The following is a 113,710-nucleotide window of genomic DNA, read 5'->3' on the forward strand; positions in this document are numbered from 1 at the left end:
ATCCGTTTCCACCAGCCGGTGGTCTCGCTGGTCAAGATTCACAAAGATCATTCCGTACCTGATGGCACATCGGACCGGCTGCGGCGCCCCCCGAGGCCGCCGCAGACACCGGTACGCCCGTACGTCCTCGTCCTCGTCGCGGGTCACCACCACCGGCTCGCCGAACACTGTCACCATGAGCGAGTCACCGCTGTGGGGGATGGCGGTGGCCAGATCGATGAAGTGCCAGCCGGAGCGGTAGGCGGTAGCCATCTCACGTCGGAAGGACCGGTCGTCGGGTGGGGTGGTCATGCCGGAGCAACCCAGCTGCTGTCAGCCGGAGCAACCCAGGAGCTGTCGTCCGGTACGTCGGACGCCACGATCACCCAGCTGCTGTCACCGGGAACGGCTTCAGCGGTCGTGCGCCAGCTGCTGTCCCCCGCGACATCGCTCTTCGTCGCCCCGAGGCCGCTCAGCGCCCCGAAGGCCACAACGATGGAGAAGGCGGCGGCAAGCGCCGAGCGAAGCATTCTCTTATGCATAGTCGGCTTCGTCCTCATTTGAAGGTCACCTCTCCCCCGTCGACTACGACGATGGCGCATTCCGGCACGTCGTGGCCACACAATCGATGCATCATGTTCCTGCATGTTCAGGACCCTGGGGGGTGGAGATTTGCCAATGAATCAGACTAAGCGGACACATCCTCACGCACTGACCGAGTTGTGCGAGGAGGGACACCGCCTCTACGCGAACGCTCTGCGCACCGGACGCGTCGCCCGCGCGGATGTGGAGCCGGCTCCCTGCTTGATGGAGTTCGCCCTGCTTCACCCCGACCCGGACGACGCGAACTGGCTGCGCCCGGTTCCCCCCCAGATCGCGCTGGCCCAGCGGCTCAACCCGATCGAGCACGAGATCACCCAGCAGCGACGGCACTCCATAGACCTGGCCGATGCTTTCGAGCCGTTCATGGCCCTCAGCGCCCAGTCGACGGCGACCACGCACTCGATCACGGTGCTGGAGGGCATCGACCGGATCAACGCGGCACTGGATCTGGCCACCGCCCAGTGCCAGATCGAGATGCTCACCGTCCAGCCCGCCCGCCGCCGGCTGGAGCACACCCTCACCAAGGCGCTGGAGCGCGACCGGCCCCTGATCGAACGGGGCTGCCGGATCCGCACCCTGTACCAGCACCCGGCCCGGTACAACCCGGAGACGCTGGCCTACGTGGCCCAGTTCGCCGACGGGAAGGTGGAGTACCGGACCATCGACGAACTCGTCGAGCGGCTGATCATCTGCGACGAGGACGTGGCCTTCATCCCGACCCGCGACGACGGCCAGGTCGCCCTGGAACTCCGCCATCCGGGACTCGTCCGCTACCTGATCAAGGTCTTCGAGTTCATGTGGACCCGCGCGATCCCGCTGGCCACCGGCGCGCCGTACGAGACCGCCCCCGACGGCATCACGGACATCCAGCACTCCATCGCCAAACTCCTCGTCGAGGGCCACGTCGACGAGGCCATCGCACGCCGCCTGGGCATGAACGTGCGCACCTGCCGGGCCCACATCGCCAAGCTCGCCACGGCCCTGGGCAGCGGCAGCCGCGCCCAACTCGGCTTCCTCATCGCCCAGTCGGGGATGCTGAACCAGGACGACCCGGCGCAGGGAGGGGGCGGCACACCGTGACCGAGGCGCACACGCACGGCCTGGAGGACCTGTGCGCGGCCGGGACCGAGGTGTACGAACGTGCCCTGCGCGAAGGCCATGTGAGCCCCTCGGAAGCCGAACAGGCGCCCTGCCTGGTCGACTTCGGCCTGCTGACCCATGCCGTCACGGATCTGCGGAGGCTGGAGCCGATCGCCCCCGCCGTCGCCTTCCACCGGATGCTGCGGGCCATGGAGGACCGCGTCGCCGAGGAGCGACGGCGCGAGCAACGGCTGGCGGAGATGTTCGAACCGCTGATGCGGATCGACAGCAGCCGCACCGGCACGGAGCGCGTCCCGACGCTCGGCGTCCTGAGCGGACTCGACCGGATCGGCTCCGCCATCACCCAGGCGATGGCCGCCAGTTCGGGCGAGGTCCTCGCCATCCAGCCGCACATCACCCACACCGCCTACACGGCCCCCGCGTTCCACGCCGAGGCGCTGGCCCGCGACCAGGCCCTGCTGGACCGCGGCGGCCGGCTCCGCACGCTCTACCAGCACACCCTGCGCCACGCCCCGTCCGTCGTCGCGCGCTACGAGCAACTGCGCGGCGATGTCGCGGCCCGCACCCTGGACGAGATCCCGGACCGCCTCATCGTCGTCGACCGCACGGTCGCCTTCCTGCCCGCCAACGAGGACCGCACCCTCGCGCTGGAGGTCCGCCACCCCTCCCTGGTCGCCTTCTGCGCCACGGTCTTCGACCGGCTCTGGCACCTGGCCACCCCGATGCACCCGGAGACGGTCCAGCGCCCCTCGCTCAACGGCGTCAGCCCGCGCCAGCGCGCCATCGCGAGCCTGCTCGTGGAGGGCCACACCGACGCCGTGATGGCCGACCGCCTGGGCATGAACATCCGGACGGTCCGCGTCCACATAGCCAAACTCGCCGCCACCCTCGGCAGCGAGAGCCGCGCCCAGCTCGGTTACCTCATAGCGCGGTCGGGGATTCTTGATCCACCGGGGTGAGCTGAGCGGGCACGTCCGGCACGCGTGACGCGGCGCCGTCCAGGCCCACCTGGGCGATGCGGACGCCGAGTTGGGTACGGCTGGCCGCGCCGAGGGTCTCCGACAGCCGGGCGATGTGGGCGCGGCAGGTGCGGACGCTTATGCCGAGCCGTTCCGCGATCACCGCGTCCTGGTGGCCCTCCGCGAGCAGGGCGGCGATGGACTGTTCGCGGTGGGAGATGCCCTCGATGCCGGTGTCGGGCAGCGGGGCGGCGACGGGGATCGCGAGGCGCCACAGGCGGTCGAAGACCGTGACGAAGTAGTCGATGAGCGCCGGGTGGCGCAGTTCGAGCGCCATGGTGTGGTCGGCGTTGGCGGGGATGAAGGCGACCGTGCGGTCGAAGAGGATGAGGCGGTCCACGACCTCGTCGAGGGTGCGTGCCTCGACCGCGTCGCCCATCAACTCCAGGTAGTTCAGCAGGCCCTGGCCGTGCCGGGCGACATGGGTGTACAGGTCGCGCATCCGCACCCCGCGCGAGCGCAGGGCCAGGGCGCGGTGCAGGCCCTCGGTGAGTTCGGGTTCGCGGCGGATGCCGCCGGGCTGGACGGTGAGAACCTCGCCGGTACACGCCTCGGTCGCGTCGTCCATCGCCGCCTGGATCCGGGCGAGCCCGTCCAGGACGCGGATCGCGGCGCCCTCCAGGGCCCCCGACGCCGGCGCGGACGCCTCGATACGGCGGCTCAGACCGGCGTACCGCTCGAAGGCGTCGACCGCCGAACCCACCCGCCGGTGACTCTCGCTGACCTCGTCGTAGACCCCGCGCAGCAGCCGGGTCATGACCTCCTGCGGGGAGGTCGGCACCAGCCAGTCCATGTCGTCGGGGTCGGGGTGGAGGAGGGCGAGCTCCAGCAGACACGGCACCGGTTCGGCGTCCGTGCGCGGTACCCGGCCCCGCCGTACGGCCCGGGAGTACACGAGGTCCCCGGCGTCGCAGAGTCGGTCAGCACCGTGTGGATGCGCGTCCGTCCCGTGCCCGGTCATTGCCCATCCCACCCCCGGTTCCCGGCTCTTTGCAGCGCAACTATGCGCGGACCAGACCTGCTCCGCAACACGGCTCCCGCTCGAACGCGCCCCGAAAACCACCGATATCGCCCACTATCTCCCCGCCTCCGCGCGTCGCCTTGCAACAAGCTGGGGGGGTACCCGGCCCCGGCCGCCGGCCGCTTCGCCGTATCACTTTCCGCGTGAGCTGCCGGAAATCACTCAGAGATCGCTGTGTTACGTACCGCACTTAACGTCCCCTCATGGCGGACATATTTGACGCATACGCATTGGCCGATGCGTGGGACGAGATGTTTGTGCGGCCGGGTGAGGTCAGAACCGCCTACGAGCCGGTACTGGCGGCACTCCAGCCGATCGAGCCGAGTGAACTGCGCTTCCGCGCGGACCAGATGGCCCGCGCGTTCACCGACCGAGGGGTGACCTACGCCTTCGCGGGCGAGGAACGGCCCTGGCCACTGGACCTGGTGCCGAGGATCATCGACGCGCTGGAGTGGGATCTCATCCAGCGCGGGGTGGCGCAACGGGTGCGGGCCCTGGAGGCCTATCTCTCCGACGCCTACTCGCACTGCCGCGCCTTCGAGGACGGGGTGGTGCCCTGGCGGCTGCTCCTCAACTCGGCTCATTTCCATCGGGCCGCGCAAGGGGTCGAGCCACCGGGCGGGGTCCGCATCCATGTCGCCGGCATCGACCTCGTGCGCGACGAGGCCGGGGAGTTCCGGGTCCTGGAGGACAACGTGCGGGTCCCCAGCGGGGTTTCGTACGTCATCGAGAACCGCAGAGCGATGACCCGGATCTTCCCGTCGCTCTTCGCCGAGCAGCACGTGGTGCCCGTAGACGGCTACGCGGGACGGCTCCTCGCCGCACTGCGGGCCGCCGCGCCCGCCGGCACGACGGACCCCAGGGTCGTGGTCCTCACTCCGGGCCCCAGCAACGCCGCCTACTTCGAACACGCCCTGCTGGCACGGCTGATGGGCGTCCAGCTGGTCGAGGGCCACGACCTGGTCTGCCGCAACAACCGCGTGTGGATGCGGACCACCCGCGGCGAGGTGCCCGTCCATGTCGTATACCGGCGCCTCGACGACGACTTCCTCGACCCGCTGCACTTCCGCCCCGACTCGGTGATCGGCTGCCCGGGCATCATGAACGCCGCCCAGGCCGGGAACGTCACACTCGCGAACGCGGTCGGCAACGGCATCGCGGACGACAAGCTCCTCTACACCTACGTCCCCGACCTCATCCGCTACTACCTCTCCGAGGAACCGATTCTCCCCAACGTGGAGTCCTACCGGCCCGACGAGCCGGGCCAGTTGGAGGCGGTCCTCGACCAGATCGACCAGCTGGTCGTCAAACCGGTGGATGGCGCAGGCGGCATGGGCATCGTCATCGGCCCCAAGGCCGACGCGAAGACCCTCGAACGCACTCGCAAAGCCGTCGCCGCCGACCCGCGCGGCTGGATCGCCCAGCGCCCCGTCGCCCTCTCCACCTCCCCCACCCTCGCGGGTGAACGCATGGCACCCCGCCACATCGACCTACGGCCCTTCGCCGTCAACGACGGCACCGACGTCTGGGTCCTCCCCGGCGGCCTCACCCGCGTCGCCCTCCAGGAGGGCAACCTGATCGTCAACTCCAGCCAGGGCGGCGGCTCCAAGGACACCTGGGTACTCGCCGAGGGCCCCACCGAACAGCCCGCCACGCTGACCGCGGAGGGCGAACTGCCCGAGGTGGCACCCCGCCAGCTCGGCCCCGACGGCAACCCCACGGTCGTACAGGAAGGGGCGCAGCAGCAGTGAACGACGTGATCCTCTCCCGGATAGCCGAGGCCCTGACGTGGACGGGCCGTTACGTCGAGCGCGCGGACGCCACCGGGCGCATCCTCGACGCGTATCTGCACCGTCTGCTGGAGGACCCCTGGCGCGACGAGGACGTGGCCTGCCGGTCGCTGTACGCGATCCTCGGGGTCGACGCGGGCGGTGAACGCGTCGACATGCAGCAGGTGTTGGACCAGCTCGCCTTCGACGCCCGCTCGACGTGCTCCATCGAAGGCGCCCTGGGCGCGGCCCGGCTGAACGCCCGCAGCGCCCGCGAGGCGGTCTCGTCCGAGATGTGGGAGTGCCTCAACTCCACCTGGCACGCCCTGGCCGACCAGCGCCTCGCGGCCCGCCGTACCGGCCCCTACGCCTATCTCGAACTCGTGCGCAGACGCGCCGCGTTGTTCTTCGGCCTCGCCGACTCCACGATGAGCCGCGACGACAGCTGGCGTTTCGTCGTCCTGGGCCGGAGTCTTGAGCGGGTGGACATGACCGTACGACTGCTGTCGGTACGGGTGTTGGACGCGGCCCACGCGCCCGACTGGCCGACACTGCTGAGCGCCTCGGGCGCCGACGAGGCGTACGCGCGCGTCTACGGCGGCTTCGGCGACACCCCGCGCGTGGCCGAATTCCTGCTCCTGGACCGGGACTTCCCCCGCTCCGCACTCCACGCGCTCACGACGGCCGAGGAGTGCCTCACCGCACTCGGCCGCCAGCGCCAGGACCCCGCGCGCCGCCCCATCGGCCGGCTCCGCACCCGCCTCGAATACCTGGACTCGCACGCCCTGGAAGAACAACTCCCCGCACTCCTCAAGGACTTGCAGCACGCCTGCATGGCCTCGGCGGAGGCCGTCGCGGAACTGTTCTTCCCGTACCAGGGGCCCGTCGAGTGGGCCCAGGAAGGAGCCTGAGATGACCCGTAGGCTTCGCATCCGCCACACCACCCGCGTGTCGTACGCCCAGGCGGCCGTCTCCTCCCACAACGAGGTGCGGATGACCCCGCTGACGCTGCCCGGCCAGACCACGCTGGACGCGCGCGTCACCGTGAACCCCACGACACCCACCTGGTCGTACTGGGACTACTGGGGCACCCAGGTCACCGGCTTCGACCTGATGGACCCCCACGCCGACCTCACGATCACCGCTTCGAGCCTCGTCGAGACCTCACCGCCGGACGCGCTGGGCCCCGCGCCCACCTGGGAGGAGGTCACCGAACGGACCACGAACTCCCGCCTGTTGGAGTTCATCGGCCCCACCGTCCGTACGACCGTCCCGCCCAGGCTGCTGAAGAAGGCGCGCAAGGCGGCCGCAGGACTCGATCCGCACGGGACGGCCGTCGCGGTCTCCGCGCTGGTCGCCGACCGGGTGGCCTACCTCCCCGGCGTCACCGGAGTGAACACCTCCGCCGCCGAGGCCTGGGAGCAGGGCGCCGGTGTCTGCCAGGACATCGCGCACGTCACCATCGCGCTGCTGCGGGGGCTCGGGCTGCCCACGCGCTATGTCTCCGGCTATCTGCACCCCGAGCGGGAGGCCGAGTTGCACCGCCCGGTGGCCGGCCAGAGCCACGCGTGGATCGAGTACTGGGCCGGCGACTGGTGCGGCTACGACCCGACGAACCGGACCCGCCCGGACGAGTCCCATGTGGTCGTCGGACGCGGGCGCGACTACGACGACGTGACCCCGCACAAGGGGATCTACCGGGGGGTCGCGGGCGGACCGCCGGAGGTGACGGTGGAGTTCACGCGCGTGGCATGACGGACGTCAAGTGTGCGGTGCTTGTTCCGACTTCGTGGAATTTCCCCCGGCCGACGCCCCGAGTCACCACACTTGGGTACACGGGGGAGGTGTGCCATGGAGGTACTGCTGGGACTGGCTCCGGACGGCGCCGCGGACCAGGAGGAGGCGGAGCGGTTCGTGGGCCGGCTGCGGGCCGAGCTCCGCGGGCTCGACATCGACGTGCTGCGCGTGCACGCGTCGGCGTCCGGCGACGTGCCGCCCGAAGGGGCCAAGGCGGTCGACCCGGTGACCGTCGGGGCCGTGGTACTGGCTCTGAGCGCCTCGGGCGGGGTCCTGCCCATGCTCGTCGAGACCCTGCGGGACTGGCTCGGCCGGCAGTCCGCCCGGCACCGCGTCTCGGTCACCATCGACGGCGACACCATCGAACTGGAACGGGCCTCCGCCGACGAACGCCGGGAACTGGTCGAGGCGTTCGTCGGCCGGCACGGAACGGACGCCGAGTAGCCGTGGGACGGAAACTGGCCCTCCTGATCGCCAACTACACCTACGACGACGAGGGGTTGCGCCGGCTGACCGCGCCCGCGCACGACGCGGAGGCGCTCGCCGACGTCCTGCGCGACCCGAACATCGCCGGGTTCGACGTCACGGTCCTCGTCAACGAACCCCACCACCGCATCGGCGAGGCACTCGGCGCGTTCTTCCACGGCCGCCGCCACGACGACCTCACCCTGCTGTACTTCACCGGCCACGGCCTCAAGGACGACGAGGGCCGGCTCCACCTCGCCGCGGCCAACACCCGCCGCGACAACCTCCTGTTCACCTCACTGCCCGCCGAACAGATCGACCGGGCCATGAGCGGCTGCATGTCACGCCGCCAGGTACTGATCCTCGACTGCTGCTACAGCGGCGCCTTCCCCGCGACCGCCCGGCTCACCAAGGGCGACGCCGACGTGCACACCCTGGAGCGGTTCCAGGGCCGCGGCCGTACGGTGCTCACCGCCTCCGACGCCACCCAGTACTCCTTCGAGGGCGACCGGGTCAGCGGCAGCGCCCCGCAGTCCGTCTTCACCCGCCATCTGGTGCAGGGCCTGCGCGACGGCGGCGCCGACCTCGACGGGGACGGCGACATCACCCTCGACGAGCTGTACTCCTACGTCCACGACCGGGTCGTGGCCGAACTGCCGCACCAGCGGCCCAAGAAACAGGAGAACGTCGAGGGCCGTATCGTCATCGCCCGCAACGTCAACTGGGCGCTGCCCGCGCAGATCCGGGTCGCGCTGGACAGCCCGATCGCCCTGGTACGGCTCGGCGCGGTGGAGCCGCTCGCCCATCTGCGCCGATTCGGCAACGCGACGGTGCGCCGGCGCGCGGAGGAGGAACTCCGGCGCCTGACGGAGGACGACAGCCGCAGCGTGTCGGGCGCGGCGGCGTCGCAACTCGGGGACGGGCCGGCCGCTCTCGGGGACGGACCGGCCGCCGAGCATCCGGAACCGCCGGTCGCGGCGCCGACTCCCGCCCCCGCGAAGGCCGTTCCCCCGCCGGTCCCCGCGCCCGCGCCAACTCCGGCCCCCGTCAAGGACGTTCCCGCGCGGCCCGGCACCGAGTTGTGGAGCTTCCAGACCGACAACTGCGTGCGGTCCACGCCGACCGTGGTGGACGGGGTGGTGTACGTGGGCGGCGACGGCGGCTCCCTGCACGCCGTGGACGCGGCCACCGGGCGGCGGCGCTGGAGCCGCGCGCTCAACGGCGGCCCCGTACGGTCGGCCCCGGCGGTCCGCGGCGATCTCGTGTACACCACCGCGGGCCGGGCGCTCTACGCGACCGACAGGGGCACCGGACAGGGACGCTGGGAGTTCGCCGAGAGGAGGCTCGGCGCGTCCGCGACGGTGGGAGTCCTCGACGACCGGGTGTGCGTCGGCAACAGCGGCACGCTGTACGTGCTGGACGCCGACGGCGGAACCCCGCACTGGCGTTACTCCGTCGGCATGACGACGCTCAAGTGGGTCGCGATGGACGGTTCGCTGGCGATCGTCGGCAACGAGGGCAACCACGTGTACGCCCTCGACGCCCTCGTCCGGCGCAAGAAGTGGGGCACCCGCGTCGCCTACAGCCCTGTCTCCGGCCCCTCCGCCCTCTCCGACGGAACCCTCTACATCGGCAACGAGCGCGGCGAACTGCACGCCCTCGACACCTCGAACGGGCAGCGGAAGTGGCGCCACGACACCGGCAGCCCCATCCGTTCCGCCCCCGCGGTCGCCGACGGCACGGTCTACGTGGGAAACGACGACGGGCGCCTGTACGCCCTCGACGCGGCCACCGGCGAGGTCAGGTGGCGCTTCACGGCCATGGGCCCGGTCCGCACCACCCCGGCGGTCACCGGCACCACCGTCCACTTCGGCAGCGACGACGGCAGCGTCTACGCCGTGGATGTCACCACCGGCCGGGAGCGCTGGCGCTTCCCGACCGGAGGGCCCGTGGCCTCCTCGCCCGTCGTCGCCGACGGAGTGCTGTACGTGGGCAGCGACGACACCCGGCTCTACGCCGTCGCCGCCGGCTGAACCGGGGCTACTTCAGCCCGGCCGCCTCGCACGCCGTCTTGTACTTGGTGGTGCAGATGTCGGAGATCTTGTAGATGCCGTCCGCGACCACCGTCGAGTTGATGTTGTCCTTCGTCAGCGCGACCACGGACACCAACTGCGAGGGGATCTTCTTGTTGGTGGGGCTGTCCACCGAGTCACGGGTGAGGGCGTCGAACTCGATGTCCCTGCCCTGGACCTTGGCGACCGCGATCTTCGCGGCGGCCTCGGCCAGGTCGGGGTAGGGCTTGTAGACGCTCATGTACTGCTCGCCGGTCACGATCCGCTGCACGGCGGTGAGTTCGGCGTCCTGGCCGGTGATGGGCGGCATCTTCGTCACGCCCGCGTTCTGCAGGGCCTTGATGATGCCGCCGGCCATCGCGTCGTTGGCGGAGTACACCGCGGCGATGTTGTCCTTGCCGAGCTTGTCGATCGCCTTGGTCATCTCCGACTGGGCGATGGCCGGGTCCCACTTGTCGGTGTTGTAGCTCGCGGCGACCGTCACCTTGCCCTGCAGCTCGGACAGCGCCCCCGCCTTGAACACCCCGGCGTTGGGGTCGGTCGGCGAGCCGTTGATCATGACGACCTTGTCGGAGGTGTCCACGTTGCTGCCGAGCGCCTCGACCAGGGAGCGGCCCTGCACCTCGCCGACGAGTTCGCCGTCGAAGGAGACGTACGCGTCGATCGGCCCCTCGGCCAGGCGGTCGTAGGCGATGACCGGGATGCCGGCGGCCTTGGCCTTCTTCACCATGGGCAGGATGAGGTGCGAGTCGACGGCGTCGAGCACGATGATGTCGACCTTCTGGTTGATCATCGCCTGCATCTGCTTGTCCTGGACGCTCGCGTCGCCGCCGGCGTTCTGGTACTCGGCCTTGCCCTTCTTGTCGGTGAGTTCGCTGATCGTCGACTTCATGATCGGGAAGTCGAACTCCGCGTACCGCGTGTTCGTCTTCTCCGGCATCAGGACGCCCACCGTGATGTCGTTGCCCTTGGCCGGGGTGGCGTCCGAGCTGCTCCCCGACGAGGAGAGCACGCCACAGGCGGCCAGGGGCAGGGCCAGCGAGGACGCGGCCACGGATATGGCGATACGACGCATTGGTGAGCTCACTTCTGGTGCCGTCCGGACGTGGGCGCAGCATTGCAACCCAGGTGACTGAAAAGCCAACGCGGCTGCGGCCGTCGGCGTCAAGCGGAACTACTTAACGAGATGGCAACACCACGTTCCGTTTGGTATGTGGAGACGTTGCGGAATCCCATCCAAACGCTCTTTACCGACCCTCCACTCAACGGGAGTTCATGAGTGGGCAAAGATCGCACAACCGGGAAGGGGCCCGGAGGCGGGTGAGCCTCCGGGCCCCTTCACAGGTGAAGGTGCGTCAGTCCGAGGACTGCCGCTTCGGCCGCCACACCACCAGCGCGCTGGTCTGCTGGACCTCCTGGTACGGGACCAGGTCCCGGCGGTAGGAGGCGTGCACGGCGGCCTCGCGCTGCTGGATCGCCGCCGCCGCTCCGTCGACCGCCGCCTGGAGTTCGGCGACGCGCTGCTGGAGCGCCACGACCTGGTTCTCCAGCTCGATGATGCGCTTGATGCCGGCCAGGTTGATGCCCTCGGTCTGCGACAACTGCTGGACGGTGCGCAGCAGTTCGATGTCGCGGGCCGAGTAGCGCCGGCCGCGCCCGGCCGTGCGGTCCGGGGAGACCAGGCCGAGGCGGTCGTACTGGCGCAGCGTCTGCGGGTGCAGGCCGGAGAGCTGGGCCGCCACCGAGATGACGTAGACCGGGGTCTCCTCGGTCAGCTCGTACGGGTTGCGTCGACGGCCGTCCATCTCTCTCATGCTCCCTTCGCGGCCTGGAACAGCTCCGCCCGCGGGTCCTCACCCGCGGTGGCCTCTCTGTACGCCTCAAGCGCGTCACGAGCATTCCCCGTGACGTCCTTGGGGACACTCACCTCGACGGTCACGAGAAGGTCTCCCCGGGTGCCGTCCTTGCGGAAGGCGCCCTTGCCGCGGGCCCGCATGGTGCGGCCGTTGGGCGTGCCCGGCGGCAGCTTCAGCGTCACCGGGGGTCCGCCCAGGGTGGGCACCCTGACCTCGCCGCCCAGCGCCGCCTCGGCGAACGTCACCGGGACCGTCACCGTGAGGTTGTCTTCCTTGCGGCCGAACACCGGATGCGCGTCGACATGCACCATGACGTACAAGTCGCCCGCGGGACCGCCCCGTTCACCCGGAGCGCCCTTGCCGCGCAGCCGGATGCGCTGGCCGTCGGTGACCCCCGCGGGGATCCGGACCTGCATGGTCCGCGAGGACTTGGCGCGCCCGCTGCCCTTGCACTCGGCGCACGGATGCTCGGCGATCAGGCCCCGGCCCTTGCAGTCCGGGCACGGGTCCGTGAGCGAGAAACCGCCGCCGGAGCCGCGCGCCACCTGGCCGGTGCCGACGCAGGTCGGGCACACGCGCGGTGTGCCGTTCTTGTCGCCGGTGCCCGAACAGGCCTTGCAGGGCTGCTGCGAGGACATCCGCAGCGGGACCGTGGCCCCTTCGATGGCCTCCGTGAAGCTGAGCGTGACCTCGGACTCGATGTCCTGGCCGCGCCTGGGCTGGGTCCGGGTCGTGCCCGCGCCGCCCCGGTTGAACAAGCCGCCGAACACGTCCCCGATCCCGCCGCCGAATCCGCCGGCACCCCCGGCGCCGCCGCCCTGCGCACCGCCTCCGAAGAGGTCGCCCAGGTCGAAGTTGAAGTTGCCGGCGCCCGCGCCGCCCGGCCCCGGGCGGAAGCCGCCGTTGCCGAACAGCGCGCGGGCGTCGTCGTACTCCTTGCGCTTCTTGGGGTCACCGAGGATGTCGTTGGCCTCGGAGATCTCCTTGAAGCGCTCCTCGGCCTTGGCGTTGCCCTTGTTGGCGTCCGGGTGGAACTCGCGGGCGAGCTTGCGGTACGCCTTCTTGATCTCGGCCTCGGTGGCGTCCTTGGGCACGCCGAGGACCTTGTAGTAGTCCTTCTCGATGAAGTCCTTGGTGCTCATCCTCGACGTCCCTCCTTCCGCCCGGTGTCTGCCCGCCCGGTGTGTGCGTCAGCCCTCCTCAGGGCCGTTGTCCTTCTCGTCGCCGGCCTCGGACTCGTCCTCGGCCTTGACCGCCTGCGCACCGGGCTGCGGTTCGGCCACGGCCACCCGCGCGGGGCGGATGGTGCGCTCGCCGATGCGATACCCGGGCTGCAGGATCGCCACGCAGGTCGTCTCGGTGACGTCCGGCGCGTACGAGTGCATCAGGGCCTCGTGGATCGTCGGGTCGAAGGGCTCGCCCTCCTTGCCGAACTGCTGCAGTCCCATCTTCGCGGCGACGGTCTCCAGTGACTCCGCCACGGACTTGAAACCGCCGACGAGTTCACCGTGTTCCCGCGCGCGGCCGATGTCGTCGAGGGTGGGCATCAGCTCGGTCAGGAGGTTCGCGACGGCGATCTCCTTGACCGTGACCCGGTCCCGCTCGACCCGGCGGCGGTAGTTCTGGAACTCGGCCTGGAGCCGCTGGAGGTCCGCGGTGCGCTCTTCGAGCGCCTTGCGCACCTGGTCCAACTGGGCCGTCAGACCGGCGATCTGTGCACTTGATGCGTCCCCGGCCGGGGCCGCCCCCTCTCCCGTGGAGGAGGAGGCGGCGGCCTGCGGCTCGGCGTCGTCGGGGGTGGCGCCGGAGGGGACGTCGGGCTTCTCTTCGAAGCCCGGGGTCTCCTCCGTCACGCGGCACCGTCCTTGCGCTCGTCGTCCACGATCTCGGCGTCCACCACGTCGTCGTCCGCCTTGGGCGCCTCGGCACCCGGGGCGTCGCCGCCCGCGGCCTGGGAGGCCTGGGCGTCGGCGTACATGGCCTGGCCGACCTTCTGGGAGACCGCGGCGACCTTCTCGGTGGCGGTGCGGATCTCGGCGGTGTCCTCGCCCTTGAGCGCGGCCTTCAGCTCCTCGACGGCGGCCTCGACCTCGGTCTTGACCTCGCCGGGGACCTTGTCCTCGTTGTCCTTGAGGAACTTCTCCGTCTGGTAGACGAGCTGCTCGCCCTGGTTGCGGGACTCGGCGGCCTCGCGGCGGCGGTGGTCCTCGTCCGCGTACTGCTCGGCCTCCTGGCGCATGCGGTCGACCTCGTCCTTCGGCAGCGAGGAGCCGCCGGTGACGGTCATCTTCTGCTCCTTGCCCGTGCCCAGGTCCTTCGCGGTCACGTGCATGATGCCGTTGGCGTCGATGTCGAAGGAGACCTCGATCTGCGGGACACCGCGCGGGGCCGGCGGCAGACCGGTCAGCTCGAACATCCCGAGCTTCTTGTTGTACGCCGCGATCTCGCGCTCGCCCTGGTAGACCTGGATCTGGACGGAGGGCTGGTTGTCCTCGGCGGTGGTGAAGATCTCGGACCGCTTGGTCGGGATCGTCGTGTTCCGCTCGATCAGCTTGGTCATGATGCCGCCCTTGGTCTCGATGCCGAGGGACAGCGGGGTGACGTCGAGGAGCAGGACGTCCTTGACCTCGCCCTTGAGGACACCGGCCTGGAGGGACGCGCCGATGGCGACGACCTCGTCCGGGTTGACGCCCTTGTTGGCGTCCTTGCCACCGGTCAGCTCGCGCACCAGCTCGGCGACGGCGGGCATACGGGTGGAGCCACCGACGAGGACGACGTGGTCGATCTCGTTGATGGAGATGCCGGCGTCCTTGATGACGTTGTGGAACGGCGTCTTGCAGCGCTCCAGCAGGTCGGCCGTCAGCTGCTGGAACTGGGCGCGGGTGAGCTTCTCGTCCAGGTGCAGCGGGCCCTCGGCGGAGGCCGTGATGTAGGGCAGGTTGATCGAGGTCTCGGTGGAGCTGGACAGCTCGATCTTGGCCTTCTCGGCGGCCTCACGCAGACGCTGGAGGGCCATCTTGTCCTTGCCCAGGTCCACGCCGTGGCCCGCGGCGAACTGCTTCACCAGGTAGTCGACGACCCGCTGGTCCCAGTCGTCACCACCGAGGTGGTTGTCGCCGTTGGTGGCCTTCACCTCGACGACGCCGTCACCGATCTCCAGGAGGGACACGTCGAAGGTGCCGCCGCCGAGGTCGAAGACGAGGATCGTCTGGTCGTCCTTGTCGAGCCCGTACGCCAGCGCGGCGGCCGTCGGCTCGTTCACGATGCGCAGGACGTTCAGGCCCGCGATCTCGCCGGCCTCCTTCGTCGCCTGGCGCTCGGAGTCGTTGAAGTAGGCCGGGACGGTGATGACCGCGTCCGTGACCTTCTCGCCCAGGTAGGCCTCGGCGTCGCGCTTCAGCTTCTGCAGGATGAAGGCGCTCATCTGCTGCGGGTTGAAGTGCTTCCCGTCGAGCTCGATCTTCCAGTCCGTGCCCATGTGGCGCTTCACGGAGCGGATGGTCCGGTCCACGTTCGTGACCGCCTGGCGCTTGGCGACCTCGCCGACGAGCACTTCGCCGTTCTTGGCGAAGGCGACGACGGACGGCGTGGTCCTGGCGCCCTCTGCGTTGGTGATGACGGTGGGCTCGCCGCCTTCAAGAACGCTGACGACGGAGTTAGTCGTGCCCAGGTCGATGCCGACCGCACGTGCCATGGTTGATTCCTCCAGCAATGACTTGAGTGGAACGGACTCAAGTGTGCACCACACTCATCGCTGGGTCAACAGAGCTGAGTCGAGCAGGCTCAACTCTTATCCGTTCCTTACACGCAACTGGGCCCTGACCTGCGCTGACGCGGCATGCCGCCCCCCGTAGACAGAGACTTTAAGCAGTCCGAATACGACGACCAGGGCCCCGCCCGCCACCCACATCACGGCGGTTTCACCCGCCCACCCGTTGTGTACGAGCACTCCGACGAGCACTCCGGAGAACCCCCCGAGCCCGAGGAGCACCACCGCCCCCTGCGGAGTGAGCCCCAACCGCCGCAGCCGGTGGGCGAGATGGTCCGGGCCGCCCCGCAGCAGCGCCCGCCCGGCCAGCCGCCGCGACAGCAGCACCAGGACGGCGTCGGCGCTCGCGAGGGCGGTGAGCGCGAACAGCACACCCGCACTGGACGCGAGATCGTGTCCGGACCGCGTGACCACGGCCGCCGAGGCGAGCACGAAGCCCGTGAACAGCGACCCGCAGGCGCCGAGCGCGATCCGCGCGGGATGCCAGTTGTGCATCAGGAACCCGGTGAGCGCGGCGGCCAGCACACTCAGCAACACCGCGAGCCCGTCCATCACTTCCATCGCGGCACAGGCCCCCACCCCGAAGGCGGTGACCACCCCCACCGTCCCGGCCAGCCCGTCGGCGTGATCGAGCCCCTTGAAGGCGGCGGCGACGAACACGATCCAGGCCGCCGCCAGCAGCCCGCCGGCCACCCCGAGCTCCCCGTACGGCACGACACAGGCGGCCGCCACCGCCGTACCGAGCAGCAGGACCCGCGTCTTGAGCCGCCACACGTCGGCGACGAGCCCGAGCGCGGCCACGGCGGACCCGGCGACCAGCAGGCCGCCGACGTCATCACCCAGCGGCGCGACACCGGTCCAGTCGCACCCCCAGGTGACCGCGGCGACGGCGATCACGACGGCCAGTCCCCCGAGCAGCGGTACCGGCCGCGCGCGCCGCCGCCGGTCGACGATCCGGGCACGCAGGGCGGGCACCCGGAGCAGCGCGGCGAGGAGGGCGGAGAGGAGCAGGGCGGTCGTGGCGGCGAGAATCCCGTAGAGCACGGTTCCAAATTAGACGCAAATGTACCAATTCAGTACGAATAACACGATCGGACCGTCACAGGTTTTTAAGGCGACCCTCAGCGACATAGATCACCGCACGCCTGGCTACAGTGCGACAGAGAATGGGGGTAATCTCGGTCGGACCGATTAAGTTACCGCTTAGTAATGTTCTGGGTTCGGTAATGACCCCTCGCAGGCCCGAGGAGCCCTGAAATGCAACTCGCCGCGATCATCGTGTCGCTGGTTCTGATCGTGGTCGGTGTGGCGCTGTTCGCCCGTGCCGTCCTGCAGATCTACACCTTCATGCGACTCGGCCAGAACGTGCCCGCGGGCACCCGCACCGACGAGCCCGTCCAGCGGACCGTCACCGTGGCCAAGGAGTTCCTCGGCCACACCCGGATGAACCGCTGGGGCGTCGTCGGGGTCGCGCACTGGTTCGTGGCGGTGGGCTTCTTCTCGCTGCTGCTGACGATCGTCAACGCCATCGGCCAGCTGTTCAAGGCCGACTGGCTGCTGCCGGTCATCGGCGAGTGGGCGCCGTACAACGTCTTCGTCGAGTTCATCGGCACCATGACGGTCCTCGGCATCCTCGCCCTGATCGTGATCCGCCAGCTCAGCAAGCCGAACAAACCGGGCCGCAAGTCCCGCTTCGCCGGCTCCAACTTCGGCCAGGCGTACTTCGTCGAGGCCGTCATCCTCATCGTCGGCGTCTGCATCTTCATGCTGCACGCGCTCGAAGGCGCCCAGCACCACGTCGACGCGTACGAGGCCTCCTTCTTCATCTCGTACCCGGTGGTGTCGGGCCTTCGGCACCTGGACGTCTCCACGCTCCAGAACCTCACCTACCTCTTCGCCGGCGTGAAGATCGCGACCTCCTTCATCTGGATGATCACGGTCGCCCTGAAGACCGACATGGGCGTCGCCTGGCACCGCTTCCTGGCCTTCCCGAACATCTGGTTCAAGCGGAACGCGGACGGCGGTACGTCCCTGGGCGCCCTGCTCCCGATGACGTCCGGCGGCAAGCCGATCGACTTCACCGACCCGGGCGACGACGACGTCTTCGGTGTGTCCCAGGTCGAGCAGTTCTCCTGGAAGGGCCTGCTCGACTTCTCCACCTGCACCGAGTGCGGCCGCTGCCAGTCGCAGTGCCCCGCCTGGAACACCGGCAAGCCGCTCTCCCCCAAGCTCCTGATCATGTCCCTCCGGGACCACGCCCACGCCAAGGCGCCCTACCTGCTCGCGGGCGGCGGCAAGTCCATGGAGGGCGAGGAGAAGGCGACGGAGGAGCAGCTGGCCGGCGTCCCCGCCGCGGCTCTGGCGGAGGCCGAGCGCCCGCTGATCGGCACCTTCGAGGACAACGGCGTCATCGACCCCGACGTCCTGTGGTCCTGCACCACCTGCGGCGCCTGCGTCGAGCAGTGCCCCGTCGACATCGAGCACGTCGACCACATCGTCGACATGCGCCGCTACCAGGTGATGATCGAGAGCGCGTTCCCGTCCGAGGCCGGGACGATGCTCAAGAACCTGGAGAAGAAGGGCAACCCCTGGGGCCTGGCCAAGAAGCAGCGCCTGGAGTGGCTCAAGGAGGTCGAGTTCGAGGTCCCGGTCGTCGGCCAGGACATCGAGGACCTCACCGAGGTCGAGTACCTGTACTGGGTCGGCTGCGCCGGCGCCCTGGAGGACCGCGCCAAGAAGACCACGAAGGCCTTCGCGGAACTCCTCCACATCGCGGGCGTCAAGTTCGCGATCATGGGCGGCGACGAGAAGTGCACCGGCGACTCCGCGCGCCGCCTCGGCAACGAGCCCCTCTTCCAGGAGCTCGGCATGGAGAACGTCATGGCACTGAACATGGCGTTCGGCGAGGAACTGGACGACGACGGCAAGGTGGTGCCGGAGTCGGCGAAGCCCCGCGCCGCGAAGAAGATCGTCGCGACCTGCCCGCACTGCCTCAACACCATCGGCAACGAGTACCCGCAGCTCGGCGGCGACTACGAGGTCGTCCACCACACCCAGCTGCTCCAACACCTCGTCGACGAGGGCAAGTTGATCCCGGTGACGCCCGTCGAGGGCATCATCACCTACCACGACCCGTGCTACCTGGGCCGCCACAACAAGATCTACACGCCCCCGCGCGAGATCATCGCCAGCGTCCCCGGCCTCCGCAACGAGGAGATGCACCGCCACAAGGAACGCGGCTTCTGCTGCGGCGCGGGCGGCGCCCGCATGTGGATGGAAGAGCGCATCGGCAAGCGCATCAACAACGAGCGCGTGGACGAGGCCCTCTCCCTGAACCCCGACATCGTGTCGACGGCCTGCCCCTTCTGCCTCGTCATGTTGACCGACTCGGTCAACGGCAAGAAGAACGACGGCAAGGCGAAGGAGTCGATCCAGGTGGTCGACGTAGCGCAACTCCTCCTGGACTCGGTCAAGAAGCCGGCCGACGACGAGCCCCCCGCGGGCACGGCGGAACCGGAGAACGCCCCGGAGCCCCAGCCCGTGAAGTAACAAGCCTGTCCGCTACGACGACGCCCCGCACCCCCGCCGAAGGGTGCGGGGCGTCGTCGTCCCGTCAGTCGTCGTCCCCGATGGTCCCCACGGAGGTGAAGACGTACACGAGGAGGACGAGGATGAAACCGCCCCCGGCGAACAACTCCTCCGGCAGACTCGCCTCGTCCCCCAGAAGCAACGGGCGCCAGCCCAGGAAGACGGCCACGGTCAGGGCCCCGCGGACCGTCTGGACCCCAGGTGACCAGGCCAGCCGCTGCAGGGCCCCGGTTCCGGCCGTGAAGGTGAACACGGCGGCCAGTACGCACCCGATGACCATGACGAGCACAAAGGCGACGAGGGCGTCCCTGCCGTCGCCTCCGCCCGAGAAGGCACTCCAGCGGCCCCCGGCGAGCGCGCGCAGATCCTTGCGCTCATGCACGTACCCGCCCAGCTCAGGGGCCGACGGAGCCCAGAGCACCGCCACCTCGGCACCGGCGCGGGGCTTGTCGTACGTATAGGCACCCTTCACGACAAGCCGCTCGGGCCCGCCCGGCACGGCGACCACCAACCGCGCCGAATACCCCCGTACGACGTCCTCGCTCAGGTCCTCCCGCACCCCGCCCGGCCGCTCCACGACGGTGGCGGTACTCACCCTCGCCCCGGCGTCCCGCAGGGCGTCGACCCGGTCGTCACCGCTACCGGTGCCCAGCAGTCCGACGAACAGCGCGCCGGAGGCGAGGCCCACGAGAAGCCACACGGCGCAGGTACGGAGCCGGATCCAGGCCCGGGACTCCGAGGAGCGCCCGAGCACGTAGCCCAAGGGCGGACGCCGACGACTGAGGACTTCGGGCTCCAGCCGGTCGTACGGAGCCCAACTCCCGCTGCCATCCGACTTCTTGAGGGAAACACCACCTCCGGTCCCTCCGAACCGCCGCAACCCCCACAACGCCCCCACCCGGACCACGGCACACCCCGCGGCAACGGCTCCCCACGCCAACAACCCGTTCCACGGCCGCGGTACGGCCCCGACCCCGAGCAACCACGTACAGGCCACCGCGACGGCGACCCACCCCACCAGCCCGCACAGCCGCACGGCCCACACCAGCACAGCCCACACAAACCCCACCCCCCGCTCCCCCATGGTGTAGCGCGCTACACCATGCATTCGGGAGAACGGTCCCTCGTGACGGCGAGCGCGCGACGGAATCGTAGAGGACAGAGATCAGGCCCCGAAGCCCCCTTTCCTCCTCCCTCTTCCCCCGAAGGAAATCCCGTGAAATCGCTGCTCGCCACCGTGAAGTCGTTCATCGCCAACCTGCTGCTGTGGTCGTTCTTCATCGGCGGCCTCGCCGCGAGCACGGCCTCCGGCGCCGTACTCGACGGCACGGCGAAGACCGCGGCCACCTTCGCCGGTATCGCCGTCTCGCTGCTGACGGGTTCTCGCATCGCGAAGAAGCCGAAGATCAAGGCATTCCTCTCGAAGACGTCGACCCTGTGCTTCCTGTTCCTGTTCAACGGCGGTGTGGCCGTGGCCAGTTACTTCGCCATGGACGGCGCCAAGGGCATCGCGACGGCGGCCGGAATGGGCCTGGTCTCCCTGGGCGCGGCGGGCGGCCTCATCTCCAACCTCCGCAAGGGCCCGGCCTCGGCGTCCCCCCGGACCTCGACGGACGAGCCCTGGGCCTGAGCCTGACGGCCCGATCAGCAGTCACTCACCGAACCCGCCCCCGAACCTGCCCTCGAAAGGCCTCCCATGACCGTGCATCGCCCCCGCGTACGCCGTACGGCAACGCTGGTCACCCTCGTTGCCACCGCGACCCTCACCGCCGGCCTCCTCACGGCCTGCGACCCCACCGATACCTCGAACTCGCTGGACTGCCTGGGGAATTGGAACACCATCTCCGACAGCCTCAAGGCAATCCACGAGGCGGGTGTGGACGCGGCGAAGGACCCGACCCGCACCGACGAATCCATCACCACGATCGACAAGAACCTCGACAAGATCAACGCGAACTCGGACGACAACAAGGTCAACAAGGCCGCGGACGACCTCGAAAAGGCGATCTCCGACTACAACAAGGCGATCCTGAACGGCGATACGAACCCGGATTCCAGCAAGATCGACGCGGCAGCGGACGAACTCAAGAACGTCTGTACGTCATAACGACAGTGGACGTCGGGCCACTCGCTTCTTTGCCAGTGTCGGGCTTCCACGGACCGAGTAAAGGGCGCTGCGCTGCGCTCCGCGTCGGCTCCGCCGATGACCCTGCGGGTCACCCTTGACTAGGTCCGCTCCAGCCCGGTTGAGAAGCGAGTGGCCCAACGGCAACTTCACAACACACGCAAACACCACCCCGCCCCTCCCACCAACCTCAGAGATTTACCGAGCTCACGCACAACCCTTACGCCCCACCAAGGGTCTCCTGATCGCCAACCACCCGTGAAGCCAAGGACAACCCCCGGCAAACACGGACGGTACGCACCCCATCGACACCTCATCGACGCGGATGCCAGCCACGCATCCCCGCATGCCGCAGGAGACCCCGCATGCAGCAGTACCTGCGACTCGCCCTCGCGACGGCCGCCGCGGCCGCGCTGACGGGCGGTCTGCTCAGCCTCTCGGTGACGACAGCTACCGCCGCCGACTCCTTCAAGGTCGCGAAGGCCGACTTCAACGGCGACGGCATCGGTGATGTCGTCGTCTCCGCGCCGGGCGCGTACGTCACCGGCAAGGCCGACGCCGGTCAGGTCGTGGCCCTGTACGGCACGGCCACCGGAGTGTCGTCGACGAAGCGTTCGACGCTGAGCCAGAACTCCGGCAACGTGCCGGGTACCGCCGAGAAGGGCGACTACTTCGGCTACGCCACGGCCTACGCCGACTTCAACGGCGACGGATACGACGACCTCGCCGTGGGCTCGCCGTACGAGAAGGTCGGCACGGACACCGACGGCGGCGCGCTCGCGATCCTGTGGGGCTCGAGGAGCGGCCTCACCGGCAAGAGCAGCGACGTACCGGACCCGGCCGTGTCCGGGCACGACAACTGGGGCCAGACGCTGGCCGCCGGCGACTTCGACGGCGACGGCAAGGCGGATCTGGCGGTGGGCAGTTCGGCCGCGACCGTCTACGTCTACAAGGGCGGCTTCAGCAGCTCCACCGGCAAGCCCGGCGGCCGTTACACGATCAAGCCCCCGATCCAGCCCGGCACGACCGGTTTCCCGTACGGCCCGCAGCACCTCACGGCCGGTGACGTCAACGGCGACGGCCGCACCGACCTGGTGGTCGACGGCTACGAGACCCAGACCAGCAACGGCTGGAACACCAACTACCTCGTGCCCGGCACCGCGAGCGGTCTGAGTGTCGCCTCAGTGCAGACCCTCAAGCCCGGCATCGTCACCGGCATCGGCGACATCAACGGCGACGGTTACGGCGACATCGTCACCGGCGCCGGCTGGGACGCCACGACGAGCGACGGTACGACCGTCCCGGACTCGGCGAACGGCGGCAAGGTGAACATCACCTACGGTTCCGCGTCCGGCCCCGCCGCGACCACCGGCATCACCCAGAACTCCGGGAACATACCGGGCAGTTCGGAGAAGGGCGACGCCTTCGGCTGGGACCTGGACCTGGGTGACGTCAACGGCGACGGCTACCAGGACGTCGTGGTCTCCGCCCCGAACGAGGACCTCGGCGCCGCCACCAACGCCGGCATGGTCACGGTCATCTACGGCTCCGCCAGCGGCGTCAACACCACGACGGGCGTCCAGTCCTTCGCCCAGAGCACGGCCGGCGTCCCCGGCGCCGACGAGAAGAACGACCTCTTCGGCGCCGACGTCAAGCTCGACGACGTCAACGGCGACGGCAGGGCGGACCTGATCGTCGGCTCGTACGAGAACAGCGCCGACGGCGCGGTCACCTACCTGCCCTCCAACGGCACGAAGATCGTCACGACCGGCTCCCGTGCCATCTCCGCGGGCGCGGCGGGTGTCTCGACGGCGGGCACACCGCAGTTCGGCTCGCTGTTCGCCGACTAGGTCTCAGCTCCTTCTCTCCGCCGGGCCCGTGGCCGTACGCCACGGGCCCGGCGGCCGTCCGCTCCCTCTCCCCTACGTCCCTTAGGGGATGTCACAGCTCGGCAGCAAAGCCCCGCCCGAAACCCCCGGCCCGGCCCGTGACTCTGCGGAACCAGGTACGTTCGATGACGTGGCTGGATTCAGGATCGGACGCGGCGGCCGGGACGGCCGGGCCCCGCAAGCGCGCCCTCAACAACCTCCGTACGGGCAGCAGGCTCCCCCGGCACCGCAGGGAGCGCCGCAGAGACAGCCGTACGGCTACCCCTCTGCGCCGCAGCCGCAGCCGTACCCGCAGCAGCAACCGCAGTACGGAAGCCCCGCGGGCGGCGGCCGGCAGTGGTCCCAGGCGAACGGCGGCAACGGCGCCTACGGCGACGAGCCGGAGTACTTCGGCGACGGCGGCTACGGCCAGGGCGGTCACCCGACCACCCCCGACCCGTACGCGGCGAACAACCCGGGCAACACCCAGGCGTTCTCCGTAGGTGAGGACCCGTACACCCAGGGCGGTACGTACCGCGCGGGCTCGGCGCAGGCCCCCACGGGCCCGGTCGGCCCCCGTCTGCACTGGAAGGACCTGCTGCGGGGCATCGTCCTCGAACCCCGGCAGACGTTCCTCCAGATGCGCGACTACACGATGTGGGCCCCCGCCCTGATCGTGACGTTCCTCTACGGCCTGCTCGCGGTCTTCGGCTTCGACGGCGCCCGCACGGACGCCATAAACGCCACGCTGGCGAACGCGGTCCCGATCGTCCTGATCACCGCCGTGGCACTGGTGCTGTCGTCCTTCGTCCTGGGCGTGGTCACCCACACCCTGGCCCGCCAGCTGGGCGGCGACGGAGCGTGGCAGCCCACGGTCGGTCTGTCCATGCTGATCATGTCGATCACGGACGCCCCCCGCCTGATCTTCGCCATGTTCTTCGGCGGCGACGCCACCTTCGTCCAGGCCCTCGGCTGGGCCACCTGGGTGGCGGCCGGCGTGCTCCTGACGATGATGGTCAGCCGCTCCCACGACCTTCCCTGGCCCAAGGCCCTGGGCGCCTCCGCGATCCAGCTGATCGCCCTGCTGTCGATCGTGAAACTGGGCACGTTCTAGAGGTTCTTCGGTGACGACGACTGTGGGCTCCCGGTGCGTACCGGGAGCCCACCGTCGTCGTAGGAACTGCTAGCCACCCTCAGGCGTCGAGAACCTGACCCGTGCGCCGGACCACCGGCGGTTCGACGGACCACGGGAAGTTGATCCAGTCGTCGGTGCGCTTCCACACGTACTCGCACTTCACCAGCGACTGCGACTTCTCGTAGACGACCGCGCTGCGGACCTCGGCGACGGTGTCCAGGCAGAAGTCGCGGACCAGTTTGAGCGTCTTGCCGGTGTCGGCGACGTCGTCGGTGATCAGGACCTTCTTGGAGGAGAAGTCGATGGCGTTGGGGACGGGGGCGAGCATGACGGGCATGTCGAGGGTGGTGCCGACGCCGGTGTAGAACTCCACGTTGACGAGGTGGATGTTCTTGCAGTCGAGGGCGTAGGCGAGGCCGCCGGCGACGAAGACTCCACCGCGGGCGATGCTGAGGATGATGTCGGGCTCGTAGCCGTCGTCGGCGATGGTCTGCGCGAGTTCGCGGACGGCGACGCCGAACGTGTCGTAGGTGAGGTTCTCCCGTACGGCGTCCATGCTCACACCTGCGTCCGGTGGAAGTTGAGGAAGGAGCGGGAGGCGGTGGGGCCGCGCTGGCCCTGGTAGCGGGAGCCGTAGCGCTCGCTGCCGTAGGGGAACTCGGCGGGCGAGGTGAGCCGGAACAGGCAGAGCTGGCCGATCTTCATGCCGGGCCAGAGCTTGATGGGGAGGGTCGCGAGGTTCGACAGCTCCAGTGTCACGTGGCCGGAGAAGCCGGGGTCGATGAAGCCGGCGGTGGAGTGCGTGACGAGCCCGAGGCGGCCGAGGGAGGACTTGCCCTCCAGGCGCGAGGCGAGGTCGTCGGGGAGCGATACGACCTCGTAGGTCGAGGCGAGCACGAACTCGCCGGGGTGGAGGATGAACGGCTCGTCGCCCTCCGGTTCCACCAGCCGCGTCAGGTCCGCCTGCTCGATGGAGGGGTCGATGTGGGGGTAGCGGTGGTTCTCGAACACCCGGAAGTAGCGGTCGAGGCGCACGTCGACACTCGACGGCTGCACCATGGATTCGTCGTAGGGATCGATCCGGACCCGCCCGGCGTCGATCTCGGCCCGGATGTCCTTGTCTGAGAGAAGCACGCCCCGAGGATACGCAAGACGCGCGGACCGACCACAATCGGACGGACCCGCGCGCCAGCGACTGCCTACCGCGTTACGGCTACTGCTTCGCCGTCACCGCTACTGCTTCTCCAAGGTCACCGGCACCGCGCTGCGGAGCCGGGCACACCGTGGACACCGGACGAGCCGTCCGGGGCCGAGCCGCTCGGCCTGCTGCATCGGGAACGAAGCGGTGCTGAACACGTGCCCATCGGCACAACGGACGACGGTGCGCTCCATCAAGTCCATGAGTCCCTTCCCCAAGAGCCGCGTCCGGCTGCTGCTCGCCGGACGCCAAATGCCACATTACGGGATGAAAGGAACGACTCTCCAGGCGGCACTCCGTCCCACCCGGACCCTCTTCCACGCCTCCACCGTACGCCCCAACTCCGGTCCCCCGCAGCCGCGTCCACCCTCCGAAACACGACCGTCACCCCAGGGCTTCAGCGCCGCCGACCGGGCATGAGGTAGAGTGAGCGGGCATTCGACACCGGCTCAACCGGCGTCTTACGCGGGTGTAGTTTAGTGGTAGAACATCAGCTTCCCAAGCTGAGAGTGCGAGTTCGATTCTCGTCACCCGCTTTTCTTGAAGCCCCAGGTCAGCAGCCTGGGGCTCTTTCATGGCGGGCTCTCAGTCGCATTTTCCGGCGCACAAGACACCCGAAGATTGGGCACGCGGAGGGCACGAGCGCTTGCCGAGTGCCACCCACTCGCCACTCCGACTGCCGGAACACGCCGCTGACCTGCCGTTTCATGACACTCACCGCAGCGGTCACCGATGAGAGCCCTCAGCCTGCCGCCCCCTGCGGACCAACTGGCGCTTTCCTGCACTGTGAAGGGGACAGCAGTCTCAGGCTTGCCATGTAAGACAGATCGTCTTACATTGGTTTCATGGCTGACACCATCACGATCCGCAGCGACTCGGAGACCGAGCACGCTCTGGACGTTCTCACCCATGACGGCAGTTCACGCTCGGCAGCCATCCGCCAAGCCGTGCTCGAAGCCGCCCTACGCAAAGAGCGGGCCGCCGCGATGCGTCGCGCCGTCCTGCGTATGCCGCTTGGTGAACCGGACGGCATCGACATCGCCGCGGAAATCGCCCACAGTCGCGAGGACGAGCGCTGATGATCTATCTCGACTCGGCCGCCGTCGTGAAACTCGTCCACGCCGAGTCCGAGTCGCAGGCTTTGCGCGACTGGCTCGACGAACGAGCCGAGACCGGATGGACGAGTTCGGTTCTGGTGGAGATCGAGTCGTCGCGGGCCCTTGGGCGCTACGCCCCGGAGGCTGTCGCCCGGCTCCACCCGGTCCTCGACCTGATCGAGTTGGTGGAGCTGGATGCCGGCATTCGCATCTTGGCCCAGACCGTCAAACCTGTGACCGTACGGAGTCTGGACGCCATCCACCTGGCAACGGCTCTCCGTATCCGCTCCCAGCTGACCTCCTTCGTCACGTACGACAAACGACTGGCCGATGCTGCTCAAGCAGCCGGACTGACCGTCGACATGCCCAACTGAGACATCTCTTCACCGTCAGGGCCCGGCAGAGGCTCCCGGCCTATGGATACCTGAGGCGTCGCCCGAGCAAAGCGTCAGGCCACCGCTCAGCAAGCCTTCGGTGGAACACACGTCGACGTCCCGCTGAAGGCGCCCGCATCGACCTCGCTTCAACCGCGTGCCCCATCCGTGCCCTTCAGGGCGGACGACAACGGCCACCAAAGGTGCGATCCCGACCCGCCCACGGGGCCTGACCTCACGTTTCCACAGGTCAGTACAGTAGTCGGCGAGCAAGCTCCGTCGCTTCCCAAGCTAAGAGTGCGAGTTCGATTCTCGTCACCCGCTCCATGCGAAACCCCCGGGTCGATCACCCGGGGGTTCTTTGCTGTCCAGTCCAATGTGCGGTTTCCGCGCCCCCCGCGTGCCCCGAGTGCAGGTGGTCCCCCACGAGTCGACCCCGCTCGCGTCCCATCTGGCGTCCATCCTCCGCCCGGCGACGTCGTCCTCGTGAAGGCGTCCCGCGGCGGACAGCTTTGACAGATCGCCCAAGCACTCACCGGACAGCCCGTCACCGGCCTGTGAGCAGCCGTCGGACCATCACTTGTCGAGCAGCCATGGGCCCGATCAAACGGAGCAGCCGACCTCCGCGATGAGTTCCGGGCTGTCCCTCGTGAGAACCGAAGCGGCGCTTTCGCGGGTCAGCGCATCGCCCTACGCGAACACACCACCATTTCCTGCGCCGCCGACCGCTACACACTCCAAGTCGACTTCAGCGTAATCGCGAGGTCATGGCTACTGACTAAATAAACTCGCCGAATTGAAGCGGGCCGAATTCGGTCTGCGGGTATCGCCGCTTCCCTTATGGGACGAAGAGCTCCCGCAAGCCGGATGCTTGCGGGAGCCCTTCTGCCCTCGGAGTGCGCGCGGAGCGCGGCCTGCGGTAGCGAGTCCCTCCCAGTCCTGCGTGGTCGTGGGGGCATCGCGTGTGCCGGTACGACGGCGAAGCAAGCCCATGGCACAGCCGCAGAAGCCCCGCGCCGATCAAACAGGCGCCCTGCTACTGGGACGGATCAGTGCACGGAGTTGGCGGCGGCGACGATGGCGCGGTCGACCGCTCCCGGGCTGATCGAAGGAACGTCGTGTCCCGAGCGGGTGTAGGTGATGTGGGCGCCCACCCGGTTGGCCTGGAACTTCTGGGCGGCCGTCGGCACAGCGTGGTCCTCCGTCGAGATGACCGCCCACTTCGGCGTCTTCGCCGGCGGATTCACCGTGGCCTTGTCGGTGAAGGCCGAAAGGGCGACCGGCTCCTGAGTCACCGAGGCGACGCTGATGGCCGACTTCGACAGCCCGTTGCCGTACACGGTCCCGAACTTGTCCGCCTTGAGGTACACGTCGGTGTCACCGCCGGGCAGCGGAACGGTGCGGAAGTTCTCCGAAACGAGCTGCGACCCGGGGAACTGTCCGATCAGTGAGCCGGCGGCTTCTCCCGCCTTGGGGATGAGAGCCGCCACGTAGACGAGGGCCTTGACGTTCGACGTCGTCGCGGCGACCTGGCTGACGACCTCTCCCGCGTAGGAGTGGCCGACCAGCACCACGGGACCCTTGACGGTCTTGACCTGCGCCTCGACATAGGCGCTGTCGAAGGCCAGGCCGCGCAGCGGGGTGTCGATCGCGAGGACCGGGTAGCCCTGCTGCCGCAGGTAGCCGATCTCGCTGCTCCAGCTGGAGGAGTCGGCGAACGCCCCGTGGACCAGGACCACCGTCGGCTTCGCGCGGTGCGCCGTCTGCGAGGCGACGGCGTGATCGTTCGCCCTGGTCGTGACGGCGCTCGCGTTCGTCACGGCAAGCGAGGCTACGACCGCGCCACTCACCAGCCCGGCAGCCACCAGCGTTTTGATTCGAACGGTGGACTTCATTTGTTGTTATTCCTCTCGAAGTTGTCCAGCCGAATCGGCAGAGGAAGCGCCATGGTCCGCATGAACACGGAAACCTTTTCTCTTGCGGCCTGCTGCGCTTCGCCAAATCAACTATGGCGGTCGCTTCGGCGGAACGCTAATGCCAATCCCGCTCCCGTCCATGTCGATCCGGCATGAGCCGGCGAACGACATTTCCAGCACCGAATTCCTGACGTTTTAAGTGCGCGGAAATACAGAGAATGAGGCACTGCGACGGGTACGAACGGGCACGGTCGCCACAGGACTGCGGTCGTCCCGGTGACCGGCCGACGATCATGTGAAGCCGGTGACGTCAGCACGCCGACAGCTGATGTCACAGGGTTCGAACCCCTGCCGTTCATCCATGACTTGGAGCCTCAGTGCACTACGGACTCATCGCTCCGAGCGCGCTCGCCACCGCCCCACAGCAACGGTGGATACGACGTCTCCCATTACGACCTGCGGCTGAAGTACCAGTCGGCACGGACGAGTTGGCGGGGACTCCCAGGACGGGGTTGGACCAGGGCGCGGACATCACCGTCGTAGTGCGCTACAGCGAGACACCCGCGTCGAAGCATGCATACGGATTCACCGCCTGGCTGTACACGGCGGACGGCGCGGTCGCGGCCAACGAGCCGGAGTCGGCGTGGTGATGGTTCCCCATCCGTACGACGCGCTCGGCGGCCATGTGCCGGACGTGCCCACCGGTTTCGCGCTGGAGACCCGGACCCGGCCCTTCTACAGCCCCCCCGAGGGGGGCCGCAGAAGCACACCTACAGCAACGCGTCGGTCGTGGACTTCCAGCGGTACGCCGAGAAGGTGTCCCGCAGGGAGCTGGGCGCGCTGTTCGACACATGGCTCTTCAAGCCGGCCAAGCCGGCGGTGCCCGCCGCGGTCGGCAGGTCTTCCCTTCCGGTTCGGCCCAAGTCGTGGAAGCAGATCGAGGCGACGAACGAGGTGCACGAGCACTGAGCGGTGGGCAGCCCGCGTCTTCCCCCGTCACCATCGCGGCCCTGTTCGGCTGAGCGGCGGACCGCCGGGCCGGCCACAACGGTCACGGCACACCCCGTTCTCGGGCGCCGTCATGTGTACATCCAGATAGGACAAGTAGTGCGCATACACAAACTGGGCTCTGCCCTGGTCGGAGTCGTCGCCGTGCTGGCGCTGACCACCGGATCACCTGCTTCCGAAGCAGCCGCTCCCGCCCAGCCGGACTCCGGCTCACCCGCGCCCGGTGCCCTGCACAGCGAGCACGTGGTCCCCGGCAAGACGGGGTCGGCGGTTCGGAAGGAACTGCCTGCCGAGGTCTCCCGGCGGTTCTACGAGCTCAACTTCGCCGGGCACGTCGGCTCGGTCGGCGTCGCCGAGGACGCGCCGTCCGCCGCGGATGCCACCACGAGCGCCCTGTCCTCCTGGACGGGGAAGTTCCACGCCTCCTGGGGCGTCTCCCCGACCAGCGGAACCATGCACGGAGCGCAGGCCACGCACAGCGTGAACCTCTCGGCCCCGGTCACCGGCGACGACACGGTCTACGCGCCGACCCTGGACCCGAGTTACGCGAGCTGCATCGAGATGACCACGATCTACTTCCGCAGCTCGATCTGGGTCGGCGCGTGGGACTGGTGTGCGGCAGCGCCGGGCTGGGCGAAGACCACGGTCGTCGACTCCGCCTTCCTGGACACCTACACCAAGAAAGTGAACGGCCGGCCGTCGTACTCGGTCCAGGACATCCAGACCAATGCGACGACCAACGAGTGGACCTCGTACCTCTACAACTACGACACGCACGCCTGGGAGCCCTTCTTCCAGAGCGCGAACACCAGCAAGCTCGGCAGTTCCGGCGGCGGCTGGGACATGATGGAGGTCTACACGAACTACGACCCCACGACCGGTGAGGGCCAGTACTGCGCGGAGACCAAGGGCGCGGTGTACCAGACCACGGGACTCCAGTACCAGTCCTCCTACGGCGGCGGCTGGACGGCGGCCACGGCGGCCAACTCGACCGTGCCGGCCACCGTGAAGTCGTCCGACCTCGGTTGCTCGGATCTGTCCTACGCGGTGCTGACGGCGAACAGCGGGTTCTCCTTGACCAACGAGAAGAACCCGACGGGCCCCCTCAGCAACTCCGCCGGGATGTGTGTGGACAACCGCTCGGGGAACACCACGAACGGCAACCCGATCCAGCTGTATTGGTGCAACGACACGAACTCGCAGCAGTGGACGCTGAACCTCAACGGCACGCTGACGGTGGAGAACAAGTGCATGGCCGTCAAGGGCGGAGGCACGGCCGACGGCACCGCCGTGGAGCTGGACGACTGCGACGGCTCCGGCGGCGGGACCTGGCAGACGCGCGCCGACGGCACGATCTACAACCCGCAGTCCGGCAAGTGCCTTGATGCCACCGCGAATTACACCACCGCCGGCACGCAGCTCCAGATCGCGAGCTGCACCGGTGCCGTCAACCAGAGGTGGAACCTGCCCACCTGACACTGCGTCGAGGGCGGCCTGCCGAAGCGTGCTCACGCACCCGGTAGGCCGCCCTGTGGTGGGATCCCTCGAAGTCTCCGGTGGGGGCCGGACCTGCTCGGACAAGAGCGCGCGAGGGCCCATGGCACCGGACACGACGATGTTCCCGCCTCCCGTCCGTCTCTTCCGCCGCCCCCTGCCCTCCAGGCGTCCAGAAGCGCGGCCCGGACCGCCTCCTCCGACTCCTCCGGTTCCGTGTCTTCGCCGGAAGTCGCCGCTCGCTCGTCCATGTTTCGTCTCTCCGTCGGTCTGTTCGCCTCGGTCGGCAGTGGGCGGTCCGGGCTGTCGCATCGAGCTCCGGGTCCGTAGGAGCCGTTCAGTCGTCACTTCAGTGCCTGCCGCGCTTCGCCGGCCCAGGCGTTTCCCGGGTCTTTTCGACGACGCCCATGAACGTCGTACGCCCCCATTGGGTCGTGCAGTCGACCGACAGTCCACGCCGTGCGAGGCGCTCGTCGAGCCGTACGATCCTGCCGTGCAGCGCTCGGCGGCTCATCGGTTCCCCGGCGGTACCGAGCAGCAGGCACAGGTCGTGGCAGCACCAGGGCCGCGAGGCGGAACAGAGGACCTCGAACAGCACCTGCTGGGAGTGCTGTTGGAGGCCGACCTCACGGAACGCTGGCGAATCCTCGGCTTGCCGCTGCCGCGTGGGTCTCATGTCCAGCCATCGCCGCTCCGCGGTGATTCTGCTCGCGAGTTCCCTGGGCGGCGAGTCGCGGAGGAGGACGTTGGCGGCGCCCGCCAGGAGAAGCCCTACGGAATCCGTGTGATCGGGTACGAGCACGACCACGGATGAGATGTTGCTGAGCGCGCGCACGCGTTGCTCAAGACCGTCGCTCCACTGCGCCCCGGGTACGTCCAGGACGGCGAGGCGAGTGCCGGCCTCGTGCAGCAGCGCGCCGTAAGCCCGCTCGGAGCCCCAGTTATGAGTCCGGGCGGGCAGCACATGCTGACTGCGCAGGGCGCGGAGCAAGGACGCCGTCCGCTCGCGCTGAAGCGTGAGCACCGTGCTCACGGGATAGGTGACTTCCTCCTCTTCCATGAGGCCGATGGGACCGTGGCCGATGCTGAGGTCGGTCATGTTCGACGTTCGCCCTCCGGGGTTGCGGAGCCTGGACCTGGGCTGGAGGCGTTGGCGAAGGCCGGCCCTCTCGGACGTCAGCGGGTCGGCGGGCGACAGAGGCGGACCCGCCCCGCCCGCCGATTCTCGGTCAGGCTCCGCCGATATCGCCGATACCGACTCGGGCCGTTCTGATGCCGGATCGGCATGTGCCCAGCTCCCCGACACGCCATTCGCACAACTGCCGTGCCGCAGTGTCTGTTCGGCCCCTGTCGAGGTCCTGTTGGTACCCGATGCGCCACGGCAGCCGTGAACACGTCACCCGGACCCCTACGTTGGTCCACGTCGGCCTCCCCCGGTCCCCCTCGGTGGGAGGCCGCGCCGATGCCCGTCGAGTCGCCTTCGGCGTCGGAGTCATGGAGAGCGCGGCCTGTCGAAAGGCCAAGTGACGTGCGCCCTGTGGGTTGCCGCTCGCCCTTCCCGTTCCGCCCTTCCCGTACAGAGAGCCGAACAACGATGCTCGAAGAGCTTCATGTCCAGTCCGAGGCAAGGGACAGGCGGCCCGGCAGGCGGGCCGACCATGCGGTTTCTCGCCGAAGGTCGGCTGTCTTCTTATCCGCCGTGCTGACGACGTTCCTTGCCGCCTCCAGTGCGCCCACTCCGCTCTACCGCGTCTACCAGGCGAGTTGGCACCTCTCCTCCGGCACGGTCACCGTGGTCTACGGCGTGTACTGCCTGAGCGTCCTGGTCGCGCTCCTGACCGTCGGGGCGCTCTCCGATCATGTCGGCCGGCGGCCGGTCATCGGCGTCGCTCTCGCCCTCGAAGCACTGTCCATGCTGCTCTTCCTGCAGGCCGGCGGTGTGACCTCGCTGATCCTCGCCCGGACGCTCCAGGGGCTGGCCACGGGTGCCGCGACGAGTGCGCTGGGTGCCGCCCTGCTCGACGTGACCAAACGGTGGGGGCCCCTGTTCGTCAGCGTCGCTCCGCTCATCGGCATGGCGTCGGGGACGCTCGGTACGAGCCTGCTCATGGACCTGATTCCGGCTCACCTCGGCAGCGTGTACACGCTGCTGTTCAGCGCGCTGGCCGTCCAGATGCTGGGTTTGGCCTTCCTCCCGGAATCGAGGCTGCCGAGCCCGGGAGCCTGGCTTTCGGTGCGACCGCGGATCCGCGCTCCCCGGTCCAGCCGCCGAGCCCTCCTTGTCACCGCACCCGTGTTCGTGGCTGTCTGGGCCCTGGGCGGTTTCTATCTGTCCCTCGGACCCGATCTGGTCCAGGGCATCACCGGATCGGCGTCGTCGACCGCCGACGGCCTGATCGTGTCCCTGCTGACCGCCAGTGCGGTACCGGCAGTGCTGCTGACGCGGCATGGGGACGCCGGCCGGACGGCCTTGGGCGGCTCCCTGCTTCTGACGACGGGGGTGGCCGTCACGCTGCTGGCCGCGCACCGCGACTCCTCCACAGCTCTGTACGTGGGGACCGCGGTGGCCGGTGCGGGATTCGGCCCGGCGTTCCAGGGCGGCGTCCGTCTGGTGACGGCGAACGTCCTCGCGACGGAACGGGCGGGCCTGATGGCCGCCATCTACACGATCACTTATACGTCGATGTGCGTTCCGGTACTGGTCACGGGTTTACTCGTCGGCGAATACGGTCTCCTGCACTGCACCTTGTTCTTCGGTATTTTCGTCATGGCGCTCTCGCTGACGCCGTTCGCGGGTCTGGGGAAATTCTCCGCCCATATATCAAGTAGGGGTACGGCATAGTGAAAATCAAAAACGCGCGCAGACGCGCACCCATGCTGCTGGCATTTCTGGCGACCGTCCTCGGCACAGTTGCGAGCACCTCGGTCACCGCACAGGCTGCCGACACGGACAGTAAGGCGCCCGCCGATTTCGTGGCGCTCCACGACGTGGCCCCCGCGATTCTGCAGGAAATCCGCTACGCCACCCCCCACAATTTCATCGGCACGCCGATAAACGGCTATGTCGAACCGCTGTGCATCGTCACCGCCCCGACGGCGCAGGCCCTGGCGAAGGCCGAGCGCCACTTCCTGGCGCAGGGCTACACGCTGAAGGTCTACGACTGCTACCGGCCGCAGCGCGCGGTGGACCAGTTCGTCGACTGGGCGCAGGACCTGACCGACCTGACGATGAAGGACGAGTTCTATCCGCAGGTGGACAAGGCCAACCTATTCACCGACGGGTACATCGCGGCGAAATCGGGACACAGTCGCGGCAGCACGATCGACCTCACGCTCGTGAAGCTGCCGGCCCACCCGACGCGTCCTTACGTCCCCGGAGAAAAGCTTGAGCCGTGCTACGCGCCGGCCGCGCAGAGGTTCCCGGACAACTCGATCGACATGGGCACCGGATACGACTGCTTCGACACGCTCGCGCACACCCTCGACCCGCGCATCGTGGGAGTCCAGCACAGCAACAGACTGCTGCTCAAGGACGAGCTGGAGTCACTCGGATTCGTGAATCTCGCCGAGGAATGGTGGCACTTCACCTTCGCCGCCGAGCCCTACCCGTCCACCTATTTCGACTTCCCCGTCTCCCGTTCCTCACTGGCCGGCTGACCGGACAACCGAGGACTTCGGTCCACCGACGTGCGGCGCCGTCCTTCCGACCGGGAGGGCGGCGCCGCGCAGCGAAGGAAGCAGAAACCATGACCGATCGATCCGCCTCCCCTCCGTCCGGATCCCGCCGCAGGCCGCTGGTGGTACTTCTCTTCGGTGGCCGGAGCTCCGAGCACGGCGTCTCCGTCGTGACCGCAGGGGCCGTACTGCGTGCCATCGACCGGACGAAGTACGACGTCCTGCCTGTCGGCATCACCCGGGACGGCCGGTGGGTCCTGACGTCGGACGATCCTGGGCGCATGGTGATGGTCGACCGGCGGCAGCCCACGGTCGAGCAGCTCGCGGACACGGACCGGGGCAACATCGTGGTCTCCGTCGACCCGACCGATCGGACCGTCGTCCGCGGCGAACGCGGCGCGGCGCCGAAGGTCCTCGGCGAAGCGGACGTGGTCTTCCCCGTACTCCATGGACCGTACGGCGAGGACGGCACTGTGCAGGGCCTGCTGGAGCTGTCCGGCATCCCCTACGTCGGCGCGGGCGTTCTCGCCTCGGCGATCGGCCAGGACAAGGAGTACATGAAGAGGGTGTTCAGCGCGTTCGGTCTGGCGGTCGGGCCGTACTTGGTGATCAGGCCCCGCGAGTGGCACTCCGACGCGGCGGGCGCCCGCGCGCGGATCAGTGGCTTCGCCGACGCGTACGGCTGGCCGCTGTTCGTGAAACCCGCACGCGCCGGCTCTTCGATCGGTATCACCCGGGTCGACGGCAGGGAGGGGCTGGAGGACGCGATCGCGGAGGCGCACCGACACGACGCGAAGATCATCGTGGAGGCCCTGGTGCAGGGCCGCGAAATCGAGTGCGGCGTGCTCGAATTCCCCGATGGACCGCGGGCCAGCGTGCCGGCCGAGATCCCGGTGCCCGACGCACACGCGTACTACGACTTCGAGGCGAAGTACCTCGATTCCACCCCCGGAGTGGTGCCAGCGGCACTGACCGACAGCCAGACCCATGAGGTGCGCCGACTGGCACTCAAGGCGTTCGAGGCGGCTTCCTGCGAGGGCCTGGTCCGCGCGGACTTCTTCCTCACCGAGGACGGACAATTCGTGATCAACGAGATCAACACCATGCCCGGTTTCACCCCCGTCTCGATGTACCCGCAGATGTGGCAGGCCAGCGGCATCGGGTACGGAGACCTGGTGGACCGTCTGCTCCAGGCGGCGCTGCGGCGGTCCACCGGCCTCAGATGATCGGAGGCTCCCAGCCCGCAATGGGAGTACCGGCTGTACCGGGCCGACTATTCGCCTGGTCTTTCGTGCTGAAGGAGTCCGGTTTGAATGGACGTCACCGGAGACTTCGGTGGCCACTTTATGTCAGCCAATCATGGCCGTGGATGCCGAGTGGCGCCAATGCCGTTTCGCGAAGAAGTTATGCCGGTTGGGTATCACCAAAGCCCAAGGAGTTTTTCCGGCAGGCAGTTCGACAGGAAAAGCAGCGTGGCTAACATGGCCGTCATGGATATCGATCTCCGGCGTCTCCGCTATTTCGTGACGGTTGCCGAAGAGCTCAGCTTTGTGCGTGGCGCCGAACGCCTGAACATGACGCAGCCCGCGCTGAGCCGGCAGATCCGCGCCCTTGAGGACGATCTTGGAGCGTCGTTGCTCCAGCGCGGCCCGCTGGGTACGGCGCTCACACCGGCCGGTGGTCAGCTGCTGGAGGACGCACGGCCACTGCTCGCGGCATCGCTGGCTTTACAGCGGCGGGTCCGCCTCGCCAGCCGTGAGGGGCACCACTTCACCATCGGTTTCATGCCAGGGGTCATAGTCACGCCGATCGTCAGGCAGTTCCGGGCGCTGGCGCCGGAGGTCAATGTGCAGGTGCTGCACACGGCGCCCACCGACCAGGTCGACTATCTGCTCGACGGCCGTGTCGACGTCTGCTTCGTCCGGCTGCCGCTGCCGGTCGACACCTTCGAGATTGTTCCCCTGTTCCCCGAACCGCGCGTCGCGGCACTCTCCGACGAACATCCGCTGGCGCAGGCGCAGATCGTCGACATCGCGGAGCTGACGCCGTACCGCTTGCTGCAGGACTCCGATGACGTACCGGAGTGGCGTGGAACAGGCTTCCACGCGGCAGCGGTGCGCGACCGTCGGGAAGCCGACCGGCCCACCTCGATCGAGGAGAGCCTGGAAGCTGTCGCGTCCGGCACCGGGTTCATCGTCGTCCCGGCCGGCCTCGCCGATTTCTACCGTCGCCCCGACATCCGCTACGTCCAGCTCGCGGGGGTCGCCCCGCGCATGGTGGCGCTGGCGTACGCCAAGAACCGGAAGATGCCGTCCATCGACCAGTTCGCCAAGATCGTGATCGCGGCGCTCGGTTCGACGTAGAAGCGTCAACGGCCGACAGGCATGACTTGGGGCTTCCAGGCGTCATGCCCGATCGGCATGACGGTTCGGGCAATCGGCATTGGCGTGACATGTCGTGGGCCGCAAAGCTCGGTGGAAGGCGGAACAACCCTGCCCGGTCGGGCTCTCAGGCGCTGGTGAGCGGGGGAGAGATGGCTGCCTATGACTATGTGGTCGCCGCCGACCACAGGCCCGAACATCGAGAAGGTTTTCATATGCCGAGCACTGAATGGCGCGAAGTCTTTCTGCCCGACGAGAGCACCCGGCACGCCGACCAGGCGCGCGTTTTCACTGAACTGCAACGCAAACGTCTGAAGAAGCAGGGCCACGGGAGAGCTCTGCATCGCAACGGAGTGGCCGCCCTGAAGGCTGTCCTCGCGGTGGAAGGAGATCTTCCCGAATATGCGCGGCAAGGGATTTTTGCCACTCCTTCTGCCTTTGAAGCACATGTTCGGCTGTCCAATGGAAACTTCTCCCTCGACCGGGCTCCGGACATCCGCGGTTTCGCGATCAAGGTGCTCGGCGCCTCTACGCCGTCGTCCACCGGCGTCGAGCAGAACTTCACCCTGGTCAGTCAGGAGACCCTGAAGGTCAGCGGTAGTGCGGACGTCGTCGGGATCGTCGATCTCTCCACGAGTGCGCCCGGCGCCGCGCTTCGAAAGGTCGCTACGAAGCCGCAGCTCACACGCAGCGCTGTCGTGAACTTCCGGGACATGGCGAAACCGTTCAGCGGATTCGCCACGCATGACTTCTTCAGCATCATGCCCATCACGTTCGGCGACTACGCCGCGCGGTTGAAGCTGTGCGCCGCCTCGACAGCGGTCAACAAAGAAGCACGCAAGGATCTCGCCGCCGACATCTTCGGGCGACTCGCCGACGACGACCTGGAGTTCCTCTTCCAAGCCCAGTTCTTCGAGGACGAGCGGCGCACGCCGATCGAGGACTCCTCGGTCCGCTGGGACGCGCCGTGGCTCACCGTGGCGCGCCTGTGCCTTCCTCGGCAAGCACCTGACGAGGCGTTGGCCGAGGCCGTCGAGAAAAGCAGCTTCAACCCGTGGATCGCGGCCACCGAGCATCGGCCCCTCGGAGAGTTGATGCGTGCCCGCCAGGCCGCGTATGCGCTCAGCTGGCACAACCGGGGCGTAGCGCCCTGACCGTGATCCATCCCAAAATCGCGAACCTCGTCGGCAACTCCACGTGCCCGCAAGAGGGTTGATGCCGGACCGGCATGCCGAACCCCCGGATAGGCATTGGCGCCGCGTGATCGGCCCGGGCCAGGATGTTCGACGTGCCCCACTTCGACCTCGGGGTCCCGGCGCGGCTGCGGTAACGCACTGCGTGGCGAGGACCCTGCGCGCCTGAGCGCAGCGATCGTCGAGCCGGAGCCGCTCAGACGGAGCGCGCGTCAACGACGGCACACCAACTCCCAGTCGGCGAGGCATCGCCATGCCTTGCCCTGCCCATCCCTCACGAAAGGCCCCTCGATGTCCCACCACCAGGATTCAGCCGCCGCGAAACAGGACCCTCGTCTGGACATCAGCGACGTCTACCTGTTCAAAGGGCGCAACGGCACCGTCTTCGTCATGAACACCAACCCGGTGTCGGCCGACAAGGGCTTCCACCCCGAGGCGCTGTACGAGTTCCACATCGACACCGACAACGACGCCGTGCAGGATCTGACGTTCCGGTTCAGATTCCTCGCGCCCGAACCCGACGGTCGGCAGGCTTGGGTGCTCGACCGGCTGACTGGTGCCGAGGCCGCCGACCGCAACGCCCCGGGGACTCCCGTGGCGACCGGCAGTACGGAGGAGATCGTCACCACGCCCGATGGCCTCAAAGCCTTCGTCGGCCGGGCCGGAGACCCGTTCTACCTCGACGGCACCGTCATCACGGCGGTCGTGACCGCGCTCCGGAACGGCGAAGCGGTGGACCTCTCCGCGTTCGACCCGCAGCGGGCCTCGAACCTGTTCGCCGGCACCAACGTGACCGCCATCGTCCTCGAAGTACCTGACGACCTCGTCGGATCGGACACGATCGGTCTCTGGACCACCACCGCGCTGGACGACCACCACGGTGGCTGGCTGCAGATCAACCGGTGCGCGAAGCCGCTCGTCAGCACGCTGTTCGACGTCACCGAGGCCGGCTTCGACGACTACAACGCCACCGATCCGCGGGACGACCTCGACAACTACGGAGACCTCGTACGCCGGAAGGTCGCGGCTCTCGTGTCCGCCAACGACGCTCACTCCGATCCGCAGGGCTACGGCGCCGCGACGCGGGACATCATCTTCCCGGACGTCCTGCACTACCAGGTGGGCACCGAAGCCGGCTTCGGTGCGAAGGCCCGCAACGGCAGGGGACTCACCGAGTCCGTTCCCGAAGCGATGTTCGAGATCGTGCTGAACGCTCCCGTCTCCATGGGCTTGGACGCCGGCTACGCCACTGGGACGCTGCGCGCCGAGTTCCCGTACTTGAGCGCACCGGCCTGATGCAACCAGGGCATCGGCCGGACGCCGAGCCCCGAACCTCATGGCACCCGGCCCGGCGGCCCTTTCCAAGTCGATCGCCGGGCCGGCTGCCTCACCACGTCCTCAGGTCCGAGCGGCGAAACCCGCTCCGTACCCGTCCCTTCCGGAACGAGGAAATTCCACCATGTCCCGCCGAATCCTGATCGCCTGCGCGAGCTTCGGTTACCTGTTCATCGCACTGTTCTTCGCTGCCCTGCTGATCGCCCACTGGATACCGCCGATGGCGCCGAACTGGTCGGCGGAGCGGGTGGCGGCCTTCTATACGGACCACGCGAACTCGATCCGTACCGGCCTCGTGGTCATGCTCGTCGGCGCGGTGGCGACCGCCCCCTTCGTCGCGGCGCTGTCGAGTCTGATCCGGCGTATCGACTCGCGGCTGGCGCCGTTGGCTGCCATACAACTCGTCTGTGGTGCCGCGAATGTGGCCGCGATCTTCGTACCGGTCCTGATCTTCACCGCGACGGCTTACCGGCCGGACCGCTCGCCCGACATCACGATGGCGCTCAACGACCTGGGCTGGATCAGCTTGGTCATGAACGCCTTTCCGGCGATCGGACAGGCCACCGTGGTCGGAGTGGCGATCCTGGCCGACAAGCGCCCCACGCCGCTTCTGCCCCGCTGGGCCGCGTACCTGAACTTCTGGATGGCCTTCCTCTTCCTGCCGAGCATCCTGCTGACCTACTTCAAGACCGGTCCCTTCGCCTGGAACGGCATCCTCTCGTTCTGGGTCGCGGCCAGTGCCTTCGGCGCATGGTTCCTCGTCATGACGTACCTGATGGTGCGGGCCGCGAGCCGGGTGGACGACGACCGGGCCCCGGCCGTCCTCGAACCCGTGGCATGACCGCCACCGCGGCCGAGACCGAGCACTCGGCACCCCCGCACCACCGCCACATCCCTGGCGAGCCGGGTCTGTGGATCTTCCTCCTCGGCGACATGATCATGTTCTCGGTGTTCTTCGGCTTCATCGCGGTACTGCACGGCCGCCACCCGAGGATGTTCCGGGCCTCCCAACAGGCCCTCCATCCAGACCTGGGACTGCTGAACACTCTGCTCCTGCTGACCGCCTCGGCGCTGGTGGCCCGCGGGCTGCGACAGCTGCGATCCGGCAGACCCGCGCGAACACTGCCATGGGCGCTTCTGTGCGCGCTCGGCTTCGCCGCCGTCAAGGGTTGTGAATACGCGCTGGTGATTCGCGACGGGCATACACCGAGCAGCAACGACTTCTTCATGTACTACTTCGTCTTCACCGGAATCCACCTGGCCCACCTGACGATCGGGATAGGTGCCCTGACGGTCCTCGTCGTCCTGTCCCGTCGGCGGGCCCTGAGCCCGGGCCACCTGCTGGTCGCCGAGGGGGCGGCTGCGTACTGGCACATGGTGGACCTGCTCTGGCTCGTCCTCTTCCCGCTCTTCTACCTGGTGGCGTGACACATGTGGGTCTTTCCGGCACTCGTCCTGGCCACGCTGTCGAGCTGGCTGCTGGGCGTCGAAGGCAGCACGTCGACCGCGATCGGCTGCGCGGTCGTGGCGATCGCGCTGATCAAGGTACGCCTGGTCGGCCTGCACTTCATGGAGCTGCGCAATGCCCCGGCGGCCCTCCGCGTCGCCTTCGAGATCTATGTCGCGGTCACGGGCACCACCTTGCTCACTCTCTATCTGGTCCTCTGAAAGGTCAATGCCCATTCGGCATGAGCAGCGACATCATCGGCATTGGCGATATTCGACGAATTCCTCAATAGTTTTCTCAGCGACTCCCCAATAGAAGGGAGTTGACGAGAACCGGAGGTGAAAAAATGAGGAAGCAGCACTCCTGGTAAATCGACCGACCGCTCCGGTTCCCTTTCATCGGTTCCGGAGCGGTCGCGCATTCCGCGCAATATCCACCATCGCGAGAAACAGGATCCATCACCTTGCGGGCCCCACGTCCTACGATGCCGGCGCCGCTGCGCCATTCCGCATTCAGAAAACTCTGGTCCGCCACCACTCTGGCCGCCCTGGGCGATGCCATCTCCTCGGTGGCCCTGCCGCTGGCCGCGATCGAGGTCCTGGACGCCGACGCCGTCCAAAGCGCGGTTCTGTCGGCCGTGATCTGGCTCCCGAGCCTGTTCCTGGCCATACCGGCCGGCTCCTACGCCGACCGGACGGGATACCACCGCAGACTCCTGGCCGGTGCCAATCTCCTGCGGGTCGCCGCCCTGAGCAGCGTGCCGATCGCAACGGCCTTCGGCGTGCTCTCGCTCATCCAACTGGCCTTCGTCCTGGCCGTCATCGGCCTGTGCTCGGTGCTGTCGAATGTCAGCGAGAGCGGCCTGTTCGCCACCACCCTGCCGTCCGAGCTCTACGTGGCAGGGCAGGCGGCCTCCTACACGGGCCAGACCGCCGCGATCCTTGCCGGTCCTGCCATCGGTGGATTGCTGGTCCAGCTCGCGGGTGTACCGGCAGCGGTAGGAGTGGACGCAGCCACCGCCGTCACGGCCGCCCTGTTCATCCTCCGGCTGCGCACGGTCGAGCGCCACCACGAACCCGACTCCACGCAGAGCCGTGACCGGCGGCCGGGTCTGGCCTTCATCCGGCGAAATCCGCTGATCAGAACCGCCCTCTTGGTCACCGCCACCGGCAACTTCTTCAACATGCTCTTCCTGTCGGTGCTCGTCTGGTACTACGTCCACAAGCTGTCCCTGACCAGCGCCCAGATCGGGTTCGTCTTCAGCGTGCAGGCCATCGGGGGACTCGCCGGCGCGGCGCTGGCCTCCCGGCTCGCCCGCCACATCGGCCTGGGCCGGATGCTCCTGGTCGGTTGCGTGCTGTCACACGCTCCGCTCCTCGTGATCCCCGCCGTCGGCGCCACCGGCAGCCTCGTCTTCGCCCTGGTCCTGGCCTCGACACTGCTGGGGGGCGTCGGTGAGTCCGTTCAGGACATCTCCGTCGGCTCCGTGTTCGCGCTGGTGGTGCCCCCACACCTCCGGTCACAGACCCGGGGCGCGTACCAGACCGTGAGCTTCGGACTCCGGCCGCTGGGCTCGGTCGCCGGTGCCCTCATCGCCGCGACAGCGGGAATCCCCGTGGCGCTGTGGGTCGGCGCGATCGGCGGAACCCTTGCCTGCCTCTGGCTTCTTCCCTCACGCCTGCTGTCGTTCCGCGGACAGGGCGAGACGTCCGAGCAGCCGGAAGGCGCCACCGCTCTCTCGCAATGACGCGGGGAACCCCAGGGCGGGCGGCACGCCTGACCCGAGTGGGTAAAGTCCCGGCGAGCCGAACGGAGCCGGGGGCGGTATGAGTAGCTCAATCAGCCAGATCATGGTCGTGATTCTGGGGATCGGCGGCACCCTCGCGTCCGCCTTGCTCACCCAGCGCAGCGCCAACCGCGCCAGGGACCGCGAGCTGCAGCATGCGAGACAACTCCAGGCGGATGAGCGCGAATACGTCACTCGACAGACTCAGCTCGAAACGCGGCGCACCTGCTACGCCGCTCGCAACGCCGGCACTCGCGACTTCGTCAACGTGATGACGAAGCTCGTCCATGCTCTGGACAGGGACGAGGTGACCGAGGAACTGCGGGCAGAACTGGACCGATCACGCCGGGACCATCGCTTGCGTCACGCGGAGGCCCAGATGGTCCTGCCTGACGCCGTCATGGCGGCAGCCAGCACCGCCAACCGTCATTTTGGTGATCTCTACGGTCTGTTGATGCGGCTTGACAGAGGTATCGCCGAACCGGGAGAGAGCGTCGAAGCCGCCCGGGAGAGCATGAACCGGCTGTGGGACTCCCTATGGAAAATGCGCCACATCATGCGCGTCGACCTCGGGATCACACCACCCGATCCGGGCTCGTAGACCTGTTTCCACAGGCCATCACGGCCCACTGGGCAGGCTCATATGAGTTTGTTGCGGATGGCGTAGGAGACGGCGTGGACGCGGTTGCGCAGTCCGAGACGGTTGATGACTCCGTAGAGGATCTTCTTGATGTTGCGTTCGGAATAGCACATCGTGTCGGCCACCTCGGCGAGGTCCAGGCCCTGCGCCACCAGCCGAAGCACGTCGATCTCCCGGGTGCTCAGGCCGGACGACGTCAGGCCCCTGGGTACCAGCACATTGCGCTGGAGGCGGTCCGCCTGGTCGAGCAGTTCGCCCTGTACCGCGGACGGCAACAGCGCTTCGCCGGCGGCGACCGCCAGCACGGCACGGATCAGGACCTGCGGCTGTGCCTCAGCCCGCCAGAGCACGGCCCGTATTCCGCACTGGGCCGCCACCGTCAAGTCGGCGTACCAGCCGTCGCTGACGACGAGCACGATCCGTGTCGGAGGCGGCATGGGCAGGCTCCGCAGGGCTTCCAGCGTGGAGTTGTCGGCGGTCTGGACCGCGGCCACCACGACGTCCGCCTCCGCCACCGTGGTGAGCGCCATTTTCGGTCCGCGGCTCAGCCCGGCCGCCAACCCGGCGTGTGTCACCGGGTCCGCGGCGTCCACGGCCACCGAGACCGAGGTCGTGGGCAGCTGTCTGACGACGTCTGCACGCGGCCGGAGCATCGGTCTGCTCGCATTCTGCGGACGTCTGATCCTCGGCGAGTCGGTGGCTGCCGGGCCGATCGGGGGACGCCGGTCCGTTTCGGCCTGGCGCTGCGTCGGCACCAGCCGTGCCGGGGCTCCCGTCGAGTGGCTGCTCATCGCTGCTCGCTTTCTGAGGTGAACGTGCCTGTCGGGTCAGCGCCGTTGGGCGCGGCCGACAGCCAGTGGGTGGACACCGATCGCGATCCGACCGGTCGGGAGGAGACCTGCGCCCAGACGACCGCGAGCCACACCAGCGCGCGGTCGCTGTGTCTTTGCAGGTCGAGGCCGGTGAGCTTCTCGATCTGCCTGATCCGGTACAGCAGGGTGTTGCGGTGCAGATGAAGGGCGGCCGTGGTGGAGGCGTTGTCGAACTGGTTCTCGGCCAGGCAGGCGAGAGTCGCCGTCAGTGCGCCGTTGTCCCCGCCTGTCAGCGGGCCGAAGACCCGGCGGGTCACCGCGTCCGCGAGTTCGGGAGAGTGCGCCAGGAGCAGCTGGGGCAGGAAATCCTCGACCCGGACCCGTCCGCGCCGGTTGGACCGCGACGCGACAGCGACCAGGAGACGCAGATTGTCGACAGCGGTCCGAAGGCCGGTCCGGCCGGTCGGCAAGTCCTGTGCCAGGAGCAGCCGTTGGTCTGCCACGAACACGGACCAGTCGAACGTGAGACTGGTGAGTCCGGTGACGCGGGCGTCCTCGACGAAGGCCAGGGCTCCGGCGCCGCGCAGACGGGCCGCCAGTTCGGCGCGCTCGGCGGGGGCGGACTTGTCGAGCAGCACGACGAAAGGGACGTACGGAGGTGTCAGGTCGAAGCCGAGCCGAGCGGCACGTTCTTGGTCCTCCACCGTGATGGGCAGGTCGGCGCAGAGCCGGTCGAAGACCGTGTGCGCCCGGCGGTCGCCTCGCGCGGACGGCAGGTCGGCCTGGTCCTCGTATGCCTGCGTGTACATCCGCGTGACGATGTCGAGGTAGCTGTCGAGGTGACGCAGCCCCTGGTCTGTCCAGTCCGCCGGCTGCGCGCGTTCCTCCTCGACGGCGAGGCCGAGCACGGCGTCCCAGAAGGCGCGCACGCCCCGGCGTTGGAGCAACAGGCCGCCGTCCAGCGGCTGTCCGGCGGCGGCGCACTCCCGCGCCCGCTCGTACATCTCGGACAGGACGTACGAGTCCGGGGGCGTGCCCCTCACCATCCAGTGCAGGAGCAGGCCGACGTGCCGGCGCAGCGAGGCACGAAGAGCGGAAGCCTCACAATGGCGTGCCAAGCGCGCGTATTCGGGCGTATGGCGAAGAACGGGTTCCATGCGCTGGGCCACGGCATCGGCGTCGAGATGTTCCAGGACGTCACGCAAAGCCGCTGTCGCGACGGCGGCGTGCTCGGATCTGTCGGTCATGACGGACGGGCACGAACCGGGGAGAGGAGCGAGCGCCACGCGGTGACGTCGTGTGCCACAGCGCTCGGGGTGTGCCCGGTGGACGGCGTGGCCCTTCCCCGGTGCCGGCGCGATCCCATGGTGATTCCTTTCGTGGGGCACATCCGCCCCGCAAGCCCGACGTGGGGCCGATGCCCGAAGGCGTGAACGAGCTTCCGCGAGCAGACGGTCGTATGGCCGTGTCCGCGTTTGCCACGCGAAGGCCCGCTCGATCGACGGCGCTCGCCGGCTGTCCTCGCGTGCCGGGCGTCGTGCACAACTGCTGTGGCAGCAGCGGCTGTTGCTGCCCTTCGCACCGGTCTGACCATGGTGGACCGGTCGGGCGCGACCGCGCCAATGCCTATCTGTTCGATTCTGAAGCCGTTTCGGCATATGCCGTGATGGGCGTGGCTACGATGAGCCTCATGGACCTCGACATACGCCGGATGCGCTACTTCGTGGCCGTGGCCGAGGAGTGCAGCTTCGTGCGGGCGGCGAGCCGTCTCTACATGACCCAGCCTGCGCTCAGCCGTCAGATCCGCGCACTGGAGGAGGATCTGGACGTGGTCCTCTTCCTGCGTGACCGGCAGGGCACCGTACTCACGCGGGCGGGGCACCAGTTGCTGGAGGACGCCCGGCCGATGCTGGCGATGGCGCAGGCGGTGCAGCAGCGGGTGCGGACGGCGAACCGGGAGGTGAACCAGTTCACCATCGGCTTCATGCCAGGTGTCACAGTCACCCCCATCGTGCGGGAGTTCGCACGCATGGCGCCGCAACTCGACATCGATGTCGTGCACACGTCGATCACCGACCAGGTCGACTTCCTCCTCGACGGGCGGGTCGACGTCTGCTACGTCCGACTGCCCTTGCCAGAAGGCATGTTCGAGGTCGTCCCCCTCTTCCCGGAGCCCCGTGTGGTGGCGCTGTCGAGTGAACATCCCCTCGCGGAACTCAAGGCGGTGCACGTCGAGGAACTACGGGACATGACCTTGCTGCAGGACCCGGGGGACGTACCGGAGTGGCGGGGGCGTGTCCCGCGCGATCCGGTGACGCCGCAGGGGGACACCGGACGCTTCCCGGCGACGATCGAGGAATGCCTGCAGACCGTCGCCTTCGGGTCCGGTTGCTATGTCATGCCGGCCGGCACAGCCGGCTTCTACCACCGTGACGACGTCGTCTACCTGACGCTGGAGGGCGTCGCTCCGCGCATGGTCGCCCTGGCCTACTCCAAACACCGGACCATGCCCGAGCTGCTCCAGTTCGCGGAACTCTCGCGTCGCATGCTCGGCCCGGGCCCGGAGTAACGCCCGGCTCCAGTTCCTCACAACAGGGCGCGTGATCGGTGAACGCACGCCACCGGCAAGGTCGTTGTGCCGGTGCCCAAAGAATCGAGATCATGCTGGTCCTGTGCACGTTGCCCACGGCTGTGTCACGCGGCGAGACTGACACACAGGCATCTGCGGTCGTGGGACCCGGCATCTCGGACGGGCGCGCGGCAAGGTGCCCTCACCGTCTCCGCGTCGCGAGGGGGTGACCGGCACCGGACGTCACTCACGGGCGGCGCAGTGGGCAGGCGCCGAGTCCGCCGCCTCCTGGTCCGGTCGAATGTCGAACGGCAACTGCGCTGGAGTTCCGCCCTCATGTCAACACTTGTCACTGTCGGACGTCACCGCCTGCAGCGCCTTCTTGGCCGCGGAGGTTTCGGTCTGGTCTGGCTCGCCCATGACGACCTGCTCGACGCCCCGGTCGCGGTGAAGGTCATGGCGGAGAAGTGGGTTCACCGGGCCGATCTCCGGGAGCGTTTCCTGGACGAGGCCCGGCTGCTGCGCCAGGCCGCGTCGGATCGTGTGGTCCAGGTGTACGACATCGGTCAACTGCCGGACGGGCGGCCGTACTTCGTCATGACCTACGCCGACGGGGGAACCCTGGCCGACCGCGTGGCCCAGGGGCCCCTGGGCGTGGACCAGGCGCTGCGGTTCGCGGTGCAGGCCGCACGGGGCGTGGCCGACCTGCACGCGGTCGGCATCGTGCACCGTGACATCAAGCCGTCCAACATCCTGCTCCAGACGGTGTCGGGCGGCCGTGAGCGGCTGCTGGTGGCCGATCTCGGCCTGGCCAAGAGTCTGGCGCAGTCCGCGGGACTGACACAGGGCGTGGGATCGCCCGGCTACATGGCTCCGGAGCAGGTCCCGGAGGACATGTTGGTCGATGTCGACGAGCGGGCCGACGTCTACGGTCTGGGCGTACTCACCTACGAGTTGCTGACCGGGACCCTGCCGGGCTCGACGGAACAACTCGACTGGCCCGGACCGCCGCACCCCCAGGTGCCGACGCCAATCCGGCGCGTGACGCGACGCGCCCTCGACCCCGAGCGGGAGCGGCGCTGGGCAGATGCCGCCGAGTTCGCGGACGCACTCGAAGCCGCCGGTGCCACGACCACCCGCAGCCGCCTGTCCCGAACCGCCGCACCCGGCAAGCGCACCCGCGCACGGAGAGTGGGGGCCGCTCTCGCCGGGACCGCCGTCCTCGTGACCGCGGGGCTGGCCACACGCGCGGCCTTCGAAGCGGACTCCGCCGCCGGCACGAAACCCCGCGCGGGGGCCGGCGGCACAGCGATCGCCGAGCCGTACGCGAACTCCTCCACGGCCTCGACATCACCGTCCCCGCACCGGGCACCCGCCGTTTCGGCTTCGTCGGCATCACCCACACCGTCGGCCACACGGCCATCAAGCCCCTCGGCGGGACTGGGCACCCAAGCGACGAAGACGACGAGTCCTACGGGCAAGGCCGCAGCCCCGGACCCGAGCAAGCCGGCATCGACCCCGCCCGTATGGACGACGCTGACCGTGCGTCATGACCAGCAGTTGATGCCGGGCGAGTCCTGGCAGACCAACCGGACGACCATGACGATGGAGACCGACGGCAACCTCGTCATCTACGACGAGGACCACCACCGGCGCTGGTCCTCGGGCACCTCCGGCACCGGATATCGCGCCATCATGCAGGCCGACGGCAACCTCGTCGTCTACAACAAGGACACCTGGGGCGTCTGGAGCTCCGCCACTTCCGGGCACGACGGCGCCTATCTGTACTTCGGCACCGACGGCGACGTCAGCGTGGTCTACCAGGGCACCACCCTTTGGTCCGCCGACACCCGGCACTGACCCGGTGCCCGTCGTCATGCCTGGGGCGAGCCGAGGCAATCGCCTCGCACCGCAAGGGATGTGCCGTATGCGGCTGCAACGTCACTTCAACGCCTGGTCCAGGAACAGCGCAGCCCATGCGCGTTTGCACCGTAAGCAGCGTCGCCCTTTGCCCCTCCGAGGTTCCGTGCCCTTCGCGTGCCCATACGGACGGAAAACCACGGTCAACAGCGGTACAACCCACCACACACGGCCCCCCAAAGAAGCAGGCGTATGTGCTGGTCAAAGCCATATTGCCCACCCAAGCGCCGTCGCTTCCCAAGCTGAGAGTGCGAGTTCGATTCTCGTCACCCGCTCCAGAAATCGCCCCCAGGCCAGCGGCCTGGGGGTTGTTTGTTGTCTAGTTAGCGGCCGTGGCCGCAGTGGACCCTCCTGCATGTCAGAGCCCAAACCCTCGGTATGGGGAGCAGGGCCGAGGTGCTCCCCATACTGCGTCCGCGTGGCAGTCCAGGTCGAGCTGTGCCACCAGGCATGGGGGTCGCCGACAGGCTTCGGCGGCGGCAGCCGATCGGTGGATACGGCGCTCTGCCGAGCGGTTGCGTCTCAGCCGCGTGGTCCTGCGCCGTGCAGGAGTGTGTCGATGACGAGTGTGGCCTGTGCATCTGGGTCCTGGGCGGCTGGATCCCTATCTGCGCCGGGCCTGTTGAGGGCTTCGCTGAGGAGGGCGTAGTACACCTGCCGCGTCCACTCCAGGTCCGCGTCCGGGGCGAGAAGTCCCTCGTGCTGCGCCCGGTCCAGGAGTTGGACGGTGTGGGCGTCGATCTCCTCCCAGAGTGCGGCTGCGGCGGCGGTGTGGGCCGTGGCGTGGCTGAGGGTGTACCGCCAAGTGTTCTTGACCCGCATCACGTTTACGGTCACCCGGTACAGCGCCACGAGCGCGGGAGCAGAGTCGGGCCGGGCTTCTTCGATGGCGTCGATGAGCTGCTGCTTCGCGGAGACGGCGAGCGCCTCCAGCAGTGCCTGCCGGTTCGCGAACCGGCGGTGCACCGTGATCCTTGTCAGCCCCGCCGCCTCGGCGATCTGTTCCATGGAAGCACCGGCATCCTGGGCAAGGACTCGCTCAGCCGCCTCCAGAATCGCGCGCACACTGCGCTCGGCATCTGCCCGCAGTGCTCGGCCCATGTCTGTCTCCTGTCTGGTGGTTCGCTACCCGGCCCCCAGTAGAGGATACGTGAACGCTACGGGTATCTCGTTAATTGATACTTCAGTGTCGCAGTTCTGGATGGGCCTGACACCACAATGAAACTGATAGGCGCCCTTTAGAAACGCCGCTTCCAGCCGAGCCGCGGGAACGGAGTTCGTGCAGCGCCTCGGCCGGCACACCACCGACCCGTCGACGCCAAGCGCGTTTTCGCCCGATCAGCAGGCTTGCCCCGCCGGAGCCGAAGCCTCCCCAGTGACGACTGCGTACGCCAGACCGTCACCAAGGAGTCATCCACTGCTCGGGATCCAGGGGAAACGGCACGCCCGTCCCCCCGGCACGCCAAGCGGCCCGTACCCAGGTACCAGCCGGGATCGGGCGCCGCATGCATGACCGCCGCTCCGCCGGTCTTCCGAGCCCCCCTTCCGGAATCCAGCAGGGACCCCCCGCACCCTCGGCCGCGACCCGGGCCGCCGGCTCGCGCCGCATCCCGCCCGATCTCGCCAAGCCCCCGTTTCCGGCACCTCCTCCAAGCCGTCAACCGGCTGGCCGACTGCGACCACCGCGACCACCGCGACTGGACCCTGCCGAGCGTTCGGGGCTCAGGAGGCCGCGGAAGTGACTCGCTGCTCGGCGGCGCGCACAGGCCCCTGGCCGGTCCGGCGCGTCGCCCCGGCCGCCACGTCGACGGCCTGGATGTCCGCCCGGCCCCACAGTCGTCGCAGCTCAGCCGCGCTGTGGACCCCACCCTCCGGCGGTCTGCTTCTTCGAGTCGTCAACGCGTCGACGAGCCCCGGCCCCGCGACGTCGCTCCATCTCTTGACCCTCCATAGAAGATACTCTTGAGCTACACATAGAAGATTAGTTGATGCTCTCATGTTGCCACTAGAGAAGAAGCTGATACATTGATGAAACCGATTGGGGATCGCCGGAAGCGATCTCTCCACGGCATCGCGCACGCGATCCCATGAGTCAGGAGTCCGAAATGGCAACGACGACACGACCGGTAGCCCTCGTTACGGGTGCGTCCTCCGGCATCGGAAAGGCAGCCGCGCTCGCGCTGGTCGCAGCGGGCTACGACGTGGTCGGCACCAGCCGCAACACCGCGCACGTCACCCCGGCGAAGGGCGTGACGTTCCTCGACCTCGACGTGACCAGCGACACGTCGGTGACCGCCGCGGTCAGCGAGGTCATCGACCGGTTCGGACGGATCGACGTCCTGGTCAACAACGCCGGCATCGGCTCGGCGGGTGCCGCCGAGGAGAGTTCCGCCGGGCAGGCGCAGGGCCTGTTCGACATCAACGTCTTCGGCGTCATCCGTATGACGAACGCCGTCCTGCCGCACATGCGCGCCCGGCGCACCGGACGGATCATCAACATCTCGTCCATCGTCGGCTTCATGCCGCAGCCCTACATGGCGGTCTACGCCGCCTCCAAGCACGCCGTCGAGGGCTACTCGGAATCCGTCGACCACGAACTGCGTGAGTACGGCGTGCGGTCCCTGCTCGTCGAACCCGCCTGGACCAACACCGCGTTCGACGCGGCCAGCGTGCGGCCCGACCAGCCCCTGGACATCTACGCCAGGCAGCGGCACGTCTTCGAGGAGTACATGGCGGGAGCGGTCAAGGACGGCGACGACCCCGCCGTCGTCGCCAAGGAGATCGTCGCGGCGGCGACCGACGCCAAGCCCAAGGTGCGCTACACCGCCGGCGCCATGACCGGGCGCGTGCGCACCATGCGCCGCATCGTCCCCACCCGCATGTTCGATCAGCAGCTGCGCAAGCTCAACCGCCTGCCCGCCTGACCCGACCCCACCAGACCCCCACAAGACACTGCGACAGGAAAGCGAAGCCCGCCATGAGTACCTATCTGGCAGACGCGGCCGAGGACCTCACCGTGACCGGCCCTTCCGCGACGTTCACCTACCGGCGCCTCGGCCCGACCGGCGGCATCCCGCTGGTCCTGCTGAACCGGGTCCGCGGGACCCTCGACTGGTGGGACCCGGAGTTCCTGGACCACCTCGCCGCCGATCACGACGTGATCGTGTTCGACAACGTCGGCACCGGCTACACCACCGGCACCCCGCGCGACTCCGTCGAGGGACTGGCAGACGGCACCGTCGAGTTCATCGAGGCCCTCGGCCTCACGCAAGTCGACCTGCTCGGCTGGACGTTGGGCGGAACTGTCGCCCAGCACCTCACCCGCACCCGACCGGACCTGGTGCGCAGGCTGGTCGTGGCCGCCGCCAATCCCGGTGGCACGGTGCCCGGCGCTCCCGACCCGGACCCGAAGGTGCGGGCCACCATGACGAAGCCCGAGGTCACCGGGGACGACCTGGTGTTCCTGTTCTTCCCCGAGACGGACACCGGCCGCGCCGCCGGGTACGCACACCTCGCCAGGGTGGCCACCCGGCTGGCCACCGGACGCCCCGACGTGTCCGAGGCGGCGGCCATGGGTCAGATCACCGCGATCGCGAAAGACGCGTCGATCCCCTTCGAGCGGGTGCGAGCGGACCTGGCGAGCATCAAGCAGCCCGTCCTGTACGCGACCGGCATGCGGGACGCGATGATCCCCGCCCTGGCCTCGTACACCGCCGTCCAGCACGTCACCGACGCCACCCTCGTCGCCTACAGCGACGCCGGCCACGCCTTCCTCTTCCAGCACGCCAAGGACTTCGCCGCCCAGGTGACGGCCTTCCTCGCCGGCTGAGCAACGTCGTGAAACCGTCCGACTAGGAGATTCGTCGTGGAGTTGACCAGCGTTCCGGCACGCCGGGAGGTCACCCCGCTGGAGTTGTTCTTCGACCTGGTCTACGTCTTCGCCATCGGTCAGCTGTCGCATCAGCTGCTGGCCCACCCGACGTGGACCGGCGCCGCCCAGACGCTCGTGCTCTACCTCGCCGTCTACGCGGCGTGGGCGTACACCACCTGGGCGGTCACCCTCGTCCCGGCCGAGGACCCGCGGACCCGGCGGATGCTGCTGACGGTCATGCTCCTGGGACTGTTGATGAACGCCGCGATCCCGCGCGCCTTCGGCGACGCCGGGTGGGTCTTCGTCGCCACCTTCCTGCTGATTCACATCGGCCGGACGGTATGGCTGCTCACCGTCGGCCTCGACCCCGTCAACCAGGAGCATTTCCGCCGCGTCCTGGTCTGGTTCGTCGCCCCCGCCCCGTTGTGGGTGACCGGGGCTGCGGCCGACGGCGGCGGGCGGCTGGTGTGGTGGGCGGCGGCGATCCTGGTCGAACTGGCGGGCACCTGGGCGGCGCATCCCCTGCCCGGCCGCAGACTGGACTCCCGCGAGGTCACTTTCGCCGGGGGCCACCTGCTGGAGCGCGGACGCCTGTTCGTGATCATCGCGTTCGGTGAGACGGTCATGACCACCGGCACCGCACTCACCACCGCGCCGTACCAGCCGATGACCCTGCTGACCAGCGGCGTCGCGCTCACCGGCACGGTCGCGCTGTTCTGGCTGTTCTTCAGCCACTCCGAGCGCGTCGTACGGCACTACCAGACGACCGAGGACCCGATGCGGGCCGGACGCAGCGGCGTCATCAGCCTCATGGTCTCCGTCGCCGGGTTGATCGCCGTTGCCGTGGCCGATGAACGCGTCATCGCACATCCGACGGAACACGCCGGCATCACCACGAACCTGCTGTTGTTCGGCGGGCCGGCCCTCTACCTCGGTGCGCAGACCTGGCACGGGGCAACCCTGTTCGACGACCTGCTCTGGTCACGGCTGCTCGCGCTGTCCGCTCTGGTCATCGGCTGCGCCGTCACGACGTCGGCCCCGGCGTACCTGGCGGCCGTCATCGCCGCCGCGATCGTCGTTGCCCTGGCCATGTCCGAAGAGCGCCGTCCGGCGGGTGACGGGCGTGCGAGCCCGATCCCTTCAGGCCCTCAGGTCACTGACGGGATCACCTGACCTACCGCGCCCGCGGCGGGTCTGCATGTCGGCGGGGAACATCGGCGGGCCGTTCGGTGAGACCAGCGGGCCTTTCTCATTCACTCTGTTCACCCCATTCGCCGGGAGGATTTCATGGGCGTGCACGCCAGTACCGTCATCGTCACCGGGACCCGCCGGCGCGTTCGCCGGGCGCTCGCCGCTGAGCCGTCGAGCCGTGGCGTGCGGGAGTGGGTGGCCCGGGCCGGGGGCGGGACGCCATGACGGAATCCGGCGTATTGGTCTGTGACGCCCAGGAGTTGATGCGAGCCGGATTGCGCACGGTGGTGGACGGACAGCCAGATCTCACGGTCGTCGGCGAAGCCGGGGACGGCGAGACCGCTGTGGCGCAGGCACTCACGCTGCGCCCGGACCTCGTCCTCATGGACGTACGGCTGCCGCGCCTGGACGGCATCTCGGCCACCACGCAATTGCGCGCCGCCCTGCCCGACACGCGCGTGCTTGTCCTCACCGCCTGTGACCGGGACGAGTACGCCTACGCGGCGCTGCGTGCGGGGGCGAGCGGCTTCCTCGTCAAGGACACACCGACCGCCGAGCTGCTCGTCGCCGTCCGCGGCGTGCTGCGCGGCGACGCGGTGATCGCCCCCTCGGTGACACGGCGGCTGATCGACCGGTACGTCACGGGCGCCGTCGCTCCCCTCACCGACCAACGCCTCGACGTGCTCTCCGACCGGGAGCGTGAGGTGCTGGGCCTGGTCGCCCGCGGACTGAACAACGCGGAGATCGCCGGGAAGCTGTTCCTCGGCGAGACCACGGTCAAGACCCACGTGGCCCGCATCCTCGCCAAACTCCGCGTCCGCGACCGGATAGAGGCCGTCGTCACGGCCTACGAGAGTGGACTGGTTCGCCCTGGCGGATGACCCCGTCGGGCGCCCGGGATGGTTTCCGACGACACAACCGAAACCTAGGTTCTGGACATGTCGATCATGCGGGAGTTCCTTCGCCGCCCCCGGCTCACCGGCGTCGTCGCTCCCAGCTCCCCCGCACTCGCGCAGGCCATGCCCTGCGGTCCGGATCCGATCGGAAGGTCACCGGCCCCCTAGAGGCCTTCACATCCATACGGCGGCCGGTCCGGCCCGACGAAGTCGCCGGTCAGCAATAGCTCCACTCCCGCGCATCCCGCAGAACATCCGTACGCGGAGCGCGCGGCAGGTTCAACGCGCCGGGGAGTCCTCCGGCCCGACTCAAGGAATTGGCATGTCTTCAATCAATCGGCGTACCCGTATCTCCCGGCGGACCGCGATGGCGCTGGCCGGCGTGTCGGTCGTCGCGGCTGTCGCCGCCACCGCACCGAGCATGGCCAATGCCGTGAGCGGCAGCCCGAGCGGCACACGCCACTCGGTCACTCAGACGCAGAACGCGGAGAGCGCGAGCACCGCCCCCAACCTGCGGGTCAAGGCCGCCAACGGCATCACCTACCAGTACCGCCGCTTCGGCCACCCCGGCGCCGGCAGTGTGCCCCTGGTCTTCCTGCAGCACTTCCGCGGCACTCTCGACAGCTGGGACCCCAAGCTCGTCGACACCATCGCCGCCGAGCGCGAGGTCATCCTCGTGGACAACGTCGGCGTCGGCGGCTCCACCGGCACCACCGCCAGCACCGTCCAGCAGATGGCCCTGGACGCCATCGACTTCATCGACGCCCTCAAACTGCCCCGCTACGACGTGCTCGGCTTCTCCCTCGGCGGCGAGGTCGCCCAGGAGGTCGCGCTGCGCCGCCCCTGGCAGGTCCGCCGCGTCGTCCTGGCCGCCACCGGCCCCCAGGGCGGAGTGGACCAGCGCGCGTCCGACCCCAACATCCTGCAGCGGACCCTGAAGGACAACCCCGGCCCCGCCGACTACCTCTTCCTCTTCTTCAAGAACACCCCCACCAGCCAGGCCGCGGGTACCGAGTTCCTGCAGCGCCTCGGCCAGCGCACCACCGACCACGACGCCCCCTCCAGCCTCGCCACCCGCGACCGCCAGCTCACCGCGTGGTCCGAGTGGGGTATCCCCGACAAGTCCAAGTTCGTCCGCCTCCACGCCCTCTTCCAGCCCACCCTGGTCGCCGACGGCGAGAGCGACATCCTCATGCCCGCCAAGAACTCCCGCCTGCTGGCCAAGTACCTCCCCGACGCCCAGCTGCACATCTACCCGGACGCCGGCCACGGCTTCCTCTACCAGTACGCCGTCCAGTTCGGCACCGAGGTCAACACCTTCCTCGACCGCTGACAGCACCTCCGCGGCCAGACAGCCGCCTGCATCGAGAGCAGGGTGACCGCCGGCCGGCGACCGTACCCACGACGCCGTCGTCCCCGGACTACCGCGGACCACCGTTGAGCAGCCCGTTCTCTACACCGGCGGCATGCCCCACAGCGACGCTCTTGACGGCTCACCTTCCTCTTCCCGAACGCCAACGCTGCATCCATCCAGGGGGCCGGTCTCCTCACGGGCCCGACGAACGTCCACCGCAACCAGACCCCTCACGCATCCCCCTCAACACTGGAGCACAGCATGACCCAGCACAGCCAGTTCAAGATCGAGACCGTGGCGCCGAAGATCCGCAGGGTCACCTTCACGAATCCGCCGGTGAACGTCGTCGGCGCGGACACCTTCGTCCAACTCCTCGCCGTCGTCGACGAGTTGAGCCAAGACGAGAAGGTCCAGGTCGTCGTCTTCGACAGCGGCACACCCGGATACTTCTTCAACCACGCCGATCTCGGCCAGGTGCCCGAACTCCTGGCACTGAACGCCGCAGACGGAACCCCGACGTGGGTCGAACTCGTCACCCGCCTGACCAGCGCCCCCTTCATCAGCATCGCCTCCATCCGCGGGCGTACGCGGGGCGGCGGCGACGAGATCACCCTGGCCTTCGACCTGCGCTACGCCAGCCTCGAAGAGGCGGTCTTCTGCCAGCCGGAGGTCGCGATCGGCATCGTCCCGGGCGGCGGCGGCAGCGACCGTCTGGCCCGGCTGCTGGGACGGGACCGCGCCCTCGAAGCGGTCCTCACCAGCGAGGACTACGACGCCGAGCGCGCCGAGAAGTACGGATGGGTGACCCGGGCCGTCCCCGACGCCGAACTCGACGACCTCGTCAATGCTGTCGCGGCGCGCATCGCGTCCTTCGACAAGGCATCCGTCCTGGGCGCGAAGGCGCAGATCAACCGGTCGACCCTGCCGCCGGTGGCCGACCTGCGCGCGTCCTGGGCGGAGTTCGCGGAGTCCGTCGACTGGCCGGGATTCCAGGCGCGCGTGCCGCAGCTCGGCAAGGCCATCGCCGAGGTCGGTCTCGACGAGATCGAGCGGAACCTCGGCCACTATGCCGGCCTCATCAACCAGCAGGCATAACAGCCGTCATCACCTCACCCGCCGCCGAACCCGAAGCCCACGAGGACGTCGACATCATGGCTGACATACGGACGGCCCAGCCACGTGCCGTGGCGCAGGCCATGCGGCGCAGAGAACTTCTCACGCTGGTGGCGATGTGCCTGGGCGTGATGATGACGTTCCTGCTCATCACCGCCACCATCTCGGCGCTGTCTGCGCTCCAGGCCGATCTGCACGTCAGCCCGGGCGCGCTGATCTGGATTCCCAGCGCGTACACGCTGGTCGTCGCCAGTCTGGTGCTGTCGGCCGGCACGCTGGGCAACCTGTATGGCCGCAAGCGGATGTTCTGCGTCGGCGTGGTGGTCATGATCGCCGGAGGGCTGCTCGCCGCGAGCGCCGGCACCACCGCCACGGTGATCATCGCGCAGCTGGTCTCCGGCCTCGGCGGTGCGCTGATCCTGCCCAACAGCCTGGCCATCCTCGGTGCGACCTTCACCGACCCGCACCGGCGGACCGAGGTGATCACCGCCTGGGCGGCATCGTCCGGTGTCGGCCTGGCCATCGGCCCCCTGCTCGCCGGTGTCCTGCTCGACCACTCCGACTGGCACGCGGTGTTCGTGTCGACCGCCGTCCTCGGAGTGATCACGCTGCTGGTCGCGGTTCCGTTCGCCGCGGAGTCCCTGGCTCTCGGCGAACGCCTGGACGTGGCCGGTGCGCTGCTGGGCACAGTGACGATCGCGGGTCTGGTGTACGCGCTCATCCAGGGCGGCCAGGACGGCTACACCGCGGCCCCGGTCGTCGCCGCGTGGATCCTGGCGGCGACCGGCGCCGTGGCATTCGTCCTCGTCGAACTACGGGTCACGGAGCCGATGCTCGACGTACGGCTGTTCGCCTCGCGGTCGTTCAGCGCGGTGATGACGATCGCCGCGGTGTCGCTGTTCGGCTTCACCGGCGTGGCCGTCCTCACCGTCATGTTCTACAACAACGTCCAGCACCTGAACGCGCTGGACACCAGCTGGCGCATGCTGCCCCTGTTCGGCGTCTACGTCGTCACGGCGTTCCTCACAGGCCGAGTGATCCGCCGTGCCGGTTTCAAGGCGCCACTGACGGTGGGTCTGCTGCTCGGCGCACTCGCCGTCCTGGGCCTGACGCGGGTCGGCCAGGGCACTCCTTACAGCCAGGTCTGGCCGCTGTTCGTCCTGTTCGGTGCCGCCAGTGGCCTGGTCATCGCGCCCAGTACGGCCGCCGCGCTGGTCAGCGTCGCTCCCGAACGGGCGGGTATGGCCTCCGGCGCCGTCAACACCGCCCGGCAGGTCGGCTCGGTCATGGGCACCGCGCTCCTCGGCTCGCTGTTCACCGCCCGCGTCAGCGCGGACCTGCCCCACCAGCTCGCCGCGCACGGCGTGCCCGTAACCGCCCGAGCCCCCATCGAGGCGGCCGTCGCCTCCGGGAGCACCGGAACCCGACCGCCCGCCGCCCAGGTACGAGCGGCGGTCGAGGACGCCTTCACCTCCGGCGTGCAGACCGGCCTGGCCGTCGTCGTCGCGGTGTTCTTCGCCGGCGCGGTGCTGGCCCTGACCGCCGTACACAACCGCCCCCACCAGAACGGAACGCACAGGGCCGCCCCAGCACCACACCCAGGCCATCCTCTGCCTCGCCCGCCGCCGAGCCGACGTGCTCTTCGCGATGCTCCGCGACGGCACCTTCTACCAAACACCAGCCCCGATCACCCCTTGACCAAAGTCATGGGGGCACCCCCCCCGAGAGGCCAACGTCGGCTCCGTCCCGACGGACGTTCATCGCCACGACCACCGCCGTCGGCAGCGCCGTGATGGCGGGCGGCCTGGGCGAGGAAGCCCCTCCGTCCGGCGCCGAGGAGGCGTCCACCTCCCAAATTCGACCCAGCGGCCATGTCCTCGCTGACCGTCAACAGCTCGACTTTCGGTCACCGCCGTGCCGGGGAAGGACGCACGCTCCGGCAGCACCGCCCCGACGAGGGCCCAGGGCGCTCCCGAGGCGGCTTCACCAGCAAGCTCCACCTCTCGGGCGAAGGCGGCTGACGCCAAGAAAGGGGCCGGCTGTCCATGTGCACACGCAACCGGCTCCGCGCAGTCGGCCCTGGCACGGACGGCCCCATGCAAAAGGTGGGCCACTTCACGCGGCACCCACTCGTCGCCGAGCGTCGTGCCCATAGCGTGCCCATAAGACCGGTGAACCACGGTCAACTACGGCGCGATCGTGCGCCCCCGGGTGCCACACCGGAGCACGTATGCCCAGTTCAGAGGCTATCCGACTTCCCAAGCGCCATCGCTTCCCAAGCTGAGAGTGCGAGTTCGATTCTCGTCACCCGCTCTCCTTGAAGCCCCAGGTCAACGGCCTGGGGTTTGTTTGTTGTCCGATCCCGTTCGGGGGCTCGTTCGGGACCGCCGTCGAAGGCGGATGGGAACAGTCGATCAGTACCTCGCCGTCCGGAACCGTCCGGGTCACGGAGTACGCCGGCTTCGCGGCCCCGCACCACCGCTGGACGTGCTGCCGCAGTTCGGCCGGCGGCGTGGCCGTCCTGGCGTGGTGCCTACGCTTCTTGGCGGGCCGGAACCACCGGCAGGACGATGCGGGAGGGCCGGGCGGGGTCGTGGAAGACCTGCTGGCGGGCCACGCGGGCCGTGGTCGCGCTCTCCTCGGGTTCGCCTGTGTTGAGGTTGCGGTCCCAGCGGGGGAAGTTGCTGGAGGTGACCTGGACCCGTATGCGGTGCCCTGCCCGGAAGACGATGCTGGTCGACCACAGGTCCACGACGTGCTCGGCCGGCTCACCCGGGGTCGCCCGTACCCGCACGATGCCGTCGGTCACATTGCGGGAGACGCCGTGCTCGTCGACGTCACACAGCCGTGCCACCCAGTCGGTCGAGGGCCCGTCCGTGGCCGCGAAGAGCACGGCCTTGACGCGGCCGGTCACCTCGACGTCCTCGGTGAGGAGTTCGGTGGTGAAGACCAGGACGTCCTCGCGCGCCTCCACGTCCCTCTGGTCGAGAGGCCCGGGACGGAACTCGTCGGTCATCAGCGACGCGCCGCCGGTGGTGGGCACCGGATCCGTCGGATCGTAGGTGAACTCCCCGACCTGCTCGGCGACAGCGGGCGGCTCCCGCGTCAGGCGTCCGTCGGCGCGCAGGTGGAAGTCCGTGTCCACGGCCCGCGACAGGGGCCATTCCGTCTCCTCGCGCCACTGGTTGACGCCCATGACGAACAGCAGCACCCTGCCCGTGTCCGGCTCCAGCGCCTCACCGTCGCCGATCGTGCGCTGGAACCAGTCGAGTTGGAGGCCGTGCAGAGGTCCGCGCATGCCCATGAAGGCGGAGTTCGCGCCGAACCCGAAGTTGACGTCGCCGATGACGTGCTGCTGGTTGGAGTGACTCCACGGCCCCATGATCAGCGTGGCGGGCCGGCCGGCGCGGCGCATGGCGGTGAAGTTGTCGAGTGTGCCCTGGGTGAAGATGTCGTACCAGCCGCCGACCTGGAAGGTGGGCAGGTCGACCTCGTCGTGCCGGCCCGCGACACGGCAGGACCGCGCCCACTCGGGCTCCCGCCGGGACCTCTCGTAGCCCAGCTCGGGAAGGTCGTGCCGGACGAACGCGGGGAACCGCCCGGCGGGCAGTTCGCCGTAGCCGCCGTCGGCCAGGCCGTCGAGGTCCCGCACGAGCCCGCCGAGACTGCCGCCGAGCATGGCCGGGTCGGTGCTGTGCCGGCGCATCAGCGCGTCGGCGCCCATCATGAGGGACCAGGGCGCGGTGATGCCGAGTTCGATCGCGCCGCCGCGCGTCCACAGTCCGTCGTCCGGTTCGGACCACGTGACCATCGGCGCGATCGCCTTCAGCTCCGGCGGCTTGGACAGCGCCGCCATCCACTGGGTGTTGCCGAAGTAGCTGGCGCCGATCATGCCCACGGAGCCGTTCGCTCCGGGAAGGGCGGCGGCCCACCGTACGGTGTCGTACCCGTCGCTCTCCTCGTGCGTCCACGGCTCCCACTCCCCCTCGGAGGCGAACCGGCCGCGGGTGTCCTGGAGCACCACCATGAAGCCACGCCGAGCCGCCGCCAGGGGATCGAGGAGGGCGATCGCCAGAGCCATCTGCTTGCCGTACGGCAGTCGGCTCAGCAGCACCGGCCACGGCCCCGTACCCCCGGGCCGGTAGACATCGGCGCGCAGCACGGTGCCGTCACGCATCTGAGCCGGAACATCGAACTCGACCTGAATGTCTGCCACGCGCTGCTCCTTTGCATGCACGACGCTGCCAGACACATGCTCGAACCTGGTCCCCGTCCCCACTACACCCGAACGGGGGTGACTACCGCGCCCTCGGGGCGGTCACGCCACCGCGTTCAGCAGGTCGGCCAGCACGTCGGGCCGTTCCAGGGCGATGAAGTGGCCGGCCTTCGGCACCTGCGTGAACTCGGCGGCGGGCAGCAGCTTTCTGTTGGCCTCGCGGTCCGAGGGTCGGGACCAGTCCTTCTCCCCGTAGACCAGGTGGACGGGCGCCTTGACCTCGGGGTAGCGCGAGCGGGCGGCGATGAGGCTGGGCATGTTCCGGTACACGGCCCGGGCGACGCTCGGGTAGCCGGGGCGGCCGCCCACCCGGAGCAGCTCGTCGAGGTAGTCCTCCCGCAGCGCGGTCCTGTCGACCAGCCCGCCCTGCAGGATCCTGCGGACGACGGGCTTGGGCTCGACCCCGGCGACCACCGGGCCCACCCCCGGAGTGAGGACACCGCCGACCACCCCACGGGCGAGAAGACCGGACCGGGCAATACCGCCGCGGAAGTCGTACGCGTTCACCGCGACGACGCGCCGGACCCGCTCGGGCAGGTCGGCCGCGGCGGTCAGGGCGAGCACCGCGCCCATGGACTCCCCGACCAACGTCACGTCATTCAGGTCGAGTTCGGTCAGGAGCCGCTCGACGCCCGCACGCATCGCGGGCTCGTCGTACGACGCCCCGGGCACGATCTCGGAGTAGCCCATCCCCGGCAGGTCGAGGGCGTACACGGTGTACCGGTCCGCGATCAGCGGGATGAGGTCGCGGAAATGCTCGGCCTGCGTGCGCACGGTGTGCAGCAGGACCACGGGGGCGCCGGTACCCGCCTTGAGGTAACGCAGGGTCCCCTCGTCGCTGCGTCGCCCCGCGCGCGGGGCGATGGTGTGGCTGGTGGTTCCCGGAATGCGGATCGTGGGACGTGACTCGTGGCTGGGCATCTCGCCGACTCCTCGGGTGTAAAGGGGGGTTACTTCGCCAGCTGGGCGTACAGGCCGGCCAGGTCGCCGGCCAGACCGGCCTTGACCTGCCGCGAGATGTCGTCGGCGAGCACCTCGTACGCGCCCGTCTCGACGCCGTCGAGGGCGAGTGCGGCGACGTCACGCGGGTCGGACTTGGGCGCCTCGACGTCCGCCGCCAGGTCCGTGTCGACGTAGCCGACGTGCAGTCCGGTGACGGCGATGCCGCGCGGCTGCAGCTCCAGGCGCAGGGAGTTGGTCTGCGACCACAGGGCGGCCTTGGACGCGCTGTAGGAGCCGCCGAGAGCCAGCCAGGAGAGCACGGAGTGCACGTTGAGGAGGTGGCCGCCGCCGTTGCGCTCGATGAGGGGCACGAAGGCGCGGGTGAGAAGCAGCGGGCCGTAGAAGTTGGTCTCGAACTCCCGGCGTACGTCGTCGACCGGGGAGTCGAGGAAGGACGCGCCGACCGAGGCACCGGCGTTGTTGATCAGCACGGTCACGTCCTGCGCCTGCGCGGCGGCGGCCGCCACGGAGGCCGGGTCGGTGACCTCCAGCGCCACCGGGACCGCGTCGGGGTGCGTCACCGTGCGCGGGTCGCGGGCCGTGGCGTAGACCTTGCCGGCACCGCGCGCGTACAGCTCTTCCACCAGGGCCTTGCCGATGCCTCGGCTGCCGCCGGTGACGAAGACGTTGGCGCCCTTGAGTGCGGTCATGACTGCCTCCACAGAATGAGAAACCGATCGGTTTCCACCACGGTAAACCGATCGGTTTCCAGACGCAAGCCCAACCGGCCCCCCGGACTCACCAGGGCGTTCCGCACCCGTGGACCCCCGGGATGACGAGCCCGCCACCCGCCTGACCACCCGGCGCTCGATCGCCAACGTCCGCAAGGAACTTGATCGACGGCCCGAAGAGGGGGCTCGCCTCTTGGGCTTGCGTGCAGAAACCGACCGGTTTACGGTGTGAAACCGATCGGTTTTTCGCCGTGCCGGCGAGCCTGGAACCCGCACCCCTGGGAGCACGGATGACTGCCGCGCGCGACGCCGAGGCGCAACCCACTCCTCCCAGGCTTCCGGCGAAGCTGGCGGCCCACCCGTCGGTGCAGGCTGTACTCGCCCGGCGCAGGACGGGCGGCATCGCGCGTCCGCCGTCGGTGATCGACGCGGCCTGGCTGCGCGAGCTGTGTCTGGCATCCGGTGCGGACGACGCCGCCGCGGTCAGCCTGGACCACCCCGACCTGGCCGGCGAGCGCGAGTACGCGCAGTCCGCGCTGCCCGGTACCCGCACCCTGATCGCGATGGCGGTCCGGATGAACCGCGACAACTGCCGCTCCCCGGCCCGCAGCGTGGCCAACCAGGAGTTCCACCAGGCCGACGAACAGGCCAACCAGGTCGCCCGCAGCGTCACCCAGGCGCTCCAGGACGCCGGCTACCGCGCCCTCAACCCGTCCGTCGGCTTCCCCCAGGAGATGGACCGCTTCCCCCGTGAGCGGATCTGGGTGGTCGCGCACAAGACCGTCGCGGTGGCCGCCGGGCTCGGCGTGATGGGCCTGCACCGCAACGTCATCCACCCGAAGTTCGGCAGCTTCGTCCTGCTCGTGACCGTCCTGGTGGACGCGGAGGTCAGCGCGTACGGGCAGGCGCTGGACTACAACCCCTGCATCGACTGCAAGCTGTGCGTCGCCGTCTGTCCGGTCGGCGCCATCGCCAAGGACGGCGCCTTCGACGCGCCGGCCTGCACCACGCACAACTACCGCGAGTTCATGAGCGGGTTCACCGACTGGGCGCAGACGGTGGCCGACAGCGAGGACGCGGCCGACTACCGCTCCCGCGTCACCGATTCCGAGAGCGCCTCCATGTGGCAGAGCCTCAGCTCGCCGCCCGGCTACAAGTCCGGCTACTGCCTTGCCGTCTGCCCCGCCGGCGAGGACGTCCTGGGCCCGTACCTGGACGACCGCAAGACGTTCATGGACACCGTGCTGCGCCCCCTCCAGGACAAGAAGGAAACCCTGTACGTCCTGCCGGGCTCGCACGCGCAGGAGTACGCCCGGCGTCGCTTCCCCCACAAGCCCGTCAGGGAAGTCACCGGTGGCTGGCGTCCTCCGGCGAAACGTTCCGCGTCCCCCGACCGAGAGACACGTACGTCATGAGTGGCATTCCTCCCTTCCGCGTCCTGCGCGCCAGGCCGCTGTGGATCGCGAACGGCGTCATCACGGGCGTCCTCGCGCTGCTGTTCGCCGTGTTCTACGTCGGCGCGAACATCGATCCGGCCGATCACCTGACCAAGCTGCCCGTCGGCCTGGTCAACACCGACAAGGGAGCCGCTGTCGGCGGCAAGCAGATCGGCCTCGGGGCCCGGATCACCGAGTCGATCAAGAAGTCGACCGCGAGCGGGGACAGGATCGACTGGAAGGTGATGAACGAGGAGGAGATGAGGGAGGAGCTCGGCAAGGGCAAGCTGTTCGGCGCGCTCGTCGTGCCCGCCGACTTCACCTCGGCCACCACCGCACTGACCGGCACCGCGCCCGCCGGGCCCACGGCCCGCCCGATGCTGACAGTGCTGACCAACCAGTCCGCCGGCAGCATCGGCTCCGGCCTGGCCCGGACGGCGACGACCCGGGCGGCCCAGAACGCCTCGCTCCAGGTGGGCAAGGAGCTGACCGCCAGGATCGGGACCGCGCAGGCGAAGCTGCCCGCAGCAGCACGCGTCCTGCTGGCCGACCCGGCCGCCGTCACGGTCGAGGACGGCCACCCCCTCGACTCGCACAGCGGCCTGGGCCTGACGGCCTTCTACTACGCACTCACCCTCGTGGTCGTCGGCATGCTCTCCGCCAACGTCATCAGCGGCCAGGTCGACCACGCCCTCGGCTACACCCACAACGACATGGGCCCGCTGCGCCTGCACCGCCCGCTGATCCGAGCCACCCGGGTGCAGACCCTCACCATCAGCAGCACCCTCATGGCCGGACTGTCCCTGCTGCTGGGCACCCTGGTCATGGTCGGCGCGGTCGGCATCATGGGCATGGACGCCGCCCACCCGCCGCTCCTCTGGCTGTACTCGGTGTGCGCCATCGCCGTCACCGGGATCGGCGCACTCACGCTCCTCGCGGTCTTCGGCACGCCCGGCATGCTGCTGGTCACGCTGGTCTTCATCGGGATGGCGGTGCCGACGGCCGGTGCCACCACCCCCATCGAGGCGCTGCCCGGCTTCTACCGCTTCCTCGCGGAGTTCGAGCCGCTGCGGCAGATCACCGGCGGCATCCGCTCGATCCTCTACTACGACGCCCAGGGCGACGCGGGTCTGACCCGGGGCTGGGTCATGATGGCGGCCGCACTCGTGGCGGCCGCACTGTTCGGCTTCGGCGTACTGGGGTGGTACGACCGCAAGGGACTGCACCGCATCCCGGCGGAGACGAAGCCCGACAAGACCGCCGTCCCGGCGTGACGGCAGGTCACCCGAGACGGGCCATCACTCGGAGTGGCCCCGGTGTGTGTCGCCGTGCCGTGGACGACAGGCGCGCACACCGTCATGGCTCGGCGACGGCCCTTCCCCCAGGCCGTCGCCGAACCTCTCCCCCGGGGACCCCTGGAAACCGATCGGTTTTCATTTCGTCCGCTTCGGGTTAACCTCGCGGCATGACCACCGAAGTGAAACTGAGCCCCAGGGAGCGGCTGCTGGAGGCGGCGGCCACGCTCACCTACCGAGACGGTGTCGGCATCGGCGTCGAGGCGCTGTGCAAGGCGGCGGGGGTGTCGAAGCGCTCCATGTACCAGCTGTTCGAGAGCAAGGACGAACTCCTGGCCGCAAGCCTGAAGGAGCGCTCCTCCGCCTACGCGGCGAGCCTCCTGCCTGCGGCGGACGACAACCGTTCACCCCGCGAGCGGATCCTGCACGTCTTCGAGCAGGTGGAATCACAGTCCGGCACCCCCGAGTTCCACGGCTGCCGGTACCTGGCCGTACAGGTAGAACTCAAGGACCAGAGCCACCCCGCGAGCCGGGTCGCCCATCAGGTCAAGACGAACCTGACCGCCTTCTTCCGTGCCGAGGCCGAACAGGACGGGGCAAGCGACCCGGACCTGCTGGCCCGGCAGCTCAGCCTGGTCTTCGACGGCGCCAGCGCCCGCGCGGGAATCCAGGCCGACAACCTGACCGGGCTCGTCGCCCCCACGGTGACCACCTTGCTCGACGCGGCAGGCGTACGCTGACGCATCGCCCGTCCGGAAAACTCCCTCACCTCCCGGTGCTCGCGGAAAGCCCGATGGCCGTAAGCGTGTTGCCGAGCATGCCGCAGGCGAAGAAGCTCGCGGTCGCGTCGGCATCGGCGCCCAGCGACAGGTGCACGGTTTCCCAGATCCCCATCCAGCCGGCCCGGACGACCTCACCGATCAGGTCATCGCCCCGCGCCTCGGCGCCCGCCACGGCGGCATATCCCTGCATCTGCATCAGGAGCGTCTCGGGGCGCGTCGACATCAGGTGCGCGTAAGCGTCCGCCAGCGCCTGAAGCGCCTGCCCGCCACCCTCCACCCCGTCGGCCGCCCTCTCGAAAGCCAGGCGGGTGTCCTCCATGCTCCGCACCAAAGCGGCGACGAAGATCGCCTTCTTGTCCGGGAAGAGCCGGAAGAGATACGGCTGCGTGACACCCACCCGCTTGGCGATCACCGCGGTGGAGGTGCCGTGGTAGCCCGTGCGCGCGAACTCGGCGATCGCCGCGCGAATGACACCCTCCCGCCTCTCCGGCGCACTGCTCCTGCCCATGACGTCACTCTCCCTGCTTCAACCCGCACGCTGAAACCGATCGGTTTACTGTAATGGAAACCGATCGGTTTTACGTCGGTGAGGGAGTCCACGATGACGACAGATCGGCCGGTGGCACCCGTGACGTGACACCTCACGCGTCACCCCGCTCGACGGCGTGACGTTCCTCGGGCTCGACGTCACCAGTGACTCCTCGGCCGCCGCCACGGTCCAGGAGGTGAGCGAGCGGTTCGGACGGATCGACGTCCTGGTCAGCAACGCCGGCGTCGGCTCGACGGGCGCGGCCGAGGAGACCTCCGTCGAGCACGCCCGGTCCGTCTTCGACACCAACGTCTTCGGGGTCATGCGCATGGTGAACGAGGTCCTGCCGCACCTGCGCGCCCAGCGACGCGGGCGCATCATCGACATCTCGTCCGTGCCCGGGTTCCTGCCCCAGCCCTACATGGCCGCCTACGCCGCCTCCAAGCACGCGATCGAGGGCTGCACCGAGTCCCTGGACCACGAGATCCGCGACCACGGCGTCCGGGCGCTCATTCCGCTCAGGGAACAGCAGCGCTTCGAACCGGGCTTGGCCGGCGGTGTCCGCACGGGACAGCGCGGTGTCGAGGATGGCCTGCGTATCCGGTCGGGGCTGGGTCTCGACGCCGAGGGCACCAACGCCACCCTGGACGCTGATCAACGCCTACCGCACCACGAGGTGAACCGAAGAAGTTCCCGGCTCGCGGCAACCCTGTGCGGAGTCTGTGACCACCAGGAGTCGGATCCGGTCATCCCCCGTGCCTGGATTCACTCCTCTTCTGGTGAACGGCATGCAAGGAGAACACCTCCCCATGAACAACCCCACGACCGGCGGACGCCGCGGGCGCCACCGCCGTCGCTGGACCGCCACCGCTCTGCTGCTCGGCGTGCCCGCCATCGTCGTGCCGTATCTCCTGTTCGCGCAGGAGGACTCGCAGGCCGCGACGATCGACGGCAATGCCTACTACCGGCTGGTTTCCGTACGCAGTGGCAAGGTGATGGACGTCAACGCCTTCTCCACCGCCGACGGCACCCGCATCCAGCAGTGGACCGACCAGAACACCGCCAACCAGCAGTGGAAGCTGCGACCCACCGGGGACGGCTACTACGAGCTCGTGAACCGCAACAGCGGCAAGGTGCTGGGCATAGCGGGCGGTTCGACCGCCCAGGCGGCCGCCGCCGAGCAGCAGACCGACAGCTCCTCCACTTCCCAGGAGTGGCGGATCGACGAGGTGAGCGGTTCCGACGCCGTCACTTTCACCTCCCGCAGGAGCGGCCAGGTCCTGGACGTCTCCGGAGGCTCCACGGCCGAGGGCGCGCCGATCATCCAGTATCCCGGCAGGGGCAGCGCCAACCAGCAGTGGAAGCTGGAGCAAACGGCCGAGACCCAGGCGTCCGGGAGCGGCAGCACCCGGACCACGGCCGCGGCCGGACCGTATGTGTGGAAGAACGCCCAGGTGGTGGGCGGCGGTTACGTCACCGGGGTGGTGTTCAACCAGAAGGAGAAGGGTCTGCTGTACGCCCGCACCGACATGGGTGGCGCCTACCGCTGGGACACCGCGGCCGAGCAGTGGATCCCGCTGACCGACTGGCTCGGTGAGAAGGACTGGAACCTGCTGGGCATCGACTCGCTGGCCACCGACCCCGTCGACCCGGGCCGGCTCTACCTCGCGACGGGCACCTACACCAACGAGTGGGCGGGCAACGGCGCGATCCTGCGTTCCACCGACCGGGGCCGTACCTTCCAGCGGACCGATCTGCCGTTCAAGGTGGGCGGCAACGAACCCGGCCGGGGGGCGGGCGAGCGGCTCGTGATCGACCCCGCGGACCACGGCACCCTGCTGCTGGGCACCCGCAAGAACGGCTTGTGGCGCAGCACCGACTACGGCGCGACATGGAGTCAGGTCTCCTCGTTCCCCGTCAAGGACGGGGCGGGCAGCGGCGCGGGCATCTCCTTCGTGACGTACGGCCCGGCCGGCAGCAACACGGTCTACGTCGGCGTCAACGACAAGGACACCTCCCTGTACCGCTCCACCGATGGCGGCAACAGCTGGCAGGCCGTCTCCGGGCGGCCCACCGGCCAGATGCCGCAGCACGGTGTCGTCTCCGGTGACGGTTCGCTGTACCTGACGTACAGCGACAGCATCGGCCCCATGGACGCGACGGCGGGCTCGGTGTGGAAGTACACCCCGGCCGGCGGCGCGTGGAAGGACATCTCTCCCTCGCAGGGCGGTTACGGGTTCTCCGGTCTGGCCGTCGACCCGCAGAAGCCGTCCACGGTGATGGTCACCACCCTGGACCGGTGGTGGCCCGAGGACGAGATCTACCGGACCACCGACGGCGGCACGACCTGGAAGGCCCTGGCCGACAGGTCGCAGCGGGACGCCTCCGGCGCTCCGTACGTCGGCACCCACACCGGGCACTGGATGACCGCGCTGGCCATCGACCCCTTCGACTCCGGACACGTGCTGTACGGCACCGGCAACGGCATCTGGAGCAGCAAGGACGCCAACGTTTCCGACAGCGGTGGCACCAGCCACTGGGCCTCCGGGGCCCGCGGGCTGGAGGAGACCTCGCTGGCGGACGCGATCGCACCTCCCGGCGGCGCCACCGTCATCACCTCCATGGGCGACCAGGGCGGCTTCCGTTACGGCGGCTCCCTGACCGAGGTACCCGCCGGACGGCTGAAGGACCCGCTGATGAGCAGCAGCACCGACATCGACTTCGCCCAGTCCGCTCCCGCGGTGATGGTCCGTGTCGGCACCGGCGGCGCGCAGGACGGCGCCTACTCCACCGACGGCGGCAGCACCTGGAACGGCTTCACCGCCGAACCGGTCCCCGGCGCGAACAGCGGCCATGTCGCCCTCGCCGCGGACGGTTCCACCGTCGTCTGGGCCGAAGCAGGCCAGGCCCCCTACCGCTCGACCGACAAGGGAGCGATCTGGTCGAAGGTCAGCGGCCTGGGCACCGACGCCGTCGTCGTCGCCGACCGCTCCTCGGCCAGCACCTTCTACGCACTGACCAACGGCACACTCAACGCCAGCACCGACAGCGGCGCGACCTTCACCCCCCGCGCCACCAACCTCCCCTCCGGCCGGCTCACCGCCGTCCCCGGCATCAACGGCGACCTGTGGATCGCCGCCGGCGACAGGGGGCTGCTGCACTCCACCGACGGCGGCCGCACCTTCACCACACTGAAGACGGTGCAGTCCGCCTCCGCCCTCGGCTTCGGCAAGGCCGCACCCGGCACCAACTACCAGGCCCTGTACCTGATCGGCACCGTCAACGACGTCACCGGAGTCTTCCGTTCCACCGACAAGGGCGCCACCTGGCTCCGCGTCAACGACAGCGCCCACCAGTGGGGCGCCATCGGCAGCCTCGGCATCATCACCGGCGACCCCGACACCTTCGGCCGCGTCTACATCGGCACCAACGGACGGGGCCTCCAGTACGGCGACCCGTCCTGACCCGGGCGCCCGAGCGGGGCCGCAGCCACAACGGCCTGCGGCCCCGCCGTGCGGCTGGGCACTCGCGACGGCGCCCTTCAGCCGTTGATCCGACTGATTGACCTCCTGGACACAACCCCGGCGGCCGCCTTGCACAGGTTCGTTCCCGTGCTCGGGCAGCCGCGATTGATCAGGGGGAAGGGTGGTCTGCGCACGCCAACGGCGGCCCACATAGTGGGCCGCCGTTGCGACAGGACGGAAGCAGCCACCAGAAGCGGCGCGCGGCGGACGAGCCCGAGCTGCCTGCCCGCCGGTCCCGCCTCACCGCTCCGTGGACCTCGCCCCCGTGGCCCTGGCGACTGCCTCGTGCACGCGGGCATCGACAGGGCCGGGGCGGCCGGAGACCACGACGAGCACCTTCTGAGTCGTGACCATGACGGATGTACTGCCGGCGAGGACCTGGCAGACGGGCCAGGGCCCGTGCTGTCCCGCGCGCACGCTGACTGGCACGCACTTGTCGCAGCCCACGCTGATGGCATCCGCCTCGGCGGCGAGATCGGTCAGGACCGCGACGTCAGCCTGCGGCGGGGACGGGGGCGTGGGTTGGTACTGGTGTCTCCGCCGGATCGGGCTCGGCTGTCACCGCGGAGGGTGCGGGGGCGGGGGCGTAGGGGATCTCTCCGCGCAGGACGGCCTTGGCGCGGTCCTCGTCCAGCTCGCCCTCCCAGCGGGCGACGGCCAGGGTGGCGACGCCGTTGCCGACCAGGCTGGTCAGGGCGCGGGCTTCGGACATGAACCGGTCGACGCCGAAGATCAGTGCCAGGGCGGCGGGCGGGACGTGCGGGACGGCGCTGAGGGTGGCGGCCAGGGCGATGAAGCCGGAGCCGGTGACGCCTGCGGCGCCCTTGGAGGTGAGCAGCATGACGGCGAGCATGGCCAGCTGCTGGGTGAGGCTGAGGTGGATGCCGAGGGCCTGGGCGAGGAAGACCGAGCCCATGGTCAGGTAGATGGCGGTGCCGTCGAGGTTGAAGGAGTACCCGGCGGGCAGCGTGATGCCGACGACGGGTTTCGAGGCGCCGGCGTGCTGGAGCTTGGCCATCATGCGCGGCAGGACGGGCTCGGTGGAGGAGGTGCCCAGGACGATCAGCAGTTCTTCCTTGATGTAGCGCAGGAAGGGCAGCAGCCGCAGTCCGTTCAGGCGCATCACGGTCCCGAGGACGACCAGGACGAAGAAGAGGGCGGTCAGCCAGAACGAGCCGACGAGCAGCGCCAGATGGCGCAGGGTGCCCAGGCCGTAGTGGCCGATGGTGAAGGCCATCGAGCCGAACGCGCCGATGGGGGCCAGTCGCATGATCCAGCGGATGAGCGTGAACAGGACCGTGGAGAACTTCTCGACGCCCCGGGCTATGCCCAGGCCGGCCTCTCCGCTGGCGTGCAGGCCGAAGCCGAACAGCACCGACACCAGCAGCACGGGCAGGATCTCGTTGCCGGTCAGGGCGCTGACCAGGGTGGCCGGGACGACGGCGAGAAGGAAGGCGGCGAAGCCCTCGTGGGCCGTGGTCGCCTCCGGCGGCAGGCCCTTGGTGGACAGGGTCGAGAGGTCGATGTGCAGACCGCTGCCCGGTTTGACGACGTTGACGACGACCAGGCCGATCACCATGGCCACGGTGGTCAGCACCTCGAAGTAGACCAGAGCCTTCAGGCTCACGCGGCCGACCGCGCGGGCGTTGCCCATGGAGGCGATGCCGTGGACGACCGTGCAGAAGATGATCGGTGCGATGAACATCTTCACCAGCGCGATGAAGCCGTCGCCGAGCGGTTTGAGGTCAGCACCGGCGGACGGCCACAACCCGCCCACGGCGGCGCCGAGGAGGACGGCGATCAGGCACTGGACGTAGAGGTGGGACAGCATCCGGCGGATGCGGCCCGGTGGTGCGGTGACGGTACCCGGGGCGGCGTCGTTGCGGCTCATGCGGGGCGTCCTTCCAGGACGGGAACGAGGAGTTCGGCTCGGGCGATGCGGCGGGCGGCGCGGTGCAGCAGCACCGTGGGGGACGCGCCGTCCGGTGCGGGGACGGCTTGGGTGGTGACCACGCCGGCGGGGGTGCCCAGGCGCAGCGTGCCGTCGGCGGTCTGCCGGGCTACGCGGTGGGCGAGGGTGCCAGGGGTGGTGGCGGCCGTGGCCAGGGCCACGGCGGAGGTCAGGCCGATCGCCGGGTGCGGGGCGTGCATGGAGACCATGCGCACGGCCAGGTCGTACTCGTCCTGGTTGACGAGGATGCCCTGCGTGGTGCGATAGAGCGCGGGTCGGGCGACGATGCCCGCCTTCGGTACCGCGTGGCTGACCGGATCGCCCTCGCGGGCCAGGCCCATGGCCAGCGCCGCCTGACGGCGCAGCAGGGTCAGTGCGGGTACCGCGGTGGCGAACGCGGTGAGGGATTCCGTGCCGTCGAGGCCGAACGCCTTGGCCTCGAACAGCGCGGCCGGGGCGCCGGCGTCCACCATTGATGCCTCGACAAGGCCGTCCGGGCCGGTCAGCTCGTCCAGTGCCCGGCCGGTCGGCAGTGCGCGGCCGGTCGTCGAGCCCGCCGGGTCCTGAAACCCGAGCAGGACCGGCACGCCCGGCGCCGAGGTACCCGGGACCACGGCCGTGCCCTCCTCCGGGGCCACGCCCGCGGGGGTGGGGATCGTGCCGGTGAGGCGGGCCCCGGTGTTGACGTTGAGCATGCGAACGGTGGTGGTGTCCGACGTGATCGGCACGAGATGGTGGTGGACGGCGTACAGGGCCACGGCGGTGGCGCAGTTGCCGCAGTTGCTGGCCCACTCCACGCGCTCGTCGCCGATCCCCACCTGCGCGAAGGCGTACTCGACATCCACGCCGGCCTGGGCCGACGCCTGTACGACGGCGGCCTTGGAGGTGGTGGAGGAGGCGCCGCCCACGCCGTCGATCTGACGGGGGTCGGCGGCGTTGAAGGCGGCGAGCAGGAGGGCATCGACGTCCACGCCCGTGGCGGCCACGTCGCGGTGGTCGAAGATCCAGCACTTGCTGGTTCCTCCGCGGATCATCTCGCCCTGCAGACGCAGCACAACCGACTCCTCACAGCCAGGGAAGGGGAAGCCCGCCGACGGTCTCGCCGTGCGTGGTGTCCTCCACGGTGGGTTACGGCAGCGTGAAGTACAATCTCGGAAATCTGCATGGCTATTAAGCTGAAGTGAACGCTGGAGGTGGCGGCATGCTCGATGTCCGGCGCATCCTGCTGTTCACGGAGGTCGCCCGGCGCGGATCGGTGACCGCGACAGCCCGTGCCCTCAACTACACCCCGTCGGCGGTATCGCAGCAGATCAGCCGCCTGGAGACGGAGGCAGGCCAGCCCCTGCTGGAACGCCACGCCCGGGGCGTCACCCTCACCGATGCCGGACGGGCGCTGGCCGGACGAGGGCAGCGGATCGAACGCGAACTGCAGGCCGCGGAGAACGAACTCGCCGACTACGCCGGCCTGCGCGCGGGCACCCTGCGCATCGGCACCTTCCCCACCGTCGGCGCCTCGCTCCTCCCGCAGGCCGTGATCGCCTTCCGGGACGCCCACCCCGACGTACGGCTGACCGTCCGCAGCGCCCGCATCGCCGGACTCTGGACGATGCTGGAGAACCGGGAGATCGAGATGTCCCTCATGTGGGACTACGACTGGAGCCGAATCGACAGGGAGGACATCGTCGTCACCCCACTCCTCGATGACCCGCCGGCCCTTCTCGTCAGCGACCACCACCCACTCGCCGGCCGCGACACCGCCTCACTCGCCGACTTCGCACACGACCCCTGGATCACCCGCGCCGACCATCACCCGGTGGCCGAAGCCCTCGTGCGCGGCTGCCGCGCCGTCGGCTTCGAGCCCCACATCGCCTACGAGGCCCACGACTACCAGGAGGCCCAGGCCATGGTCGCCGCCGGCATCGGCGTCGCCCTTGCTCCCACCCTGGCCCTCGAGGGCATCCGACCCAGCGTGAACGTCCTGCCCCTCCAGCCGCCGGCCCCCGTCCGCCGCATCCTCCTGGTCCGCATGGCCGACCACTCGCTCACCCCCGCCGCCCTCACCTTCGCCGGGCTCCTCCGCGACGCCGCTGCGGCCCGAACCCTCTGACACCGAACCACGCCCACCGGTCATGGAACCGTCGCACTCACCGCTGAGAACCCAGGCCCCCGCACTTCGGTGTTGGACGTGGGCCGCAGTCGGCGGCAAGCAACCTGGCCATACGTCGGGGCCCTCGGCCTGTATCTGACGCACCGCGTCGGAATCCACTCCGTCATGGCAGTGCCGCTGCGGGCACGCGGGGTGACCCTGGGAAATTCTGTGGCTCTTCGCGGCAACCTTTTCGCCCTCTCGGACCACTCAGCGTTGTCCGGCCAAGTGGTCCGGTCAGAGCAGCAGCTGAAAGAGAGCACAGGCGTGTCCCTGGAACGAGAGCACAGACATGTCCCCGGCCCACCCACGTCATCGGTGGCGTCCCCCGTCGGCGGCCACCGTGCCGACGGGGGCGCGCGCGGTGGCCGCCCGAAGCATCGTGGCCGTCGGTTGCTCGCGCGTCGGGGTCTCTGGGCGGGTCTCACCATGGTGGTCGTGGCCGGCTCGGCTGTCGTGGTCAGCCAGGCTTCGGCGCAGCAGAAGACCCTGGATCCGAAGAAGTGGTACGTGCTGGTCAACCGCAACAGCGGCAAGGTGCTGGACGACCGCGCCTCCGCCAAGAACGACGGCGCGGCGGTGGTGCAGTGGAGCCGTCACGGCGGCGCCAACCAGCAGTGGCGGTTCATCGACGCGGGTGACGGGTACTACCGGCTGCAGAACCGGAACTCCAGCAAGGTGCTGGACGACCTCGGCTGGTCGAAGACCGCCGGCTCCGCCGTCGTGCAGTGGAAAGACCTGAACGGCGCCAACCAGCAGTTCAAACTGGCCAAGTCGACGAACGGCTACGTGCGCTTGGTCAATCGCTTCAGTGGCATGGCAGTCGATGTCCACAACGCCGCCAAAGCCGACGGGAGCGGTGTCGTCCAGAACCGCGACCAGGGCGGCGCCGATCAGCAGTGGAAACTCGTCCCGGTCGGGAGCGTCGGCGGCACCGGGAACCCGGGGAACTCCGGCAGCACGCCCACGCCCAGCGCCAGCGCTCCGGCGAGCCAGGCTCCGAGCAGCACCCCGACCTCGCCGTCGACGTCTCCGGCCGCCACCAACGGCACGTCGGCGAAGAGTTTCATGGGCAGTGACAAGGTGCTCATCGGCGGCTCGATGAGCGACGCCTCGTTCAACGCCGCGCCGTTCGACGTGCGCTACGCCTACATACACAGCCAGCCCGCGCCCTCGTCGGAGGCCTATACGGCGTCGCGTTGCAAGGCTGAGTGGTCGAGCTGGTGGGGCTGCTGGGGCGGCACCAGCACAGCGCCCGGAAACCAGGTGACCTGGCAGGACAGCGTGGCGGCCAAGGCGACCTACCAGGGCAAGTCGCGACCGCAGAAGTATCTGTGGACCTGGTACTCCCTGCGGGACCTCGGGGACGCGGCGGGCGAGGGCGACGGTCCGGGCGAGGTCAAGGCCATCAACCGGACCGACCTGCTCACCAAGTACCTGAACGACTACCGGTTCTTCCTCCAGAAGATCGGCACGTCGCACGACGCGATCGACATCGAGCCCGACTTCTGGGGCTTCGCCCGGACGCTCGGCAATCTGCACCAGGTTCCCGCACAGGTCAAGGCCTCGAATCCGACGGACTGCGGATCGCAGGAGAACAGCGCCTCCGGACTCGCCCAGTGCCTGATCTCGATGGCGCACAAGTACGCGCCGAACACCGCCGTGGGGCTGCACCTCTCCTGCTTCGACTGGGAGAGCAACCTCCAGAAGTGCATCACGGACTACGCGGACCTCGGGGCGAAGAACGCCGACTTCCTGGCCACCGATGTGTCGGACCGCGACGCGGGCTGGTACGCACAGCCGGCTCACGGCGGCAGTGACCACTTCTGGAACGACCAGAAGGCCGCCGCCTCGCTGAAGTTCTGGAAGACGATGGCCGAGTCCGTGGGCAAGCCGGTCGTCCTGTGGCAGATCCCCGTGGGCAACATGGCGCAGAACAACACGCCCGACCACTACAAGGACGACAAGGTGGACTGGTTCTTCTCGCACATGGACCAGGTGGCGGACGCCCACATCGCCGGCCTGCTGTTCGGTGCGGGGTGGACGGAGCAGACGACGCCTGAGACCGACGGCGGAAACCTGTTCAACAAGACGATCGCCTATCACAACTCGGGTGGTACACCACTCAAGTAGGTGAAGCCGACGAATGCGCCCCCATCTCTTCGATGGGGGCGCTTTGCGTCGTCTTCGTCGGGCTGAGGACTCCCCGGTCGGCGTCGGCCATGCCGCCGTCGGTGCGGGCGCCGATCGAGGCGGCCCTGGCGAAAGGAGTGATCGTGTTGACAGGTGACGTCGGGGAAGCCGAGTTCGACCGCGAGGCCGGGACAGTGAGGGCCGTTCCGGTCGATGAATGCGCCGATGCGGCGGAAGGTGAATGCGGCCCGGGACGCCGGCGCCCACACCGCGCAGGATCAGGAGCACATCCATCAGCCCGACAAGCCTCGCCGGGCCTCCGTCTGGTCCCCGAACGACGGGAACCCCAGCCGGCACACGGCTGGGGTTCCTCGACGAGGCGGTGAGCAGCGGTCAGCGCTGCAGGGTGAGGACACCCGGCCGCCACGGCAGTCGGTCGTAAGGGCCGCTCGCGGTGGGGGACTTGCCCTGGTAGAGGAACTGCAGGTTGCAGGGGTCGATGGTCATGGTCTGGTCGGGGTTGTTGCGGACCAGGTCACCGTGGCTGATGTCGTCGGTCCAGGTGGCACCGCTGTTGGCCTTGCCCGCGAAGGGGCTGCTCTCGTCGGCGGCCTGCGGGGTCCAGGAACCGTTCAGGCTGGTGGCGGTGAACGAGCGGAAGTAGCGCTGCTCGTTCGCGCCCCGCGCCTCGACGATCATCAGGTACTGGTTCTGGCCCTGCACCTTGTAGACCTGCGGCGCCTCGAACAGGTTCTTCACCGTGTCGCTCATGACCGTCGTGTAGGACGAGCCGAAGTTGCCCGGGAAGTTCCCGATCGGCATGCTCGCCCGGTAGATCCTGCCGTTGTCACCGGCGAAGAACAGGTACATGTTCTGGCCGTCGGCGATCAGGGTCTGGTCGATCGGCCCGGTGCCGGAGTCGGGGATGCTGCCGGTGAACAGCGGCTGCGGCGCGGACCAGCCGTCGAGATTGGCGGGGTCGCTCGACGTGCGGTAGACGAAGGGCGACGCGCCCCACTGGGACGCCAGCACCCAGATCTTCCTGGGCGCGAAGTAGAACAGCGTGGGCGCCACCGCGGACTGGTGCATCCCGGTCTGACCCGCCGACGCCATGTCCGACCAGTTCATGAAGGGCCTGAACATCATCGAGCCGTACGACGATCCCGACACGCTCGACGCGTAGACCAGGTGCTTGCCGTTGTACACCACGTCGGTGAAGTCCTTCACCGCGTCCCACCCGTTCGCCGGCTGCGCCAACGCACCCGTCGACGTCCACCGGTACGTCGCCGGAAGAGCACACGTGCTGCCCGCCGGCGCGGGCGCCGAAGCCTTGAGGTTCCAGTGCTGGTTCGCGCCGCCGTTGGAGTCCCAGATCTGGACGGGAGTGCCGTTGGCGGTCCGACCGCCGGGGATCTCCAGCGCCCGACCGCTGGCGACATTGGTCAGCGTGTAGGAGCCGTCACTGTTGCGGTCGGCCCGCCAGTGCTGGTTGGCGCCGCCGCCCGAATCCCAGACCTGCATCCTCGTCCCGTTGCCCGTCCGGTTGCCCGGCTCGTCCAGTACCCGGCCGCTGGCGACATTGGTCAGCGTGTAGGAGCCATCGCTGTTCCGGCCGGCCCGCCACTGCTGGTTGGAGGCACCGCCGGCGTCCCACACCTGGAGCGGGGTTCCATTGCCCTTGTATCCCGCGGGCTCGTCGAGAACGCGCCCGGCGGCCACGTCGGAGAGCGTGTAGACGGTGCCGGAGGTGATGCCCCCGCCCTGCGTGCCGCCACTGCCACCGCCCAGGGCGGTGAGTACCGCGTCGTAGGCGGGCTTCTTGTTGCCGCCCGCGTCGAACAGCAGCGGGTTCTCACCGGTGCGCCAGGAGTCGCTGTCACGGATGCCCCACACCGTGATTCCCGTGCAGCGGGCGACGTTCATGCACGCCTGGACGGCGTTGACGTACGCCTTCGGCGAGGCCTGGGCGATGTCGAGCTCGGTGAGCTGGACGTCCACGCCGAGCGCGGCGAACTTGGACAGAGTGGTCTGGAAACCGGCCGGAGGGCCGCCGGCGCCGAAGTGGCTCTGGAAGCCGACGCAGTCGATCGGTACACCGCGCGACTTGAAGTCCTTGACCATCGCGTAGACGCCCTGCGTCTTGGCGTCGGTCCAGTTCTCGATGTTGTAGTCGTTGTAGCAGAGCTTGGCCGAGGGATCGGCGGCCCGGGCCGTGCGGAACGCCTCCTCGATGAAGCCGTTGCCCAGCACGTCCTGGAAGACCGAGCTGCGGTGCTGACCGCTGCCGCCGTCGGCGAACGCTTCGTTGACCACGTCCCAGGCGTAGATCTTGCCCTTGTAATGGGTCATCTCGGTGGTGATGTGGTTGTCCATCACACTGCGCAGGGTGTTGGCGTCGGTGATGGACTTGACCCAGCCGGGCAGTTGGGAGTGCCAGACCAGGGTGTGCCCGCGCATGCGCCGGCCGTGCGCGGTGGCGTGGTCCACGATCGAGTCGGCGGGGGCGAAGTCGAAGTTCCCGCGGGAGGGTTCGGTGGTGTCCCACTTCATCTCGTTCTCCGGGGTGATCATGTTGAATTCCCGGTCGAGAATGGCGGAGTACGTCGAGTCGCCGAGCCTGCCCGAGGCCACTGCCGTGCCGAAGTATCGGCCGCTGTCGGCCGCCGCGCCGGCCGGCGTGGGGGCCTTCTGCGTGCGTGCGGCTTGGGCGACCAGGGGTACAGCAGCACCCGCGGCGGCGAGGACCACGGCAGCGGCGAGTACGCGGCGGGCAGCCGGGCGGCGGCGATGAGAGCGGTTCTGATCCGACAAGGGCATGTCCTTCTGGCGGTGAGCCTTGATCCGGCCCCGGTTGTCCGCCAGTTGCCGCCACGCACACAAAGGTTGCCGCGATGGAGGGAAGAACTTTCACGGCCGCCGTCACCGTCCCCACCCAGTTCCACGGCGACCTGCCGGCCACCATGGAGGCCACCTACGCCGACGGGACCAACGCCGGGCCGGCCGACTGGACCCCGTACCAGCAGCTCGGGTACTTGTTCTCCCATCGAGCTTGTGCGGCAGGGGGACCTTGTCCCCCTGCCGCACACCGGCCTTCACCGGGCCGGGACGAACCCTCCCCGGACCGACGCGGAGCCGCCCGAACCCTGCCCGTCGACGCGGTAGCCGTCGCCCGCGGCACTGCGCGCGCCGGCGCCGTTGTTGAACTGCGCGGCGAACTCATGGCTCCCGGCCGGCACGGTCAGGCCCGGCTTGAGGACCCAGCGGTAGACCAGCGTGCCGCCGGCCTCCTGGGTGGTGACGGTGAAGTCATCACTCGGCAGGGTCTGCCAGGTGCCGGTGTTCTTCACCCCGCCGGTCTGCACGATCCGGATCTCGACCGTGAGCGAGGTGAGCGGCTGGTTCGTCTTGAGGACGAGGTTGCTCTGCGTCCAGTAGACGGTGCTCTGCGGATCCACCGAGCCGGCCGACCACAACGGTCCGTTCTGGCTCTCGCCGGCGGACGGCGATGGACTGGCGGTCGGCGGAGTCGGGCGTGAGCTGCCCGGGGTGGTGACCGGGGGCGGCGCGACAGGGGTGGGGCGGGCCGATGTCGGGTGCGGGGAACTGACGGTCGGAGACGGGGTGGCAGGCGTGGTCACGGTGGGCGACGGCGACGAGGTGGCGACGATGGCGGCGACGGCGAGGCCGCCGGTCGCCAGGATGCCGGTGGCGGCGAGCCCGGCGAGCGCGACCCTGATCCAAGACCTCGCGAACGGCCGCGCGCGATGACGGACGGCGGGGCCGGACATGCCGCGTTGCACCCGGGCCAGCATCCTCGCGCGGTCGGGCCGGTGGGCCTCGGGGGCCTCGCGCAGCTGACGGGCGATCTCCTCGTTCACCGGTTCCTCCTCCCTGCCACCAGGTCCCCGGCCGCTCGTGCGCCCAGTATCCTTTCCAGCTCGGCCATTCCCTTCGAGGTCTGGCTCTTCACCGTGCCGACCGATATGCCCAGCGCCTCCGCCGTGTCCTTCTCCGAGAGGTCGAAGGCGTGCCGCAGCACCACGCAGGTCCGCTTGCGGAACGGCAGCCGGGCGAGCGCCGCGCGGACGTCCAGTACGGCCGCCATGTCCGGCCCGTCCGCCTTCTCGGGGCTGCGGGACCAGAACAGCGCGAGCCGACGTCGCTCCCGCACCGCGCTGCGGATCCGTCCCCGCGCCAGGTTGGCCACCACACCGCGGGCGTAGGCGAGCGGGTGGTCGGCCTGCCGCAACCGGTCCCAGCGCTGCCACAGGGCGACCAGGGCATCCGCCGCGAGGTCGTCCGCCGCGTCGGTCTCGCCGGTCAGCAGATAAGCCAGACGGGCGAGTTCGGCATAGTGGCGTTCGAAGAACTCGTGGAACTCCGCGGACGCGTCGTCGAGGACCATCCCCCGGCCGCCCTCTCGTGGCAATGATGTGCGCGTTGGTTGCACGTTTAACAACATCGGGGGGCGCAGCCTAACAGTGTCCAGCCCGGGATTCGAAGAGCGGTCGTGCTCGGTTGCGGGGCGGTGAAGGCTGACCGGCGGGCTGGTCAATGCCGGGCGAACCGGACGCCGGTCGGCTGCGCGACGTCCGGCTGCACGGCGGTGCCATCGACGGTCAGCCGCTCCCCGTGGATGTCGGTGATCCTGACACCGGTTCCGCTCCCCGGGGGACGGGACGCCGGCACACCGACGTCCAGCAGCGCCAAGGGAATGCCCATGACCAGTCCGCGCCCGCGCCACGGTTGCGGCGCGGCGTGCTTCGTTGCCCTCATGCCCGTCCATCCGGTAGTTCGACTCGGCCTTCCGGCTCCCAGTTGCCGCAGCGGACGAAAAGGTTGCCGCCCCACGGTCAACAGCGGTGCGATTTTGCGCCCTCGGACGTCACGTCACAGCACATACACCCAGGTCAGAAGCTATTCACCTCCGCAAGCCCCATCACTTCCCAAGCTGAGAGCGCGAGTTCGATTCTCGTCACCCGCTCCAGAATCTGCCCCCGGGTCAGCGGCCTGGGGGTTGTTTGTTGCCTCGTGCAACACGGGGTTGCATACGAGTCCCGCAGCACTGGCGGGTCGCACATGGCGGGACCCGGTTGCGCGTGGCGTGGTGCTGTTCAGGTTCCCGAGCGCCACTGGCGACGGGAGGCCGAGCATGGCCTGGTTCGACATCGGCAGGTGGGCCACCGGGCTGAGGCGGCGCGGGATCGCCGAGGAGTTGGAGGGCACCACCCCGTAGGCGCTCCTGTCGTGTCCCTCGCCTGGCCTTGTTCGTCGAGGCCGCAGCGCGCCCGGGGACATGCGCAACATCAGCAGTTCGTCCGCAGTTCGTCAGCATTCGCGGAGCGAGCTCGGGAAGACCTCGGTAGCGCGCAATCCATCGAGCGGAAACGGCTCCCCAAAACGGTCGGATCCGACGGAGAGAGCCCACTCGCTCGAGTGACGCCGTTCATTCGCTCGCCGTACTCGGGGACGCCGCAAATGATCGATCCATCTCGACGAGCCAAATGCGAGTTCCCTGTCAAGTGAATTTACACATCCAATATAAGAGCTGGGTTAATTCCCCGAATCCCTTCCACTGCCCAAGTAGGGTGGGCTCATGGCGGCCCGGCAGGCTCGTGCTGACTCAACCGGGTGGGGTCCGGTTCGCCGGATATCTCAGCCAGATCAATGACTCAGAGCACTGGGGGACTTCTGTGATACGTGTGCTGCTGGCCGACGACGAGCATCTCGTCCGGGGGGCGCTCGTCGAACTGCTCCGAGCCGAGCGGGACTTGAAGGTTGTCGCGGACACCGGCGTGGGCAGCCAAGTGCTGCACCTCGCCCTCACCCACCGTCCCGATGTGGCGGTACTGGATGTCAATCTCTCCGACACCAGCGGGATTCAGGTGGCCGGCCAACTGCACGAGCACCTCCCCTCGTGCCGGACACTGCTGCTGACCAGCCTGGGCACCGCTGCGACCGTGCGGGAAGCAATGGAATTGGGCGTCAACGGATACCTGATGAAGGACGCGCCCCCTGCCGATCTGGCCACGGCAATCAGGAGGGTCGCCGCCGGTCACCGCGCGCTCGCGCCCGAATTGGTGCTCGCGGCCTGGGAAAGTCGTGTCAATCCGCTCACTCCGCGGGAAACGGAAATGCTCCGGCGGGCTGCGGAAGGGCAGACGGTGTCGGACATCGCGGATGCGGTACGACTGTCTGCGGGCACTGTCCGAAACTATCTCGGCAACTGCATCACAAAACTCGGTGCTCGAAGTCGTCTCGACGCTGTACGCATCGCCCGGGAAGCGGGATGGCTGCCCCCAGCCGAAGGGACGGCGGCTTCACAGGACAGGACGCAATGAGCTCGAAGTGGCCGACCGAGGGGGCCCACGCCCTGCACCGGCCGCCGAGTTCGGCGGCGCGTAGCGCGAGATTGGAAAGTCCGCGCCCGGATTCCGGCGCTACGACGTCGTGGGCATCGCGTACACCGTTGTTGAGCACGGACAATACGAACACATCGCCCTTGCGTCGCACGGAAACTGTACACAACGTGGCCTCACTGTGCCGGAGAATATTCGCCACGGATTCACGCACCACGGTGGCGAAGAAATTCTGTATCTCGACCGGCAATACAGTCGCCTCTTCGTTGACCGCGACATCGACGTCCACGCTCCGCAGTAAGGACTGGGCGTTTTCCAGTTCGTTGCGGAAGGACAGCACTCCGAATTCATGGGCCATCGAACGCATATCGACGAGGACTTCACGGGTCAATCCCACAAGACTGTTCAATTCGGATCGGGCCCGCTCGTTCTGATTCCCCAGATAGCGATTTGCCAATTCGCCGCGGATGGTCGCGTACGCCAGTCGACTGGCCAGCAGGTCGTGCATGTCCCGGCCTATCCGCAGGCGCTCGTCCTGCAGGGCGCTGCGCACGGCCTGGTCCTCCGACCGATGCATCCAGGCAAGGCGGCACGCGAGCCGGACCAGGGCGGTGACAGCCAGGCCAACGGTCAGCGTCACGGCACCGGCCACCGCCGATTCCGTATACGACAGGCCGTTCCGCCTGCTCACCGCCAGGTCGACGAGCAGAACCCCGAGAAATGCACCCGTCCCCCGCCAGCCGCGCAGCACACCCGCCGCCGCGCCCGCGATGAAACCCCCCATTCCCGGCCACATGACCCCGATGGCCACGGACGGCACATAGGTCAGCAGCGCTTGCAGGTGAAGGGACCACAGGGAGAAACGGCGAATTTTCTTCACGCCGGGCGGACTGTGCAGTACCTGAAGAACGACCAGAATCGGTAGAGCAACAACCCAGACACCGATGGCAACACCGCTGGATCCAGCCGACAGCATTTCAATCAAGCCATTGAACGCCACCCCGACCTGAAGTGCACAGATGGTGCACACGGCTAACCAGGGCGCAGATATCCATCCGTAGATTTTGCCCACCACTCCCCCGCAGTTTGCCAGTTTGTGACCGGTAACCGTGATCAATTGTACGCCTCATGGCCTTCACATTGTTACGGTGAAGTGAAGAGTGCCCCCTATCTCATAACCGGGCTTGCTCGGGCACCCCCCACACCATTCGCTCCCGAGCCAGGCTCGAGCGGCTGCCTCGATGCTGGACCCCGTCAGCACCTCCGGGTCCACATGGAAAGGGGCTATCGGACCATGCCGAGCAGAACAGGAGCCGGGCGGTGACCCGGCGGGTGGTGATCACCGGAATCGGTGTGCGAGCACCCGGCAGCTCCGGAACGAAGGAGTTCTGGGACGTGCTCACGACGGGGCGCACCGCAACCCGGCGGATCACCTTCTTCGACGCCTCGCCGTTCCGGTCGCGGATCGCTGGAGAGATCGACTTCGACGCCGCGGCCGAAGGGTTCACTCCGCGCGAGACACGGCGCATGGACCGGGCGACCCAGTTCGCCGTCGCGTGCACCAGGGACGCCCTCGCCGACAGCGGTCTCGACTTCGGGACACTCGATCCCCACCGGGTGGGTGTGGCTCTGGGCAGCGCGGTGGCCGCGGCGACCAGCCTGGAGAACGAATACCTGGTCATGTCGGACGCCGGCCGCGAATGGCTGGTCGACCCGGCGCATCTGTCGCCGTACATGTTCGACTACCTCAGTCCCGGCGTGATGCCCGCGGAGATCGCCCGCGAGGTGGGTGCCGAGGGGCCGGTCACCCTGGTTTCCGACGGTTGCACATCGGGCCTCGACGCGGTCGGATACGGCGTCCAGCTCATCCGCGAGGGCAGTGCCGACACCGTGCTGGCCGGTGCGGCGGACACTCCCGTGTCGCCCATCGTCGTCGCCTGCTTCGACGCCATCAAGGCGACGACGCCGCGCAACGACGAACCCGAAACGGCCTCCCGGCCGTTCGACGGCACCCGCAACGGCTTCGTCCTCGCGGAGGGCGCAGCGATGTTCGTCCTTGAGGAACTCGAGGCGGCCCGGGCCCGCGGTGCGTACATCTACGCGGAGATCGGCGGTTACGCGACGCGCAGCAACGCGTATCACATGACCGGTCTGAAGAAGGACGGCCGAGAGATGGCCGAGGCGATCCGGGCGGCGCTCGACGAGGCCCGCCTCGACCGGACCACCATCGACTACGTGAACGCCCACGGCTCCGGCACCAAGCAGAACGACCGGCACGAGACCGCGGCCTTCAAACGGAGTCTGGGTGAGCACGCGCGCGCCGTGCCGGTGAGTTCCATCAAGTCGATGGTGGGCCACTCGCTCGGCGCGATCGGTTCCATCGAGATCGCCGCCTCTGCGCTGGCCATACGGCACAACGTCGTTCCGCCCACGGCGAATCTGCGTGTCCCGGATCCGGAGTGCGACCTGGACTACGTCCCGCTCACCGCCCGCGAGCAGCGCGTGGACACCGTACTGACCGTGGGCAGCGGCTTCGGCGGCTTCCAGAGCGCCATGGTGCTGCACGACCCGGAGGTGACGTCCGTATGAGTTCCCCACGCGCGGTCATCACCGGACTCGGTGTCCTCGCCCCCAACGGGCTGGGGGCCGAGGAGTACTGGAAGGCCCTGCTCGCCGGGGAAAGCGGCATAGCCGAGCTGAGCCGCTTCGACACGTCCGGGTACCCGGCCCGGCTCGCCGGCGAGATCAGGGACTTCGACGGGGCGGAGCACCTGCCTAGCCGGCTGATGCCCCAGACCGACATCTCCACCCGCTACGCCCTCGTTGCGGCCGACTGGGCCCTTGCGGACGCGGGCATCGACGCGGGGGCCGGGATCGACGACTACGACATGGGGGTGATCACCTCCACCTCGCAGGGCGGATTCGACTTCACGCACCGGGAATTCCACAAGCTGTGGAGCCAGGGCCCGGAATACGTCAGCGTGTACGAGTCCTTCGCCTGGTTCTACGCGGTCAACACCGGCCAGATCTCCATCCGCAACGGAATGCGCGGCCCGAGCGCGGCCCTCGTCGGAGAACAGGCGGGCGGTCTTGACGCGATCGGGCACGCCCGCCGCACCGTAAGGCGTGGAACCCGGGTGGTGCTGAGCGGTGGAGTCGACTCGGCGTTCGACCCCTGGGGCTGGTCGGCTCAGCTGGCCGGCGGGAGGGTCAGCACGGCGGACGACCCCGAGCGGGCCTACCTGCCCTTCGACGGCGCGGCCTGCGGCCACGTACCGGGAGAGGGCGGCGCCATGCTGGTCGTCGAGGACGCGGAGTCGGCCCGCGAACGAGGCGCGCCCCGGATGTACGGCGAGATAGCCGGGTACGCGGCCACCTTCGATCCGGCTCCGGGCACCGGTCGGCCGCCCGGCCTGCGTCGGGCCGCCGAACTCGCGCTTGCCGACGCACAGTTGACACCCTCGTCGATCGGAGCCGTATTCGCGGACGCGGCCGGCCTCCCCGCGTTCGACGCGGCCGAGGCACAGGCGCTGCGGGAGATCTTCGGGCCCTATGGCGTGCCCGTGACCGCACCCAAGGCGCTGACCGGCCGCATGTACGCGGGCGGCGGCCCCGCCGACATCGCGGCGGCGCTGTTCGCCCTGCGCGACCGCGTGGTCCCGGCCACCGCCCACACCACGTCCGTCCCGGACTCCTACGGACTGGACCTCGTTCTCGGTGAGCCGCGCCCCGTGCGCGCCGACGCCGTCCTCGTGCTCGCCCGGGGACGGCACGGCTTCAACGCGGCCGTCGTCCTCACCACTGTCTGATCCGGGCTGTACTGCGCAGCCCCACCCACACCTGAGGAGAGCACCAGCCATGACCCTTGATGACCTGCGGGGCACACTCATCGCCTGCGCCGGCGAGGAGGACTCGGTCGAACTGAGCGGAGACATCCTCGACATGACCTTCGAAGAGCTCGGATACGACTCGCTGGCGCTGATGGAGAGCGCGGCGAAGATCGAGCGCGATCACGGCGTCTCGCTGCCGGACGAGGCGGTTGCCGAGGCCGACACTCCACGCGCCCTGCTGGCGTTGGTGAACGGACTGACAGCAACCGCGGCCTGACCGCTCGGAACGTCCCACCGGGGCCGCACCACCCACCGGGTGCGGCCCCGTCCTTTCGCCCCTTCCGTCGCCGGAGACGTCCAGGAGAACCCATGCCCGTCCTGCACCGAACCCAGCACACCCTGACGGTCGCCGCGGCGGCCGATGCCCTCTACTCCCTCGTCGCGGACGTCAGCCGCTGGCCGGCCGTGTTCGAACCCACCGTTCACGTGCGTCACCTCGAGCATTCGACACGTTCCGAGCGGTTCGAGATATGGGCGGAGGTGAACGGCACGGTCGCTCACTGGACCTCTCGCCGCGTGCTCGACCGAGAACGTCGCTATGTCTCGTTCCGCCAGGAGCACAGCACGCCGCCGGTCACCTCGATGTCGGGCGGCTGGCTCTTCCGTCCACTGTCCTCGGGCGGAACCGAGATCGTGCTGCGACACCGGTTCACCGTGGCCGACGACGATCCGGCATCCGTGGCCGCCGTGACAGCGGCGCTCGACCGCAACAGCGAGCGGGAGCTGGCGGCCCTGGGCCGGCTCGCCTCCTGCGGGCACCTCGTGGACGAGGTGGTGTTCGCCTTCTCCGACATCGTCGAGCTGCCCGTCTCCGCGGCCGAGGCGTACGCGTTCGTGGCCCACGCCGAGCGCTGGCCGGACCTGCTGTCGCATGTCACGCGGGTGGAACTCGCCGAGTCGCGGGCCGGGATCCAGCACATGGAGATGGACACCCTGACCCCGGACGGCTCACAGCACACCACACGCTCGGTACGTGTCTGCCGGGACGGCGAGTGGATCGCGTACAAGCAGCAGATCACTCCGCGCCTGCTGGCCGGACACAGCGGCAACTGGTCGTTCGCCGACAGCCCTTCGGGGGCCGTCGCCACCGCGCGGCACACTGTCGTGATCGATCCGGCCGCGGTGGCCGAGATCCTGGGTCCGGACGCGACCCTGGCCGACGCCCGCGCCCAGGTGCGCAGTGCGCTGGGCCACAACAGCCGGGCCACGCTGGAGCGGATGGCCGCGGCGCACGCGTGACACCGTCCCGGCGCACTGTGCGGCCGGGCGGGCACCGAGACCATCGGTGCCCGCCCGGCCGCCGCCCTTTCAGGCCGTCAGCTGCCGCGCGTACTCGACGGCCGCGGGCTGGAACTGCAGTACCACGTGACTGGCCGCGCTGTGCGCGTCGCGCCATGCCCTCTGCAACGGAGATCCCTGCTGCTGGCCGCGGGTTCCCGCGCCGCGCAGGAGCCGCTCCACGGCGGTGACCGACAGGTCGGCGGCCAGTGCGCAGTCCCGGGCCGCCCTGGCGACCTCCATGGTGTCCACCGTTCCACGGTCCGCCGTCGTGGCGGCCCGCAGCAGCAGCAGTTCCGCGGCGTCGGTCTCACCGGTCGCCCGGGCCAGATCGGCGGCAGCGGCGTCGGTGAGCGAGCCGCGCCCGGAAGCCAGGGCCCGCCAGGCGTCGGCCGCGGCACGGGCGGCACCGAGGACCGGCGCGGCGAAGCACAGGCCGTTGACGGCCTTCAGTGGCACCCGGTGACACGGGCTCGCGCCGTCCCGCGCCGCTCCGGTGACCACGGTGTCCCGCAGGAACGAGCGGTGAGCGGGTACCAGCACATCGTCCATGACCAGGGTGTGACTGCCGGTGCCGCGCATCCCCACGCTGTCCCAGGAGTCCTCGAAGGCGTAGGCGTCCCGCGGCACGGCGAAGAAGCGGGTCTCGGCGGTGGTGCCGGACGGGGTGACGGCGCAGACCAGGGCCCACTCCGAGAACTCGACGAGGCTCACGTAGGGCCAGCGTCCGCTCACCCGCCAGCCGCCCGGCGCCGGCTCGGCCCGGCCGAGCGGCATGAGAGCCCCGACGACCAGGGTGTCGGGACCGTCCTGCCAGATGTCGGCCTGGCCCTGCTCGGGGAGATACGCCGCCATACGGGGCAGGTGGGCCGTCAGGGACGCACCCCACGCGGCGGAGGTGCAGCCGGCACCCACCGTGGCGACCGCGGTGACGACGTCGGTGAACCGACCGGCCCGGCCACCGTGCGCGACGGGTGCGAAGTGGCGGGCGAAACCCGCGGAGATCAACGCCTCCACGACTGCCTCGGGAAGCGACCGACGGTGTTCGGCCTCGGCTGCGTGCTCTGCGGCGAGCTTGGCGACGTCCACCGCCGCGGTGGTCAGCACGGTGAATTCGCTCGGGCGGTCCGGCATGGGGTCCTCTCCTTCTTCTCTCGCGCTTCTTCTCTCGCGACGTTGCCCGGCCCACCCTTGCTGGCGAGGCTCGAGTGAGACTGGAGACCGTGCGGCCAGGCTGGCCTTGTCCGTTGAGGCGAGCGAAGGAATCAGCCATGTCGGCAAAGTGGATACTCGTGTTCGGAGCCACGGGGAACCAAGGCGGTTCGACTGCCCGGGAGTTGCTGGCCCGCGGGTGGGCGGTACACGCCTTCGTCCGTGACACGGCGTCGGTGGCGGCGCAGAAGCTGGCGGCGAGCGGTGCGCTCGTGGTGCGGGGTGATCTGGAGGACGCCGGGTCCGTGCGGGCCGCGATGCGCGGGGCCCACGCGGTCTTCAGCGTGCAGACACCGCTCGGACCGGGCGGGGTGCCGGCCGAGGAGCGCCACGGGAATCTGATCGCGGCTGTCGCCGCCGAGGTGGGCGTGCAGCACTTCGTGCACAGCTCGGTGGGTGGTGCCGAGAACCCCGACGGCGTGTTCTGGCGCGAGGCGAAGCTGCGCATCGAGGAACGGGTGCGCGAGCTGGGGCTGCCCGCGACCTTCATCCGGCCGACGTACTTCATGGACAACTTCGGCCAGTACCCGCCGCTGTTGCAGGACGGGGAACTGGTCTACCGGCGCGGACTGGCCCCCGGCACGCCCCTGCAGATGATCGCCTCCGAGGACATCGGCTTCTTCGCCGCGGAGGCGTTCGACGCTCCGGAGGAGTTCATGGGAAAGGCGTGGGAGATCGCCGGCGACGAACTGACCGGTGAGATGATCGCCGAGGTCTTCCAGCGGCACACCGGGATCGCCACGCGCTACGAGGCGGTGCCCATGGACGTGCTGCGGCAGGAGAGCGAATGGCAGGCCACCGCCTACGACTGGCTCAACCGGGTCGGCTACACGGCCGACCTGACGGCCCTGCGGCGGCGCAAGCCCGGCCTGCTCACCCTGGAGGCGTGGCTGGCTCGCACCGCCTGGGCGCCGGCGGAGCACCACCGCGCGCCCCGCACTGCGGGCGTGGAGCGCTCCTCGCACTGAACGGACCCCGTGGCCGGGGATCAGGGAGTCGGCAGGCCCTCGGTCACCTCGGCCAGGACCTCGGCGAGGTCTTCGGCGGCGGCGGTGCCCGACACGGCGTAGCGGCCGTCGATCACGATCGACGGCACGCCGCCGATTCCCAGCGCCAGCCCTTCCGCACGGTCGGCGTGCACGGCCGCCTCGAACCGGTCGCCCGACAGCACCTCGCGTGCCTCGTCGGCGGGAACGCCGACCTCGGCGACGAGCGAGACCAGGGTGTCGTGGTGCGCGAGGTCACGGCCCTCGGCCCAGTAGGCCCCGTACAGACGGGCCACCGCCTGTCCGGCCAGGCCGTGCTCGGCCGCCAGGTGCACCATGCGGTGGGCGTTCATGGTCCGGCAGGGGCGTACCAGGTCGGGCCGGAAGTCCAGGCCGGCCGAGGCCGCCCGGGGCGCGATGCGCGCCATGGCGGCCTCGGCGGCCTCGCGACTGCCGTTGAAGCGGGCGAGCGCGTCGAACAGGCTGGGCACAGCCTCCCCCGGGTCGCGATCCGGCGCGGGAGGACCGGGCATGAGCTGGAAACTGCGCCAGAACACCTGGACGTCCGGCCGGTCACCGCGCAGGGCCAGGGCCGTGAGCAGGTTCCGGGAGCCGTAGTAGCAGTGCGGACAGGCGAGATCGGTCCAGATGTCGACGCGCATCGGCGCTCCTCGGGTGGTGGGGTCAGTAGCGGGCGAGCCGCTCCAGCAGCGGGCCGGCCTGTAGCAGTACGGCCCGTTCGGCAGCGGTGAGACCCAGGGCCTCGATGGCCTTCGTCAGGTAGTCGGTGCGTGCTCGGCGGCCGGCGTCCAGGACTTCCTGGCCGCTCGGCGTGATCGCGTAGGCGTCGCCGTCCACGGCCTCGACCAGACCGCGTGACGCGAGTCCGGCGAGGGTGTCGCGCGCTGCCTCGGCCGTGACCTCGTCGTGGGCGGCCAGTTCCCGCACCGTCTTGGGCGCCCGGTTGTTCGTCAGCTGCACCAGGAGGGTGAGCTCGGGCACCGCGGGCGGGTTCTCGGGGAGTTCCTTGCGCAGCCGGCTGCCCAACTGCATGGCACCGCGGCGAACCCAGTCGGCGATGGGCCGGACGTCCTCACCGGGGCCGGCGTCCTGCGGCGCGGTGATGCTGCGTTCGAGCCGGTAGCCGGTCATGGAGGGGCCGTCGAGGACTCCCGGCAGTTCGCGGATGGCCCGGCGCATGGCCTCCTTGTCCGGGTTGCGCTCGAAGGACTTCCGGTACGCCTCCTCGGTGGTCCACTGCGCGTAGTTGACGAGCGAGGTGCCGTCCGTGCCGAGGTGGTAGTTGGCCGAGATGAAGCCGGGGCAGTGGCGCACCCAGGCTTCGACGTCCCGCGAGAGCATCTCCACCAGCGCCTGCTGGGTGGCGGCGTCCTCGGTCTTGATGGTGACGAGGGCGATGAAGCCCGCGTCGGACACGGATGACGACACGGATGACACGGTCATGGGTCCTCCCTGGATCGGCTGCTACGGGCCAGGCTGATCAGGACTCCTCGACGCCGCCTCGATGCCCGGTGGAGCCCGGCTCGGGCGACGGTTCGTCGGGGAGCGGAAGGGACAGCCGGCGGATCATCCGCCGCAGCTGGTCCGCGTACTGCTCCTGGAAGACCGGATCCGACGCGTCCACGCCGAAGACCCGGCGAACGAGCTGGGGCATGGTGACGGGCGCGGCCACCGCACCGATGAGCAGCAGTACGGCGGAGGCGGGATCGATGTCCTCGGCCAGCTCCCCGCGGTCGCGGCGTGCGTAGGTGTGCGAGAGGTCCTCGCGCTCCTCGGGCTCGTCGGCCGACAGTTCCGACGGGTTGGTCAGGCCGCGCCACAGGCCGAGCCGCATGGGCCGGGGGTCGCGCAGCGCCTCCTGAAGGTGCCGGACGACAGCCTCGTCCAGCGGCAGGTCGGGCCCGCCGAGGCTGCTCTCGCGCTCCTGCCATGCCTTCTGCAACTCGCGGTACAGGCCGAGCTTTCCGCCGAAGTAGTAGCTGATCAGCTGTTTGTTGACGCCCGCACGGTCGGCGATCTCCTGCACCCGCGCGCCGTCGAAGCCCTTGAGGGAGAACACGTCGAGTGCCGCCTCCAGCAGGTGCCGGCGGCTGCGCTCGGCGTCGAGCACACGGTCCTCGGGGCGCGGGGACCGGCGAGGGCGGCGCGGGGCCGGCCCCTCTTTCCCATCCGTCTTCTTCTGATCCACCAGGCCATGCTAGCGCCTCTCAACCACCCGGCCAACGTCTTCATCTATTTGGTTGACACTGTTGTCCAGGTGGGCAACCATGCCCTCATGTCCACAGACAGTGCCCGAACCGACACAGGCGGGGCGGCCCCCGCCGCGCCACCGCGCGCCCTGAGCCCCGAGGTCCGGCGCATCGCCGTGGTGGTGGTGGCCGGGGCGATCGCCTCGCTGCTCGACTCGACGATCGTCAACATCGCGCTCGACCACCTCACCCGCGAACTGCACACGGGCCTCAACACGGTCCAGTGGGTCGTGACCGCCTATCTGCTGGCTCTCGCCTCGGTCATCCCGGTGACCGGCTGGGCCGCCCGGCGAGTGGGCGCCACCCGCCTCTATCTCAGCTCGATCGTCCTGTTCACGCTGGCCTCCGTCGCCTGTGGACTGGCCCAGAACGTCGAGCAGTTGATCGCCCTGCGGGCCCTCCAGGGCATCGGCGGCGGCCTGACCCTCCCGGTCGGCCAGATGATCCTGGCGAAGAAGGCCGGACCGCAGAACATGGCCCGGGTCATGAGCATCATCGGCATCCCGATGGTGCTGACGCCCGTGATCGGACCGACCATCGGCGGGCTGCTCCTCGACGGACCCGGCTGGCGCTGGATCTTCTTCGTCAACCTGCCGATCGGGGTGCTCGCGCTCCTGCTGGGGCTGCGGCTGCTGCCCCGCGAGCAGCCCGAGGAGGCCGGCCCACTGGACGTGACCGGCCTGGCGATGATCTCGCTCGGCATGATCGGCCTCACCTACGGCCTGGCCGAACTGGGCAACACCGGCAGGTTCTCCGTCACCGTCGCGGTCTCGCTCGCCGCCGGACTCCTGCTCACGGCGGGCTTCGTCCTGCACGCCCTGCGGGTCAGGCAGCCCCGCCGCCCGCTGCTGGATCTGCGGCTCTACAGCAACAGGGCGTTCGGCGCCGCCTGCCTCGCCACGTTCTGCCTGGGCGGAGCGATGTACGGCGGGATGATCCTGATGCCGCTCTACTACCAGGCCGTACGCCATGAGGACGCCGTGACCACGGGGCTGTTGCTGGGCCCCTCCGGTTTCGGTGCCGCAGCCGCGATGTGGCTGGCGGGCCGGACCACCGAGCGCATCGGCGGTGGACTCACCGCCGTCATCGGCGGGTTGGTGAACATCGCCTCGACCCTGCCGTTCGTGCTGATCGGCGCGCACACCTCGTACCTGGCGCTGAGCCTGGCGATGGTCGTCCGCGGCTTCGGCATCGGGATGTCCATGATGCCGGCGATGACCGCCGCCTACCGGGTCCTCGGCCGGAGCAAGATCAACGACGCCACCCCGCAGCTCAGCATCCTGCAGAGGATGGGCGGTTCCATCGGCACCGCGGTCATCGTGGTGGTCCTGCAGAACAGACTGGCCGGGACGCACGGCTCCACGGCCGCCATGGCGGACTCCTTCGGAGTCGCCTTCGGATGGGTACTGGGTGTCACGCTGGTCGCCCTGGCCGCCACCGCCGTGCTGGCGGCGGTCGAGCGGCCGGTGTTCGCCGCGCAGCGCGCCCAGAAGCGACAGGCAGCGCTGGAAGCGAGCGGAAAGGCATGAGCATGAGCTTCACCGAGGCCGAACTCGACTACCTCAAGGGCCAGACCCTGGGCCGACTGGCCACCGTGGCGCCGGACGGCGTCCCGCAGAACAACCCTGTCGCCTTCCGCCACAACCCGGCGACCGGAACCATCGACATCCAGGGCCGCGCACTCGGCAACACCCGCAAGTTCCGCAACGTGCAGGTCAACGAGAACGTCTCCCTGGTGGTCGACGACATCGCCTCCTTCAGTCCCTGGCGGGTACGCGCCGTCGAAATCCGGGGCCGGGCCGAGACGATCACGGGCGTCGAGAAGCACATGGAGCACTTCAGCGGGGAGATGATCCGGATCCGTCCGACCCGGATCCTGTCCTGGGGCCTCGACCCCGGGCGACCTGGCATCTACGCCCGCGACGTGTGAGGGACGGCCGAGGGGGGACGACCACCCGGTCGTCCCCCCTCCCGCGTCAGCCCGCGGTCCGTCGGCCCAGAGCGCCGGGACCGCTTCAGCCGAGGATGTCCACCCGGGCCCGGCGAGCCACGAGCCGCGCCCCCTGGCCCCACACGGGATCGGCGAACAGCCCGAGCCCCAGCGACAGTTGACGGACAGTCACCTCCTCCTCCGGTCCCGGCTCGGCACGCGCCAGATACTCGTCCGACTCGAGCCGAAGTCCGACGCCCGACACGGCGAACACCTCGTCACCGTCGACCAGCCACCGTGCTCGCCCCGCCCGGGCGTCGACCGTGATGGCCAGGTCGTGCCAGGACGCCGCCGAACGAGGGGCGACCGGTATGGCGTACGAGAAGGTGCCGTGCTCCGCACCGGGGCGCGGCAGACGCTCGTACAGCGCCCAGACGCGACCGTTGGTGAGGGCGAAGTCGAAGACCATGCCGGACTCCATGTCCACGCAGATCATCGCCGCCATGCCGCACTTCAGGGTGGCGTCCGGGTCCGCGACGGCCGCGCCGTAGGGGTGCCCGTCGGTGCCGTAGAGCTCGGCGGACAGCACCGCCTCCGCACGGAATTCACCCTCCTCCGGCAGGGGGAAGCCCTTGCGGCTGTCCCCGGAGGAGGGAAGCGCGAAGGCGGCCCACCGCAGGTGCCCCGATCCGTCGTGCCCTTCGGGCGCCGGGGCGAACGCCGGACGCCCCGTCCCGGGGTTGCGCCCGCTGGGCACCACGGACAGCCCCTCGGGCGACAGGGTCGCCACACCGTCACCCTTCGGCAGCCACGAAAGCGGCCGGAGCTCCCACCGCACCCGTCCGCCCGGTGTGTTCCACCCGGCGAAGTCGTCCTCGAACAGGATCGTCTGGACCGAACTCACTTCTTCTCCTTGAGGGTTGGGCGGGGAGGACAGGGCGTGCGCCGGCGACGGGCCGTCGTCATGACGCGACCCCCGACAGCTGCCACGCCTCGGCGCAGTCACGGAGGATCGCCAGCCGCTGAGCCTGGGTGGCGGCCGCAGCCGAGACCATGACGCCCAGCGTGGTCACCCCCGCCTCGGCGTACTCGGCCATCCGTTCGGCTATCCGCGGCACCGGCCCGATGAGGGCGGTACGGTCGATGAAGTCGACGGGCAGCGCCCGGGCGGCCCCGGCCCGGTCGCCGGCGGCCAGCCGCTCCCGCAGCGCGTCCGCGACATGGCCGTAGCCGAGCCGGCGGGACAGCGCGCAGTACACGTTGCGCTCGGCATCGCCGATGCCCATGAGATAGACGTACTGGTCGCGCAGCAGGTCCGCCGCGGTGGCCGGATCGGGTCCGACCGCCGTGGGCAGACTCGGCAGCACTTCGAAGCCCGCCATGTCGCCGCCCGCCCGTTTCCGGCCGCCCTCGATCTCCTTGACCGCCTCGGCCACCGCTTCGGGCGCGGTGAACACCCCGATCCAGCCGTCGGCGATCTCACCGGCGAGCCTGAGGTTGGCCGGCCCCACCGCCGCGAGGTAGACGGGCAGGTCCGCGCGCACGGGATCCGTGAGCACATGGAGCGGGGCGGCGCCGCCGACGGAGTAGTGACGCCCCTCGTACCGGACCGCACCGCCGGCCAGCGCCCGGCGTACCACCTCCACGTACTCCCGGGTACGGGCCAGCGGCCGGTCCGCGGCGGCGCCGTACCAGCCCTGCGCGACATCGGGGTTGGAGACACCGAGGCCGAGCCTGAACCGCCCGCCGCTCAGCGCGTCGAGCGTCGCGGCGGTGAGCGCCGTCAGCCCGGGCGGACGAGCGGGGATCTGCATCACCCCCGAGATCAGGGCCACCCGCTCGGTCTGTCCGGCGACCATCCCCAGCAGGCTCGCCGCGTCGGAACGGTATCCCTCGGGGGCGAGGACGGCCGCGTAGCCGAGTTGTTCTGCGGCGCGGGCCAGTTCGGCCGCGCCCTGGTAGGTGAGATTCACAGCGAGGCGCATGGCACCGGACTCCTGGTGTGCTCGGAATGACGGATCACAGCAGGTGGCAGCCGCCGTCCACGTACACCACCTGGCCGGTGGTGTACGTGGCGTCGACGAGGTGCCGTACGGCCGTCGCGACGTCCTCGGGTACTCCCACCCGGCGCAACGGCGCGTTCTGCCGTACGTACTCCGCGATCGGCGCGAAGAAGGCGTCGTCCGCCGTCCACGGGGTCTCGATGAGGCTGGGAGCCACGGCGTTGACCCGGACCTCGGGACCCACCGCCTTCGCCAGCAGTCGCGTCATGTGCTCGACGGCGGCTTTGCTCACCGCGTACGGGACGGAACTGCCCGCGGTCCGGCTGCCGGCGATGGACGAGACGTTGACCACGGCACCGGCACGGGTCCGCGCCAGGTGCGGCATCGCCGCCACCGTGGTCTGCCAGGTGCCGATCACGTTGAGGTCCAGGATGTCGCGCCACACCGCGGGGGTGGCCGCTTCCAGGTCCCGGTGCGCGATGGCCCGGGTACGGCCCGCGCTGTTCACCAGCACGTCCAGCCTGCCGAAGTGCCCCACCACGGTGGAGACCAGGTCCCGGGACTCGCCCTCGTCCGATACGTCGGCCCGTACGTAGATCGCGTCGGGCAGTGTCGCGGCCACCTTCTCGCCCGCCTCCACGGAACTCGACGAGTTCACCGCCACCCGGTAGCCGTCCTCGGCCAGTCGCCGGACGATCGCCTCTCCGATCCCCGAGGAGGATCCGGTCACGAGGGCGACGGGACCACCCGCGGCCATCAGTAGTTGCCCAGTCCGCCGCAGACGTTGAGTGCCTGCGCGGTCACGGCCGCGGCGTCGTCCCCGACCAGGTACTCGACCATCGCCGCCACCTCGCGCGGCTCCACGTAGCGGCCCATCGGGACGCGCGCCGTGATCCGGTCGAAGGTCTCCTGCTCACTCACGCCCCAGATGCCCGCGTAGTGCTCGCGCACCCGTTCCGCCATCGGTGTCTCGACGAATCCCGGGCAGACGGCGTTGACCGTGATCCCGGTACGGGCCAGTTCGAGTCCCAGGGCCTTGGTGAAGCCGACCACGCCGTGCTTCGAGGCGGAGTACGGGGCGGCATGGACCACACCCTGTTTTCCCCCGGTGGAGGCGATGTTGATGATCCGGCCGCGCCCCCGCTCCCGCATCCCACCGGTGGTCAGCACCTCCTTCGTCATCAGGAAGACGCCGGTGAGATTGATGGTGATCACGTCGTTCCACAGCTCGTCCGGGATCTCCGCGGTGGCACCACCTCCGCTCCGGCCCGCGTTGTTGACCAGGATGTCGACCGGTCCGTAGCGATCCACCGCCGCGCGCACGTATCCGCGTATCTGCTCGGGGTCGGCGACGTCGCAGACCGTGGCGTCGACGTCGTGCCCCCGGTCGCGCAGCTCCTTGACGGTGGCCGTGAGCCGGGCCTCGTCCCGGGCGCAGAGGAAGACCCGGGCGCCCAGCCCGGCCAGCCGTTCGGCGATCTCCAGACCTATGCCACTGGTCGCTCCGGTCACCAGCGCCACCGGCGATGCGGTCGCGGTCATGTGCCCTCCGTATGTCGTGGCCGTTGGGTTCCGTCGAGCCTCCTGGAATCCGGTCGAGCCACGCTGGAGGGAGCTTGGAGTGGCCCCGGCCGCCCTCCACCCGTACTCCAGTGGGCCGGCCGAGCATGTCCCGAGCCCATCCGGTCCCAGGAAACAGGAGGCACCCAGGTGAGCGAGACCAACGTCGTACCCGAGACCGACGTCGTACCCGCCGTACCCGGCGAACTTCTCGTACGCGTGCAGCACTTCTACGCGCACCAGATGCAGGCACTGGACGGCGGCCGGTTCGAGGACTACGCGGCGACCTTCACCAAGGACGGGGAGTTCCAGCACTCCCCGCAGGCGGAACCGGCCGTCGGACGGGACGGGATCACCGCCGAGCTGGTCGCCTTCCACAAGCGCTTCGACAACGACCCGGTGCGGCGCAGGCACTGGTTCAACCACATCGCACTCACGGAGCAGGCCGACGGGTCCTACCGGTCCAGGGTGTACGCGCTGGTGGTGACGGTCCGCCCGGGCGGCAAACCGGAGATCGCCCCGAGCTGCGTCGTCAACGACGTGCTGGTGATCGAGGGCGACACCGTACTGACCAGGTCCCGGTGCGTCGAGCACGACCAGATGTTCTGACGCGGTGGGCCGTGGACGTGGTGAACGCTGACGGCCGTCGAACGTGCTCGGCAGCACACCCTTCCCCGCCCTGCCGCGCGCAGGCGGTTCCACGCCTCCCGGCTGCTCGTCCGGCGCCTGCTCGGTGAGCTGCTCGACATCCGCTGTCCTGACGTACGGCTCGACCGCACCGCACTCGCCGCTCCGGTGCTGCCGAACCTGCCGGCAGTGCGGACCACTGGGGGTGGAGCCGGCGGGGCGCCGCGTCCTGCCCGAGCCGGCTCAACGGATCTGCACCCCACGGGACCTGGCCGTCGTCGCCGCGCTCGACGCGACCGGACACGAGGACGGCTTCCTCCGGCTCCGGCCCCTGAAGGAGGCATACGTCAAGGCACTGGGTACAGGGCTGCGCGTACCGTTGCGCGGGCGCGGCTTCGACTTCGCCGGCTTCGACGGGCCGGGCCCGGGCGGCCCGGGCGGCTGGTCGTTCGCCGCCCGGGCCGTCCGGCTCGGTCCCGCGTCCCGTCTCGTCGGCGCGGCGGCCGTGGTGTCAGCCCGCGAGCCGCAGGGCCGACGCCCGGTCGGTGTCCAGGAGGGGATCCCCGTCGAGCACCGCCCGGTGCAACCGCTGAAGGCGGGGGCTGGGCTCCACGCCCAGCTCCGCGTTCAGCTGGTCACGCAGTTGCCGGAACTCCTCCAGCGCCCGCCAGGGGCTGCCCGCGCGGTAGAGGGCGATCATGAGCTGGGCGCGCAGACTCTCGTTCAGTGGATGACGAGCGGTCAGCACACGGAGCTCGGGAATCAGCGAGGTGTGCCGGCCGAGGCGGAGATCCGCCTCGATCCGCTGCTCGAGCGCCGTCGTCCGGGCCTCTGCCATGCCGATGGCTTCGAGCTCGAGCACCAGCCCCTTGGGCACATCGGCCAGGACCGGACCGCGCCAGAGCGCCAGAGCCTTCCCCAGCAGCAGGGCGGCGGAGCGCGCGTCCCCGGCCTCCAGAGCCCTCGAACCGCACGCCAGCGAGTCCTGGAACTGGGTGAGATCGTGGCCCTGATCGGACGGGATCAGACGGTAGCCGCCGTAGGAGGTGGACAGGACGTCCCTGGGTGACACATCACCGTCACCGTCCAGGGCCTCGCCTATCTTTCGGCGCAACTGGAGGATGTACGTCTGCAGAGTCGTCGAAGCGCTGCGTGGCACCGAGTCCCCCCAGACCTCCTCGATCAGCGTGTCGACCGGAACGGCACGGCCGGGCCGGAGTGCCAGCAACGCGAGGATCTGCCGGGGCTTGCCCGCCGTGGGGACGATGGACCTGCCGTTGTACTCGACGGCGAGTGGACCCAAGACACATATCCGCATGGTCTCTCTCCATTCGTGCGATCTCGTGGGGCAAGGCACAGCCGCAGAGTGACACTGAGTGCCAGATCAGTTCCAGGGCGTGTCGCACGAGTTCGCCAATGCAGTCCACACGGCTCACATATGCGTTTCGCATATGTGCTGCTGGGGCGTTGCAACGACCGGTGCCGGCCTCAAGCGGGCCTCCAGTTGCGCAACCGACGATGTGCGACGTCCAGGATGCGCACGAGGGAGCCCACATGACCGAAGTCGTCGAAGGAGTCGTCGAGAAACTCGCGCCCCGGCTCGAGGAGGTCGCCGACGGGATCTTCGCCCATCTGCAACCGGACGGCGGCTGGTGTCTCAACAACGCCGGCCTGATCGTCTCCCGCGGCCGGTCGGCCCTGGTGGACACGGCCGCCACCGAGGCACGCGCACGCGCTCTGCGCGAAGCCGTGCTCGGCGTGACGCCCACTCCGCCGCGGACCGTGATCAACACCCATTCCCACGGAGATCACACCTTCGGCAACTTCCTCTTCCCCGAAGCTGTCGTGGTCGGCCACGAGCGGACCCGTACCGAGATGGACACGGTCGGTCTGCATCTCACCGGGCTGTGGCCCGACGTGTGCTGGGGCGGCGTCGAAGTCGTCCTCCCCGAGGTGACGTTCCGGGAGAGGCTGACCCTGCACATCGGCGGGACGACGGCGGAACTGCTCTGCCTGGGGCCCGCGCACACCGCGGCGGACACCGTGGTGTGGCTGCCCGCACAGCGCGTGCTGTTCACCGGTGACCTGGTGATGTCCGGCGTGACCCCCTTCTGCCCGATGGGCTCGGTGGCCGGCTCCGTGGAGGCCATCGCCGTACTGCGGTCGCTCGGTGCCCGCACCGTGGTGACGGGGCACGGACCGGTGGGCGGCACCGAGGTGCTCGACTCGGCCGAAGGCTATCTCCGTCTCGTCCAGCGACTGGCACGCGAGGGGACCGCGGCAGGACTCACACCACTGGAGACCGCCCGGGAGGCGGACCTGGGCCCGTACGGCGAGTGGATCGACGCCGAACGGCTGGTGCCCAACCTGCACCGTGCGTACGCCGAGGAACGGGGCCAGGCCGTCGGGGACGCCGCGGAGATGCCTGCTCTGTTCGCCGAGATGGTGGAGTTCCACGGCGGGCTCCCGGCCTGTCACGCCTGAACCGTCTTCTCGGCCGTCCCGTCCCACGACCGGAACGTCCCCTGCTGGTACAGCACCGGTCGACGGGGGTGCAGGTGTACGGCCTCCATGTGCCCGATGAGCACATGGTGGTCGCCCGCCTCCACCACGCGGTCCAGGGTGCACTCCGCGTACGCCAGGACACCGCGGTCCAGGACCGGTACCTCGCGCACCACCTCGCTCGGAAACCACGGCAGTCCCACGAACTTGTCGACGGCCCGGCTCGCGAAGACCCGGGCCGTCTCCTCACCGTCGTCCGCGAGCAGGTGCAGCACGAAGGCCCGCCACGACAGAAGCGACGGCAGGCTGCGGGAGCGCCCGTCCACGCACACGAGAAGCAGCGGCGGTTGCGGCGAGACCGCGGCGAAGGCGTTGCAGGTGAACCCCTGAGGCCGCCCGTTGGAATCGACCGTGGTCACCACCGCCACCGCCGTGGGGATCGATCCGAAGAACTCCCGGAAATCCGCAGGCTCCACCCGAGTCATGCCGCCTCCGCACCAGTTCTGTGGCCGACCGAGCCGCTCCCGACCGCCCCTCAGAGCCTCACGTCCGTCGATGGAGGTGCGGTGGAGGGCCACTCGCGCCTCGGGGTGGAGGCCGGCGACGGTGAGGGCCGGTGAAGGATCAGTGGGGGCGGTGAAGGTGACGGATGCCCCGCGCGTTACGGTGTCGTGTTCATGTCGCGCACCTATGGGGGGTTTGATGCGGCGAACCACGGCGGCCGCGAGTGTCGTCACCATGCTCGTGCCGCTTCTCCTGGCCGGCGCTTCCACAGTGTCGGCCGCAGCCAATGGCTCACTCACCGTCAGGACGCTGGACCGGAGCGGCAAGCCGGTCTACGCCCAGGTGGCGGTCTACAACACGAGGACGAACGACTTCCGCTTCGTCGAGGGCAACAAGAAGACGTCGCTGCCCAACGGCAGTTACGAGCTCGCCACCTCCTTCACCGGCGGCAACGGCGAGGACGGCATCGTCGGCGGCCACAGTGTGAAGGTCTCCGGGGCGACGACGACCACGTTCGACGCCCGGAAGGGCCACGCGGTCAAGGTCTCGATCAGTCCCAGCCCGGGCAGCGGATACGACCGCACGGTCAGCGCGGCGGTCTGCGCCACCGACAACAGCCCGGCGACCATGAGCACGTCGGCCGCGCCGGGCGACCTGTACGTCATCCCGAACAGCAGCAAGGCGTACGAGCTGGCCTACGGCACCACGTACACACCGCGGTCGACGACCGGCGGCGACTTCTGGCTGGCCTCCGCCACGCACAGCCGCGGCGTGCCGTCCGGGGTGTCCGCGACACTCAGGAAGTCGGGGCTGACCACCCTCAAGGTGTACGCGCGTTCCGGTCCCGACAGCGGACAGGCGCGGTTCTCGTTCAACGGCGCGCCGGCGAGCGGCTCCGACTGCTCGTCGTCCATGGACATCCTCGACATCCAGCGCGACCTGCCCAACTCCTTCGGCGTCCACGTCCCGGCCGGCCAGTGGACAGTGGGTCAGGAGGGCAACGACTTCATCTACGGCGGGTCCCACACGTACGCGGCCGGCAAGACCGCCACGCTGGCCCTCGGCCACGCGGTGTGGGGGCCCGGCGGGCAGTTGCCGTACACCTGGTACCACCAGCTGTACTTCGGGGCCGACAACCCGTTCGCCGACCCGGTGCTGACGGCGGGCGGGATCCTGGCCTCCGGCACGGTGAAGCTGACGCACGCGGGCAGGACGCTCTACTCGCACAAGTACAGCCCCTCGCAGCAGGACGGCGCGCAGCCGCGGATCCCGGGGTCGGGCTGGTACACGATCACCGAAACCGGTCACCGCGACCATCTGCCGGCCGGCTCGCTGTCGACCTCCTCCAGCCTCTCCCTGCACTTCTACGCCGACGCCGGCAAGAACCAGCAGATCCGCGCCTACATCACCCGGTTCTCGCCCGGGGCACTGAACTCCAGGAACCAGGCGGCCGCCGGGTCGACCACGACCGTCGGCCTGGGCATGCAGCGCGACGGCACGGGCGACAGCACGATCGGCCGGCTGTCGGACAGCGTGAAGTCCGTACGCGCCTGGTACACCACCGACAACGGCTCCACCTGGCACGCCGTCACCGCGAAGCTGTCCGGCGGCAAGTGGACCACCGCCGTCCACAACCCGGCCGCCGGCCGCGTCGGCCTGCGCTCGACCGTCACCGACACCCACGGCGACAGTTCGACGACCACGGTGTACAACGCGTACGCCGTGGGCTGAGGACCGAGGACCGGCTGTGCCGCCACCGCGGCGGCACAGCCGGGTCCGGACCAGTCGGGTCAACCAGCCCGCCGCTCAAGGAAGTTGGCCACCGGAACGGGCGGCCCGCGAGGGTACTTCCGGTGTCGGGCGGGGAATGGCACCCACGGAGGTGGGGCCGATGTGGCCGTGGTGGGCGGGAGACCGGTCGTTTCCCCACCGGAGCCGGAGCGATGCCGTGGTGCCGCCCCTGCCACCGGCCCTCGGGAGAGCCGCGGCCCGGGCGCGGCACCGGGACCTCGGGCGGCACCCGGGGCCGGACGAGGAGATTCGGCGCGGCATCGTCCTGGCGCCGGCCGACCCCTCCCAGTGGAGCCACAGCCACTGGTTCGTCGGCTCCCTCGAACCCGGGGACCGGCGACGGCTGGGACTGGCGCTGCTGCGCAACCCGCACGACACCGGGCGCGACATCTGCGTGGAGGCCGCGCTGACGCTGCACCCCTGCGGCTGGTCACCCGAGGAGGCAGAGGAACTGCTGGCCCTCGCCCTGCCGGAGCTCGATCGCGTGCCCGAAGGGTTCCACCAGGTGTGCCGGTGCCTGGGGCTGCCGCTCGCCGCCGTACGGGAGCAGGAGCCGTCCGAGCGGGCCCGCTACCGGCCTCGGTTGCGGACCATCGTGCTCGGCGCCCGTGACCACCATCGCTCCGGTCGCTTCGACCAGTGCCGCTGGCATCTCACCGTCGCGGAGGCCGCCGACCTGCTGGACCTGCCGTACGACCGCGAGGTGCTCGGGCGTCTGCCGCGGGTCCTCCCCGACGGGGGCACCTACGGCAACCGGGCGTCGACCGCGCTGGGCACGCTGGTCTTCGAACCCGGTGTGCTGGATCTGCTCGCGGTGTTTCTCACGATCGACAGTTACCGTCCGGCCCAGTCCTGGCTCGGGCAGGTCCGTGAGCGGCTGGAGATGCTCACGGTCGCCCCCGAGGTCGTGAGCACCCTGCTGCGCATGGACACGAGTTACCCCGGCCACCTGACCGAATCGGTACTCGCCAGGCTGGCGTCCGTCCTCGACCAGGCGAAACTCATGGCCGGAGCCGCCTGGGCGGCCTGTCTCAGCGGAGATCCGGCCCTCATCGGGCTGGTGGCCGCGCAGGTGCTGGACCGCGGTCCCGACCGGCGGCGGCCGGGCCTTCCGGAGCGGGAGATCCTGCCGGCGCGGGCGGGTGTCACCGCGCTGAGTGCCGCGGCCGGCATGCCCGGACTGGGACGGCACCGCCGCGCGCTGTCCGGGCTGCCGCCCGAGGCGGCCGCCGCGGCGCGCGCCGCGCTGGACGCGATCGCCGACGCGTTCCTGTCGGAAGGCGCCCGCGAGCTGGCCCTCGACCACCACACGGCCCACCTGGCCGTACGCCCGGACGGCTCCGTCGGCGTGGAGGTCCGCACCGACCGGGGACAGGCGGTGACGCAGTACGGGATGCGCCACTTCAACGGGAGATACGTCCGCGAACTGACCGCTCTGCGGCTACGGCTCCCCGGCCTCGCCGCGCAAGCCGATCGCCAGCGGGGCGCCCTCGCCGAACTCCTCGCCACCGGCACCGCGTCGACCGGTGATGAGTTCGGCATCCGCTGGCTCGACCACGATGTCGCCGGGCCCCTCGCCCAGGCCCTGGTCTGGGAGGCGGACACCGCCGACGGCACCTTCACCGGGCTGCCCGTGCGCGGCCTCGGCGGCCGGTGGTTGTTGCAGGACATCCGGGGCCGTACGCACGAGGTCACGGCCGCCGACACGGTCCGTCTCTGGAACCCCGCCCACGCGGACCACGCACAGACCCGCGCCTGGCAGAACCATCTGGAACTCGGCGACCTGAGACAGCCGATCCACCAGGTGCCCGTACGACGGGGTGCGTCCCGCCGCGCGGTGGGGGACGCCAGGCCACCGCGATCGTCCTGACGTGACGCCCGTCCGCACCGCCGTCACGCGCGACCAGGTCACCGGCGTGCAGGCCCGTCACGTGCGCGCCGGCCGCGCGATCTTGGGGTCGGGGCGGTTCTCGGCGCGGACGTCTCCGGCTCCGTACATCACTGCCGCACGCATGGTTGCTCCAACTGGTGGGCGGACGATCAGCGTTCGAGCATCCGCGCCTGGGCCTCGGTGTGGGTGTCGCCCGCGGCAGGCGGCAGGCTGCTGAGCTTTTCGAGCTGTTCGGCGGTGAGGGTCACGGCGTCGGCGGCCGTGTTCTCCTCGACGCGGCTCACCCGCTTGGTGCCGGGGATGGGGGCGATGTCGTCGCCCTGGGCGAGCAGCCAGGCCAGCGCGATCTGGGCGGGGGTGACGCCTACCTCGGTGGCCAGGGCCTTGACCTCGTCGGCGAGGGCGAGGTTGCGGTCGAAGTTCTCGCCGGTGAAACGCGGGTTGTCACGCCGGAAGTCGGAGGCGTCGAACTGGTCGGTGGAGCGGATGGCGCCCGTCAGGAAGCCCCGGCCCAGCGGGGAGAAGGGGACCAGGCCGATGTTCAGCTCCCGCAGGACAGGCAGGACGCGGTCCTCGATCCCCCGGGTCCACAGGGAGTACTCCGACTGCACCGCGGTGACCGGCTGGACGGCGTGCGCGCGCCGGATCGTGTCGGGGCCCGCCTCCGAGAGGCCGAAGGCACGCACCTTGCCCTCGGCGATCAGCTCGCCCACCGCGCCCGCGGTCTCCTCGATCGGCGTGTTCGGGTCGACGCGGTGCTGGTAGTACAGGTCGATGTGGTCGGTGCCCAGCCGCTTGAGGGAGCCCTCGACGGCGGTACGGATGTTGGCGCGGCTCGAGTCCTGGTTCCAGGCGCCCGCACCGGCGTGCGAGACCAGGCCGAACTTCGTGGCCAGCACCACCCCGTCCCTACGGCCCTTCAGCGCCCGGCCGATCAGCTCCTCGTTGGTGTAGGGGCCGTAGATCTCGGCGGTGTCGATGAGCGTGACGCCCAGTTCCAGGGCGCGGTGCACGGTCCTGATCGACTCGGCGTCGTCGGTGCCGGAGCCGGTGTAGCCGTGGGACATGCCCATGGCGCCGAGGCCGACCCGGGAGACCTCCAGGTCACGCAGTTTGATGTAGTGCATCTCGCCCTCTCCGGTTCGTCGCGGCGTGTTTCCCCTTCACCTTCGCCCGGATCGCGAGGGAGTGGCAGGGCGGGCTCTTCAGGGGTAACGACAGGGCCCCCCTCCCGCCTGCGCGACGCGTGGGGAGCGGGCGAGACTGGAGGCATGGCAACCGAGAGCGCGCACAGCGAGGGCGCCGAGCTGGGCCGCTTCCTGCGCGCCCGCCGCACCCAGACCCGCCCCGACCACGTGGGCCTCACCGTCGGCGCGGGCATCCGCCGCACCCCCGGGCTGCGCCGCGAGGAGCTGGCCACGCTCGCCGGCATCAGCATCGACTACTACGTGCGGCTGGAACGCGGCAAGGAGACCCGCCCCAGCCCCGCCGTCCTCGACTCGCTCGCCCGCGCCCTGCACATGGACGACCAGCAGCACCAGCATCTGCGCGAACTCGCCGCCCGGGCCGCCCGCTACGCCCCCGAACCACCGCCCGCGCCCAGCCGCACGGTCCGCCCCCACCTCAAGCTGCTGCTGGAGTCCCTCCGCCCGAACCCGGCCTACGTCATCAGCCGCAGCCTGGACCTGCTGGCCTGGAACCCCGGCGGCCTGGCCCTCTACGCGGGCCTGGACGACTGGCCGGTCAAGCAGCGCAACCTGGCCCGCTACTTCTTCCTGCACCCGGCGGCCCGCGAGCTCTTCCACGACTGGGAATGGCAGATCACCACCTGCGTCGCCCGCCTGCGCGCCATCGCCGGCACCGCCCCCGACGCACCCGACCTCACCAATCTCGTCGGCGAACTCCTCCTCAAGAGCCCCGACTTCGCCGGACTCTGGGAGCGCTACGAGGTCACCGGCCGCAAGGCGGCCCAGAAGACCTTCCGCCACCCCCAGGTCGGCACGCTCACCCTCACCTCCCAGTCCCTGCACATCGAGGGCACCCCCGGCCAGCGCATCGGCGTCTACACCGCCGAACCCGGCAGCCCGGACTTCGACGCGATGCTGCTGCTCGACAGGGTCGACATGGGTGACATGAGTGACATCACCGCACCGCGGCCGGCCCGACGGCCGTAGGCCGGGCGGCGGGGCGTACCGCGGTACCAGTCCGCCGGGCCAACTGTCTCCCGTGGTCCCACGCCCGCGGCAACCGGCCTTCCTAGCCTGCTCACATGGTGCTGATCAGAAAGTCCTCAACTGCCTTGAGCGCGGCGGCATTTGCCGCTCTGTTCCTGACGTACGGAACACCCGCCGCGGTCGCCTCGTCAAACGGCGCAGCCATCCACGAAGTCGACGTCACCGACCTGCCGGCCACCAAGGAGGGCCAGCCCACGGTCGCCGTCAACCCGAGAAACCCGAAGAACCTCGTCTTCGTCTCGACGATCTTCCCGCCGTCACCGGGCCTTGAGCCGGTCGACGGCGGTTGCTTCCTCGCCTACTCGAACGACAGGGGCGACACCTGGACCCGGGTGCCGTGGCCGCTGGGCACGGCGGCGCCCAAGTGCGGTGAGCCGAGCGTGCAGTTCGACGCGAAGGGCACCGTGTACGTGGACAACAACCAGGTCAGCTCGGGCCTGGCCGCGAACCTCGTCAACCACAACCAGGTCGCCAAGTCCACGGACGGCGGCCGGACGTGGACCGACCCGGTGTCCACCCCGCTGCTCCTCGGCGGTGCCCCGAAGATGCGCGTGGACGCGGCGACCGGCAAGGTCTACGCGGTCGCCGGCGCGGCCTGGGAGTACCCGAGCGCGGTCTCCGTCAGCGCGGACGGCGGCAGGACCTTCAGCACCGACTCACGGGTGATCCCGGGCCCGATGCCCTGCATCGAGGTGGCCCCGGGCATCCCCCTCGTGTGCGGCTATCCGGGGCGGGAGATCGCCGTGTACGGCGGGATCCTCGTGTCGGCCTCCCAGGAGGCGGGCCAGCCGGTGAACTTCCACGTCAGCCGCGACGACGGCAGGACATGGACGAACACCACCCTCAAGGACGGCCGGGGAAACCCGGTCGCGGCGGGCACCGGTTCCCTGGTCCCGACCCCGGGCCTGGGCGCGGCGGCCGACCCCGTCCCGTGGGTCGCCGCCGACACCTCCCACCGCGGCCGGTTCGCCGTCATGGTCCCCCGGGACTCCAACACCCTCGACGTCTACGTCACTTCGGACGCGGGCAGGTCCTGGACCGGACCGGCGACCATCTCGGCGACGGGCGCCCTGCGGCCTGCGATCGACTTCGGCCCCGACGGTGACCTGGGTGTCATGTGGCGGACCACGACCGGCGACGCGTTCTCGGCGGTCTCCTTCGACCACGGACGCTCGTTCAGCGCCCCGGTGCGGGTCAACCACGTCACCGAGCCGGTCGGCGAGACGGGCCCGCCCGGTGACCGCTGGTCGGGCATCACGCTGACCGACAGGTACGCCTACGTCACCTGGGCCGACGGGCGGAACGACTCCTCCCTCGACTCGATCATCAGCCGGGTGCCGCTGAAGCTGTACAAGCCGGCGCTCACTGCCGGGGAGTGACCAGCCCCGCGTCGTAGGCGACGATCACCGCCTGGATACGGTCCCGGGCGCCGAGCTTGGCCAGGACCCGGCCGACGTGCTTCTTCACCGTGGACTCGGTCAGCACGAAGTGTTCGGCGATCTCGGCGTTCGTCCAGCCCGTGCCGATGGCCACGAGCACCTCGTGCTCGCGTTCGGTGAGCGTCGCCAGGCGCGGGTCCGTGCGCGGCCCGGCGTCGGGCGCGAGGACGTCGTGGGCGTGGGCGTCGAGCAGGCGGCGGGTCAACCGGGGGGACACGACGGCGTCGCCGGTCGCGACCGCCTCGATACCGGCGAGGAGTTCCGCCGGCCGGACGTCCTTCAGCAGGAAGCCGCTGGCCCCGGCGCGCAGGCCGGCGTAGGCGTACTCGTCGAGGTCGAAGGTGGTCAGGATGAGCACGCGGGTGCGGCCGCCCGCCGCCACGATGCGGCGGGTGGCCTCGATGCCGTCGAGACCGGGCATCCGTACGTCCATCAGGACCACGTCGGGGCTCAGTTCGGCCGCCATGCGCACGGCCTGCGCGCCGTTGTCGGCCTCGCCGACGACGCTCACGCCGGGGGACCCGTCGAGCAGCATCCGGAAGCCCATGCGGGGCAGCGGCTGGTCGTCGGCGATCAGGATCGTGGTCATGGCGTGGGCTCTCCGGAGGTGGCTGAGGCAGACGGATCCAGCAGGACGTCGACGATCCAGCCCCGGCCGTCGTCGCGTGGTCCGACGGTCGCGGTGCCGTCGTAGAGCGCGGCCCGCTGGCGGATGCCGACCAGGCCGTGGCCGCTGTCCCGGCGGGGGGCCGGTTTCCGTGCCGACGAACCGGTGTCGGTGACCCGCACGCGGAGCCGGTCGCCCTCGACCGCGATCGTGACGTCGGCCGTGGCGCCGGGGCCGACGTGTTTGAGGGTGTTGGTCAGGGCCTCCTGCACCACGCGGAAGACGGTGAGCTGCACGCCCCGGCCCAGGGCGTCGACCGGGCCGACGGTGCGGTACGCCACCGGCAGTCCGGCCGCGCGGACCCGGTCGAGCAGGGTCTCCAGGTCTCGGACGCCCGGCTGCGGGGACCGTGAGGTGTCCTGCTCCTCCGGGGATTCGCGCAACACCCCCAGCACGCGCCGGAGTTCGTCCATCGCCTGCCGGCCGGTGTCGCCGATGAGATGCAGCGCCTGCTCGGTGCGGCCGGGGTCGCGGGTGGTGAGCACGGCGGCGCCGTCGGCGAGGTTGACCATGACCGACAGGTTGTGGCCGACGATGTCGTGCATCTCGCGGGCGATCCGCGAACGCTCCGCCGCAGCGGTCAGCCGGACCCGCTGGTCCCGTTCGACCTCCAGCCGCGCGGCCCGGTCCCGCAGCGCCGACAGGTACAGCCGGCTGATGCGGACGGTCAGGCCCAGGGCCACGGCTCCGACGCCGGTACCGACGGACAGGACGAGGAAGGTCACCGGACTGTCCATCGGGATCACGGTGACCACGAGCAGCACCCACCCCGTCACGGTCACGGGCAGCGCCCAGCAGATCGCCCGCGGCGAAGCGTGCAGGGCGAGGTCGAACAGGGCGATCAGCAGCACGAGGGCGGCGGCGGGCCCCAGACCGAGCGACCACATGACCGGGCACACGAGGAGGCAGCCGCCGTAGACCACGGCGGGACTACGGCGACGCCACCACAGCGGGACGGCCAGCACGGCCGCGATGCCCAGCACCACCCCGACGGGCAGCCCGGCCCCCACCGGGCGCGACACGGGGTGACCAGGGCTGTGCACCAGCAGATCCGGCGGCGCGGCGGCGGCGACCAGGACCACCACGGCGGTGTCGAGGAGCCAGGGGCGCCGCCGGTCGACCGCCCGCAGACGGCTCAGCACCCGCAGCAGCAGCCGCGTCACGGGGTGCGCCCAGACGGCGTCCGGCCCGGGCGGGAGCACGGTCGGCTCCGCCCGGGCCGAGCGCGCCCTCGTCCTGTAGTCCATCGGCTCCATCCTCGCGGACGGCTCCTCAGACGTCACTGCGACGCAGCCGGTAGGCGGCACCGGCCAGCAGCAGTACGGCCCACACCAGCAGCGCCGCGAAACCCGCTCCGGGACCGACCAGGGAGTCGCCCGACGCGTGCAGGGTCATCACCGACTGGCCCGCGTTGCTGGGCAGATAGCGGCTGACGGTGTCGCCGAGCGAGCTGGGCAGCAGCCCGGTCAGGCCGGGCAGGACCAGCACGACACCGGCCAGGATCGCGATGCCTCCCGCGGTGCTCCGCACGAGCAGGCCGACCGTCACGCCGTACACACCGACCAGGCCCAGATAGAGTCCCGCGCCCAGCAGGCACCGGAAGACCCCGGCGTCCCCGAGGGACAGCGCGATCGGCTCGCCGTGCAGGGCCGCGCTCCCGATCAGGAACGAGACCAGCGCGCCGAGGGCGGCCGCGGCGAACGCGATCGGGCCGTAGACCGCGCACTTCGCCCACAGCACGGGCAGCCGACTGGGCACGGCGGCGAAGGTCGAGCGGACCATGCCCGTGCCGTACTCGCCGGCCGACATCAGGACCCCCAGCGCGCCGACGGCCAGGGCCGCGAGGTTGGTGCCGGCCAGGGCCAGGGTCAGTGCCGCGCCGGAGTCGGCGTCCTTGCCGCCGAGCGGGCCGTCCGGAGTGTAGAGGGCGGCGGCGACCGATCCGATGGCCACCAGGAACAGCACGGCCACGCCCAGCGTGATCCAACTGGAGCGCAGCGACCAGAACTTGGACCACTCGGAGCGGACGACGCGTCGGCCGGTGACTCGGTACACGGGTGGAGTGGCGGTGCTTGTGCTCGCGCTCATCAGGCGGCCCTCCCGGCGTCGACGCTCTGGTACTCCACGGCGTCCTGGGTCAGTTGCATGAACGCCTCCTCCAACGACACCGATTCGGCGGCCAGTTCGTAGAGCGGCACGCGGTGCTCGGCGGCCACCTCCCCGATCCGCCGGGTGTCCAGGCCGGAGACGACCAGCCGCTCGGCGCCCGCCGAGGTCACGGTGACGCCCGGGCCGGCCAGCAGCGAACGCAGTCGCGCGGGCTCGCCGGTGGCCACCCGCACGCCCTTGTCCGCCGACCGCTCCACCAGCGCGTCGACGGTCGTCTCGGCCAGCAGCCGGCCCCGCCCCACGACCACGAGTCGGTCGGCGGTCTGCGCCATCTCGCTCATCAGATGCGAGGACAGCATCACCGTGCGGCCCTCGGCGGCCAGCCCGCGCAGCAACTCCCGTACCCAGCGCACCCCTTCGGGATCGAGCCCGTTCACCGGCTCGTCGAGCATGACGACCGCCGGGTCACCCAGCAGCGCGGCGGCGATGCCCAGCCGCTGCCCCATCCCCAGCGAGAACGCCCCGACCCGCTTGTGCGCCACGGCATGCAGACCCGCCAGGTCGATGACCTCCTCCACCCGCCGACGCGGCACGCCATGGGTATACGCCAACGCCATCAGGTGGTTGAACGCCGAGCGACCCGGATGCACGGCCTTCGCCTCCAGCAGCACCCCCAACTCCTGCAAGGGGGCGCGGTGTTGGGCGTAGGGCTTGCCGTTGACCAGGGCCGTGCCGCCGGTCGGCGCGTCCAGGCCGACGATCATCCGCATGGTGGTGGACTTGCCGGCCCCGTTCGGCCCCAGGAACCCGGTCACCCGCCCCGGCGGCGCGGTGAAACTCAGCCCGTCCACCGCCGTCCTGTCCCCGTACCGCTTGGTCAGCCCACGAACTTCGATCACAGCGCCGCTCCTCGCTCGCCTCCGGCCCGGCATCCGGCCGGGTCACTGGTTTCGAGGCTAGGAGCGGACACGGAGCGACCCGTGGGCCCGAAGGTCACAATGACCGCTGGTCACTGGTACCGGGGTACACCGGATCGGCCCCGCTACTCGTACCGGTACTTCAGCGAGTCCGCCTCGGTCTGCTGGATGTCGGCGATCGTCAGGTCCGGCATCCGCAGTTGGGCCAGCGTCACCTCGGCCGACGTCGGCTGGGCGTCCGCGGGCAGCCACTGCTCCGGCTTCCAGGCGCCGCTGCGCAGCAGGGACTTGGGGCAGTGCGGGTAGACCTCCTCGATGCCCACGACCAGCGCGCTGGCCGGCGGCTTGCCCACCGCGGT

At 69.5% G+C, this 113,710-nt stretch carries 98 protein-coding genes, 1 tRNA gene and 5 pseudogenes (2 of these 104 running past the window's edge); 60 read left to right on the plus strand and 44 right to left on the minus strand.

Going from position 1 to position 113,710, the window contains the following annotated elements:
• Positions 1-291 carry the 5' portion of a Rieske (2Fe-2S) protein gene (locus SSP08S_RS25110; protein ID WP_026178811.1) on the minus strand. 45 nt of this gene lie to the left of the window's left edge, so only the first 291 of its 336 coding nucleotides appear in the window; it begins with the start codon at positions 289-291; the stop codon falls past the left edge of the window.
• Complete coding sequence (locus SSP08S_RS25115) at positions 288-509, minus strand: hypothetical protein (protein WP_019070396.1); 222 nt, start codon at positions 507-509, stop codon at positions 288-290. Before SSP08S_RS25115 ends, SSP08S_RS25110 begins: the two co-directional genes overlap by 4 nt.
• Positions 510-657: 148 nt before the next feature.
• On the opposite strand from SSP08S_RS25115, the gene SSP08S_RS25120 reads away from it, so the two are divergent.
• Together SSP08S_RS25120 and SSP08S_RS25125 are read left to right on the plus strand one after the other, a co-directional pair.
• On the plus strand, positions 658-1,662 hold the full coding sequence (locus SSP08S_RS25120; protein WP_078532509.1) for a helix-turn-helix transcriptional regulator: 1,005 nt from the start codon (positions 658-660) through the stop codon (positions 1,660-1,662).
• Positions 1,659-2,642 (plus strand): helix-turn-helix transcriptional regulator, encoded by a 984-nt coding sequence (locus tag SSP08S_RS25125; RefSeq protein WP_019070398.1) that lies wholly within the window; start codon positions 1,659-1,661, stop codon positions 2,640-2,642. The genes SSP08S_RS25120 and SSP08S_RS25125 overlap by 4 nt, the downstream gene beginning before the upstream one ends.
• Here the strand turns inward: SSP08S_RS25125 and SSP08S_RS25130 are convergent.
• Positions 2,605-3,663 carry a helix-turn-helix transcriptional regulator gene (locus SSP08S_RS25130; protein WP_019070399.1) on the minus strand — a complete coding sequence of 353 codons (1,059 nt, stop codon included), beginning with the start codon at positions 3,661-3,663 and terminating at the stop codon, positions 2,605-2,607. The two genes, SSP08S_RS25125 and SSP08S_RS25130, sit on opposite strands and share 38 nt — an antisense overlap.
• A 263-nt stretch (positions 3,664-3,926) precedes the next feature.
• Between SSP08S_RS25130 and SSP08S_RS25135 the strand changes: the two genes are divergently transcribed.
• From SSP08S_RS25135 to SSP08S_RS58250, 5 genes are all read left to right on the plus strand, one after another.
• Entirely contained in the window at positions 3,927-5,474 is a 1,548-nt protein-coding gene (locus SSP08S_RS25135) for a circularly permuted type 2 ATP-grasp protein (protein ID WP_026178812.1), read from the plus strand.
• The gene (locus SSP08S_RS25140; protein ID WP_019070401.1) at positions 5,471-6,403 is read left to right on the plus strand and encodes an alpha-E domain-containing protein; all 933 of its coding nucleotides are present in this window, start codon (positions 5,471-5,473) and stop codon (positions 6,401-6,403) included. Before SSP08S_RS25135 ends, SSP08S_RS25140 begins: the two co-directional genes overlap by 4 nt.
• A 1-nt stretch (position 6,404) precedes the next feature.
• The gene (locus SSP08S_RS25145) at positions 6,405-7,247 is read left to right on the plus strand and encodes a transglutaminase family protein (protein ID WP_019070402.1); all 843 of its coding nucleotides are present in this window, start codon (positions 6,405-6,407) and stop codon (positions 7,245-7,247) included.
• A gap of 96 nt (positions 7,248-7,343) precedes the next feature.
• On the plus strand, positions 7,344-7,733 hold the full coding sequence (locus SSP08S_RS25150) for an effector-associated constant component EACC1 (protein ID WP_019070403.1): 390 nt from the start codon (positions 7,344-7,346) through the stop codon (positions 7,731-7,733).
• Between the two features lie 2 nt (positions 7,734-7,735).
• Positions 7,736-9,787: a caspase, EACC1-associated type gene (locus tag SSP08S_RS58250; RefSeq protein WP_051105976.1), complete on the plus strand. Its 2,052-nt coding sequence runs from the start codon at positions 7,736-7,738 to the stop codon at positions 9,785-9,787.
• A gap of 7 nt (positions 9,788-9,794) precedes the next feature.
• Here the strand turns inward: SSP08S_RS58250 and SSP08S_RS25160 are convergent, their stop codons facing one another.
• The 6 genes from SSP08S_RS25160 to SSP08S_RS25185 form a co-directional block, all read right to left on the minus strand.
• Positions 9,795-10,901: a sugar ABC transporter substrate-binding protein gene (locus SSP08S_RS25160; RefSeq protein WP_078532510.1), complete on the minus strand. Its 1,107-nt coding sequence runs from the start codon at positions 10,899-10,901 to the stop codon at positions 9,795-9,797.
• A 280-nt stretch (positions 10,902-11,181) separates the two neighbouring features.
• Positions 11,182-11,631 (minus strand): heat shock protein transcriptional repressor HspR, encoded by a 450-nt coding sequence (locus tag SSP08S_RS25165; protein ID WP_019070405.1) that lies wholly within the window; start codon positions 11,629-11,631, stop codon positions 11,182-11,184.
• Between the two features lie 5 nt (positions 11,632-11,636).
• Complete coding sequence (gene dnaJ, locus SSP08S_RS25170; RefSeq protein ID WP_019070406.1) at positions 11,637-12,824, minus strand: molecular chaperone DnaJ; 1,188 nt, start codon at positions 12,822-12,824, stop codon at positions 11,637-11,639.
• Positions 12,825-12,872: 48 nt separating this feature from the next.
• Positions 12,873-13,535: a nucleotide exchange factor GrpE gene (gene grpE / locus SSP08S_RS25175; protein ID WP_019070407.1), complete on the minus strand. Its 663-nt coding sequence runs from the start codon at positions 13,533-13,535 to the stop codon at positions 12,873-12,875.
• A complete protein-coding gene (dnaK, locus tag SSP08S_RS25180) occupies positions 13,532-15,376 on the minus strand; it encodes a molecular chaperone DnaK (protein ID WP_019070408.1) in 1,845 nt (614 codons plus the stop codon). The genes grpE and dnaK overlap by 4 nt, the downstream gene beginning before the upstream one ends.
• A 96-nt stretch (positions 15,377-15,472) precedes the next feature.
• Positions 15,473-16,495, minus strand: coding sequence for an MraY family glycosyltransferase (locus SSP08S_RS25185; protein WP_019070409.1), 1,023 nt, complete (start codon positions 16,493-16,495; stop codon positions 15,473-15,475).
• A gap of 213 nt (positions 16,496-16,708) precedes the next feature.
• On the opposite strand from SSP08S_RS25185, the gene SSP08S_RS25190 reads away from it, so the two are divergent.
• On the plus strand, positions 16,709-19,000 hold the full coding sequence (locus SSP08S_RS25190; RefSeq protein ID WP_019070410.1) for a (Fe-S)-binding protein: 2,292 nt from the start codon (positions 16,709-16,711) through the stop codon (positions 18,998-19,000).
• A 64-nt stretch (positions 19,001-19,064) separates the two neighbouring features.
• Here SSP08S_RS25190 and SSP08S_RS25195 read toward each other — a convergent pair whose 3' ends face one another.
• On the minus strand, positions 19,065-20,108 hold the full coding sequence (locus tag SSP08S_RS25195; RefSeq protein ID WP_158697195.1) for a hypothetical protein: 1,044 nt from the start codon (positions 20,106-20,108) through the stop codon (positions 19,065-19,067).
• A gap of 147 nt (positions 20,109-20,255) precedes the next feature.
• Between SSP08S_RS25195 and SSP08S_RS25200 the strand changes: the two genes are divergently transcribed.
• From SSP08S_RS25200 to SSP08S_RS25215, 4 genes are all read left to right on the plus strand, one after another.
• The gene (locus SSP08S_RS25200) at positions 20,256-20,669 is read left to right on the plus strand and encodes a hypothetical protein (RefSeq protein WP_019070412.1); all 414 of its coding nucleotides are present in this window, start codon (positions 20,256-20,258) and stop codon (positions 20,667-20,669) included.
• Positions 20,670-20,735: 66 nt separating this feature from the next.
• Positions 20,736-21,146, plus strand: a complete 411-nt coding sequence (locus SSP08S_RS25205; protein WP_019070413.1) for a hypothetical protein — start codon at positions 20,736-20,738, stop codon at positions 21,144-21,146.
• A gap of 383 nt (positions 21,147-21,529) precedes the next feature.
• Positions 21,530-23,014: an FG-GAP-like repeat-containing protein gene (locus SSP08S_RS25210; protein WP_019070414.1), complete on the plus strand. Its 1,485-nt coding sequence runs from the start codon at positions 21,530-21,532 to the stop codon at positions 23,012-23,014.
• 88 nt (positions 23,015-23,102) lie between these two features.
• Complete coding sequence (locus SSP08S_RS25215) at positions 23,103-24,146, plus strand: Yip1 family protein (protein ID WP_078532511.1); 1,044 nt, start codon at positions 23,103-23,105, stop codon at positions 24,144-24,146.
• Positions 24,147-24,225: 79 nt separating this feature from the next.
• On the opposite strand, the gene SSP08S_RS25220 is transcribed toward SSP08S_RS25215, so the two are convergent.
• Together SSP08S_RS25220 and dcd are read right to left on the minus strand one after the other, a co-directional pair.
• Positions 24,226-24,723, minus strand: coding sequence for a phosphoribosyltransferase (locus SSP08S_RS25220; RefSeq protein ID WP_019070416.1), 498 nt, complete (start codon positions 24,721-24,723; stop codon positions 24,226-24,228).
• 2 nt (positions 24,724-24,725) lie between these two features.
• A complete protein-coding gene (gene dcd / locus SSP08S_RS25225) occupies positions 24,726-25,301 on the minus strand; it encodes a dCTP deaminase (RefSeq protein WP_019055444.1) in 576 nt (191 codons plus the stop codon).
• A gap of 529 nt (positions 25,302-25,830) precedes the next feature.
• Between dcd and SSP08S_RS25235 the strand changes: the two genes are divergently transcribed.
• The 3 genes from SSP08S_RS25235 (at position 25,831) to SSP08S_RS25245 (ending at position 26,836) form a co-directional block, all read left to right on the plus strand.
• Positions 25,831-25,901: transfer RNA gene (locus SSP08S_RS25235), tRNA-Gly, on the plus strand.
• Between the two features lie 309 nt (positions 25,902-26,210).
• Positions 26,211-26,444 (plus strand): hypothetical protein, encoded by a 234-nt coding sequence (locus tag SSP08S_RS25240; protein WP_019070418.1) that lies wholly within the window; start codon positions 26,211-26,213, stop codon positions 26,442-26,444.
• Positions 26,444-26,836 carry a type II toxin-antitoxin system VapC family toxin gene (locus SSP08S_RS25245; protein WP_019070419.1) on the plus strand — a complete coding sequence of 131 codons (393 nt, stop codon included), beginning with the start codon at positions 26,444-26,446 and terminating at the stop codon, positions 26,834-26,836. The genes SSP08S_RS25240 and SSP08S_RS25245 overlap by 1 nt, the downstream gene beginning before the upstream one ends.
• A 1,049-nt stretch (positions 26,837-27,885) precedes the next feature.
• On the opposite strand, the gene SSP08S_RS25250 is transcribed toward SSP08S_RS25245, so the two are convergent.
• Positions 27,886-28,656: an alpha/beta hydrolase gene (locus SSP08S_RS25250; protein ID WP_158697196.1), complete on the minus strand. Its 771-nt coding sequence runs from the start codon at positions 28,654-28,656 to the stop codon at positions 27,886-27,888.
• 510 nt (positions 28,657-29,166) lie between these two features.
• On the opposite strand from SSP08S_RS25250, the pseudogene SSP08S_RS63540 reads away from it, so the two are divergent.
• Both SSP08S_RS63540 and SSP08S_RS58255 read left to right on the plus strand, forming a co-directional pair.
• Positions 29,167-29,721: pseudogene (locus SSP08S_RS63540) on the plus strand (hypothetical protein); the annotation flags it as partial.
• A 138-nt stretch (positions 29,722-29,859) separates the two neighbouring features.
• The gene (locus SSP08S_RS58255) at positions 29,860-31,236 is read left to right on the plus strand and encodes a ricin-type beta-trefoil lectin domain protein (RefSeq protein ID WP_019070421.1); all 1,377 of its coding nucleotides are present in this window, start codon (positions 29,860-29,862) and stop codon (positions 31,234-31,236) included.
• Positions 31,237-31,603: 367 nt separating this feature from the next.
• Here SSP08S_RS58255 and SSP08S_RS25275 read toward each other — a convergent pair whose 3' ends face one another.
• Entirely contained in the window at positions 31,604-32,353 is a 750-nt protein-coding gene (locus SSP08S_RS25275; RefSeq protein ID WP_019070422.1) for a hypothetical protein, read from the minus strand.
• Positions 32,354-32,953: 600 nt separating this feature from the next.
• Here SSP08S_RS25275 and SSP08S_RS55810 point away from each other — a divergent pair.
• From SSP08S_RS55810 to SSP08S_RS25330, 11 genes are all read left to right on the plus strand, one after another.
• A complete protein-coding gene (locus SSP08S_RS55810) occupies positions 32,954-34,096 on the plus strand; it encodes an MFS transporter (RefSeq protein WP_019070423.1) in 1,143 nt (380 codons plus the stop codon).
• Between the two features lie 32 nt (positions 34,097-34,128).
• Positions 34,129-34,911 carry a M15 family metallopeptidase gene (locus tag SSP08S_RS25285; protein WP_019070424.1) on the plus strand — a complete coding sequence of 261 codons (783 nt, stop codon included), beginning with the start codon at positions 34,129-34,131 and terminating at the stop codon, positions 34,909-34,911.
• Positions 34,912-35,000: 89 nt separating this feature from the next.
• The gene (locus tag SSP08S_RS25290) at positions 35,001-36,155 is read left to right on the plus strand and encodes a D-alanine--D-alanine ligase family protein (protein ID WP_019070425.1); all 1,155 of its coding nucleotides are present in this window, start codon (positions 35,001-35,003) and stop codon (positions 36,153-36,155) included.
• Positions 36,156-36,410: 255 nt separating this feature from the next.
• Positions 36,411-37,292 (plus strand): LysR family transcriptional regulator, encoded by an 882-nt coding sequence (locus SSP08S_RS25295; RefSeq protein WP_019070426.1) that lies wholly within the window; start codon positions 36,411-36,413, stop codon positions 37,290-37,292.
• A gap of 170 nt (positions 37,293-37,462) precedes the next feature.
• Positions 37,463-38,464: a catalase family protein gene (locus SSP08S_RS55815; protein ID WP_218006665.1), complete on the plus strand. Its 1,002-nt coding sequence runs from the start codon at positions 37,463-37,465 to the stop codon at positions 38,462-38,464.
• A 330-nt stretch (positions 38,465-38,794) separates the two neighbouring features.
• Positions 38,795-39,799, plus strand: a complete 1,005-nt coding sequence (locus SSP08S_RS25305; RefSeq protein WP_019070429.1) for a DUF4331 family protein — start codon at positions 38,795-38,797, stop codon at positions 39,797-39,799.
• A 163-nt stretch (positions 39,800-39,962) separates the two neighbouring features.
• Entirely contained in the window at positions 39,963-40,679 is a 717-nt protein-coding gene (locus tag SSP08S_RS55820; RefSeq protein ID WP_019070430.1) for a hypothetical protein, read from the plus strand.
• Complete coding sequence (locus SSP08S_RS25315) at positions 40,676-41,266, plus strand: cytochrome c oxidase subunit 3 (RefSeq protein ID WP_019070431.1); 591 nt, start codon at positions 40,676-40,678, stop codon at positions 41,264-41,266. The genes SSP08S_RS55820 and SSP08S_RS25315 overlap by 4 nt, the downstream gene beginning before the upstream one ends.
• A 3-nt stretch (positions 41,267-41,269) precedes the next feature.
• Positions 41,270-41,506, plus strand: a complete 237-nt coding sequence (locus SSP08S_RS25320; RefSeq protein WP_019070432.1) for a cytochrome C oxidase subunit IV family protein — start codon at positions 41,270-41,272, stop codon at positions 41,504-41,506.
• A gap of 263 nt (positions 41,507-41,769) precedes the next feature.
• Positions 41,770-43,032, plus strand: a complete 1,263-nt coding sequence (locus SSP08S_RS55825) for an MFS transporter (RefSeq protein WP_019070433.1) — start codon at positions 41,770-41,772, stop codon at positions 43,030-43,032.
• Between the two features lie 79 nt (positions 43,033-43,111).
• Positions 43,112-43,672, plus strand: a complete 561-nt coding sequence (locus SSP08S_RS25330) for a hypothetical protein (RefSeq protein ID WP_019070434.1) — start codon at positions 43,112-43,114, stop codon at positions 43,670-43,672.
• Between the two features lie 38 nt (positions 43,673-43,710).
• On the opposite strand, the gene SSP08S_RS25335 is transcribed toward SSP08S_RS25330, so the two are convergent.
• On the minus strand, positions 43,711-44,364 hold the full coding sequence (locus tag SSP08S_RS25335; protein ID WP_019070435.1) for a response regulator transcription factor: 654 nt from the start codon (positions 44,362-44,364) through the stop codon (positions 43,711-43,713).
• 134 nt (positions 44,365-44,498) lie between these two features.
• Entirely contained in the window at positions 44,499-45,770 is a 1,272-nt protein-coding gene (locus SSP08S_RS60760) for a PucR family transcriptional regulator (RefSeq protein WP_158697198.1), read from the minus strand.
• 443 nt (positions 45,771-46,213) lie between these two features.
• Here SSP08S_RS60760 and SSP08S_RS25350 point away from each other — a divergent pair, with 443 nt between their 5' ends.
• Together SSP08S_RS25350 and SSP08S_RS63070 are read left to right on the plus strand one after the other, a co-directional pair.
• Positions 46,214-47,092, plus strand: a complete 879-nt coding sequence (locus SSP08S_RS25350; RefSeq protein ID WP_019070438.1) for a LysR family transcriptional regulator — start codon at positions 46,214-46,216, stop codon at positions 47,090-47,092.
• Positions 47,093-47,428: 336 nt separating this feature from the next.
• Positions 47,429-48,952, plus strand: coding sequence for a protein kinase domain-containing protein (locus SSP08S_RS63070; protein WP_019070439.1), 1,524 nt, complete (start codon positions 47,429-47,431; stop codon positions 48,950-48,952).
• A gap of 582 nt (positions 48,953-49,534) precedes the next feature.
• Here the strand turns inward: SSP08S_RS63070 and SSP08S_RS25360 are convergent.
• Positions 49,535-50,113: a TetR/AcrR family transcriptional regulator gene (locus SSP08S_RS25360; protein WP_026178818.1), complete on the minus strand. Its 579-nt coding sequence runs from the start codon at positions 50,111-50,113 to the stop codon at positions 49,535-49,537.
• Positions 50,114-51,117: 1,004 nt separating this feature from the next.
• Between SSP08S_RS25360 and SSP08S_RS25365 the strand changes: the two genes are divergently transcribed.
• From SSP08S_RS25365 to SSP08S_RS63545, 7 genes and pseudogenes are all read left to right on the plus strand, one after another.
• A complete protein-coding gene (locus tag SSP08S_RS25365; RefSeq protein ID WP_019070441.1) occupies positions 51,118-51,936 on the plus strand; it encodes an oxidoreductase in 819 nt (272 codons plus the stop codon).
• A gap of 53 nt (positions 51,937-51,989) precedes the next feature.
• Complete coding sequence (locus tag SSP08S_RS25370) at positions 51,990-52,841, plus strand: alpha/beta fold hydrolase (protein ID WP_019070442.1); 852 nt, start codon at positions 51,990-51,992, stop codon at positions 52,839-52,841.
• Positions 52,842-52,877: 36 nt separating this feature from the next.
• Positions 52,878-54,056 (plus strand): low temperature requirement protein A, encoded by a 1,179-nt coding sequence (locus SSP08S_RS25375; protein ID WP_019070443.1) that lies wholly within the window; start codon positions 52,878-52,880, stop codon positions 54,054-54,056.
• Positions 54,057-54,295: 239 nt separating this feature from the next.
• Positions 54,296-54,955: a response regulator gene (locus SSP08S_RS25380; RefSeq protein WP_026178819.1), complete on the plus strand. Its 660-nt coding sequence runs from the start codon at positions 54,296-54,298 to the stop codon at positions 54,953-54,955.
• A 337-nt stretch (positions 54,956-55,292) separates the two neighbouring features.
• A complete protein-coding gene (locus tag SSP08S_RS25385) occupies positions 55,293-56,303 on the plus strand; it encodes an alpha/beta fold hydrolase (protein ID WP_102133409.1) in 1,011 nt (336 codons plus the stop codon).
• A 282-nt stretch (positions 56,304-56,585) separates the two neighbouring features.
• Positions 56,586-57,419, plus strand: coding sequence for an enoyl-CoA hydratase/isomerase family protein (locus SSP08S_RS25390; RefSeq protein ID WP_019070446.1), 834 nt, complete (start codon positions 56,586-56,588; stop codon positions 57,417-57,419).
• 134 nt (positions 57,420-57,553) lie between these two features.
• A pseudogene (locus SSP08S_RS63545) lies at positions 57,554-58,720 on the plus strand (MFS transporter); the annotation flags it as partial.
• Positions 58,721-59,970: 1,250 nt separating this feature from the next.
• Here the strand turns inward: SSP08S_RS63545 and SSP08S_RS25405 are convergent.
• The 3 genes from SSP08S_RS25405 to SSP08S_RS25415 all read right to left on the minus strand — a co-directional run bounded on the left by SSP08S_RS25405 (position 59,971) and on the right by SSP08S_RS25415 (position 63,365).
• Entirely contained in the window at positions 59,971-61,653 is a 1,683-nt protein-coding gene (locus SSP08S_RS25405; protein ID WP_019070449.1) for a CocE/NonD family hydrolase, read from the minus strand.
• A 102-nt stretch (positions 61,654-61,755) separates the two neighbouring features.
• Complete coding sequence (locus tag SSP08S_RS25410) at positions 61,756-62,634, minus strand: alpha/beta fold hydrolase (RefSeq protein WP_019070450.1); 879 nt, start codon at positions 62,632-62,634, stop codon at positions 61,756-61,758.
• A 29-nt stretch (positions 62,635-62,663) separates the two neighbouring features.
• Positions 62,664-63,365: an SDR family oxidoreductase gene (locus SSP08S_RS25415; RefSeq protein WP_019070451.1), complete on the minus strand. Its 702-nt coding sequence runs from the start codon at positions 63,363-63,365 to the stop codon at positions 62,664-62,666.
• A 311-nt stretch (positions 63,366-63,676) separates the two neighbouring features.
• On the opposite strand from SSP08S_RS25415, the gene SSP08S_RS25420 reads away from it, so the two are divergent.
• The 3 genes from SSP08S_RS25420 (at position 63,677) to SSP08S_RS25430 (ending at position 66,857) form a co-directional block, all read left to right on the plus strand.
• Positions 63,677-64,801 carry a 4Fe-4S binding protein gene (locus tag SSP08S_RS25420; RefSeq protein ID WP_019070452.1) on the plus strand — a complete coding sequence of 375 codons (1,125 nt, stop codon included), beginning with the start codon at positions 63,677-63,679 and terminating at the stop codon, positions 64,799-64,801.
• A complete protein-coding gene (locus tag SSP08S_RS25425; protein ID WP_019070453.1) occupies positions 64,798-66,096 on the plus strand; it encodes an SNG1 family protein in 1,299 nt (432 codons plus the stop codon). Before SSP08S_RS25420 ends, SSP08S_RS25425 begins: the two co-directional genes overlap by 4 nt.
• Before the next feature lie 191 nt (positions 66,097-66,287).
• Positions 66,288-66,857, plus strand: coding sequence for a TetR/AcrR family transcriptional regulator (locus SSP08S_RS25430; protein ID WP_019070454.1), 570 nt, complete (start codon positions 66,288-66,290; stop codon positions 66,855-66,857).
• Positions 66,858-66,882: 25 nt separating this feature from the next.
• On the opposite strand, the gene SSP08S_RS25435 is transcribed toward SSP08S_RS25430, so the two are convergent.
• Positions 66,883-67,407 (minus strand): TetR/AcrR family transcriptional regulator, encoded by a 525-nt coding sequence (locus tag SSP08S_RS25435; protein ID WP_019070455.1) that lies wholly within the window; start codon positions 67,405-67,407, stop codon positions 66,883-66,885.
• Positions 67,408-67,564: 157 nt separating this feature from the next.
• On the opposite strand from SSP08S_RS25435, the pseudogene SSP08S_RS59515 reads away from it, so the two are divergent.
• Positions 67,565-67,942 (plus strand): annotated as a pseudogene (locus SSP08S_RS59515) (SDR family NAD(P)-dependent oxidoreductase); the annotation flags it as partial.
• Between the two features lie 295 nt (positions 67,943-68,237).
• Positions 68,238-70,892 (plus strand): RICIN domain-containing protein, encoded by a 2,655-nt coding sequence (locus SSP08S_RS25445; RefSeq protein ID WP_019070457.1) that lies wholly within the window; start codon positions 68,238-68,240, stop codon positions 70,890-70,892.
• Between the two features lie 553 nt (positions 70,893-71,445).
• Here the strand turns inward: SSP08S_RS25445 and dctA are convergent.
• Together dctA and SSP08S_RS25460 are read right to left on the minus strand one after the other, a co-directional pair.
• The gene (dctA, locus tag SSP08S_RS25455) at positions 71,446-72,843 is read right to left on the minus strand and encodes a C4-dicarboxylate transporter DctA (RefSeq protein ID WP_019070459.1); all 1,398 of its coding nucleotides are present in this window, start codon (positions 72,841-72,843) and stop codon (positions 71,446-71,448) included.
• Positions 72,840-73,958 (minus strand): PrpF domain-containing protein, encoded by a 1,119-nt coding sequence (locus SSP08S_RS25460; protein ID WP_019070460.1) that lies wholly within the window; start codon positions 73,956-73,958, stop codon positions 72,840-72,842. The genes dctA and SSP08S_RS25460 overlap by 4 nt, the downstream gene beginning before the upstream one ends.
• Positions 73,959-74,104: 146 nt before the next feature.
• Between SSP08S_RS25460 and SSP08S_RS25465 the strand changes: the two genes are divergently transcribed.
• A complete protein-coding gene (locus SSP08S_RS25465; RefSeq protein WP_019070461.1) occupies positions 74,105-75,010 on the plus strand; it encodes a LysR family transcriptional regulator in 906 nt (301 codons plus the stop codon).
• A gap of 468 nt (positions 75,011-75,478) precedes the next feature.
• A complete protein-coding gene (locus SSP08S_RS25470) occupies positions 75,479-77,182 on the plus strand; it encodes an RICIN domain-containing protein (RefSeq protein ID WP_019070462.1) in 1,704 nt (567 codons plus the stop codon).
• Between the two features lie 393 nt (positions 77,183-77,575).
• Here SSP08S_RS25470 and SSP08S_RS25475 read toward each other — a convergent pair whose 3' ends face one another.
• A complete protein-coding gene (locus SSP08S_RS25475; RefSeq protein WP_051105978.1) occupies positions 77,576-79,999 on the minus strand; it encodes a non-reducing end alpha-L-arabinofuranosidase family hydrolase in 2,424 nt (807 codons plus the stop codon).
• 74 nt (positions 80,000-80,073) lie between these two features.
• Here SSP08S_RS25475 and SSP08S_RS61820 point away from each other — a divergent pair.
• Positions 80,074-80,214: pseudogene (locus SSP08S_RS61820) on the plus strand (hypothetical protein); the annotation flags it as partial.
• A gap of 60 nt (positions 80,215-80,274) precedes the next feature.
• Here the strand turns inward: SSP08S_RS61820 and SSP08S_RS25480 are convergent.
• The 3 genes from SSP08S_RS25480 to SSP08S_RS61825 form a co-directional block, all read right to left on the minus strand.
• Entirely contained in the window at positions 80,275-81,060 is a 786-nt protein-coding gene (locus SSP08S_RS25480; protein WP_019070464.1) for a hypothetical protein, read from the minus strand.
• Positions 81,057-81,587 (minus strand): SigE family RNA polymerase sigma factor, encoded by a 531-nt coding sequence (locus SSP08S_RS25485; protein ID WP_019070465.1) that lies wholly within the window; start codon positions 81,585-81,587, stop codon positions 81,057-81,059. Before SSP08S_RS25485 ends, SSP08S_RS25480 begins: the two co-directional genes overlap by 4 nt.
• 146 nt (positions 81,588-81,733) lie before the next feature.
• On the minus strand, positions 81,734-81,904 hold the full coding sequence (locus tag SSP08S_RS61825) for a hypothetical protein (RefSeq protein ID WP_019070466.1): 171 nt from the start codon (positions 81,902-81,904) through the stop codon (positions 81,734-81,736).
• A gap of 971 nt (positions 81,905-82,875) precedes the next feature.
• Here SSP08S_RS61825 and SSP08S_RS59520 point away from each other — a divergent pair.
• Entirely contained in the window at positions 82,876-83,523 is a 648-nt protein-coding gene (locus tag SSP08S_RS59520; protein ID WP_078532514.1) for a response regulator transcription factor, read from the plus strand.
• Here SSP08S_RS59520 and SSP08S_RS25505 read toward each other — a convergent pair.
• Complete coding sequence (locus SSP08S_RS25505) at positions 83,414-84,613, minus strand: sensor histidine kinase (RefSeq protein ID WP_158697199.1); 1,200 nt, start codon at positions 84,611-84,613, stop codon at positions 83,414-83,416. The genes SSP08S_RS59520 and SSP08S_RS25505 overlap by 110 nt on opposite strands.
• Positions 84,614-84,861: 248 nt before the next feature.
• Here SSP08S_RS25505 and SSP08S_RS25510 point away from each other — a divergent pair, with 248 nt between their 5' ends.
• The 4 genes from SSP08S_RS25510 to SSP08S_RS25525 all read left to right on the plus strand — a co-directional run bounded on the left by SSP08S_RS25510 (position 84,862) and on the right by SSP08S_RS25525 (position 88,670).
• Complete coding sequence (locus SSP08S_RS25510) at positions 84,862-86,130, plus strand: beta-ketoacyl-[acyl-carrier-protein] synthase family protein (RefSeq protein ID WP_019070470.1); 1,269 nt, start codon at positions 84,862-84,864, stop codon at positions 86,128-86,130.
• Complete coding sequence (locus SSP08S_RS25515) at positions 86,127-87,350, plus strand: ketosynthase chain-length factor (RefSeq protein WP_019070471.1); 1,224 nt, start codon at positions 86,127-86,129, stop codon at positions 87,348-87,350. Before SSP08S_RS25510 ends, SSP08S_RS25515 begins: the two co-directional genes overlap by 4 nt.
• 49 nt (positions 87,351-87,399) lie before the next feature.
• A complete protein-coding gene (locus tag SSP08S_RS25520) occupies positions 87,400-87,648 on the plus strand; it encodes an acyl carrier protein (RefSeq protein WP_019070472.1) in 249 nt (82 codons plus the stop codon).
• A gap of 92 nt (positions 87,649-87,740) precedes the next feature.
• Positions 87,741-88,670 (plus strand): aromatase/cyclase, encoded by a 930-nt coding sequence (locus tag SSP08S_RS25525; RefSeq protein WP_019070473.1) that lies wholly within the window; start codon positions 87,741-87,743, stop codon positions 88,668-88,670.
• A 69-nt stretch (positions 88,671-88,739) separates the two neighbouring features.
• On the opposite strand, the gene SSP08S_RS25530 is transcribed toward SSP08S_RS25525, so the two are convergent.
• Entirely contained in the window at positions 88,740-89,843 is a 1,104-nt protein-coding gene (locus SSP08S_RS25530; RefSeq protein WP_019070474.1) for an acyl-CoA dehydrogenase family protein, read from the minus strand.
• Positions 89,844-89,980: 137 nt separating this feature from the next.
• Between SSP08S_RS25530 and SSP08S_RS25535 the strand changes: the two genes are divergently transcribed.
• On the plus strand, positions 89,981-90,889 hold the full coding sequence (locus SSP08S_RS25535) for an NmrA/HSCARG family protein (protein WP_019070475.1): 909 nt from the start codon (positions 89,981-89,983) through the stop codon (positions 90,887-90,889).
• 20 nt (positions 90,890-90,909) lie between these two features.
• Here SSP08S_RS25535 and SSP08S_RS25540 read toward each other — a convergent pair whose 3' ends face one another.
• From SSP08S_RS25540 to SSP08S_RS25550, 3 genes are read right to left on the minus strand one after another with little or no spacing between them, the layout of a single operon-like run.
• Positions 90,910-91,569, minus strand: coding sequence for a DsbA family oxidoreductase (locus SSP08S_RS25540; protein WP_019070476.1), 660 nt, complete (start codon positions 91,567-91,569; stop codon positions 90,910-90,912).
• 22 nt (positions 91,570-91,591) lie between these two features.
• Entirely contained in the window at positions 91,592-92,371 is a 780-nt protein-coding gene (locus SSP08S_RS58745; RefSeq protein WP_019070477.1) for an antibiotic biosynthesis monooxygenase, read from the minus strand.
• Between the two features lie 37 nt (positions 92,372-92,408).
• Complete coding sequence (locus tag SSP08S_RS25550; protein WP_102133410.1) at positions 92,409-93,116, minus strand: TetR family transcriptional regulator; 708 nt, start codon at positions 93,114-93,116, stop codon at positions 92,409-92,411.
• A gap of 87 nt (positions 93,117-93,203) precedes the next feature.
• Here SSP08S_RS25550 and SSP08S_RS25555 point away from each other — a divergent pair, with 87 nt between their 5' ends.
• Together SSP08S_RS25555 and SSP08S_RS25560 are read left to right on the plus strand one after the other, a co-directional pair.
• Positions 93,204-94,706 (plus strand): DHA2 family efflux MFS transporter permease subunit, encoded by a 1,503-nt coding sequence (locus SSP08S_RS25555; protein ID WP_019070479.1) that lies wholly within the window; start codon positions 93,204-93,206, stop codon positions 94,704-94,706.
• A gap of 2 nt (positions 94,707-94,708) precedes the next feature.
• A complete protein-coding gene (locus tag SSP08S_RS25560) occupies positions 94,709-95,107 on the plus strand; it encodes a PPOX class F420-dependent oxidoreductase (protein ID WP_026178820.1) in 399 nt (132 codons plus the stop codon).
• A gap of 85 nt (positions 95,108-95,192) precedes the next feature.
• Here SSP08S_RS25560 and SSP08S_RS25565 read toward each other — a convergent pair whose 3' ends face one another.
• The 4 genes from SSP08S_RS25565 to SSP08S_RS25580 are packed head-to-tail and all read right to left on the minus strand — an operon-like array spanning position 95,193 to position 98,652.
• Positions 95,193-96,011 carry a DUF6081 family protein gene (locus SSP08S_RS25565; RefSeq protein ID WP_019070481.1) on the minus strand — a complete coding sequence of 273 codons (819 nt, stop codon included), beginning with the start codon at positions 96,009-96,011 and terminating at the stop codon, positions 95,193-95,195.
• Positions 96,012-96,069: 58 nt separating this feature from the next.
• The gene (locus tag SSP08S_RS25570; RefSeq protein WP_019070482.1) at positions 96,070-97,092 is read right to left on the minus strand and encodes an LLM class flavin-dependent oxidoreductase; all 1,023 of its coding nucleotides are present in this window, start codon (positions 97,090-97,092) and stop codon (positions 96,070-96,072) included.
• Between the two features lie 34 nt (positions 97,093-97,126).
• On the minus strand, positions 97,127-97,867 hold the full coding sequence (locus tag SSP08S_RS25575) for an SDR family NAD(P)-dependent oxidoreductase (RefSeq protein WP_019070483.1): 741 nt from the start codon (positions 97,865-97,867) through the stop codon (positions 97,127-97,129).
• Complete coding sequence (locus SSP08S_RS25580; RefSeq protein ID WP_019070484.1) at positions 97,867-98,652, minus strand: SDR family NAD(P)-dependent oxidoreductase; 786 nt, start codon at positions 98,650-98,652, stop codon at positions 97,867-97,869. Before SSP08S_RS25580 ends, SSP08S_RS25575 begins: the two co-directional genes overlap by 1 nt.
• A 168-nt stretch (positions 98,653-98,820) precedes the next feature.
• Here SSP08S_RS25580 and SSP08S_RS25585 point away from each other — a divergent pair, with 168 nt between their 5' ends.
• Complete coding sequence (locus SSP08S_RS25585; RefSeq protein ID WP_019070485.1) at positions 98,821-99,279, plus strand: nuclear transport factor 2 family protein; 459 nt, start codon at positions 98,821-98,823, stop codon at positions 99,277-99,279.
• A 223-nt stretch (positions 99,280-99,502) separates the two neighbouring features.
• Positions 99,503-99,688, plus strand: a pseudogene (locus SSP08S_RS64550) (4'-phosphopantetheinyl transferase superfamily protein); the annotation flags it as partial.
• A 120-nt stretch (positions 99,689-99,808) separates the two neighbouring features.
• Here the strand turns inward: SSP08S_RS64550 and SSP08S_RS25590 are convergent.
• A complete protein-coding gene (locus SSP08S_RS25590) occupies positions 99,809-100,615 on the minus strand; it encodes an AfsR/SARP family transcriptional regulator (protein WP_026178821.1) in 807 nt (268 codons plus the stop codon).
• Between the two features lie 236 nt (positions 100,616-100,851).
• Here SSP08S_RS25590 and SSP08S_RS25595 point away from each other — a divergent pair, with 236 nt between their 5' ends.
• Positions 100,852-101,781, plus strand: coding sequence for an MBL fold metallo-hydrolase (locus tag SSP08S_RS25595; RefSeq protein WP_019070487.1), 930 nt, complete (start codon positions 100,852-100,854; stop codon positions 101,779-101,781).
• Here SSP08S_RS25595 and SSP08S_RS25600 read toward each other — a convergent pair.
• Positions 101,772-102,284 (minus strand): flavin reductase family protein, encoded by a 513-nt coding sequence (locus tag SSP08S_RS25600; protein ID WP_019070488.1) that lies wholly within the window; start codon positions 102,282-102,284, stop codon positions 101,772-101,774. The genes SSP08S_RS25595 and SSP08S_RS25600 overlap by 10 nt on opposite strands.
• Before the next feature lie 217 nt (positions 102,285-102,501).
• Here SSP08S_RS25600 and SSP08S_RS25605 point away from each other — a divergent pair, with 217 nt between their 5' ends.
• Positions 102,502-104,034: a hypothetical protein gene (locus SSP08S_RS25605; protein ID WP_019070489.1), complete on the plus strand. Its 1,533-nt coding sequence runs from the start codon at positions 102,502-102,504 to the stop codon at positions 104,032-104,034.
• Positions 104,035-104,251: 217 nt separating this feature from the next.
• Positions 104,252-105,964 (plus strand): DUF4132 domain-containing protein, encoded by a 1,713-nt coding sequence (locus tag SSP08S_RS25610; RefSeq protein WP_019070490.1) that lies wholly within the window; start codon positions 104,252-104,254, stop codon positions 105,962-105,964.
• A gap of 170 nt (positions 105,965-106,134) precedes the next feature.
• On the opposite strand, the gene SSP08S_RS25620 is transcribed toward SSP08S_RS25610, so the two are convergent.
• Entirely contained in the window at positions 106,135-107,112 is a 978-nt protein-coding gene (locus tag SSP08S_RS25620) for an aldo/keto reductase (RefSeq protein ID WP_019070491.1), read from the minus strand.
• Positions 107,113-107,256: 144 nt separating this feature from the next.
• Here SSP08S_RS25620 and SSP08S_RS25625 point away from each other — a divergent pair, with 144 nt between their 5' ends.
• Both SSP08S_RS25625 and SSP08S_RS25630 read left to right on the plus strand, forming a co-directional pair.
• Entirely contained in the window at positions 107,257-108,159 is a 903-nt protein-coding gene (locus SSP08S_RS25625) for a helix-turn-helix transcriptional regulator (protein WP_019070492.1), read from the plus strand.
• 95 nt (positions 108,160-108,254) lie between these two features.
• The gene (locus SSP08S_RS25630; RefSeq protein WP_102133412.1) at positions 108,255-109,598 is read left to right on the plus strand and encodes a sialidase family protein; all 1,344 of its coding nucleotides are present in this window, start codon (positions 108,255-108,257) and stop codon (positions 109,596-109,598) included.
• Here the strand turns inward: SSP08S_RS25630 and SSP08S_RS25635 are convergent.
• From SSP08S_RS25635 to SSP08S_RS25655, 5 genes are all read right to left on the minus strand, one after another.
• Positions 109,582-110,247, minus strand: coding sequence for a response regulator (locus SSP08S_RS25635; protein ID WP_019070494.1), 666 nt, complete (start codon positions 110,245-110,247; stop codon positions 109,582-109,584). The two genes, SSP08S_RS25630 and SSP08S_RS25635, sit on opposite strands and share 17 nt — an antisense overlap.
• On the minus strand, positions 110,244-111,572 hold the full coding sequence (locus SSP08S_RS25640; protein ID WP_102133417.1) for a sensor histidine kinase: 1,329 nt from the start codon (positions 111,570-111,572) through the stop codon (positions 110,244-110,246). Before SSP08S_RS25640 ends, SSP08S_RS25635 begins: the two co-directional genes overlap by 4 nt.
• A 25-nt stretch (positions 111,573-111,597) precedes the next feature.
• Positions 111,598-112,413, minus strand: a complete 816-nt coding sequence (locus SSP08S_RS25645) for an ABC transporter permease (RefSeq protein WP_019070496.1) — start codon at positions 112,411-112,413, stop codon at positions 111,598-111,600.
• Positions 112,413-113,333, minus strand: coding sequence for an ABC transporter ATP-binding protein (locus tag SSP08S_RS25650; protein WP_019070497.1), 921 nt, complete (start codon positions 113,331-113,333; stop codon positions 112,413-112,415). Before SSP08S_RS25650 ends, SSP08S_RS25645 begins: the two co-directional genes overlap by 1 nt.
• A 143-nt stretch (positions 113,334-113,476) precedes the next feature.
• Positions 113,477-113,710: the 3' portion of an MSMEG_1061 family FMN-dependent PPOX-type flavoprotein gene (locus SSP08S_RS25655; RefSeq protein WP_019070498.1), read on the minus strand. 426 nt of this gene lie beyond the right edge of the window; only the last 234 of its 660 coding nucleotides appear in the window; the start codon falls outside the window, past its right edge; its stop codon occupies positions 113,477-113,479.

The organism is Streptomyces hokutonensis, from assembly GCF_000376565.1.
Taxonomy (GTDB): domain Bacteria; phylum Actinomycetota; class Actinomycetes; order Streptomycetales; family Streptomycetaceae; genus Streptomyces; species Streptomyces hokutonensis.

What these genes read in the sequence shown, in the direction of transcription:
- SSP08S_RS25115 (WP_019070396.1), bottom strand. Translation starts at nt 509, where the DNA reads ATGCTTCGCTCGGCGCTTGCCGCCGCCTTCTCCATCGTTGTGGCCTTC.
- SSP08S_RS25120 (WP_078532509.1), top strand. Translation starts at nt 658, where the DNA reads ATGAATCAGACTAAGCGGACACATCCTCACGCACTGACCGAGTTGTGC.
- SSP08S_RS25130 (WP_019070399.1), bottom strand. Translation starts at nt 3,663, where the DNA reads ATGACCGGGCACGGGACGGACGCGCATCCACACGGTGCTGACCGACTC.
- SSP08S_RS25135 (WP_026178812.1), top strand. Translation starts at nt 3,927, where the DNA reads ATGGCGGACATATTTGACGCATACGCATTGGCCGATGCGTGGGACGAG.
- SSP08S_RS25145 (WP_019070402.1), top strand. Translation starts at nt 6,405, where the DNA reads ATGACCCGTAGGCTTCGCATCCGCCACACCACCCGCGTGTCGTACGCC.
- SSP08S_RS25150 (WP_019070403.1), top strand. Translation starts at nt 7,344, where the DNA reads ATGGAGGTACTGCTGGGACTGGCTCCGGACGGCGCCGCGGACCAGGAG.
- SSP08S_RS25160 (WP_078532510.1), bottom strand. Translation starts at nt 10,901, where the DNA reads ATGCGTCGTATCGCCATATCCGTGGCCGCGTCCTCGCTGGCCCTGCCC.
- SSP08S_RS25165 (WP_019070405.1), bottom strand. Translation starts at nt 11,631, where the DNA reads ATGGACGGCCGTCGACGCAACCCGTACGAGCTGACCGAGGAGACCCCG.
- dnaJ (WP_019070406.1), bottom strand. Translation starts at nt 12,824, where the DNA reads ATGAGCACCAAGGACTTCATCGAGAAGGACTACTACAAGGTCCTCGGC.
- dnaK (WP_019070408.1), bottom strand. Translation starts at nt 15,376, where the DNA reads ATGGCACGTGCGGTCGGCATCGACCTGGGCACGACTAACTCCGTCGTC.
- SSP08S_RS25190 (WP_019070410.1), top strand. Translation starts at nt 16,709, where the DNA reads ATGCAACTCGCCGCGATCATCGTGTCGCTGGTTCTGATCGTGGTCGGT.
- SSP08S_RS25205 (WP_019070413.1), top strand. Translation starts at nt 20,736, where the DNA reads ATGACCGTGCATCGCCCCCGCGTACGCCGTACGGCAACGCTGGTCACC.
- SSP08S_RS25210 (WP_019070414.1), top strand. Translation starts at nt 21,530, where the DNA reads ATGCAGCAGTACCTGCGACTCGCCCTCGCGACGGCCGCCGCGGCCGCG.
- SSP08S_RS25215 (WP_078532511.1), top strand. Translation starts at nt 23,103, where the DNA reads ATGTCACAGCTCGGCAGCAAAGCCCCGCCCGAAACCCCCGGCCCGGCC.
- SSP08S_RS25220 (WP_019070416.1), bottom strand. Translation starts at nt 24,723, where the DNA reads ATGGACGCCGTACGGGAGAACCTCACCTACGACACGTTCGGCGTCGCC.
- SSP08S_RS25240 (WP_019070418.1), top strand. Translation starts at nt 26,211, where the DNA reads ATGGCTGACACCATCACGATCCGCAGCGACTCGGAGACCGAGCACGCT.
- SSP08S_RS25245 (WP_019070419.1), top strand. Translation starts at nt 26,444, where the DNA reads ATGATCTATCTCGACTCGGCCGCCGTCGTGAAACTCGTCCACGCCGAG.
- SSP08S_RS25275 (WP_019070422.1), bottom strand. Translation starts at nt 32,353, where the DNA reads ATGACCGACCTCAGCATCGGCCACGGTCCCATCGGCCTCATGGAAGAG.
- SSP08S_RS25285 (WP_019070424.1), top strand. Translation starts at nt 34,129, where the DNA reads ATGCTGCTGGCATTTCTGGCGACCGTCCTCGGCACAGTTGCGAGCACC.
- SSP08S_RS25290 (WP_019070425.1), top strand. Translation starts at nt 35,001, where the DNA reads ATGACCGATCGATCCGCCTCCCCTCCGTCCGGATCCCGCCGCAGGCCG.
- SSP08S_RS25295 (WP_019070426.1), top strand. Translation starts at nt 36,411, where the DNA reads ATGGCCGTCATGGATATCGATCTCCGGCGTCTCCGCTATTTCGTGACG.
- SSP08S_RS55815 (WP_218006665.1), top strand. Translation starts at nt 37,463, where the DNA reads ATGGCTGCCTATGACTATGTGGTCGCCGCCGACCACAGGCCCGAACAT.
- SSP08S_RS25305 (WP_019070429.1), top strand. Translation starts at nt 38,795, where the DNA reads ATGTCCCACCACCAGGATTCAGCCGCCGCGAAACAGGACCCTCGTCTG.
- SSP08S_RS55820 (WP_019070430.1), top strand. Translation starts at nt 39,963, where the DNA reads ATGTCCCGCCGAATCCTGATCGCCTGCGCGAGCTTCGGTTACCTGTTC.
- SSP08S_RS25315 (WP_019070431.1), top strand. Translation starts at nt 40,676, where the DNA reads ATGACCGCCACCGCGGCCGAGACCGAGCACTCGGCACCCCCGCACCAC.
- SSP08S_RS25320 (WP_019070432.1), top strand. Translation starts at nt 41,270, where the DNA reads ATGTGGGTCTTTCCGGCACTCGTCCTGGCCACGCTGTCGAGCTGGCTG.
- SSP08S_RS55825 (WP_019070433.1), top strand. Translation starts at nt 41,770, where the DNA reads ATGCCGGCGCCGCTGCGCCATTCCGCATTCAGAAAACTCTGGTCCGCC.
- SSP08S_RS25330 (WP_019070434.1), top strand. Translation starts at nt 43,112, where the DNA reads ATGAGTAGCTCAATCAGCCAGATCATGGTCGTGATTCTGGGGATCGGC.
- SSP08S_RS25335 (WP_019070435.1), bottom strand. Translation starts at nt 44,364, where the DNA reads ATGCTCCGGCCGCGTGCAGACGTCGTCAGACAGCTGCCCACGACCTCG.
- SSP08S_RS60760 (WP_158697198.1), bottom strand. Translation starts at nt 45,770, where the DNA reads ATGACCGACAGATCCGAGCACGCCGCCGTCGCGACAGCGGCTTTGCGT.
- SSP08S_RS25350 (WP_019070438.1), top strand. Translation starts at nt 46,214, where the DNA reads ATGGACCTCGACATACGCCGGATGCGCTACTTCGTGGCCGTGGCCGAG.
- SSP08S_RS63070 (WP_019070439.1), top strand. Translation starts at nt 47,429, where the DNA reads ATGTCAACACTTGTCACTGTCGGACGTCACCGCCTGCAGCGCCTTCTT.
- SSP08S_RS25360 (WP_026178818.1), bottom strand. Translation starts at nt 50,113, where the DNA reads ATGGGCCGAGCACTGCGGGCAGATGCCGAGCGCAGTGTGCGCGCGATT.
- SSP08S_RS25365 (WP_019070441.1), top strand. Translation starts at nt 51,118, where the DNA reads ATGGCAACGACGACACGACCGGTAGCCCTCGTTACGGGTGCGTCCTCC.
- SSP08S_RS25370 (WP_019070442.1), top strand. Translation starts at nt 51,990, where the DNA reads ATGAGTACCTATCTGGCAGACGCGGCCGAGGACCTCACCGTGACCGGC.
- SSP08S_RS25380 (WP_026178819.1), top strand. Translation starts at nt 54,296, where the DNA reads ATGACGGAATCCGGCGTATTGGTCTGTGACGCCCAGGAGTTGATGCGA.
- SSP08S_RS25385 (WP_102133409.1), top strand. Translation starts at nt 55,293, where the DNA reads ATGTCTTCAATCAATCGGCGTACCCGTATCTCCCGGCGGACCGCGATG.
- SSP08S_RS25390 (WP_019070446.1), top strand. Translation starts at nt 56,586, where the DNA reads ATGACCCAGCACAGCCAGTTCAAGATCGAGACCGTGGCGCCGAAGATC.
- SSP08S_RS25410 (WP_019070450.1), bottom strand. Translation starts at nt 62,634, where the DNA reads ATGCCCAGCCACGAGTCACGTCCCACGATCCGCATTCCGGGAACCACC.
- SSP08S_RS25415 (WP_019070451.1), bottom strand. Translation starts at nt 63,365, where the DNA reads ATGACCGCACTCAAGGGCGCCAACGTCTTCGTCACCGGCGGCAGCCGA.
- SSP08S_RS25420 (WP_019070452.1), top strand. Translation starts at nt 63,677, where the DNA reads ATGACTGCCGCGCGCGACGCCGAGGCGCAACCCACTCCTCCCAGGCTT.
- SSP08S_RS25425 (WP_019070453.1), top strand. Translation starts at nt 64,798, where the DNA reads ATGAGTGGCATTCCTCCCTTCCGCGTCCTGCGCGCCAGGCCGCTGTGG.
- SSP08S_RS25430 (WP_019070454.1), top strand. Translation starts at nt 66,288, where the DNA reads ATGACCACCGAAGTGAAACTGAGCCCCAGGGAGCGGCTGCTGGAGGCG.
- SSP08S_RS25435 (WP_019070455.1), bottom strand. Translation starts at nt 67,407, where the DNA reads ATGGGCAGGAGCAGTGCGCCGGAGAGGCGGGAGGGTGTCATTCGCGCG.
- SSP08S_RS25445 (WP_019070457.1), top strand. Translation starts at nt 68,238, where the DNA reads ATGAACAACCCCACGACCGGCGGACGCCGCGGGCGCCACCGCCGTCGC.
- dctA (WP_019070459.1), bottom strand. Translation starts at nt 72,843, where the DNA reads ATGAGCCGCAACGACGCCGCCCCGGGTACCGTCACCGCACCACCGGGC.
- SSP08S_RS25465 (WP_019070461.1), top strand. Translation starts at nt 74,105, where the DNA reads ATGCTCGATGTCCGGCGCATCCTGCTGTTCACGGAGGTCGCCCGGCGC.
- SSP08S_RS25470 (WP_019070462.1), top strand. Translation starts at nt 75,479, where the DNA reads ATGGTGGTCGTGGCCGGCTCGGCTGTCGTGGTCAGCCAGGCTTCGGCG.
- SSP08S_RS25475 (WP_051105978.1), bottom strand. Translation starts at nt 79,999, where the DNA reads ATGCCCTTGTCGGATCAGAACCGCTCTCATCGCCGCCGCCCGGCTGCC.
- SSP08S_RS25485 (WP_019070465.1), bottom strand. Translation starts at nt 81,587, where the DNA reads ATGGTCCTCGACGACGCGTCCGCGGAGTTCCACGAGTTCTTCGAACGC.
- SSP08S_RS61825 (WP_019070466.1), bottom strand. Translation starts at nt 81,904, where the DNA reads ATGGGCATTCCCTTGGCGCTGCTGGACGTCGGTGTGCCGGCGTCCCGT.
- SSP08S_RS25515 (WP_019070471.1), top strand. Translation starts at nt 86,127, where the DNA reads ATGAGTTCCCCACGCGCGGTCATCACCGGACTCGGTGTCCTCGCCCCC.
- SSP08S_RS25520 (WP_019070472.1), top strand. Translation starts at nt 87,400, where the DNA reads ATGACCCTTGATGACCTGCGGGGCACACTCATCGCCTGCGCCGGCGAG.
- SSP08S_RS25525 (WP_019070473.1), top strand. Translation starts at nt 87,741, where the DNA reads ATGCCCGTCCTGCACCGAACCCAGCACACCCTGACGGTCGCCGCGGCG.
- SSP08S_RS25530 (WP_019070474.1), bottom strand. Translation starts at nt 89,843, where the DNA reads ATGCCGGACCGCCCGAGCGAATTCACCGTGCTGACCACCGCGGCGGTG.
- SSP08S_RS25535 (WP_019070475.1), top strand. Translation starts at nt 89,981, where the DNA reads ATGTCGGCAAAGTGGATACTCGTGTTCGGAGCCACGGGGAACCAAGGC.
- SSP08S_RS25540 (WP_019070476.1), bottom strand. Translation starts at nt 91,569, where the DNA reads ATGCGCGTCGACATCTGGACCGATCTCGCCTGTCCGCACTGCTACTAC.
- SSP08S_RS58745 (WP_019070477.1), bottom strand. Translation starts at nt 92,371, where the DNA reads ATGACCGTGTCATCCGTGTCGTCATCCGTGTCCGACGCGGGCTTCATC.
- SSP08S_RS25555 (WP_019070479.1), top strand. Translation starts at nt 93,204, where the DNA reads ATGTCCACAGACAGTGCCCGAACCGACACAGGCGGGGCGGCCCCCGCC.
- SSP08S_RS25560 (WP_026178820.1), top strand. Translation starts at nt 94,709, where the DNA reads ATGAGCTTCACCGAGGCCGAACTCGACTACCTCAAGGGCCAGACCCTG.
- SSP08S_RS25570 (WP_019070482.1), bottom strand. Translation starts at nt 97,092, where the DNA reads ATGCGCCTCGCTGTGAATCTCACCTACCAGGGCGCGGCCGAACTGGCC.
- SSP08S_RS25575 (WP_019070483.1), bottom strand. Translation starts at nt 97,867, where the DNA reads ATGGCCGCGGGTGGTCCCGTCGCCCTCGTGACCGGATCCTCCTCGGGG.
- SSP08S_RS25580 (WP_019070484.1), bottom strand. Translation starts at nt 98,652, where the DNA reads ATGACCGCGACCGCATCGCCGGTGGCGCTGGTGACCGGAGCGACCAGT.
- SSP08S_RS25590 (WP_026178821.1), bottom strand. Translation starts at nt 100,615, where the DNA reads ATGCGGATATGTGTCTTGGGTCCACTCGCCGTCGAGTACAACGGCAGG.
- SSP08S_RS25595 (WP_019070487.1), top strand. Translation starts at nt 100,852, where the DNA reads ATGACCGAAGTCGTCGAAGGAGTCGTCGAGAAACTCGCGCCCCGGCTC.
- SSP08S_RS25600 (WP_019070488.1), bottom strand. Translation starts at nt 102,284, where the DNA reads ATGACTCGGGTGGAGCCTGCGGATTTCCGGGAGTTCTTCGGATCGATC.
- SSP08S_RS25605 (WP_019070489.1), top strand. Translation starts at nt 102,502, where the DNA reads ATGCGGCGAACCACGGCGGCCGCGAGTGTCGTCACCATGCTCGTGCCG.
- SSP08S_RS25620 (WP_019070491.1), bottom strand. Translation starts at nt 107,112, where the DNA reads ATGCACTACATCAAACTGCGTGACCTGGAGGTCTCCCGGGTCGGCCTC.
- SSP08S_RS25625 (WP_019070492.1), top strand. Translation starts at nt 107,257, where the DNA reads ATGGCAACCGAGAGCGCGCACAGCGAGGGCGCCGAGCTGGGCCGCTTC.
- SSP08S_RS25630 (WP_102133412.1), top strand. Translation starts at nt 108,255, where the DNA reads ATGGTGCTGATCAGAAAGTCCTCAACTGCCTTGAGCGCGGCGGCATTT.
- SSP08S_RS25635 (WP_019070494.1), bottom strand. Translation starts at nt 110,247, where the DNA reads ATGACCACGATCCTGATCGCCGACGACCAGCCGCTGCCCCGCATGGGC.
- SSP08S_RS25640 (WP_102133417.1), bottom strand. Translation starts at nt 111,572, where the DNA reads ATGGACTACAGGACGAGGGCGCGCTCGGCCCGGGCGGAGCCGACCGTG.
- SSP08S_RS25645 (WP_019070496.1), bottom strand. Translation starts at nt 112,413, where the DNA reads ATGAGCGCGAGCACAAGCACCGCCACTCCACCCGTGTACCGAGTCACC.